This is a genomic window from Stenotrophomonas sp. TWI700, from assembly GCF_039673645.1.
GTDB lineage: Bacteria > Pseudomonadota > Gammaproteobacteria > Xanthomonadales > Xanthomonadaceae > Stenotrophomonas > Stenotrophomonas maltophilia_AA.
In genome coordinates, this window is record NZ_JBDJMB010000010.1 from 1 (window position 1) to 113,246 (window position 113,246).

Below are 113,246 nucleotides of genomic sequence, written 5' to 3' on the forward strand. Positions count from 1 at the left end.
CCCGGGAACCTTGCGCGACCCGGAATGCCGGCCAGCGGCCGGCACTACATCACGACGGCGGGCGCACAGGCGCCCGCGGCGATTACTTGAACTTGTAGACCACGTTCATGGTGGTCAGCGTGTCGGTCTTGCGCTTGTCTTCGGCGACGTCGCTGTTGTGGCGCGCCTGCCAGCCGGCCTTCAGCGCCAGGTGCTCGTTCATGCTCACCGACACGCCGAAATCGTTCTGCGCGAAGGTGTTGTACGAACCCGATTCGACCAGCAGCGTGTTGACCAGATCGGTGTTCGGGGTCAGCGTGTACTTGAGATCGAACAGGCCACGGCCGATCAGGCCGGTGCGGGTCGCATCGTCTTCGGTGTTGTGGGTGCGGCGCACACCGGGGCCGATCTGCGCGTCCATGTAGAAGCGTTCGCTGTCGATGATCCGGGTGCCGTAACCGAGACCGAACGAACTCTGGCGGTCGTAGGTGGCGAAATCGTCGCGCTCGTAACGCAGCGTGGCGGTGATCTGGCGGTGTTCGCCCAGCTGCAGCGCGCTGCCGGCACTGCCGGTGTAGCGGTTGGCGGTGGTGTTGCGGCGGCGGATGGTGGTGCCGTCGTCGTTGGTATCGGTGTACTCCGAGCGCGAGCGCAGGCCGAACAGGTCCATGCTGTGCACCCAGTCGTCGTCGGTGTAGCGCAGGCGCAGACGACCGTTGAAGCTCTCGGTATTGCTGTTGCCACGGGCCGAGGCAAAGCCCAGTTCACCGCCACTGCCGCTCCAGGGGGAGGTCATCGCCGCCAGTTCGGCAACGTCCTGTGCATAAACCGCCGGGGCGCAGAGCAGCAGGGGAACAAGCAACGAAACGCGCAGGGACATCAACGGTTCTCCGTGATCGGACAAGGGGGAGGGACAACAAGGGGGGGATGATACTTGATGCGTTCTGCGTCACATTCGGCGGCGGGCCCCGGCTTTAGGGCCCGTTCGGCCTTGATCCCTGTTCAGGGAACGTCGATCCGCAGCGAGGCGTCGTCGAAGCGCGAGTAGGTCACGGTGATCCGGAACGGCTGCCCGTTGGTCTGGCCCTTGCGTTCGATCTGCACCGGCAGGCCCTGCGCATTGACCCAGTAGAGCAGGCCATCGGGCGCGGCGGTCGCGTGGCGCACCTCGTATTTGTGGGCGCGCTGGCCGCCGGCGCGTTCTTCGCCGAGGTCGCGCACCTGCAGCTGCGCCGGCTCCAGATCCGCCGGCAGCGGATTGCGCCACTGGGCCAGCATCCCTTCTGGCACCGGGACCTGGCGCACTTCGCCGGCGCGCTGGAGGAAGAAGGTGCCGCCGATGATCGTCTGTGGGCCATCGTCGGTGATCAGCCGGTAGCGGTCCGGGGCCACGTAGTCCATCTGCGCTTCCAGCGCGCGCGGGCCCTGCATCTTCATCACCGCGTGGAAGCTGCGCAGCTGGCCGAAGCGCTGGCTGGCGGCCAGCACGGTGCCGACCGGGTCGGCGGCCGGTGACGTCGCAGCAGGTACGCTGGCCGCGGGCGTTTCAGTGCGCTCACAGCCCCCCGACAGCAGGGCGGCGGCGGACAGGGCAAGGGCGGGCAACAGGCGCATGACGGGCAGCAGCAGGCGATGGGGCCCCCACGATAGCCGAAGATGTCGCCGAAGCCGCCACAACGACGGCGACTCGGACATAATCGGGTCATGGACCGATATGAACGCATCAACGCCCTGCATCGCCTGCTCAAGTCCGCTCGTTATCCGGTAACGGTGGCGGCACTGCAGGAAAAACTGGAGTGTTCCCGCGCGACTGTCTACCGCGACCTGGCCTTCCTGCGCGATGCGCTGATGGCCCCGGTGGAAGGCGATGGCGAGGCGGGATTCCGCTACCAGGCCGACGAAAGCGACCGCTTCGAGCTGCCGGGCCTGTGGCTCAGCTCGGAAGAACTGCACGCGCTGCTGGCCTCCCAGCACCTGCTCTCGCGCACCGGCGGGGGCGTGCTGTCTTCGGTGCTGGCCCCGTTGCAGCAGCGTATCGAAGGCCTGCTGGCGGCACAGGCCGGCGTCTCGACCTGGCCGGTCGACCGGGTCCGGGTCATCCCGCACCGCGGCCGCAAGTTCGATGAAGCCAGTTTCCGCGCGGTGGCCTCGGCGGTGCTGGAACGCAAGCAGCTGGCGTTCGAGTACCGGGCCCGCTCCACCGACGAGGCGACCCAGCGCACCGTGTCGCCGCAGCGCATGACGCATTACCGCGACAACTGGTACCTGGATGCCTGGGACCACGGCCGCGAGGGCCTGCGCAGCTTCGCGGTGGACCGCATCTACAAGGCTCGCGTGATCGATACCACCGCGCGCGACGTGGACGAGACCGAGCTGGACGAGCAGCTCGGCGCCAGCTACGGCATCTTCTCCGGTCCGCCCAAGGGCTGGGCCACGATCGTGTTCAGTGCCAAGGCCGCGCGCTGGGTGGCCGATGAGCATTGGCATTCCAAGCAGCAGGGCCGCTTCCTGCCCGATGGCCGGTACGAACTCAAACTGCCCTACAGCGTCTCGCGCGAGCTGTTGATGGACGTCCTGCACTACGGCTCGGACGCGGAAATCGTCGAGCCGGTGATGTTGCGCGAACAGGCCAAGGCGCTGCTGGCGCTGGCGCTGACCAGCTACGAGTAAGCCGGCCGGGCCGGCATCGGCTCATGCCGTGGGGTCATATGCCCGGATTCCGCAAGGGCCGGGGCGTGCGGTATCGTGGGGCGTTGCTGCCCTTACGGATTCCGCTGCCCCCATGAAAAAGTACCTGCTGCTCCCGTTGCTCGCCGCCTCGCTGGCCCTGGCCGCCTGCGGCAAGCCGGCCAACGACTCCAAGAAGCTGGTGGTGGCCGCGACCGCCGTGCCGCACGCCGAGATCCTCGCCGTGGTCAAGCCGATCCTGGAGAAGGAAGGCCTGACCCTGGAGGTGCGCGTGTTCAACGACTACGTGCAGCCCAACGACCAGCTGGTGCAGAAGCAGGTCGACGTGAACTACTTCCAGACCGAACCGTACCTCGACGCGTACAACCGCGACCGCAAGACCGACCTGGTCAAGGTGATCGGCGTGCACATCGAGCCCTTCGGTGCGTACTCGCGTCGTTTCAAATCACTGGATGCGCTGCCCAACGGTGCCGATGTGGTGATCCCCAACGACCCGAGCAACAACAGCCGCGCGCTGATCCTGCTGCACAAGGCGGGTGTGATCACGCTGAAGGATCCGACCAACGCACTGGCCACCCAGCGCGACATCATCGCCAACCCGAAGCAGCTCACGTTCCGCGAGCTGGACTCGGCGATGCTGCCGCGCGTGCTGGACCAGGTCGACCTGGCCCTGATCAATACCAATTACGCGCTCGATGCCGGGCTCAACCCGACCGAAGACGCGCTGGCGATCGAAAGCAAGGATTCGCCGTACGTGAACTTCCTGGTCGCGCGTCCTGACAACAAGGACGACGCCCGCGTGCAGCAGCTGGCCAAGGCCCTGACCGGTCCGGAAGTGAAGGCCTACATCGCCGAGAAGTACAAGGGTGCCGTCCTCCCGGCATTCTGACCGGCACCTGCGCGAGCCGACCAACGGTCGGCTCCTACCGATGGGCATGACCGCCGACCTACGCTCGGCCCCGGGCGTCACCCCACGCGGAACCCCATCGTCGCGTCCACCGCCTGCTGCCAGCCGGCGTACAGCGCCTCGCGCTGGTCCGCCGGCATCTGCGGGGTGAAGCGTCGGTCCACCGCCCATTGGTCGGCGATCTCCGCCCGGCTGCTCCAGAACCCGGTGGCCAGGCCGGCCAGGTAGGCGGCGCCCAGCGCGGTGGTCTCGGCCACCTGCGGGCGCAGCACCGGCACGCCCAGGATGTCGCTCTGGAACTGCGCCATGAAGTCATTGGCGATCGCACCGCCGTCGGCGCGCAGTTCCTTCAGCTTGATCCCCGCATCGGCCTGCATCGCCGCCAGCACGTCGCGGGTCTGGTAGGCCATCGATTCCACCGCAGCGCGGATGAAATGCTCCTTGGTGGTGCCGCGGGTCAGGCCGAACATCGCGCCGCGGACATCGCTGCGCCAGTACGGTGCACCCAGCCCGACGAAGGCCGGCACCAGATACACACCGCCGTTGTCGGTGGCACGCTCGGCGTAGGCCTGGCAGTCGCTGGATTTGCCGAACATGCGCAGCCCATCGCGCAGCCACTGCACGACCGAGCCGGCGACGAAGATCGAGCCTTCCAGCGCGTACTCCACGCGTCCATCGATGCCCCAGGCGATGGTGGTGAGCAGGCCATTTTCGGAAGTAACGGCCTTGTCCCCGGTGTTCATCAGCATGAAACAGCCGGTGCCATAGGTGTTCTTGGCCATGCCCGGTTCGAAGCATGCCTGGCCGAACAGCGCGGCCTGCTGGTCGCCGGCGATGCCGGCGATCGGCAGATGCTGATCGAAGAAGAACTGCGCCTGGGTGGTGGCATATACCTCGCTGGAGCTGCGCACCTGCGGCAGCATCGCGCGCGGGATGTTGAACAGCGCCAGCAGCTCGTCGTCCCACTGCAGTGCATGGATGTCGAACAGCAGCGTGCGCGCGGCATTGGTGACGTCGGTGACGTGCGCCTGGCGGCCACTGAGGTTCCAGATCAACCAGCTGTCGATGGTGCCGAACAGCAGTTCGCCGCGTTCGGCCCGCGACTGCGCGCCCTCGACGTGATCGAGGATCCAGCGGATCTTGGTTGCCGAGAAATACGCATCGATCAACAGCCCGGTCCTGCGCCGGATCAGCGGCTCGTGGCCGGCGGCCTTGAGCTGCTCGCAGATCGCGTGGCTCTGCCGTGACTGCCATACCACCGCGTTGTGGATGGGCTGGCCGGTGGCCTTGTCCCAGACCACGGTGGTCTCGCGCTGGTTGGTGATGCCGATGCCGGCGATCGTGCGCGGGTCGACCTGGTACCGGTTCAGCAGCTCGGTGATCGTGGTGTAGACGCTGGTCAGGATCTCGCGCGGGTCATGTTCGACCCAGCCCGGCTGCGGGAAAATCTGGGTGAACTCGCGCTGCGCGCTGCCGGCGACGCGCCCGGCGCGGTCGAACAGGAGGGCGCGCGAGCTGGTCGTGCCCTGGTCGATGGCGAGCACGTAGTGCTTGTCCATGGTCTGCTCCGTGGGATCGATGCCGTGAGGCGTGACAGAGATACAGCCTACGGCATCGAAACGCGCGCCTGCAGGGTGGCCGCCAATGCCGCGTGCTGGCCGGCATCCAGGCGCAGGCCGAGATGGCTGCGGCGCCACAGCACGTCGTCGGCGGTGCAGGCCCATTCGTGCGCGATGAGGTAGTCCAGTTCGCGGTCGTGGAGGCCGCCGCCGTGGTCCTGGCCCAGCGCCTCGAGCGTCTGCGCCCCCGCCAGGAACTCACGCGCACGGGTGCCATAGCTGCTGGCCAGGCGCTGCAGCAGGGCAGGCGGCAGGCGAGGGTGGTCGTGCTGCAACGTGCCCGCCACCTGGGCGGCATCACCGCCATCGCCACCCGGCAGCGGCGGTCCACCGGCCGTCCACGCCGGCCCCATCTCCGGCAGCGAAGGCGAGAGGCGCCCAAGTGCTTCCTCGGCCAATGCGCGGTAGGTGGTGAGCTTGCCGCCGAGTACGCTCAGCAGCACCGCGCCGGCGGTGTCCAGTTCCAGCCGGTAGTCGCGGGTGACCCGCGACGCATCCCGGTGATGGTCGGCCAGCAGCGGGCGCACCCCGCTGTAGCGCCAGACGATGTCCTCGGCGCGCACCGGGAGGCGGACGAAGCGGTTCACCGCATCGAGCAGATACGCCTCCTCGTCGGCGCGGGGCCGCACCTGCGCCGGGTCGCCGTCGTAATCGGTATCGGTGGTGCCGATCAGCGTGAAATCCTGTTCGAAGGGGATCGCGAACACTACGCGCTGGTCGGGTTGCTGGAACAGGTAGGCGCTGTCGTGTGCGAACAGCCGCGGCACCACCAGGTGGCTGCCCTGCACGAGGCGCAGCCCCAGCGGCGCATCCAGCCCCGCGCGTTCCAGCACCGTGCCGGCCCACGGGCCACTCGCGTTGACCACGCAGCGGGCACGGATCCGTTGCACATCGCCATTGGTACGGCGCAGCACGGCCCACCAATGGTCGCGGTGGCGGATCAGTTGTTCGCAGCGGGTGCGTGTGCGGATGTCGGCGCCGCGCTCATGTGCATCGCGTGCGTTGAGCAGCACCAGCCGCGCGTCGTTGACGCGCGCATCGGCATAGGTGAAACCGGTCCGGTAGCTCGCCTGCAGCCCCGCACCACGCGGGTCGTGCTGCAGGTCGATGCGCTGCGACGGCGGGAAATGAGGATTGGCCTGCCCGAGGTGGTCATACAGCCACAGGCCGGCACGCAGCATCCACGCCGGGCGCAGATGGCGCGCATGCGGCAGCACGAACGTGGTGGGCGCGATGAGATGGGGTGCCAGCCGGCGCAGTGTCTCGCGCTCGTTGAGCGCCTTGCGCACCAGGGCGAACTCGCCCTGCTGCAGATAACGCAGGCCGCCATGGATCAGCTTGGTGCTGGCGCTGGAGGTGTGGGCAGCCAGATCATCCTGCTCGCACAGGCACACCGAGAGGCCCCGCCCGGCAGCATCCCGCGCGATGCCGGCGCCGTTGATGCCGCCGCCCACCACCAGCATGTCGAAGGATTCGCGCATCGGCTCCCCGGGGCGGACCGGCGGGGTCCGTCGTGGGATCCAGTCTCGGCCAGCGGCCGGCAACGCCCGATGAAGATCGCGGCCCCACAACGACAACGGGCCCGCGAGGGGCCCGTTGTGCGTACTGCATGGTGCGGAACGGCGTGCTTAGAAGCGCGCGCCGATGCCGAAGCCCACGGTCCACGGATCCAGCTTGGCCTTGTCGCCGGTGCCTTCGCCGTTGACGGTCAGCTCCGGGCGCGAATGCATGTAGCGGGCATCGGCGCGGGCGAACCAGGTGCTGTTGATGTTCATGTCCACGCCGACGGTGCCGATCGCGCCCTTGGCGGTCTTGACGCCGATGTGGCCGATGTCGCTGGCGAGGTCTTCATTGCTGAAGTTGGACTCGTAGTAACCGGCGCCCACGAACGGACGGAACACGTTGTCGGCCTGGCCGAAGTGGTACTGGCCGCTCAGCGCGATCGGCTGCTGCTCGACGGTGCCCAAGCGGGCGCCATCGGTGCCGCGCACGCGGTGGTCGAACTTGTCGGCTGCGCCCCACAGTTCCACGGCCCAGTTGTCGTTGATGTAGTAGCTGAAGCTCAGGGTCGGGGCCGGGCCGCCGTCCACCTTGCGCACGCCATCGAGCGGATCGTTCTTCGGCTGCAGCAGCGAGACGCCGCCGACCACGGCGAAGTGCTTGCCGGATGCGGTATCAACAGTGCTGTCCTGCGCGAAAGCAGCCGGCGCAAAAGCAAGAGCAGTCAGGGTAGCCAGGGTCAGGGTACGGATGGAGCGCATGGGGGAATCTCCTCAGGATGTTTTTGTTCTGGGCCCCGGTGTTGTGGGGCGAGGCAACCGTAGTCCCCGCAATATGAATCGCATCCGACGCACGTTAAAATTTAGTTGTTTCCATTCAGCGATCAGTGCGAAACCGCTGTAATTACGGGCCATCATGCAACGCTTGGCATTCATGCATCTGGTGACGGTGTGATGGAAACAACAACGTGCATCGGCTTTCCTGCGCAGCTGAACGCCGACTGCCGCGTGCTGGTCCTCGGTTCGATGCCGGGCGTGGCATCGCTGCAGGCCGCGCAGTACTACGCCCATCCGCGCAATCGGTTCTGGCCGCTGATGGCCGTGGTGTGCGGGATCGACGCAACGCTTCCTTATCCGGATCGCGTGCGCGCACTGAACACGGCCGGCGTGGGCGTGTGGGACGTGATCGGACAATGTGAGCGGCGCGGCAGCCTGGATGCGTCGATCGTGCGGGGCAGTGAAGTGCCCAATGCGTTGAGTGCACTGATCGAAGAGTTGCCCGCGCTGCGTGCGATCGCCTGCAATGGGGGAACCGCGTACCGCGCGTTCCAGCGGTTCATTGCCCCGGCGCTGATCGGCCCGGCGCAGGCGCTGCCGGTCTGGTCGCTGCCTTCCACCAGCCCGGCCAACGCGGCCTGGCCATTGCCCCGGCTGACGCAGGCATGGCAACCGCTGGCCGACGCGGTGCGGCGCTGAGGCGGGGACAGCCGCGGACAATACGGTACCGACTGGAAAATTCCGCTTTGCGCTGCGCGAAGCCGAATCCGGCCAAAGCAGATGCCTGCAACAGCCTGTCCCGGGACAGCGGCGCTGAAAATTCGCCAAGCCGGTTGGCGCTGGCGCGCGAAGCCCCCACAATAGGCGATTCCCTACACCAGATTGCCGGAGTTTTCCCCATGGCCGAAATCAAGGAAGCACTTGTCCCCGATATCGGTGACTACAGCGATATCCCGGTAATCGAGGTGCTGGTCGCCGTTGGAGATACCGTCAAGAAAGACCAGGGTCTGGTGACGCTGGAATCGGACAAGGCCACGATGGAAGTGCCGTCCTCGGTGGCGGGCATCGTCAAGGAAATCAAGGTCAAGATCGGCGACAACCTCTCCGAGGGCAAGCTCGTGGCCCTGATCGAAGTCAGCGAAGAGGCCGCCGCGCCGGCCGCTGCTGCTGCGCCGGCCCCGGCCGCCAAGGCGGAAGCCGCCGAGACCGCGACCAAGGTCGAGCCGGTCGCCACCCAGGCTGAGCCGGACAAGCTGGCCGCCCGTGATATCGAGCAGTCGGCCGCCAAGCCGACCCAGCCGGCCCCGGCCGCCGCTGCTCCGTCGGGTGGCTCGCCGACCAGCCCGCCGGTCGCCTTCAACGCCGACAGCGTGCTGCCGCAGAAGGTGCCCTACGCGTCGCCGGCCGTGCGCGTGTTCGCCCGCGAGCTGGGCGTGGACCTGAACCAGCTGAGCGGCACCGAGAAGGGTGGCCGCATCACCAAGTCCGACGTACAGAAGTTCGTCAAGTCGGCCCTGGCCGGCGGCGGTGCGGCTGCCAGCGGTACCGTGGCGGCCGGTGGCGGTCTCAATCTGCTGCCCTGGCCGAAGGTCGACTTCAGCAAGTTCGGTGAGGTCGAGGTCCAGCCGCTGTCCCGGATCAAGAAGATCTCCGGCGCGAACCTGGCCCGCAACTGGGCGATGATTCCGCATGTCACCCAGTTCGAACAGGCCGACATCACCGAGCTGGAAGCCCTGCGCGTTGCGCTGAACAAGGAAAACGAGAAGGCCGGCATCAAGCTGACCATGCTCGCCTTCCTGGTCAAGGCCAGCGCCGCGGCGCTGAAGAAGTTCCCGGAGTTCAACGCCTCGCTGGATGCCAGCGGCGAGAACCTGACCCTGAAGAAGTACTTCAACATCGGTTTCGCGGCCGATACGCCGAGCGGCCTGGTCGTGCCGGTGATCCGCGACGTCGACAAGAAGGGTGTGGTGCAGATCGCGCAGGAATCCGGCGAACTGGCCAAGAAGGCCCGTGACGGCAAGCTCGGCCCGGCCGACATGAGCGGTGGCTGCTTCTCGATCAGCTCGCTGGGCGGCATCGGTGGCACCGCGTTCACTCCGATCGTCAATGCACCGGAAGTAGCGATCCTGGGCGTGTCCAAGTCGTCGATCCAGCCGGTCTGGAACGGCAAGGAATTCGCCCCGAAGCTGATGCTGCCGCTGTCGCTGAGCTACGACCATCGCGTCATCGACGGCGCACTGGCCGCCCGCTTCACCACCTACCTCTCGCAGGTGCTGGCCGACATGCGGCGCGTCCTGCTGTGAAGCAGGGCCTGGTCCTGGCCGGGCTGCTGATGGCGCTGCCGATGGCGCAGGCGGGCGCGCGCGAATGCGCGTCCGACCTGGGCCATGGCTGGCCACCGGCGGTCGGCAACTACGGCCAGGCAGTGGAAACCCTGTTCGACGGCAACGCGCAGCCGGCGTTGTCGCTGGTCAGCCTGCCCAAGAGTGGCGTGGAGACCGGCGTGGCGCTGCTGCCCGGTCCCGGGGACCAGGCATGGACCCTGCGCTACAGCCGGGCCGACAAGCGCGTCTACAGCTGGAACAGCGGCACCCGCCAGGGCGGCGTGGAACTGCGTGTGGACCAGCAGCCGGACCAGTACCAGGTCAGCATCCCGGCGCCGTTGGCGCAGCGGCTGCTGCACAGCTGGCAGGCCGCGCTGGCCGCGCAGGTGCCGGGCGACCGCAAGGCGCCGGTGCTGGACGCTGACGTGCTGTCCTTCACCGTGGATGGCCAGCGTTACAGCGGCACCCGGCCGGAGTGCGGTGCGGGCCGGTTGATGATGAAACAGGTGGCGCTGCTGATCGAAGCCAGCGACACCAAGGAAAAGAAGCTCGACCGTCGCTGGAAAGATCTGGACGAGTCGCTCGACGAACTGCAGCAACTGCTCGGCGGCAAGGCCGGCTGAGCACCAGGAGAACACGAATGGCCGCAATTGAAATCAAGGTTCCCGACATCGGCGATTACAGCGGTGTCCCGGTGATCGAACTGCTGGTCGCCGTGGGTGACACGGTGAAGAAGGACCAGGGTCTGGTCACGCTGGAATCGGACAAGGCAACGCTGGAAGTGCCGTCGTCGGCCGCCGGTGTGGTCAAGGAAATCAAGGTCAAGCTCGGCGACAACCTCTCCGAAGGCGACGTCGTGCTGGTGCTGGACGCCGAAGGCGAGGCCGCCGCGCCTGCCGCGCCGGCCAAGGCGGAAGCGCCGAAGGCCGAGGCCGCCCCGGCCAGCAAGCCGCCGGTGACCCCGTCGCACCGCGCCCCGGTCGAACCGGCCGCGCCGCAGCCGGCGCTGTCCTCGGGCAAGCCGGCCGACATCGAATGCAAAATGGTGGTGCTGGGCGCAGGCCCGGGCGGTTACACCGCCGCCTTCCGTTCGGCCGACCTGGGCGTGGACACCGTGCTGGTCGAGCGTTACGCCAGCCTCGGCGGCGTCTGCCTCAACGTGGGCTGCATCCCGTCCAAGGCGCTGCTGCATGCGGCCGCGGTGATCGACGAAGTCGCCCACGCCGGTGATTTCGGCGTCGAGTTCGGCAAGCCGACCATCACCCTGGACAAGCTGCGCAGCTACAAGGAAAAGGTGGTCACCCAGCTGACCAAGGGCCTGGCCGGCATGGCCAAGCAGCGCAAGGTGCGCACCGTGCAGGGCCTGGCGAAGTTCGTCTCGGCCAACGAGCTGGAGATCGTCGGCGACGACGGCAAGACCCAGCTGCTGCGTTTCGAGCAGTGCATCATCGCCGCCGGTTCGCAGGCAGTGAAGCTGCCGAACTTCCCGTGGGACGACAAGCGCGTCATGGACTCCACCGATGCGCTGGAGCTGGCCGAAGTGCCGGGTTCGCTGCTGGTGGTCGGTGGCGGCATCATCGGCCTGGAAATGGCGACGGTGTATGCGGCGCTGGGCAGCAAGGTGACCGTGGTCGAGTTCATGGACCAGTTGATGCCGGGCGCCGACAAGGACCTGGTCAAGCCGCTGGCCGATCGCCTCAAGAAGCAGGGCGTGGAGGTCCACCTGAAGACCAAGGCGACCGACGTCAAGGCGGACAAGGCCGGCATCACCGTGTCCTTCGAAGCCGCGGTGGAGGGCGAAAAGCCGGGTCTGGACGCCAGCACCTTCGACCGCGTGCTGGTCGCGGTGGGCCGCTCGCCGAACGGCAAAAAGATCGATGCCGAGAAGGCCGGCGTGCAGGTCACCGACCGTGGCTTCATCCCGGCCGACCGCCAGATGCGCACCAACGTGCCGCACATCTTTGCGATCGGCGACATCGTCGGCAACCCGATGCTGGCGCACAAGGCCACGCACGAGGGCAAGCTGGCCGCGGAAGTGGCTTCCGGCGAGAAGAAGGAATGGGTGGCGCGCGTGATTCCGTCGGTGGCCTACACCAATCCGGAAATCGCGTGGGTCGGCGTGACCGAAACCGAAGCCAAGGCCAAGGGCCTGAAGGTCGGCGTGGCCAAGTTCCCGTGGGCCGCCAGCGGCCGTGCGATCGGCATCGGTCGTACCGAGGGCTTCACCAAGCTGATCTTCGACGAAGAAACCCACCGCATCATCGGTGGCGCGATCGTGGGCGTGCACGCCGGCGACCTGCTGGCCGAGATCGGCCTGGCGATCGAGATGGGTGCGGAGGCCGAAGACATCGGCCACACCATCCACGCGCATCCGACGCTGAGCGAATCGGTGGCGATGGCCGCGGAAATCTACGACGGCACGATCACCGATCTGTACATGCCGAAGAAGAAGTAGGTCACCACCGTTGGTGGTGACATCGACGCAAAAACCCCGGCGAAAGCCGGGGTTTTTTGTAGTTGTTGTCGGCGATGCAGCATCGCTTGGACTCGGCCTGCGCACCGAAGCGCTGACCCGATGTGCTTCTCCAAGCAGTCGCTGGGATTCTTGCTGGGCGGGTACGGATACCCTGTGGGGCGAAATCAAGGAGGAGGTGACGGCCACAGGCCGTCGCCGGGGGACATTCGCCCGACAGGGTATCCGTGCCCGCCACTCGACCAAGCCGCCCTTAAACCCTAAGCGCACAAAAAACGCGGCCCCCGATTTCCCGGAGGCCGCGCTTGGAGAGAGGCAGTGCGAAGGGCTTAGAAGACGAAGCTGACGCCTGCGACCGGACCCTTGAACTCCTGCTTCAGACCGATCGTGCCATCGCTGCCGCTCTGGTCGACGTCCAGCTTGAACCAGTCGTAGCCGGCGAACACACCGAAGTTCTTGGTGAAGCGGTAATCGACGATCGCATTGGCGCGGCTCAGATCACCGTCGTAATCGTCGAAGTTGCCCCACTTGGTGTTCAGGTACTGGCCCTGGAGCGTGATCATCCACTTCTCGGACGGGGTGAAGCTCAGGCGGGCACCGACCACCGGCGCAACACCGTCGGCCTTCTCGTCCAGGAACTCGCCCTGGTACAGATCGCCGACATCGGCGTAGGCCTTGGTGCTGACCTTCGCGTACTCCGCACCCAACTGCAGGCCGAGGTCGAACGTGTCGGTGTCCACCACCGAGTAGTCGTACACCAGGCTGGCGACCTGGTACTTCAGCTCACCCTTGATGAAGCTGCCGGCCGGCACGTTGGTGTCGCCGAAGCTCACGCCCTCGTCGAGCGTCTCGCGGCGATCCTTGTCGTACTTGAAGTAGTTGAACAGCAGGCGCTGGCGGTTGCTGATGCGGAACATGCCGTCCACGCGCGGCTCCCATTCCTTGCCACCCAGGCCGAAATCTTCGGAGAAGCCCACATCCTGGCCAGCGATGTTGGTGTTGCCGCGGATCGTGTTGTCCGAATCAATCTGCATCGCACCCAGGCGAAGCGCGAAACGGTCGTCGCCTTCGGCAGCATGGGACGGAGCGGCGTAGGAAAGTGCGGCCAGAGCGACTGGCACGGCAAGCAGGGAGAGCATCGGGCGCATCGGGGGTCCTTGCGGTGGTTCTAGTGATGTGGCGTCACATTGCCCACTGCGACGTCCACCATTCGTGAAGGTATGGTGGAGGCTGTGTGTACCGTTCATGCGCGCGGCCGGACCGCAGGTCCGTGCGGTGGCCGTTTTCGGGGCGGATTACCGTTACCCGCGGGCCACGGCGACCCTGTCCGGCCGCGACGCCGCGCCGGCCCGAAAAAAGAGGGTGGCCCCGGAGAGGGCTTCGGGGCCACCCTGTACCAGCCCGCTCGCGGGACGCCGACGAGGATTCAACGGCAGGCTCATGGATCCGACCGGGGCAAGGGGCCAAAGTTCAACATGTTGCACTGCCGCATCGCGCTGCTCCTGCGCAAACCGATTGGACCGCAGGTGGCACAGGTGCGCGGGAGGCCCCAACGGCGGGCTTACATCCGGGATGAACAGGCAGCGGTTGTCTCTCAAATTGTCCCATTGCTATAATTTGGCGGCTCGACGAGGCGTTTGCTTGCGGCCTCGGCCTTTCTACTCACAACCATGCAGGACATTCACGTGCTGAACTCCGTTGACGCGGGTCGGCGACTGATGCTGCGCGCAGCGGTTTACCCGCTCGCTGCAGTGGCTGTCCTGGCTCTTGCCCTGCTGCTGTGGGGAGGCCCGAAGGCCGCTCTGGGGGCGCTGCTCTCCGGTGTGGCGGTTTCTGCAGCCGGCTGGGTCGCCGCGCGGATGGCGCTCGGCGGCGGGGTGCAGGCGGCGGGCTCGGCGATGACCCGCCTGATCCTGGCGGTGGTGGCAAAGTGGGTGCTCGTATTCGGCGTCCTGATGGTGGGGTTCCTGGTCTTCAAGCTGCCTGCATTGGCGCTGCTGGCCGGTATCGCCGTCGGATTGATGTTCCAGGTCCTGGCTCTGGCCAGGCGCTGATCCAATTTATTTAACTCAAGGTTCCGGACACATGGCAGGCGAGGCGCTGACACCCACCTCCTACATCCAACATCACCTGCACAACCTGACGTTCCATATGCAGGAAGGTGGTTTCTGGGCAATTCACGTCGACACCATTGTGACTTCGGTCCTGATGGGTCTGTTGATGGTGTTTGGCTTCTGGATGGCAACCCGCAAGGCGACTGCCGGCGTCCCGGGCAAGTGGCAGGCGTTCGTCGAGATCTGCCTGGAGTTCGTTGACCGCCAGGCCAAGGACACCTATCACGGCACCAGCAAGCTGGTGACCCCGATCGCGATCACCCTGTTCTTCTGGATCCTCATGATGAATCTCATCAAGATGATCCCGGCCGACTTCATCGCCATGCCGCTGGAAGCCCTCGGCGTGCCGTACTGGAAGCCGGTCCCGACCGCCGACGTCAATGCCACCCTGGGCATGTCGATCAGCGTGTTCTTCCTGATGCTGTTCTTCGCGCTGCGCTCCAAGGGCCTGGGTGGATTCACCAAGGAATTCCTGACCGCGCCGTTCGGCAAATGGATGCTGCCGTTCAACCTGATCCTCAACATCGTCGAGTGGCTGAGCAAGCCGATTTCGCTGGCGATGCGACTGTTCGGCAACATGTTCGGCGGCGAAATCGTCTTCCTGCTGATCTGGGTGCTGGGCGGTGCGGGTATCGCCGGTGCCATCGCGGGCGGTGCATTCGGCCTGGGCTGGATGCTGTTCCACCTGCTGGTGATTCCGCTGCAGGCGTTCATCTTCATGATGTTGTCCATCGTGTACCTGAGCCTGTCGGAAGACGCTCACTGAGTTTCGCTTCACCCTTCATCCGTTTGTTTCTAAACCCTTAGCTATTCAAAGTTCCAGGAGAAAACCATGTACTTCGCCGTCCTGACCAACCTCGCCCAAGTCCAGAGCTCCACCGTCCTCGCCGTCGGCATCATGATCGGCCTGGCCGCGCTGGGTGCCGGTCTCGGTCTGGCCATCATGGCCGGTAAGTTCCTGGAATCGGCTGCCCGTCAGCCGGAACTGATTCCGGTTCTGCAGGTCCGCATGTTCATCACCGCCGGCCTGATCGACGCCGCGTTCATCATCTCGGTCGCCGTCGGCCTGCTGCTGGCCTTCGCCAACCCGATGATCGGCGAGTTCGTTGCACGCCTGCCGCAGGTTGCTGGTTAATCCAGCAACAGCGAAACGATCAGGCGCCTTGTGCGCCTGATCGCGGATGAAGGATCGGATGCGCCGCCACGGCGGCCCATCCACCCCGTCACCCCCGATTGAGCGAACCCCATGGATATCGGTTTTACCCTCGTTGCCCAGGGACTGGCGTTTGCCGGTCTGATCTGGATCATCGCGACCAAGATCTGGCCGCCGTTGATGAACGCCATCGAAGAGCGTCAGCAGAAGATCGCTGAAGGCCTCGCCGCTGCCGACCGCAGCCAGAAGGATCTGGCCCAGGCGCAGGAAAAGGTCAACGATGCACTGAAGGATGCGCGCACCAAGGCCAACGAGATCATCGATCAGGCCCACGCACGCGCCAACCAGATCGTTGATGCCGCCAAGAATGAAGCCATCGTCGAAGCCAACCGCCAGAAAGACCTGGCCCACGCCGAGATCGAAGCTGCCGCCAACCGTGCCCGTGAAGATCTGCGCAAGCAGGTGTCCGCGCTCGCCGTGAGCGGTGCCGAAAAGCTGCTCAAGCGCGAAATCGACGCCAACGCCCACAAGGCGCTGCTCGACGAGCTGGCCTCGGAGATCTGATCGATGAGCCAGGCCCTCACGCTTGCACGCCCGTATGCCCGCGCCGCGTTCGCGACCGCGCGCGACGAAGGCACGTTCGCGCCGTGGTCGGACGCGCTTGCGTTCTCCGCCCACGTAGCTGCCGACCCGCGCGTGGCGGCCTTGCTGTCGAACCCGGAACTGGACCGCGACGATGCCGTCGCGCTGCTGGTGCCGGAATCGTCCAGCGAGACCTTCGGTCGCTTCCTGGCCATCCTGGCCAATGCGCACCGTCTGCCGCTGCTGCCGGAAATCGCCGGCATGTACGACCAGCTGCGCGCTGAAGCCGAACACGTGGTCAAGGCCACGGTGACCTCGGCCACCGAACTGTCCGGCGCCGAACTGGACGCCATCAAGGCCGCGCTGCGCAAGCGCTTCGGCGGCGAGGTGGATGTGACGACCGCGGTCGACGCGTCGCTGATCGGCGGTGCCGTGATCGACGCTGGCGATGTGGTCATCGATGGCTCGCTCAAGGGCAAGCTGTCGCGCCTGCAGACCGCGCTCGCTAACTGAATTCATTTAACGTCCGGCGTGATCGCCGGCACTAGGACTTGACGATGGCAACCACGCTCAACCCCTCCGAAATCAGCGAACTGATCAAGAACCGCATCGAGAAGGTCAAGCTGGCCGCGGAATCGCGCAACGAAGGCACCGTGACCAGCGTGTCCGACGGCATCGTGCGCATCTTCGGTCTGGCCGACGTGATGCAGGGCGAAATGATCGAACTGCCGAACAACACCTTCGCTCTGGCCCTGAACCTGGAGCGCGACTCGGTCGGCGCCGTGGTGCTGGGTGATTACCAGAACCTCCGCGAAGGCGACGTTGCCAAGACCACCGGTCGCATCCTGGAAGTGCCGGTCGGTCCGGAAATGCTGGGCCGCGTCGTGAACGCGCTCGGCGAGCCGATCGACGGCAAGGGCCCGATCGCGGCCAAGGCCACCGCGCCGGTGGAGCGCGTTGCCCCGGGCGTGATCTGGCGCAAGTCGGTCGACCAGCCGGTGCAGACCGGTTACAAGTCCGTCGACTCGATGATCCCGATCGGCCGCGGCCAGCGCGAGCTGGTCATCGGTGACCGCCAGACCGGCAAGACCGCCCTGGCCATCGATGCGGTGATCAACCAGAAAGAAACCGGCATCAAGTGCGTGTACGTCGCGATCGGCCAGAAGGCCTCGACCGTGGCCAACATCGTGCGCAAGCTGGAAGAGAACGGCGCACTGGCGCACACCGTGGTGGTCGCTGCGACCGCGTCCGAATCGGCCGCGATGCAGTACATCAGCGCCTACTCGGGCTGCACCATGGGTGAGTACTTCATGGACCGCGGCGAAGACGCCCTGATCGTGTACGACGATCTGTCCAAGCAGGCCGTTGCCTACCGCCAGATCTCGCTGCTGCTGAAGCGTCCGCCGGGCCGTGAAGCCTACCCGGGTGACGTGTTCTATCTGCACTCCCGCCTGCTCGAGCGCGCTGCCCGCGTGTCGGAAGAGTATGTGGAGAAGTTCACCAACGGCGCCGTCAAGGGCAAGACCGGCTCGCTGACCGCGCTGCCGATCATCGAAACCCAGGCCGGTGACGTCTCGGCCTTCGTGCCGACCAACGTGATCTCGATCACCGATGGCCAGATCTTCCTGGAAACCGATCTGTTCAACTCCGGCATCCGCCCGGCCGTGAACGCCGGTATCTCGGTGTCGCGCGTCGGTGGTGCGGCCCAGACCAAGATCATCAAGAAGCTGTCCGGCGGCATCCGTATCTCGCTGGCCCAGTACCGTGAGCTGGCGGCGTTCGCGCAGTTCGCCTCGGACCTGGACGAAGCCACCCGCAAGCAGCTCGAGCGCGGTCAGCGCGTCACCGAGCTGATGAAGCAGAAGCAGTACGCCCCGATGTCCATCGCCAACCAGGCGCTGTCGATCTACGCCGTCAACGAGGGTTACCTCGACGACGTGCCGGTCAACAAGCTGCTGGCGCTGGAAGAAGGTCTGCATGCCCACTTCGCCAACACCCAGGGCGAGCTGATCAGCAAGATCAACGCGACCGGCGGCTGGGACAACGACATCGAAGCTGCCTTCAAGAAGGGCATCACCGAGTTCAAGACCACCGGCAGCTGGTAAGCCGCATGTGTGGCGGGGCCTGACGGCCTCGCTTCACCGTTGAATGGCAGCGGGGCAGAGCCCCGCTCTACGGGAAGAAGAGATGGCAAGCGGACGCGAAATCAAAACCAAGATCAAGAGCGTGCAGAACACCCGCAAGGTGACGCGTGCGCTCGAAATGGTCTCGGCCTCCAAAATCCGCAAGGCGCAGGAGCGGATGAAGACGTCGCGTCCGTATGCGCAGGCGATGAAGCAGGTGATCGGTCACCTGGCCCAGGCCAGCACCGACTACCAGCATCCGTTCCTGGTCCAGCGTGACGAGGTCAAGCGCGTCGGTTACATCGTGGTCTCTTCCGACCGCGGTCTGGCGGGCGGCCTGAACAACAACCTGTTCCGCAAGATGCTGGGCGAAATGCGCCAGTGGCAGGACAAGGGCGCCGACATCGACGTGGTCACCGTCGGCCAGAAGGCCTCGACCTTCTTCCGCCGCGTCAAGGTCAACATGGTCGGCACCGTCACCCACATGGGCGATGTGCCGCACCTGGAACAGCTGATCGGCGTGATCAAGGTCATGCTCGATGCCTTCACCGATGGCAAGGTCGACCGCGTCTACCTGGTCTACAACCGCTTCATCAACACGATGACGCAGAAGGCCAGCTTCGATCAGCTGCTGCCGTTGCCGGCCGCTGAGAAGCAGGTCGCGCATCACGACTGGGACTACCTGTACGAACCCGACGCCGCGACCGTGCTCGAGCACGTGATGACGCGTTACGTCGAGTCGCTGGTGTACCAGGCCGTGCTGGAAAACGTCGCGTCCGAGCATGCAGCCCGCATGGTCGCGATGAAGTCGGCCAGTGACAACGCGAACAAGCTGATCGGTACCCTGCAGCTCGTCTACAACAAGGCGCGCCAGGCAGCGATCACCCAGGAAATCTCCGAAATCGTCGGCGGCGCGGCAGCAGTCTGACGCGCACAGTCAAAGCACACATTAGAGGATTGCAGCAATGAGTCAGGGCAAGATCGTTCAGATCATCGGCGCCGTCGTCGACGTCGAATTCCCCCGCGAGTCGGTGCCGAAGGTGTACCACGCGCTGAAGGTGGACAACACCGAAATCACGCTGGAAGTGCAGCAGCAGCTCGGTGACGGCGTGGTCCGTTGCATCGCGCTGGGCTCCACCGACGGCCTGAAGCGCAACCTGGTCGCCACCAACACCGAACGCGCCATCTCGGTGCCGGTCGGCGCGGGCACGCTGGGCCGCATCATGGACGTGCTGGGTCGCCCGATCGACGAAGCCGGTCCGGTCACCGCCAGCGACACCTGGGAAATCCATCGTTCGGCCCCGTCGTACGAAGACCAGTCCCCGGCCACCGAGCTGCTGGAAACCGGCATCAAGGTCATCGACCTGATGTGCCCGTTCGCCAAGGGCGGCAAGGTCGGCCTGTTCGGCGGCGCCGGCGTCGGCAAGACCGTCAACATGATGGAACTGATCAACAACATCGCCAAGGCGCACAGCGGTCTGTCCGTGTTCGCCGGCGTGGGTGAGCGTACCCGTGAGGGCAACGACTTCTACCACGAGATGAAGGACTCCAACGTCCTGGACAAGGTCGCGATGGTGTACGGCCAGATGAACGAGCCGCCGGGCAACCGTCTGCGCGTTGCGCTGACCGGCCTGACCATGGCCGAGTACTTCCGCGATGAGAAGGACGAAAACGGCAAGGGCAAGGACGTGCTGCTGTTCGTCGACAACATCTACCGCTACACCCTGGCCGGTACCGAAGTGTCGGCGCTGCTGGGCCGCATGCCGTCGGCCGTGGGTTACCAGCCGACCCTGGCCGAGGAAATGGGCGTCCTGCAGGAGCGCATCACCTCGACCAAGAATGGCTCGATCACCTCGATCCAGGCCGTCTACGTGCCCGCCGATGACTTGACCGATCCGTCGCCGGCCACCACGTTCGCCCATCTGGATTCGACCGTGACCCTGTCGCGTTCGATCGCCTCGCTGGGTATCTACCCGGCCGTGGATCCGCTCGACTCGACCAGCCGCCAGATGGATCCGCTGGTCATCGGCCACGAGCATTACGACACCGCCCAGCGCGTCCAGCAGACCTTGCAGAAGTACAAGGAACTGAAGGACATCATCGCGATCCTGGGCATGGACGAACTGTCCGAAGAAGACAAGCAGGCCGTGACCCGCGCCCGCAAGATCGAGCGCTTCTTCAGCCAGCCGTTCCACGTGGCCGAAGTGTTCACCGGCTCGCCGGGCAAGTACGTGTCGCTGAAGGACACCATCCGTGGCTTCAAGGCCATCGTCGATGGCGAATACGACCACCTGCCGGAACAGGCGTTCTACATGGTCGGCAGCATCGAAGAAGCGGTCGAGAAGGCCAAGAAGATGGCTGAGAAGGCCTGATGCGGCAGGGACGGGCGAGATGCCCGTCCCGACGCGTCACACGGGGTGGGCGCATGCCCACCGCTGAGGACATCCTGCGGTGGGCCCACGCCCGCCCTAAAGCGAGAAGAGTTTCATGAGCACCATCCGTTGCGACATCGTCAGCGCCGAGCAGGAAATCTTCCGTGGTGAGGCGACCCTGGTCGTGGCCACCGGTGAGCTGGGTGAGCTGGGCATCGCGCCCAAGCACGCCCCGCTGATCACCCGGCTGAAGCCGGGCAAGGTGGTGGTGACCACGCCGAGCGGCGAGCAGATCGACTTCGCCATCTCCGGCGGCATTCTCGAAGTGCAGCCGCAGGTCGTGACCGTGCTGGCCGACACCGCGATTCGTGCGCAGGACATCGACGAAGCCTCGGTCCGCAAGGCCAAGGAAGAGGCCGAGCGCATCCTGGCCAACCGTGGTGAAGCAATGGAAGTGGCCGAAGCGCAGCAGCGCCTGGCGGAAGTGTCCGCCCAGCTGCAGGCGCTGGAGCGCCTGCGCAAGAACCTCAAGCACTAAGCGGCGCGGCGCGACGGCGCCTTCCGCGAAGGGGAAAACGCCGGCTTGCCGGCGTTTTTTTTCGCCTGCCTCCCGGTACGCCGGATCAGCGGAAGATCAGGCTCCGCATCAGCAGGAACGACAGACCGGCCAGTCCGCCTTCGACCAGCGGCTTGGCCAGCCACGCATAGCGCAGCCCCAGGTGTTCGGCCGCCAGCGTCACCAGCAGCGTGCTGATCGCGGTCAATACCGCCCAGAGCAGCAGGAAGCGCACGAACCGGGGCCAGCCCAGGCGGTGCTCGCCATCGCGGGCGAACGTGTAGCGGCCGTTGAGCCAGAAGCCGAGCAGCATCCCGCTCACGCGCCCGAGCAGATTGCCCGGGGCGGCCGGCATGCCGAGTGCGGTGGCGGCCACGAACACCGCCCAGTCCACGACCAGCTGGACCAGGCCGACGACGAGGTAGCTGCTGCCTTGGCGGAGGAGACTCACGGGAAATCCGGGTGCGGACAATCCCACATGTTAACGAGCGTCGCACTAGAATTCCCCTCAACGATTCCCGGAACGTGATTTACCCATGACCCAGCCCCTGCACGTGATCATCCTGGCCGCCGGTGCCGGCAAGCGCATGAAATCAGCCCTGCCCAAGGTGCTGCAGCCCATCGCCGGGCGCCCGATGCTCGCCCACGTCATCGACACCGCGCGTCAGCTGCAGCCCGAAGCGATCCACGTGGTGTACGGCCATGGCGGCGAAGCGGTCCGGCAGGCGTTCGCCGACCAGCCCGACCTGCGCTGGGCCGAGCAGGGCCAGCAGCTGGGCACCGGCCATGCCGTACTGCAGGCGATGCCGGAGGTGCCCGATGCGGCGACCGTGCTGGTGCTCTACGGCGACGTGCCGCTGATCCGCGCCGAGACCCTGCGCCACCTGTTGTCGCAGCCGGGCCGCTTGGCCGTGCTGGTGGCCGAGGTTGCCGACCCGACCGGTTACGGCCGCATCGTGCGCAATGCGGAGGGCAAGGTGGGCGCGATCGTCGAGCAGAAGGATGCCAGCGACGAACAGCGCAGCATCCGTACCATCAACACCGGCATCATCACCGCCGAATCGACCGCACTGCGTCGTTGGCTGTCGCAGCTCTCCAATGCCAATGCGCAGGGCGAGTACTACCTGACCGACATCTTTGCCGCGGCGGCGAGCGATTACACCCCGGCCGAGATGGCCTTCGTGCAGGAGCCGCAGGACGCCGAGGGCGCCAACGATCCCTGGCAGCTGGCCCAGCTGGAGCGTGCCTGGCAGCTGCGTGAAGTGCGGGCGCTGTGCGCGCAGGGCGCACGCGTGCTGGACCCGGCACGGCTGGATGTCCGCGGCACGGTCACCGTCGGCAGCGACGTGCAGATCGACGTCAACGTGATCCTGGAAGGGCGCGTGGTGCTGGGCGACGGCGTCAGCATCGGCGCGTTCACCCGGCTCAAGGATGTCACCCTGGCCGCCGGTACCGTGGTCAAGCCGCACTGCGATCTGGACGGGGTGGTCAGCGAAGGCGCGGCGGACATCGGTCCGTTCGCCCGGCTGCGGCCCGGCACCGTGCTGGCCGAAGGTTCGCACGTGGGCAATTTCGTGGAGACCAAGAAGGTGGTGCTGGGGGCGGGCAGCAAGGCCAACCATCTCACCTATCTGGGCGATGCGGTGATCGGCAGCAAGGTCAACATCGGCGCGGGCACCATCACCTGCAACTACGACGGCGTGAACAAGTCGCAGACCACCATCGGCGACCGCGCCTTCATCGGGTCCAACAGCTCGCTGGTCGCGCCGGTGGTGATCGGGGAAGGTGCCACGGTCGCGGCAGGGTCGGTGATCACCCGCGGCGCGCCGGCGGACAAGCTGACCGTCGCCCGTGCCCGTCAGGAAACGATCGACGGCTGGAAGCGCCCCACCAAGAAGTAGTGCCGGCCGCTGGCCGGCAACCAGGCGATCCCGGGTCCACGACGGTGCCGGCCAGCGGCCGGCACTACCGGGCGTCGGCCGGCAGGAACACCGCCACGCACAGGCCGCCCTCGCGGCGGTTCTGCAGCGAGATGCGGCCGCCATGCGCTTCGACGATCTCACGGGTCAGCGCCAGACCGAGCCCGGTGCCGTTGCGCTTGGTCGAGTAGAACGGCATCAGCGCGTTCTGAAGCACCGCCTCGTTCATGCCCTTGCCGCGATCCAGTACTTCCAGCCGCAGCCACTGGGGCAGGCGGGTCAGGCGGACCTCGACGTCGTCATTCGGCGGCTCGGCCTCGCCACACGCTTCATGGGCATTCTTGAGCAGGTTCAGCAGCGCCTGCCCGAGCTGGGCGATGTCCACGCGGCTCTGCAGATCGTCGGGTACCTCCGCCATCCGGAACGGAATCTGGTGCTGCAGCCCGCCCAGGAACAGGTTCCACTGCACGGTCTGCAACTGCGGCTGCGGCAGCTTGGCGAAGCGCGCATAGCCGCGGATGAATCCTTCCAGGTGGCGGGCACGCTCTTCGATGGTGGTGAACACTTCTTCCAGCCGTTCGGTCTTGCCGCGCCGGACCAGCTCGCCACCGGAATGCGCCAGCGAGGCGATCGGCGCCAGCGAGTTGTTCAACTCGTGGCTGATCACCCGGATCACCTTCTTCCACGTCTGCACTTCCTGGCGGCGCAGTTCGGCGGTCAGCAGGCGGATCAGCAGCAGGTCGTGCGGGCGCCCGTTGAGGTGGAAGTTGCGGCGTGACAGATGGTAGATCTGCTCATCATCTTCATCGTGCTCATCGTCGCTGTCCTGGCCTTCGCCGCGCACGGCGAACAGGCTGTCGCCGCCGCGGGCGATGGCATCGCGCAGTTCGATCGGCATCGTCGCCATGACGTCGTGCATGCGCTGGCCTTCCAGCTTCCAGCCGCTGTGCAGCAGCTTGCGCGCGGCCAGGTTGGAGAACACCACGCGCTGCACGCCGTCGCCCCCGTGGGCCAGCAACAGCATCGACACCGGCGTGTTCTGCACCATGGTGTCCAGCAGCAGCTCGCGCTGGACAAGGTCCTGGCGCTGCGCGCGCAGCACGTCGCCGAGTTCGCGGTGGGCCTGGACCAGATCGCCCAGCTCATCATTGGAAGGCCAGTAGATGCCGAAGTTGTATTCGCCGTCGCGGTAGCTGCTGGTGGTGCCGGACAGGGCGCGCAGCAATGAGCGGATCGGCGCCGTCGCGCGGCGCAGGCTCCACCACATCAGCGCCAGCAGCACGACAACCGAAATGCACGTGACCGCCCAGCCGTGGTCCAGCCAGTACGCCAGGTACCACGGGAACGCGGCCGCCAGTGCCAGCACCGGCAGCAGGCGCAGGAACAACCGGAAGGTGAAGGAGCGCCGTTTCATTCGCGCGGAATGCCGTAGCGGTCCATGCGCCGGTACAGGGCCTGGCGGCTGAGCCCGAGTTCGGCAGCGGTCTGGGCGATGATGCCGTGGTTGTGGGCCAGTGCGGTCTCGATCCGGCTGCGGTCCGGGTCCACCGTCGGGGCGGCCGCGCGCGGTGCGGCGGTGCGCGGCAGGTTGAGATCGGCGACCTCGATGCGCGGGCCGGTGGCCAGCAGGTCGGCGCGCTGCAGCACGTTGCGCAGTTCGCGCACGTTGCCGGGCCAGGGGTGGCGTTGCAGCGCGGTGGCGGCGGCGGTGGACAGCGGCTTGCCACTGCCCAGGAAGCGTTCGGCCAGCGGCAGGATGTCGCCGGGCCGTTCGGCCAGCGGCGGCAGCGCCAGCTCGACGGTGTTGAGGCGGTAGTACAGATCCTCGCGGAACTGGCCGTCGCGGATCATCGTCGGCAGGTCGGCATTGGTCGCGCTGATCACACGCACTTTGACCTGGCGCTCGCGATTGGAGCCCAGCCGCTCGAAGCGGCCGGTCTCGAGTACGCGCAGCAGCTTCATCTGTCCGCTGGAGGAGAGGTTGCCGATCTCGTCCAGGAACAGCGTGCCGCCGTCGGCCGCTTCGAACTTGCCTTCGCGTGCCTTGTTGGCACCGGTGTAGGCGCCGGCTTCGGCACCGAACAGCTCGGCTTCGATCAGCTCGGCGGGAATCGCCCCGCAGTTGAGCGCGACGAACGGCCCCTTGGCGACCAGCGAGTTGGCCTGGATGATCTCGGCGATCTTCTCCTTGCCCGCACCGTTGGGGCCGGTGATCAGCACCGGCAGGGCCGAGCGTGCGACCTGGCAGGCCAGGCTGACCACGCGCTCGCTGGCCGGGTCGGCCACCACCGCGCCGCGCAGGTCGTAGCGCGCCTCCAGCGCGGAACGGTCGCGCTGTTCGCGGTCGCGGCGGCGGTCGAGTTCGCGGCGGGTTTCGGAGAGCTCCAGCAGGTTGTTGACCGTGATCAGCAGCTTGCGGTCGTCCCAGGGCTTGGCCAGGTAGTCCGCGGCGCCGGCCTTGACCAGATCGACCGCGCTGCTGAGATGCGTCCAGGCGGTCAGCAGGATCACCGGCAGGTCCGGGTGGCGGGCGCGGATCTGCTGGAACAGGGCCTCGCCTTCTTCGCCGGAGGTGGTGTCCTCGGTGAAGTTCATGTCCTGGATCACCAGGTCCACCGGCTGCTGTTCCAGCAGGTCCAGCCCCTGTTCGGGCGAAAGCGCGTGCAGGGTGTCGATGTCGTGCAGCGAGAACAGCACGTCGAGTGCGGTGCCGACGCTGGCGTTGTCGTCAATGATCAGGATCGAGGGCATGCGGCAACGAAGGACCAGGAAGTAGGCAGAGAGTACCGGAGCCGTGGGCCCTGGTGCAGGGCGGGGCCTTGCTGGCCGCTGCCGGACTGCGGCCCCCGCCATTGCGGGGACCGCCTTCGGAACGGGCCGTCAGGCACTCCGGGTGGCAACGGCGGGGGGAACGGCCGCGGCGCGGCGGGCCGGGCCGAAGACCGCGATCTGGCCGAGCAGCCACAGCAGCACCGCGCCGATCGGCAGGTAGCTGATGGGCATGCGCGGCAGCTCGTAGTTGTTCATCAGCCACAGGTTGATCGTATAGGCCATCAACATGCCCAGCACGATGCCGACCGTGGCCAGCAGGAAGTTCTCGGTCTGGAAGTAACGCAGGATCTGGCTGCGGGTGGCGCCCAGTGCACGCCGGATGCCGATCTGCTTGGTGCGCTGCTGCACCCAGAAACTGGCCAGGCCGACGATGCCCAGTGCGGTCACCACGAGCAGGGCCACGCAGACGGTGATCAGCAGGCCGACCATGGCGCGGTCGTTGGCGAAGTACTTGTTGCGCTGTTCCTCGTAGGTGGATTTGCCGCGGACCAGTCGGCTCGAATCCACCCGTTCCAGCGCCGTCACCGCGGCCTTGATCACTTCGTCCCGACGCGTGGGATCGGTGACACGGATCAGGTAGAAGCCCTCGTCGTAGGTCGCCCGCAACGGCAGCATGATCGAATACTGCATATCGCCGTTGACCGGGTTCGGGCGGCCCAGCTCCTTGACGATGCCGATGATGCGCAGGGGCATGGAACCGCTGTAGATCGTCTTGCCCAGGGCATCACCGCCGGGGAACATCTTGTCGGCAATCGCCTTGGTCACGATGATCGCCGAACCCGTTTTCTCGGCGCTCTCGTCGGTCAAGGCGTCTGCCGCGTCGCGGTACTCGTCGCTCTGGAAATCGCGGCCCGCGACCAGTTCGACGCCCAGCGTCTCCAGTGCGCCTTCGCGCGCGAAATACTGCGAGGAATTCAGCGTCGAGCGTTCCTGGTTGGGAGTCAGCCCCAGGCCCGTGTTCCAGGAGCTGTTGCGGAACGGAATCTGGTTCAGCGTCACGGCACTCTTGACGCCCGGAATGGCCTGCAACGCCGCCAGGTCTTCGCGGGTGCGCGCGGCTGCATTGACCTGGGTGCCGATGCCGCCCAGGCGGACTTCGATCAGTTCGGTCTCGGCGATGCCGCTGGGCTGGTTGATCTTCTCGATGCGCTGCCCGATCAGGAACAGCGCATTGCAGACGATGGCGCAGGTCAGGGCGATCTCGAGCACGATCAGCGACGCGGCGGTTTTATGCCGGCGCAGGGTGGAGAGGATGGGACGGATATCCATGGTGTGCTCCGGATCCTTACTGCGATTTGAGTTGGATGGCGGGCGCGACCTGCATGGCGCGCAGCGCCGGCAGGAAACCGGCCAGCAGGCTGGCGACCAGGGTCAGCGCGAAGGTCATCAGCAGCATCTGCCCATCCAGCGTGGCCAGCTTGGCGTAGTCCACCGGTTGCTGGCGCACCGCGTACAGTCCCAGCATCGCCAGCACCAGGCCGAGCAGGCCGCCGGCCAGGCCGACCGTACCGGCCTCGATGAGCGACTGCAGGAATATCTGGCCGCGGCTGGCACCCAGCGCCCGGCGCACGCCGATCTCGCCGCTGCGGCGCAGGAACTTGGCCAGCAGCAGGCCCACGGTATTGATCAGGCAGACCAGCAGGAAGCCCATCGCCAACCACAGCTGCAGGCGAACGTCACCGGGGACCACCTTCTTGTAGTCCAGCCACTCCATGACATTGCGCAGACGGACGTTGTTGGGACGCTCGAAGCGGCCGGCCGCACGCTGCTGGTCGGAGTAGTTCTCCAGGTAGCGGCGGTACTCCGCAGCCTGGCCGGCATTCTCCAGCTCCACCCAGTACTGGATCCAGGTGCAGCTGGCGGTCGGGCCGGTCGGGTCGGGCTCATTGCGGCGGCCGAAGCAGTCCATGCTGCCGCTGCGGTCGAACTTCAGCTCGATGGCCGTGGTGAAGGGAACGAACACATCTTCGCTGTCGCCATAGCGACCGGTATTGAGATCGTAGAAGTGCGGGTTGGGGTGCCAGTCGTCCAGCACGCCGACCACGGTCATCGTGTTGCCATTGAGGCGAAGCGACTTGCCCACGCTGTTGGCGCCATCGAACAGCTTCTGGTTGAGTGTCTTCGTGATCACCGCGACCCTGCCGCGGCCTTCGTCATCGGATTCCTTCCAGCCCTGGCCGTACTGGAACGGGGTATCGAACATCGGGAAGAAGTCGCCCGAGGTGTGGCGAGAATCCGTGACGAACGGACGCAGCGTGCTGCTGTCCGGCTCGATGGTGACGCCGCCACCGGTCATCATCGCCTGGCGCTTGGCATGTTTCTCGCTCAGCAGTTTGGTGGCATCGAAGCGGGTCAACTGATCGGCCGGTTCTTCGCCGGGCTGATAGCCAAGCGCCGACTGTGGATCAATCTGCACGCTGAAGAGCCGGTCGCTCTTCTGCGGAATCGGATCACCGGACAGTACGTGGAACACGGTCAGCGTGGTCATCGACGCGCCGATGCCCAGCGCGATGGCGATCACCATCAGCGCGGTCAGCACCTTGTTGCGCCGGAAGCTGCGCAGGGCCAGTCGGAAGTAGTAAGCGATCATGGCCGGCCTCAGTCGTTGGCGATGGCAGCGGCAACCGCGGGGCGCGGCGTGGAAAGTACCGGGTCGCGCAGCAGATCGGTGACCTGGCCGTCGACGATGTGCACGTTGCGCTTGGCACGGGCGGCCAGTTCGGGATCGTGGGTCACCATCACGATCGTGGTGCCCTTGGCATTGATTTCTTCCAGCAGCTCCATGACGCCACGGGCCATCTGGCTGTCCAGGTTGCCGGTCGGTTCATCGGCCAGCAGCAGGCGCGGGCTGCCCGCCAGCGCCCGCGCGATCGCGGCGCGCTGCTGCTGACCACCGGAGAGTTCGGCCGGGTAGTGCTTCATGCGCGAGCCCAGGCCCACCTGGGCCAGCGCGTGCTCGATGCGCTCCTTGCGCTCGGCAGCGGGCATGCCGCGGTAGCGCAGCGGCACATCGACGTTGTCGAACAGGTTCAGATCGGAGATCAGGTTGAAGCCCTGGAAGATGAAGCCGATCTTCTGGTTGCGCAGGCGGCTGCGCGCGTCATCGCCCAGCTGGCTGACGTCCTGGCCATCGAGCAGGTAGGTGCCGCTGGTGAAGGTCTCCAGCAGGCCGGCGATGTTGAGGAAGGTGGTTTTTCCCGAACCGGACGGACCGGTCACGGCAACGAACTCGCCTTCGCGGACATGCAGGTCCAGCGACCGCAGGGCGTGGGTTTCCACCTGTTCGGTGCGGAAGACTTTGGCGACCGAGCGCATTTCAAGCATGGCTGTTTTCCTTTGAAAGTCGAGAGGATCGAAAGGGGCTGAATCAGTTGATGGAGACGCGCTCGGCATCGCCGAACAGATCGCTGCCGGAGACCACGACGCGGTCGCCGGGCTGCAGGCCGGAAAGGATTTCCACTTCACCCAGGCTGCTCACACCGAGCTTGACCGGACGACGGACCGCACTGCTGCCGTCCATGACGTAGGCGTAGCCGTTGCCCTGTTCGACGAACGGGCCGCGCTCGATCTTGAGTGCGTTGCGGCGGGTATCGAGCAGCACCCGGGCCTGCATCCGCTGGCTCTGGCGCAGACCCTGCGGCTGCTTGTCGGCGAAACGGATGCGGGCATTGACCTCGCCGGCGACCACTTCCGGGGAGACGGCGGAAATCTTGCCGGCGAACTGGCCGCTGCCGCCGGTCAGCTGCGCAGGCATGCCGATCGTCAGCTCGCGGGCGAAGCTCTCCGGCACCTTGATCTCGATCTCGAAGCGCGACAGGTCGACCACGCCCAGGATCGGCGCATTGGCGACCACGTTGGTGTGCTGGGTCGCCTGCACCTGGCCGACCTGGCCATCGAACGGCGCACGCAGGGTGAGCGCGTCGACCTGGCGCTCGACCTCGGTCACCACCGAACGCTGGCGGTCGGCGAGCAGGCGCTTGTTGCGCGCATCGAGGTCGGCGCCCTGGGCCTTGAGCATGGCGTCCTTGCGGGCATGTTCGAGCTGGATGTCGCTCTTCTTGACCGTGTCTTCGGCCTTGGCGACATCGACCTGCGGCACCGCGCCCCCATCGAAGCCGCGCTTGTAGCGCTCCAGATCACGTACCGCGGCCTGGCGTTCGATCACCGCCTGGTCGGTATCCTTCTGTGCCGTGGCGCGCGCCAGGGTCGCATCCAGGGTGGCGCGGCTCGCCTCGGCCTGCAGGCCGGCCAAGGTGGCCTGTTCCTGGGCCAGCTTGCTGCGCAGTTCGGGGCTGTCGATCACGGCCAGTTCCTGGCCCTGCTTGACCACGTCACCGGCCACTACCTTGAGGTTCACGTTGCCGGCGGAGATCGCATACAGCACCGGGTTGTTGGCCGCGATCACGCGACCGTCCGCGGCGATGTCGCGGACCATGTCGCCGCGGGTGACCTCGGCGATGCGGACGCGGGCGCTGTCGTAGGAGCGGCTGGCCCCGAGCCAGGCACGGGCGGCGAAGCCGATCGCCACCAGCACGACCAGCGCGGCGACCGCCGGCCACAGCCAGCGCTTCCACGGGGCGGGCGCGGCATGCGAGGAAAGGGTCTGGTCCTGGGCGGAAGTGTCGCGGATCATCGGGCTCGTTCGCGGTTGGGTTGCGGAGTACCAAGCAGACGCCGTGCCAAGTTTTCACCCTTTGAAAACAATGGCTTGCGAAATCTGCCGGGTGTCCGTGTGTCCGCGGACACCGGGTCGGACACTTTCGTTAAGCGGACAGCGCCCAAGCGTCCGGGGCCCCCGCGCTAGAATGCGAGGCTTACCAGCAGGGATCTGAATCTATGTGCGGCATTGTGGGAGCGATCGCGCATCGCGACGTGGTACCGGTACTCATCGAGGGATTGAAGCGACTGGAGTATCGGGGGTATGACTCCTCCGGCATCGCCGTGATCGACGCCTCTGCCGCCGCACCCGATGTCCGCCGCGTGCGCCGCACCGGTCGCGTGGCCGAGATGGAGAAGGCAGCCGCGAGTGAAGGCTTCCAGTCTCTGCTGGGCATCGGCCACACCCGCTGGGCGACCCACGGTGGCGTGACCGAGGCCAATGCGCACCCGCACATCAGCCACGGCGTGGCGCTGGTGCACAACGGCATCATCGAGAACCATGAAGAACAGCGCGAGAAGCTGCGCGCGCTGGGCTACGTCTTCGAGTCGCAGACCGACACCGAAGTGATCGCGCACCTGATGCACCATCATCTGAAGGCAGGCGACAGCCTGCTGTCGGCGCTGCAGCGCACGGTCAAGGAACTGACCGGTGCCTATGCGCTGGCGGTGATGAGCCGTGCCGAGCCGGATCACTTCGTGTGCGCGCGCATGGGCTGCCCGCTGCTGATCGGCGTGGGCGAGGGCGAGAACTTCGTCGCCTCCGACGTCTCGGCGATCCTCCAGGCCACCCGCACGGTGATCTTCCTGGAAGAGGGCGACACGGCCGATATCCGCCGCGATGGCGTGCAGGTGTACGACGAACACAATCAGCCGATCGTGCGCGACGTGCATCTGTCCGACGTATCGCTGGCCTCGCTGGAGCTGGGCCCCTACCGCCACTTCATGCAGAAGGAAATCCACGAGCAGCCGCGCGCGCTGGGCGACACCATCGAAGCGGCGATCGATGCCGGCGGTTTCCCGGCCACGCTGTTCGGCAAGAATGCCGAGGCCGTGCTGTCGGATATCGAAGGCGTGCAGATTCTTGCCTGCGGTACCAGCTATTACGCCGGGCTGACCGCGCGCTACTGGATCGAAGCGATCGCCGGGCTGCCGTGCAGTGTCGAGATCGCCAGCGAATACCGCTATCGCGCGGCCTACGCGAATCCCAAGCACCTGATCGTCACGATCTCCCAGTCCGGCGAAACACTGGATACGATGGAAGCGCTCAAGTACGCCAAGTCGCTCGGCCACCTGCATACGCTCTCGATCTGCAACGTGCCCGAGAGCGCGATCCCGCGCGCCAGCGAACTGGTCTGCTACACCCGTGCCGGTGCCGAGATCGGCGTCGCGTCGACCAAGGCCTTCACCACCCAGCTGGCCGCGCTGTTCCAGCTCACCGTGGTGCTGGGCAAGCTGCACGGCCGCATCGATGCCGCGCAGGAAGCGGACTACCTGGAGCAGCTGCGCTTCCTGCCGGGCAGCGTGCAGCATGCGCTGAACATGGAGCCGCAGATCGCCGCGTGGGCCGAGCGCTTCGCGCGCAGGAACAGCGCGTTGTTCCTGGGCCGTGGGCTGCATTACCCGATCGCGCTGGAAGGCGCGCTCAAGCTCAAGGAAATCTCGTACATCCACGCCGAGGCCTATCCCGCCGGCGAGCTCAAGCATGGCCCGCTGGCGTTGGTGGATGAAGAGATGCCGGTGGTGGTGATCGCCCCGAACGACAGCCTGCTGGAAAAGGTCAAATCCAACATGCAGGAAGTGCGTGCCCGCGGCGGTGAGCTGTTCGTGTTCGCCGACCAGGACAGCAACTTCGTCGAGTCCGAAGGCGTGCATGTGATCCGCACGCCGCGCCATGCCGGTGTGCTGAGCCCGATCGTGCATACGATTCCGGTGCAGCTGTTGGCCTATCACACCGCGCTGGCCCGCGGGACAGACGTGGACAAGCCGCGCAACCTGGCCAAGAGCGTGACGGTGGAGTGATGCGTCCGCCGCCAAGGCGGCGCTGATGCGTATCGAGGGTGGTCCTGCGGGGCCACCCTTTTTTGTGCGCCACCCATGGGGTGGCTCTACGCGGCCGCCGGCACTGGAACTTTAGTCGTGCCCTGCGGCGGCATTCAGCGACGGTTTTACTGGCGGTGCCATTCTCAGGGTCGTCCCCCGCTTCCACGACGAACCGTCCCAGATTTGCAAACTCCTGGGCCGGGGTGCGGACGTAGAATCGAATGACCGAGGACCGCGTGGCGATGCCACCGACCTCGCTGCAACCAGGCGCATCTCTCGACTTCAGTAACCTGTAACAGGAAACAAGAATGAACGTCCGCGAACTCCTGCAATCCAAGAAAGAAGCCATCGTCACCATCGATGTGGAAGACACCATCGGTGCCGCGGCCCACAAGATGAGCGCGCACAAGATCGCTGCCCTCGTGGTGATGAAAGACGATGCACCGGTGCGTATCGTGTCCGAGAAGGACATCGTGCGCAGCCTTGCGGAAGATGGTCCCCAGGCGGGCAGGCGGGTCATTTCCACGCTGCCGTCGGCAGGGCTGGAAGGCATCGGTCCCGACGCGAGCCTCAAGCAGGCGATGGCGCTGATGACGTACTCCCGCCATCGTCATCTGATGGTGACCGAGGGCGCCACGCTGGTCGGCATCCTGAGCCTGGGCGATATCGTGAAGAATCTGCTCAGCGAGCTGGAGCTGGAAAAGGCGGTCCTGCAGGACATCTACATGGCGGCGCACTGACGCTGTCCGATCTGCGTTGACGGGCATTGCCGGCCATCGGCCGGCAACCCCATGCGAGGTCAACGTGTGCGTTGAACCTCGACCAGGTGCTGGAGGTCGTCCTTCAGCAGCCGATAGGCGTCCTCGCGCGCCGCATCGCCGGTCTGCCGCAGTACCCACGACGGATGCACCGTGGCAAACGCCCGCGTGCCATCGTCCAGTACGTGCCAGCGCCCGTGGTTCTTCATCAGGTTGAAGCCGGCCCCGAACACGGCCGTGGCCGCGCTCGCCCCCAGGCAGACGATTACCTGCGGTCGCACGTTCTCGATCTCGCCCATCAGCCACGCCCGACACGCGTTGATGTGGGTCATCTGCGGCTTACTGTGGATGCGCCGCTTGCCGCGCCGCTCGAAACGGAAGTGCTTGACCGCATTGGTCAGGTAGAGCGCGCTGCGCTCGACGCCGAGTTCGCGCAGCGCACGATCCAGCAGCTGCCCGGCGGGGCCGACGAACGGATGCCCGCTCAGGTCCTCGCTGTCCCCGGGTTGTTCGCCGACCAGCATGATCGATGCATTCGGTGGACCTTCACCGAACACCGTCTGCGTGGCCGGTTCCCACAGCGGACAGCGGCGGCACGCCGCGGCGGCATCGCGAAGCGCGTCGAGCGTGGCAGGCGTCGTCTCTGTGGCCGGCTCCGGTGCCGCGATGGCCTGGGGGATGCGCCGCCGCGGGGCCTGCGCTTCACGGTCATGCATCTCCTGCACCCGGTCACCGGCATCACGCACCAGCTGTGGCAGCAACGAGGCTTCCGGCAGGTGCTTCCAGTATCTGGTGGGCATCTCCTGCTGCATCATCCGGGTGTTGAGCCGGGCCGGATTGAAGATGTTGGCGTAGTAGGTGCGCCACAGTTCTTCGCGTGCGTCTTCCATCGGCGCATCGCTCTGGTGGCCGCCCGCGCCGAACGACAGCTGCTGCCCATCCCAGTGCACGCTGCGGTACGGCGTCAGGATCGCCCAGCGCATGCCGGCGAATCGTCGCGCGAAAAACGGTGCGACGCGGTCGACGATCTGGTGATCCGGTTCGAACCAGGCAATGAACGCGTCTTGTTCGCCGGGCACCTCCCGGAAGCGCACGAAGGCCTTCATCTTGTGCGTATCGCGGCGTACCGCCTGGCTCAAGGCCATGGCGCGGAGCACGTCGGCATCGGCGGGATTGGACAGCAGGCTGCGTTCGCCATGGGTGATGCGCCACAGCATGCGATAGAGCAGTGACATCCGCTGCGGATCGCGATGGCACAGGCAGATGGCAGCCAGCTCGACAAAGCTCTTGGGGACATGGACCTGCGGCTCGGCCGGTGGCGCGCTGTCCTCCACCGAGCTCAGCGATGGCGCATCCAGCAGCGACGTCTCGCTGCCAGGCAACCAGTCCAGCTGATCCGGCGCGACCGCGTGGCGCAGGGCCAGGCGCGCGGCGGTGCGCCAGGCTTCCAGAGACCACGCCGGGTCGACCCGCACACTCCAGCGCGCCATGTCAGCTCGCGGCCGCGTCGGGGAACAACGCACCCTGTCGCGGCGGTGGTGCCAGTCGGGCCCGCAGCGCCGCCGTATCATCCAGTGCACGCCGCGGATGATGGTCGGCCAGCTGCACGAACGGCAGCAGCTTGCTCATGGGTGCACGCAGGCGGGCCACATCGGCCACGCGCAGACGACCATGCCGCCGCGCCATCAGCACGCGCTTGACGTTGCGTACGCCGAGCCCGGGCACGCGCAGCAGCAGCTCCTTGGGCGCGATGTTGAGATCGACCGGGAAGCGCTCGGGGTGGCGGATCGCCCAGGCCATTTTCGGGTCGATGTCCAGGTCCAGCATGCCGCCCTGGGTGGTATCGGTGATTTCCTCCACGCCGTACCCGTAGAAGCGCAGCAGCCAGTCCGCCTGGTAGAGGCGGTGCTCGCGTGCCAGCGGCGGTGCCTGCAGGGGCAGCGCCTTGCTGGCATCGGGAATGGGGCTGAAGGCGGAGTAATAGACGCGGCGCATCCGATAGTTGCCGTACAGATTGTCGGCCGCGCTGAGGATCTGGTTGTCGCTGGCACCGTCGGCGCCGACGATCATCTGGGTGCTCTGCCCGGCCGGCGCGAAGCGGGGCGCGCGGGCCCGGCGGCCGCGCAGGGCCGGCGCGGGGGGCGCTGCGGCGGCTGCCGAGGATGATGGCGCGTCAGGGTCCGGATGTGACGTGCGCGCTTCCTTGGCTTCCTCGATGCGCCAGCGCAGCTCGCCCATCGCGCCGCGGATCGACGGCAGGGATTTCTCCGGCGCGAAGCTGGCCAGCCCGGCCTCGGTGGGCAGCTCGATGTTGATCGACAGCCGATCGGCATGGCGACCGGCAAGCGCAAGCAGTTCCGGAGAGGCTTCCGGAATGGTCTTGAGGTGGATGTAGCCGCTGAACCGGCGTTCTTCGCGCAGCACGCGCGCGATCTCCACCATCTGCTCCATGGTGTAGTCGGCATTGCGGATGATCCCGCTGGAGAGAAACAGCCCCTCGATGTAGTTGCGCTTGTAGAAGTCCATCGTCAACGCGACCACTTCCTCCACGCTGAAACGCGCCCGCTGCACGTTGCTCGATACGCGGTTGACGCAGTACGCGCAGTCGTAGATGCAGAAGTTGGTCAGCAGGATCTTGAGCAGCGACACGCACCGGCCATCGGGCGTGTAGCTGTGGCAGATTCCCATCCCCTCGGTACTGCCGATGCCGCCGGATGCACGCGAATCGCGCTTGCCCGCGCCGCTGGAGGCGCAGGACGCGTCGTACTTCGCGGCATCGGCAAGGATGGCCAGTTTGCGGATCGTCTCCATGGAAAGACCGTACCGAGGCACGATCTCATCCAGTGAGACGCATCAGATAGTCCCTGAAGAATTCAGGTTCCGCCTCAGCCTTCGAAGGTCACCGTCACCGAGTCCGCGCTGTAGGTGGCCGGCCCATGGAACACCACTTCGATATTGTTGCCATCCGGATCCAGCGCGAACGCCGCGTAGTAGCCCGGATGGTAAGGACGCTCGGCCGGGGCGCCGTTGTCCTTGCCACCGTTGACCAGTGCCGCCTGGTGGAAGGCCTCGACGGTGGCGCGGTCGCGCGCCTGGAAGGCGAGGTGGTGGCGACCGGTGAGCTGGCCCAGCGCCGCGTCGCTGTCCGGCGTGGAGATGAACAGTTCGTCGGCCCAGAAGTAGGTGTCGCCTTCGCCGGCGATCGGAATGCCGATCGTGTCGAACACGGCCTGGTAAAAGCGGCGGCTGGCGGCGAGATCCCTGACCACCAGCTGCAGGTGATCGATCAGGCGGCCGCGGTGCAGTTCCATCGTTTCCATACCGACTCCGTTGGGTGGTGGGACGGGGCGCAGATATACCACTGGACGCAGCGCGACGCATCGCGGCGGTGTCGACCTTGCTGACTACGCGCTGCGGTCTGTCGGCCACGGCCCTTCCGCCGGCCCGCACGCTGACCTACGCTGCGCGCTGGCGTCATGAACGCGCAGGCGGAGGAGGCACGATGCTGTGGATGGTGATGGTGGCCCAGGCGGTCGCAGGCGATGCGGGTTATGAACAGGTGCGGGCGCTGGCGCAGCGCGATGAAGCCAGCCTGGCACCGGCGGCGTATGCGGAGATGCTGGACAGCATGAGCCGGGTCGGCGGCGCCAGCTTTACGCGCTGCATGCCCACGCCCGCGCCGCAGGCGCTGGCGCCCTTCACCGTGGTGCTGCAGCTGGATGCGCAGGGCAAGGTGGTGCGGACATGGCGCCAAGGCGAGGAGGCGGTCGCGCGCTGCGTCGATGCGGGGTTCGTCGGGAAAACGTTGTTCGTGCCGCCGAAAGCGCCGTTCCATGCGGCCTTCGAGTTCCAGGTCCAGCCCTAACCTCGACAACACGCCGGCGGGGCCGGCGCGTCGTACAGAGGCGGGATCAGGCGATCGGGGTATTGGAGATGATCTCCACCCAGTAGCCGTCCGGATCCTTGATGAAGGCCAGGTGCTTCATGCGGCCGTCTTCCAGGCGCTTCTGGTAGGGCACCTGCAGGGCGTCGAAGCGCTTGCAGGCGGCCTGGATGTCCGGCACGGAGACACAGATGTGGCCGAAGCCGCGCGGGTCGGTATTGCCGTCGTGGTAGACCGGGCCGTCCTGGTTCTCGGTGCCATGGTTGTGGGTCAGCTCGAGCACGCCGGGGATGCCGGCCATCCACACGCGGCGCGCGTCGTCGCCCTCGGGGATCTGGGTGCCGGCCGGCAGCAGGGCCAGGAAGTACAGGCTGAACTGCGCCTCGGCGAAGTCGCGCTGGTCGATCAGGCGGAAGCCGAGCACGCGGGTGTAGAAGTCCAGCGATGCGGCGGCGTCCTTGACGCGCAGCATGGAGTGGTTGAACACGAAGCCGGTGGTTTCGGCGGGCACCTGGGCGGCGACACCCGGCTGGTTCTGGAAGGCGGCAAGGCTCATGGGGGATCCTGGGGCGGGGCCGCATCGGCGCGGCGGACACGCCATTTTAGCGGTCCCGGCTGGGCGGGGTGGCGGGTAGAATGGTGTGTCTCCCTGAGCAGCGTTCATCATGTCCCAGCGTGAATGGGTGGCCGCCGCCATCCGCAAGATCGAAGCCGATTTCAACCGTTCGGCCGATACCCACCTGATTCCGATGGACCTGCCGGGGTTCGAGGGCATCGACCTGTACTTCAAGGACGAGTCCAGCCACCCCACCGGCAGCCTGAAGCATCGCCTGGCGCGCTCGCTGTTCCTGTACGCACTGACCAACGGCTGGCTGCGCGAAGGACGTCCGGTGATCGAAGCCTCCAGCGGCTCCACCGCCGTGTCCGAGGCGTATTTCGCGCGGCTGCTGGGCCTGCCGTTCATCGCGGTGATGCCGGCAACGACCTCGCCGGAGAAGATCGCGGCGATCGAGTTCCATGGCGGCCGTTGCCATCTGGTCGAGCGTGCCTGCGACCTGAACTGCGATTCGGAAACGCTGGCCCGCGAAACCGGCGGCCACTTCATGGACCAGTTCACGTATGCCGAGCGTGCGACCGACTGGCGGGCGAACAACAACATCGCGGAATCGATCTTCAAGCAGATGGCCGAGGAGCCGCATCCGGTGCCCGAGTGGATCGTGTGCAGCCCGGGCACCGGCGGCACCGCGGCGACGCTCGGCCGCTACGTGAGCTACCGCCGGCATGACACCCGCATCCTGTGCGCGGACCCGGAGGTCTCGGTGTTCTATGACGGCTATTGCGCCGCGCTGGCCGGGCAGCCCTGGCGCGAGCTGACCTGCAGTGGCGGCTCGCGGGTGGAAGGCATCGGCCGGCCGCGGGTGGAGTCCAGTTTCATCCCGACCAGCGTCGATGCGATGGTCAAGGTGCCCGATGCGCTGAGCCTGGCGGCGATGCGCCACGTCAGCCGCCAGCTGGGCCGCCGCGTGGGCGGCTCCACCGGGACCAACTTCATCGGCGTGCTGCAGGCCGCGCAGCTGATGCGCGATGCCGGCCGCAGCGGCTCGATCGTGACCATCCTGTGCGACAGCGGCGAGCGCTACGCGCACAGCTATTACAACCCCGAGTGGTACCCGAAGCAGGGCATCGACGTGGAGGGCGCCGATGCACTGCTCGCCGCTGCCGTGGCCGGGCAGGGGCTGCCCGTGCTGCCCTGCGTCTCGCTGGAAGCGCTGTACTGAGCGGGGCGCCGGATCTGGCGTGAACCTGGCCCATCGGCGCACGCCGGGGCCTTGTGCGGGGTGGGGGGCAATGCCATATCGTGGGGTGATGCCGCTGCGGCGGCCCCGTTGTCTGGAGATGCCTGTGACCCCCACCAACCCCCTGCTCGATTTTTCCGGCCTGCCGCGCTTCGATGCGATCCGGCCCGAGCACATCGCCCCGGCGATCGACGCGCTGCTCGCCGAGGCCGAGGCGGCGGTGAAGACCGCCGAGACCGTCACCCCGGTGACCTGGGCGAGCTTCGCCGACCCGCTCGACGATGCCACCGAGCGCCTGTGGCGCGCGTGGGGCCAGGTCGGCCACCTGCAGGCCGTGGTGAACACCCCGGCGCTGCGCGAGGCCTACAACGCCAACCTGCCCAAGGTGACCCGCTTCGGCAGCGCGCTGGGCCAGAACCTGGCGCTCTACCAGCAGTACCGGGCCCTGGCCGCCGCGCCGGAAGCGGCGCAGTACGATCCGGCACGCCGCAAGGTGCTGGAGAACGCGCTGCGCGATTTCCGCCTGGGCGGTGCTGAACTCGATGACGCCGGCAAGGCGCGCTACAGCGCGATCCGCGAGGAACTGTCCGCGCTGTCGGCGACGTTCTCGCAGAATGTGCTGGACGCCACCGATGCCTGGTCGCTGCACGTGGAAGACCCGGCCGAGCTGGCCGGCCTGCCGGACGACGTGATCGCTGCCGCGCGTGCCGCGGCGGAGAAGGACGATCTCCCCGGCTGGAAACTGACCCTGCAGATGCCGTGCTACCTGCCCGTGCAGACGTATGCCGAGCATCGCCCGTTGCGTGAAGCGCTGTACCGCGCCAACGCGATCCGTGCCTCCGAGTTCGGCGATGCCGCGCTGGACAACAGCGGCAACATCGATCGCGTGCTGGCGCTGCGTGCGGAGCTGGCCACGCTGCTGGGCTTCGCCAACTACGCCGAGTATTCGATCGCGACCAAGATGGCCGAGGATGCACCGCAGGTGCTGAGTTTCCTGCGCGATCTGGCCGCGCGTGCCAAGCCGTTCGCACAGCGCGACCGCGCCGAGCTGGAGGCGTTTGCCCGCGACGAACTGGGCATGCCCCCGCTGGAGGCCTGGGACCTGGCGTTCGCCGCGGAGAAACTGAAGCAGGCGCGTTACAGCTATTCCGAGCAGGAGGTGAAGCAGTACTTCACCGAGCCGAAGGTGCTGGACGGCCTGTTCAGCGTGATCCGCAGTCTGTATGGCCTGGTCGTTCAGCCGGACAACGCGCCGGTATGGCACCCGGATGTGCGCTTCTTCCGCCTGGTCGACGCACAGGGTGGGCTGGTCGGCCAGTTCTATCTGGATCTGTACGCACGCGAAGGCAAGCGCGGCGGCGCGTGGATGGACGATTGCCGCAACCGCCGCGAGACCGCCGCCGGTGTGCAGACGCCGCTGGTGTACCTGGTCTGCAATTTCGGCAAGGGCGCCGCGGGCCAACCGGCGACCTTCAGCCACAGCGATGTGACCACGCTGTTCCATGAAATGGGCCATGGCCTGCACCAGTTGCTGACCCGCATCGGCGAACTCGGCGTGGCCGGCATCAACGGCGTGGAGTGGGATGCGGTGGAGCTGCCGAGCCAGTTCATGGAGAACTTCTGCTGGGAATGGGAGCGCGTGCAGGCGATGACCGCCCACGTGGGCACAGGCGAGCCGCTGCCTCGCGCGCTGTTCGACCGCATGCTGGCCGCGCGCAATTTCCAGAGCGGCATGTTCACCGTGCGCCAGCTGGAATTCGCCCTGTTCGACATGCAGCTGCACAGCGATTTCGATCCGACCCAGGACAGCGTGCAGGCGTTGCTGGAACGCGTGCGCGATGAAGTGGCGGTCAACCGCCCACCCGCCTGGAATCGCTTCCCCAATCAGTTCAGCCACATTTTTGCCGGTGGCTATGCGGCCGGCTATTACAGCTACAAATGGGCCGAAGTGCTCAGCGCCGATGCCTATGCTGCGTTCGAGGAAGCCCCGGACAAGGTGACCGAAACCGGCCAGCGCTTCCGCGATGAAGTGCTGGCGCGGGGCGGCAGCCGCAGCGCCGCCGAGAACTTCGCCGCGTTCCGAGGGCGCGCACCGACCGTGGATGCGCTGCTGCGCCATAACGGGATGGCGTGATCCCGGAGGCCGCATCGTGCCGGCCGCTGGCCGGCGCCTCGCGTAAATCCGGCTGCCGGGTAGTGCCGGATGTCGGTAGTACCGGCCGCTGGCCGGCTCTGCACCATGCCGCGAGGGGCGTGGTGCCATGCAATACGGGGAGCCGGCCAGCGGCCGGCACTACCCGGCAGCGTGATCGGGCCGCACGTGGATCACTCCGCGTAGATCATCTTCCGGGTCATGCCGCCGTCGACGATGTGGTCCTGGCCGGTGATGAAGCCGGCCAGGTCCGAGAGCAGGAAGACGGCCAGCGCGGCGATGTCCGGCGGCTGGCCGACCCGGCCGACCGGATGCTGCGCATGATCGCGGCGCGAGAGCTTGGGCGTGCGCCGGCGTGACGGTGCCTGCCAGGCATCGGTGGTGATCCAGCCGGGGCTGATGCTGTTGACCCGCACCGCCGGCCCTTCGCTCAACGCGAGCGCATGGGTGAAGGCGACCAGCCCGCCCTTGGCGGCGGCATAGGCTTCACTGTCCGGTTCGGACTGCCACGCGCGCGTCGAGGCGATGTTGATGATCGCGCCCGTATGTTCGCGCAGGGCCGGGAGCGCATGCTTGCTGCACAGGAAGGCGCCCTGCAGGCTGGAGAGGCGGCGTTGCCACTCCGCCACCGGCATGTCCGCCAACGGCGTGCCATGCGCGCTGGCGATGCCGGCATTGTTGACCAGGCCGTCGATGCGGCCAAAGCGCTTGAGCGTGGCCTTCATCAACGCCTGCACGCTGCGCTCGCTGGCCACGTCCGCGCGCTGGAACGCCGCGCGTTCGGGCAGCGCCCATTCCTTCAGGCAGGCCTTGCCGGCATCGGCATCCAGATCGGCGATCATCACGCTGCCGCCGGCGCCGAGCACGGACTGCGCGATGCCGCGGCCGACGCCCTGCGCACCGCCGGTGATCACCACCACGCGGTCGCGCAGCGGCTGTGCCGGCCAGTCGAGGATGGCCGGTGTCAGTGACACGGCGGCATGTCGTTGCGGCCCAGCAGGCGCGTCCAGCCTTCGATGCCCAGCTTGTCCAGCGTTTCGATGTTGCGCTCCACGATCACGTCCGGATCCGGGAACGCGGCGACCGCACGCTCGACGCTGTCTTCGCGCAGCAGGTGCAGGGTCGGGTAGGGCGCGCGGTTGGTGTAGTTGCTCACGTCATCCGGCGCCGCGCCGGCGAACTGGTACTGCGGATGGAAGCTGGCCACCTGCAGGATGCCCTGCAGATCCAGTGCTTCGATCGCCGCATCGGCGTTGTCGAGGAAATCGTTGTAGTCCAGGAAATCGGTCAGCACGTCCGGGTGCACGATCAGCGTGGTGTCGATCTGCTCGGCCGGGGTATCGCGCAGCAGGATCAGCTCTTCGGCCAGTTCTTCGACCAGTGCTTCGGGGGTGGTGGCATCGCTGAGCACGAACCGCACCTGGTCCTTCACGTACACCGCTTTGGCGAACGGGCACAGGTTCAGGCCGATGACGATCTGCTCCAGCCACTTCCGGGTCTCGGCGATCGGGTCGTGGGTGGCGGTGAGGGACGCATCGTTCATGGCGGGCGGTGTCGCTGGCTGGGCTGTTGATTGTACGGCGCGGCGTGTGGGCACCGGTGTACGCATGCTTCCACTGTCCATTAACTGGACACCCGTCATGCTGATAAATCCTTATCCGGCAAGTACTTGCAGCACGCGAGCCACTGACCAATAGGCAGTGGCCCGCCGCAGGTATCCAATGGCCGGGTACACGACGCAAGGAGTTATCCGCGATGGCAACACAAGCATTCCTGCCGACGGCCACCTGGTCCGGCAAGCTCTTCGATGGCCAGTGGACCTCGGGTGCAGGCACCCAGGACGTGGTCGAACCGGCCACCGGCGAACGCCTGGGCGAGATCGCGATGGCCGACCCGGCGCAGATCGCGCGCGCCGCCGCCACCGCCGCCAAGGCGCAGCGCGACTGGGCCAGCGCCCCGTACGACACCCGCGCGCAGATCCTGCGCCGCGCCGCGCAGCTGGCCGAAGAACACAACGACGAGATCGTGCAGTGGCTGGTCCGCGAAAGTGGCTCGACCCAGCTCAAGGCGGGCTTCGAGGCCAAGGTGAATACCAAGGCGCTGCATGAAGCGGCGGCACTGCCCTCGCGCAGCATCGGCGAAGTACTGCCGTCCGAACCGGGCCGGTTGAACCTGGCGCGTCGCCGCCCGCTCGGCGTGGTCGGGGTGATCGCGCCCTTCAACTTCCCGCTGTACCTGGCCATGCGTGCGGTCGCCCCGGCGCTGGCGCTGGGCAACGCGGTGGTGCTCAAGCCCGATCCGCGTACCGCCGTGTGCGGTGGCTTCGTGATCGCGCGCCTGTTCGAACTGGCCGGGCTGCCGGCCGGCCTGCTGCACGTGCTGCCCGGTGATGGCGCGGCCGGGGCGGCGCTGACCAGCGACCCGAACATCGCGATGATCCAGTTCACCGGCTCCACCGGCGCCGGGCGCAAGGTCGGCGAAGCGGCCGGCAAGCACCTCAAGAAAGTGTCGCTGGAACTGGGCGGCAAGAACTCGCTGATCGTGCTCGACGACGCGGACATGGAGCTGGCCATCGCCAACACGGCGTGGGGCGTCTACCTGCACCAGGGCCAGATTTGCATGGCCACCGGCCGAGTATTGGTCCAGCGCAGCATCCATGCCCGCTTCCTGGAGAAGCTGGTGGCCAAGGCGAAGTCGCTCAAGGTCGGCAATCCGGCCGATGGCGAGGTGGCGATCGGGCCGCTGATCAACGCCCAGCAGCGCGACCACGCCGCGCGCATCGTCGCCGAGGCGCAGGCCGCCGGTGCCACGCTCGCGACCGGGGGTGGCTACAAGGATCTGTTCTTCGAACCGACCGTGCTCAGCGATGTGAGCCGCGACAACCCGGCCTTCCACGAAGAAATCTTCGCGCCGGTCGCGGTGGTGGTGCCGTTCGATACCGATGACGAGGCGGTCGAGCTGGCCAATGACAGCGAGTACGGCCTGTCGATGGCGATCGTGTCCAGCAATGTCGGCCGCGCACTGAAGCTCGGCGAACGACTGCGCACCGGCCTGCTGCACATCAACGACCAGACCGTGAACGATGAGGTGATCAATCCGTTCGGTGGCGTCGGCGCCTCGGGCAACGGCACCAGCATCGGTGGCCCGTCCAACATCGACGAGTTCACCCAGTGGCAGTGGATGACCGTCAAGGGCGAAGCGCCCGCGTATCCGATCTGAACCAGGAGACCCTCATGACCGCAACAGCAGAACTGCGCGACATCACCGTGGCCGTGGTGCGCGAAAAAGAACAGCCCTTCACGATCGAGAAGGCGCGCATTCGTGGCCCGCAGGACGACGAGGTACTCGTCCGCGTGGTCGCCACCGGCCTGTGCCATACCGACCTGATCGTGCGTGACCAGTACTACCCCGTGCCGCTGCCGGCGGTGCTCGGCCATGAAGGCGCGGGCATCGTCGAAGCGCTCGGCCCGGGCGTGAAAGACCTCAAGGTGGGCGACCACGTCGTGCTGACCTACGGCGCCTGCGGCCACTGCAATCCGTGCAGCGGCGGCCATGGCGCGTACTGCAAGGACTTCTTCGGGCTCAACTTCGGTGGTGGTGCGCTGGATGGTTCCACCGCGATCCAGGATCCGGACGGCAACCCGCTGCACGATCACTTCTTCGCGCAGTCCTCGTTCGCCACTTACGCACTGAGCCGCGAGAACAACGCGATCAAGGTGCCCGACGACGCGCCGATCGAACTGCTCGGCCCGCTCGGCTGCGGCATCCAGACCGGCGCCGGTGCGGTGATCAATTCGCTCAAGGTGACCGCCGGCAGCAGCTTCGCCAGCTTCGGTGCGGGCGCGGTCGGCCTGAGTGCGGTGATGGCCGCGCGCGTGGCCGGTGCGACCACCATCATCGCCATCGATGTGGTGCCTTCGCGCCTGGAACTGGCCACGGAACTGGGGGCCACGCATGTGATCAACAGCCGCGAGGTCGATGTGGTCGACGCGGTGCGCGGGATCACCGGCGGCGGCGCCAACTTCGCACTGGAATCCACGGGGCGTCCGGAGGTATTGGCACAGGGCATCGAAGCGCTTGGTGGGCTGGGTGTGATCGGCGTGGTCGGCGCCCCGAAGCTGGGGACCAAGGCCGAGTTCGACGTCAACAACCTGCTGCTCGGCGGACGCAGCATCCGCGGCATCGTGGAAGGCGACAGCGTGCCCAAGGTATTCATCCCGCAGCTGGTGCAGCTGTACCAGCAGGGCCGCTTCCCGTTCGACAGGCTGGTCAAGTTCTACCCGCTGGACCAGATCAACCAGGCCGCCGAGGACAGCACCCGCGGTGTCACCCTCAAGCCGATCCTGACCATCGGCGGGTGAAACGGTCCGTCGCGGGCATGCGTGCCTGCGACGACGTATCAGTCAGCTTTGCGGGAGTAGGCTGTCGGTCCGAGGTGGAGATCGACCGATGGCCGCGATGGTTCTGGAACAGCAGCAGGTACTGGCCGCCGCCCGTCAGCGCTTCGCCGAGGGCGGCGCGCTGATGGACAGCGTGGTCAGCCCGCCGGTACTGCGCTCCTGGGAGCGCTCGCGCCAGGCCGGCGTGCAGCCCCGGCAGGAGCCGTATTACGCGCCCCTTGCCCCGGCGGCCACGCGCCTGGATGACCCTGGCGACCGCCGCCTCGCACGCTGCGTGCGCGAGGACATGGACCATCTGTGGGCCGCCTTCGGGGGGCGCCAGTGGACCCTGTTCTGCGTCAACGCCGAAGGCCTGGTCATCGCCCAGCGCGAGCACGGCCTGGCCGACGTGCCGGTGCTGCGCCCGATCCAGGTCGGGCGCCGCCTGCGCGAGATCGACATCGGCACCACCGCACCGGCCTGCAGCCTGGCCGAAGATGCGCCCGCCCTGGTGCGCGGCAATGAACACTATCTCGACCGCTTCGCCACCGTGTTCTGCCTGAGCGTGCCGCTGCACGGCCTGGACGGCGAAGTACTGGGCGCACTGGACATCACCGGTACCGGCGAACGCGACGCAGAGCTGCTGCACGGCTACTTCCGGCAAGCGGCCCTGTCTGCCGAGAACCGCCTCATGCAGGATCACCGCCCCTGCCATCTGCTGGCCGTCCAGCACGACGCGCGCTGGCTGCACTCACCGCTGCAGGGCCTGTTGGCCATCGAAGAAGACGGCCACGTGCGCGCCGCCAACCGTGTGGCCCGGCGCCTGTTCGGACTGCCGCGTCGCGGCCCCTTGCCCGTCCTCACCCTGGACGGCCTGTTCGCCGGCGCCAGCACCCACCAGCGTCGCCGCCTGCTGCAGGCCGGCCCCGCCCACCGCGTCCGCCTGGACGACGACACCGCCGTGCACGTGCAGTACCTGCGGGGACCGCTCGCACCGCATGCGAGCCTGAAGATCGACGCGGCCCGCACCAACACCGCAAGTGCATCGCTGCGCACGCACACCACACAGCACGTGCGTGATGCCGTGGTCGCTCATCAAGGCAACATCAGCGCCGCCGCACGTCAGCTCGGGATCTCACGCACCACCCTGTACAAGCTGATTCGCGCGTAACGACCAACGCCCGGTGGTAAACACGCCGGAAGCCGCATCTTTTCGATATGGGCAACGAGGTTGCCGGCCAGCGGCCGGCACTACCGGTGGGGGATCGCCTGGTTGCCGGCCAGCGGCCGGCACTACCGCTTTGCTCGCCGGTCCGGTGACACATTGGTCGGGCGTCGGGTAGGGCCAGGCCTTGCCCGGACCATGAGCGGCATGGATGCCGCGACATGAGCCCCCATGGATGGGTTCACGGCGGGTCCGGGCAAGGCCTGGCCCTACCCGACGCAGCCCTCGACAGTGAATCGTGAGCCTCTTGCGATCAACTGGCAGCGCCAAAGCCAACAACAGCCCATCAGCAACAAACAGCGGCGCTCTTCGCTGACGCTCTTCGCTACAGCGGTTCCGCCAAAATCAATCGCGGAAATTGTCGAACTGCAGCGGAACCTCGAACGTCTCCTTCCTCAGCAGCGCCATCGCATCCTGCAGATCATCGCGCTTCTTGCCCGTCACCCGCAGCTTGTCGCCATTGATCTGGCTGTCCACCTTCAACTTGGCCTCCTTGATCTTCGCCGCGATCTTCTTGGCCACCTTCTGCTCGATACCCTGCTTGACCGTGATCTTCTGCCGCGCACCGGCCAGATTGGTCTCGATATCGCCGAACTCCAGGCACGCTGCATCGATCTTCCGCGCGATCAGCCGCTGGCGCAGGATGTCGGTCATCTGCTGCAGCTGGAAATCGCTCGGCGCGGACTGGCTGATCACGCTGTCTTCCAGCACGAACTTCGCGTCCACCCCCTTGAAATCGAAGCGCGTGGACAGCTCGCGGTTGGCCTGGTCGACCGCGTTGGTCAACTCGTGGATGTCGACTTCGGAAACAACGTCAAAAGAGGGCATGGGCAAACTCCAACGGGTGAATGCCCCCATTCTACCAAGCCACCATGGACGGGCCGGCCAAGCCGGCGATAATGGGCCATGAACACGCAGAAATCCCCCACCCGCGCTGTCGCCTGGATGCTGATCGCCGTCGCCTGCTTCTCGCTGATGGATGCCGGCATGAAGCAGCTGTCGGCCAGCTATCCGACCCTGCAGGTCACCTTCCTGCGCGGCGCGGCCTCGCTGCCGTTCGTGCTGGTCTGGGTCCTGGCCACCGCGGGCCCGCGCTCGCTGGTGCCCAAGCGCTGGGTCCTGCACCTGCTGCGCGGCGTGCTGGGCATGGTGATGATCGGCTGCTTCGTCTACGCCCTGCGCAGCCTGCCGCTCTCCACCGCCTACACCATCTACTTCGTCGCCCCGCTGCTGATCGCCGCGCTCTCCGTGCCCCTGCTCGGCGAGCACGTCGGCCCCCGCCGCTGGATCGCCATCGGGATCGGCCTGATCGGCGTACTGGTCGTGCTGCGCCCCGGCGTCGGCGGCATCATCTCCTTCCCCGGCCTGATGGTGCTGCTCGCCGCCACCGCCTACGCCCTGGCCGCGATCACGGTCAGCATGCTGACCCGGACCGACACCCCGCAGTCGATGGTCGTCTGGTTCCTGGTGATCATGGCGGTCGGCGCCGGCCTGCTCGCGATCCCGGACTGGCAGCCGCTGCAGTTCGGCCACGCGGCGCTGATCGCCGGCATGGGCCTGGCCGGGGCAGGGGGGCAGGTCGCCCTGACCCGCGCCTTCCAGCTGGGCGAAGCGTCGATGATCGCGCCGCTGGAGTACACCGGCCTGGTCTGGGTGATCGGCTGGGACCTGCTGTTCTGGGGCGTCCTGCCCGACCAGGTGACCTGGCTGGGCGCGGCGATCATCGTCGCCTCGGGCCTGTACCTGCTGCACCGCGAGCGGATCCGCCGGGTCCAGCCGCCGAGGCCGCTGGACCATCCCTGAGCCCGGCCGATGACCCGGGCCGGCCGGATCACGTTCTCTTAGAACCAAACGGAATATCATTCCGCGCAACCGCACGGGCCAGGGCCGCCCCGCGCTGGTAGGCTGCACGCCCCCTCCCGTCGATGCCCCGGTTGACCGCGAAGTGATCGAGTTCCAGCGCCTGCACAAATCCTATGCCGTCGGCGGCCGCGCGATTGCCGCGCTGCAGCCGCTCGACCTGACCATCGAGGCCGGCGAAGTCTTCGGCATCATCGGCCATTCCGGCGCGGGCAAATCGACCCTGATCCGGCTGATCAACCGGCTGGAGGAGCCGACCGGCGGCCGCCTGCTGATCAACGGCGAGGATGTCACCGCGCTCGACGCCGAGGGCCTGCGCGTGCTGCGCCGGAAGATCGGCATGATCTTCCAGCACTTCAACCTGCTGTCCTCGCGCACCGTCGCGGCCAACGTCGCTTTTCCGCTGGAGCTGGCCGGTACGCCGCGCGCGGAGATCGATGCGCGCGTCGACGAACTGCTGCATACCGTCGGCCTGGAAGCGCACGCCAGCAAGTACCCGGCGCAGCTGTCCGGTGGCCAGAAGCAGCGCGTCGGCATCGCCCGTGCCCTGGCCACCCGCCCGCAGATCCTGCTGTGCGATGAGGCCACCAGCGCGCTGGACCCGCAGACCACCGCCTCGGTGCTCAAGCTGCTCGGCAGGATCAACCGCGAGCTGGGCCTGACGATCGTGCTGATCACCCACGAGATGGATGTGATCCGGCGTGTCTGCGACCGCGTCGCCGTGCTCGATGCCGGCCACCTGGTCGAGACCGGCCCGGTCACCGAGGTGTTCCTGCACCCGCAGCACCCGACCACCCGCCGCTTCGTCAACGAATCGGAACAGGTCGACGAGGGCGAGCTGCACAAGGATTTCGAGGCCGTGGCCGGGCGCATCGTGCGCCTGACCTTCCTCGGTGCGGACACCTACGAACCGCTGCTGGGGCGCATCGCGCGCGAGACCGGCGTGGACTACAACATCCTGTCCGGCCGTATCGACCGGATCAAGGACACGCCGTATGGCCAGCTGACCGTGTCGCTGGTCGGAGGCGACGTACAGGCCGCGCAGGCGGGCTTCGTCGCCGCCGGTGTCCACCTTGAGGAGCTGCGCCGATGATCCTGGCCACCGCAGGCGGGTTCTTCCGCCATCTCGACGCCGGCAAATGGGCCGATATCGGCCAGGCCACGCTGGACACCCTGCTGATGCTCGGCGGTTCGCTGCCGCTGACGCTGCTCATCGGCCTGCCGCTGGGCGTGCTGCTGTTCCTGACCGGCTCGCCGCAGCTGCACCGCAAGCCGGTGCTGTACGGCTCGCTCGCATTGCTGGTGAACCTGCTGCGCTCGGTGCCCTTCATCATCCTGATGATCGTGCTGATCCCGCTGACGCTGTGGATGATGGGCACCTCGCTGGGCGTACGCGGTGCCATCGTGCCGCTGGTGATCGGCGCCGCGCCGTTCTACGCCCGCCTGGTCGAGACCGCGCTGCGTGAGGTGGACCGTGGCGTGATCGAAGCGACCCAGGCGATGGGCGCCACCACTTGGCAGCTGGTCACCCGGGTGCTGCTGCCCGAAGCGCGGCCGGGCCTGATCGCCGGCGCCACCGTCACCGTGATCGCCCTGATCGGCTTCACCGCCATGGGCGGTGCGATCGGCTCGGGCGGGCTGGGCGATCTGGCCTTCCGCGATGGCTACCAGCGTTCGCACACCGACGTGGCCCTGGTCACCGTGGTGCTGCTGCTGGTGCTGGTGCAGATCCTGCAGATGATCGGCGACCGCCTGGTGGAACACTACAGCCGGAAGTAACCGGTCGGTACCGACCGTGGGTCGGTACGCCGCCCTGTGTTGCGGCCTGACCGCCGCCCTTAGCGGACGTTCGGCACTTCAAAGCCCAGCCGGTCCACCTGTTCGGGGTGTTGCGGCACGCGCTTGAGCTTGTCGGTGTTGACCCCGTAATCGTCACGCAGGCGGGTGGCGAGTTCCTTGTAGAGTTCTTTGTCCATGTCCGGCTGGCGCGCGAAGATCCAGGCCATCTCGCGGCCCGGGTAGCCCAGCATCGCCCACGAATAATCCGGCGCGACTTCCAGCACGCGGGTGTGGGTCGGCACGATCTTGTAGAACCAGGTGCGCCAGTTGTGGTTGCCACTCTTCTCGTCCACCGAGGCGCGGACGGTCAGCTCCTGCTGCGGCTCGGAGAATCCATCGCGGTAGCGGTATCTGATCGACACCTTCTGGTCGCCGCGCAGCTGGAACTCGTTGACGCTGGCGACGTGGCCACGCTCGATCGGGTTCGGCACGCGGCCGATCACATACCAGGTGCCCATGAAGCGCTGCAGGTCGATCGGCGCACCGGCGCTGTCGACCGCGACCGGCGTCGGCGCGGGTTCCGGTTTGGTCTCATGGCGGAACGCACAGGCTGACAGCAACGCCAGCGAGGAGACCAACAGGACAGCGCGAAGCGGGCGGTTCGAAGACATGCGGCGGAAGGCTCCAGTGGCTGGCAGGGGCATGGTGGGTGGGACGGCGGAGAACGTCAATGGCGGCGCAGCGGTTGGGTGACCAATTCATGCAATCACGATGGCGGGCGTCCTTCCTGCCACGTCCCCGACGAGGTCGCAGCCCTTGAGATGGCAGCGCGGCAAGGTGACGCATCACTTTCGCACGGAGCTGTGTCATGACCCTGTCGTCTTCCCCACGTTCGTCCGACCGTCCCGATCCCCGCGTGCTGCGTTGCGTCAGGCAGGGGGCGCTGGCCGGGCTGGCCCTGGTCCTGGTGTGGCCGGCCGCGCGGGGCCACAGCGAGTGGATCGGCTGGCTGCCGCTGTGGCTGGCCGGCATGCCCCTGATGGCCTGGTGGAGCCTGCATCGCTTCCGTTTGCCGCTGGCCGGCCTGCTCGCCCGGAGCGCCCGCCGTCGCCGGGGGCCGCAGGCACGACGTCGCAGCCGCCCGCTGGCGCGTCCGGCCCGGCCTGACCTTCGACACGTGAGCCGCGGCCAGCCGGTGTGATAGCGTCCCAAGGCTATGACTGCCTGGAGCTGCAATGTCACGATTCGCTTCCGCCTGCCTGATGGCAGGTCTGATCTCCGCCGGTGCGGCGGGAACCGCCATGGCTGCTGACGCCCCGGCGGACAAGTACGCCTGGCTTGAAGACGTCACCGGCGACAAGCCGCTGGCGTGGGTCAAGGAACAGAACGCCAAGTCCGAGGGCCGCCTGGCCACGACCCCGGCGTTCAAGCAGATGGAGGCCAGCATCCGCGAGGTGCTCGACTCCGACGCCAAGATTCCCGGCGTGCAGAAGATCGGCGACTACTACTACAACTTCTGGAAGGACAAGCAGCACGAGCGCGGCCTGTGGCGCCGCACCACGCTGGCCGAGTACCGCAAGGCCTCGCCGCAGTGGGAAACCGTGCTGGACCTGGATGCGCTGAACAAGGCCGAAGGCGAGAACTGGGTCTGGCACGGCGCCGACTGCCTGCGTCCGGACTATTCGCGCTGCCTGATCGCGCTGTCGCGCGGCGGCGCCGATGCCGACGTCACCCGCGAGTTCGACCTGGCCAACAAGACCTGGATCAAGGACGGTTTCTTCCGCCCGGAATCCAAGGGTGGCCTGAACTGGATCGACCGCGACACTGTATTCGTCTACACCGATTTCGGCACCGGCACGATGACCACCTCCGGTTATCCGCGCGTGGCCAAGCTGTGGAAGCGCGGCACCCCGATGGCCTCGGCCTCGGTGGTCTACGAAGGCAAGCCCGATGACATGTACATCGCGGCCATGCACGACGATACCCCCGGCTACGAGCGCAACCTGGTCAGCCGCACGCTGGCCTTCTACAACAACGAGCTCTACCTGCGCGCCGACGACGGCACGCTGACCAGGATCGATGCGCCGAACTCGGCGGAGAAGGGCCTGCGCAAGCAGTGGCTGACCCTGGAACTGCGCGAACCGTGGACCGTGGGCGGCAAGACCTACGCCGCCGGCTCGCTGCTGGCCACCAAGCTGGACGACTATCTCGCCGGCAAGCGTGACTTCGACGTGCTGTTCGCCCCGACCGACACCACCTCGCTGGCGGGCACCAGCTGGACCCGGAACCACCTGGTCCTGAACGTGCTGGACGACGTCAAGAGCCGCCTGAGCGTGCTGACCCCGGGCGACAGCGGCTGGAAGACGAGTGCCTTCACCGGCGCGCCGTCGTTCGGCACCGTGGCCGTCAGTGCGGTCGATGCCGATGACAGCGATGCGGTGTGGATGACCGTCACCGACTACCTGACCCCGACCACCCTGGCCATTGCCGAGATCGGCAAGCAGCCTGAAGTGCTCAAGACCATGCCGACGTTCTTCAACGCCGACGGCAAGGTGATCGAGCAGCACTTCGCCACCAGCAAGGATGGCACCCGCGTGCCGTACTTCGTGGTGCACGGCAAGGACATGAAGCTGGACGGCTCCAATCCGACCCTGCTGTACGGTTACGGCGGCTTCGAAATCTCGCTGACCCCGTCCTACTCCGGTGGCATGGGCCGCGCGTGGCTGGAAAAGGGCGGCGTTTACGTGGTGGCCAACATCCGCGGCGGTGGCGAGTATGGCCCGCGCTGGCACCAGGCGGCGCTGAAGCAGAACCGGCACAAGGCCTATGAAGACATGGCCGCCGTCGCCCGTGACCTGGTCAGCCGCAAGATCACCTCGGCCAAGCACCTGGGCGTGCAGGGCGGCAGCAACGGTGGCCTGCTCACCGGCAACATGCTGACCCAGTACCCGGAGCTGTTCGGTGCGGTCGTGGTGCAGGTCCCGCTGCTGGACATGAAGCGCTACAGCCACCTGCTGGCCGGCGCCTCGTGGATGGCCGAGTACGGCAATCCGGACACGGCCGACTGGGACTTCATCAAGACCTTCTCGCCGTACCACCTCTTCGACGCCAGCAAGACCTACCCGCCGGTGCTGTTCACCACCTCCACGCGCGATGACCGCGTGCATCCGGCGCATGCGCGCAAGATGGCCGCGAAGATGATCGACGCCGGCAAGGACGTGACCTACTACGAGAACATCGAAGGCGGTCATGGCGGCGCGGCGAACAACGCGCAGGCCGCGCACATGCAGGCGCTGGCCTACAGCTTCCTGTGGGAGCAGCTGAGCAAGTAACGACGCCTCCGGGTGGTGGGGCGTCGAGTTGGCCTCACCCCATTTATGCGCCGCGCAGCAATGCGCGGCGTTTTTTTTGGCCGATCAACGCACCCACGTTTCCAGCCCATGGGCGATGCGCCGCACGGCCTCTTCCAGCCGCGGAACTTCCTGCGTGTACGCCAGGCGCACATGCTCGTTCGCACGGTGGTGCCCGAAGTCCAGGCCCGGCGTGAACGCCACATGCTCGGTCTCCAGGAAATGCGCGCAGAACGCCTGCGCATCATCGGTGAATGCACTCACGTCGGCGTACAGATAGAACGCGCCTTCCGGTTCCACTTCGATGCGGAAATCGAGCGCGCGCAGCGCCGGCAGCAGGTAATCGCGACGCTCGCGGAACGCCGCACGACGCTGCTCGAAGATCGCGATCGAGTCCGGCTCGAAACACGCCAGCGCCGCATGCTGGGCGATGCTCGAGGCGCTGATGTACAGATTCTGCGCCAGCTTCTCCAGCTCCCGCACCGCCTGCGGTGGCGCGACCAGCCAACCCAGGCGCCAGCCGGTCATCCCGTAGTACTTCGAGAAGCTGTTGAGCACGAAGGCTTCGTCATCCACCTGCAGCACGCTGGCCGCGTCCATGCCGTAGGTAAGGCCGTGGTAGATCTCATCCACCACCAGGTGCCCGCCGCGCGCCTTCAACGACTGCGACAGCGCGGAAAGCTGCGCCGCGGAGAGCACGGTGCCGGTCGGGTTGGCCGGGGAGGCGACCAGCGCACCGACACTGTCGGCGTTCCACTGCCGTGCCACCAGCTCCGGCGTCAGCTGGTAGGCCGTCTCCGGGCCGACCGGCACCAGCTGCGCGGCGCCTTCCACCAGCCGCAGGAAGTGCCGGTTGCACGGATACCCCGGATCGGCCAGCAACCAATGTTTTCCCGGGTCCACCAGCAGGCTGCTGGCCAGCAACAGGGCACCTGAGCCGCCGGGGGTCACCAGGATGCGCTCCGGATCGATCTGCACCTGATACCGATCCCGGTAGAACCCGGCGATCGCCTCGCGCAGCGCGGGCAGGCCGCGGGCTGCCGTGTAGCGCGTATGGCCGGCCGCCAGCGCTGCCTGGCCGGCGCGTACGATCGGGGCGGCGGTGGTGAAGTCCGGCTCGCCGATCTCCAGATGGATCACGTCGTGGCCGGCCTGCTCCAGCGCCTGCGCGCGGGCCAGCAGCGACATCACGTGGAAGGGTTCGATTTCCTGGCTGCGGCGGCTGTAGCCGGTGCCGGTGGGGGGCGTGCGGGAAGTGTCCATGGCCTGATGATAGGCGCAGTGACCAACGACAGGCTTGCTGCTGGCCCACCCGCCGGCACAGACTGCAGGAACACGGACGCCATTGCATTCCCCTGCCAGGAGCCCTATCTCGTGAAACCCGCCCTTTGTTTACTGGTTGCCAGCCTCATGACCTCCAACGTGCACGCCGCCCCCGCGCTGACCCCGCCTGACGCCGAGAAGCACCCGCACACGGTGAAGGCTCCCTTTGGCGCGACCCGCAGCGATGATTACTACTGGCTGCGCGACGACAAGCGCAAAAACACCAAGATGCTGGCCTACCTGAACGCGGAAAACGCCTACACCGATCAGGTCGTCGCCCCGCTCAAGCCGCTGGAAGACACCCTGTACAAGGAGATCGTCGCCCGCATCAAGCAGGACGACGCCAGCGTGCCCTCGCGTGACCGCGGCTACTGGTATTACACCCGCTTCGAAACCGGCAAGGACTACCCGATCCAGGCGCGCCGCAAAGGCAGCATGGAGGCGCCGGAGGAAATCCTGCTCGACATCAACACGATGGCCGAAGGCAAGGGCTACTTCAACGTGGGCGATGCCGATGTCAGCCAGGACAACCACCTGCTGGCCTGGGCCGAGGACGATGTCGGCCGCCGCCAGTACGTGATCCGCTTCAAGGACCTGCGCACCGGCGAAGTGCTGCCGGACCGCATCGAGAACGTCTCGCCCAATGTGGTCTGGGCCGACGACAACCGCACCCTGTTCTATGTCGAGAATGATCCGGAAACGCTGCTCACCGTGCGCGTCAAGAAGCACGTACTGGGCACCCCGGCCAGCAGCGACGTGCTCGTGTATGAAGAAAAGGACGACAGCTTCTACATGGGCGTCGGCCGCACCCGCGATGACCGCTTCCTGACCATCGAACTGCACAGCACGGTCAGTTCGGAAACGCGCTACGCCCCGGCCGCCGATCCGCAGGCGTTCACGGTGCTGGCGCCGCGTGCGCGCGACGTCGAATACGACGCCGACCACTTCAATGGCCGCTGGGTGATCCGCACCAACGATGCGGACGCGAAGAACTTCAAGCTCGTCACCGCGCCCAGCGATGCCACCGCGCGCAGCCAGTGGAAGGACTGGGTCGCGCACGATGACGCCGTGCTGATCGAGGGCTTCGAACTGTTCGACGGCTTCACCGCGATCGCCGAGCGCTCCAACGGCCTGGAGCGCGTACGCCTGCTGTTCCCGGACGGTCGCCAGGACTACGTCAAGGCAGACGAGCCCGCCTACTCGATGGGGCTGGCCGCCAACAGCGAGCATGACACGCCGTGGCTGCGTTACGCCTACACCTCGCTGACCACGCCGACCACCACCTATGAGCTCAACACCGTCACCGGTGAACGCCGCCAGCTGAAGCAGCAGCCAGTGATCGGTTACGACCCGTCGAAGTACACGACCGAACGCGTGTGGGTCACCGCCCGCGATGGCGTCAAGGTGCCGGTCTCGCTGGTCTACCGCAACGGCTTCAAGAAGGACGGCACCGGCGCGCTGTACCAGTACGCCTACGGCAGCTACGGCATGTCGATGGACCCGGGCTTCAACCAGACCGTGGTCAGCCTGCTGGATCGCGGCGTGGTGTATGCCATCGCCCACATCCGCGGCGGCCAGGAAATGGGCCGTGCGTGGTACGAGGACGGCAAGCTGCTCAAGAAGCAGAACACGTTCAACGACTTCGTCGATGTCACCCGTGAGCTGGTCCGCCAGGGCTATGCCGCCAAGGATCGTGTCGCCGCCTCCGGTGGCAGCGCCGGTGGACTGCTGATGGGCGCGGTCGCCAACCAGGCCCCGCAGGACTATCGCGTGATGGTCGCCCAGGTGCCGTTCGTCGATGTGGTCACCACCATGCTCGACGCCAGCATCCCGTTGACCACCAACGAGTACGACGAGTGGGGCAATCCGGAGCAGCGGGAGTACTACGACTACATGCTCAAGTACTCGCCGTACGACAACGTCAGCAAGCAGGCGTATCCGGCCCTGTTCGTCGGCACCGGCCTGTGGGATTCGCAGGTCCAGTACTGGGAGCCGGCCAAGTGGGTGGCCAAGCTGCGCGATGACAACACCGGGCACTTCCCGATCGTGTTCCGCACCAACATGGAAGCCGGCCACGGCGGCAAGTCCGGTCGCTTCCAGCGTTACCACGAGCTGGCCGAGTCGTACGCGTTCGTGCTCGACCAGCTCGGCGTCACCCAGACCCCGTAACGCCGGCTGCTGCACGCTGTACGCCGACGACCCCGTGTCGTCGGCTGCCGCAGGCGGGTGCCCATCGCGGCGGCCCTGCCGGGTCGCTATGCTGGGGGCATGTCCCGGCCCGAACACCCCGTGGTTTCCGAAGCGCCGGCTGAGCGGGGACGGGTGCGTTTCCGCTGGGCGTGGTGGCTGCTGGCCTATGTCAGCCTGGGCACCGGCATCGTCGGCATCTTCGTGCCGGGCCTGCCCACCACGGTGTTCATCCTGATCTCGGCCTGGGCCGCCTCGCGCGGTTCCGAGCGCCTGCACAACCGCCTGCTGGCGCACCCCCAGTTCGGTCCGGCGATCCGCAACTGGCAGGCGCATGGCGCGGTCAGCCGCCGCGGCAAAGGGATGGCGAGCCTGACCATGGCCGTGTGCGCGGGCATCATGCTGTGGTGCGTGCCGGTCGCCTGGGTGAAATGGCTCTCCATCGGCAGCATGGCCTGCGTGGCGCTGTGGCTGTGGACCCGGCCGCTGCCGCCTGGGGATGAACACCGGCCCCGGGGGGGGGGGGGGGGGGGGGGGGGGGCGCGGCGCGGGGGCGGGCACTACCGAGGTGCATCCAAGGGTGTGATGTCCGCGGTGCCCCGTTCATCCAGCCAGCACCCAAGCGCTCAAACACCGCGGCTATACTCGGAGGATGAAGACATCCCCCCGTACCCTCATCTCCCTGACGCTGGCCGCCTCGGCGCTGCTGGTGCTGTCGGCCTGTGGCAACAAGGGCCCGCTGGTCATGCCGCAGAAGCCGGTCCCGGTCGAAGAACAGCTGGTCGAACCGGCTGCCGACGACGCCACGCCGCCGGCCGCCGATGCCGATACCGATACCGATTCCCCGGTGGTTCCTGATCCCGTCGACGCCCCGGTGCTGAAGGCCAATGACGGGAATGAGTAAGTCGAACACCTCCGCGGCGCTGCGCTTCACCAAGATGCATGGGGCCGGCAATGATTTCGTGGTGCTGGACCTGCGCGATGGCAGCGCGCCCCCGGACGCTGCGCTGGCCGCGCGTCTGGCCGATCGCCACACCGGCGTGGGCTGCGACCAGATCCTGACCATCGAGCCGCCCAAGGCGGAAGGCTCGGTCGCCTCGTATCGGATCTGGAATGCCGATGGCAGCAGTTCCGAGCAGTGTGGCAACGGCGCGCGCTGCGTGGCGGCCTGGCTGGTGCGTGATGGCGCAGCGACCGGCAGCACCTTCGCGATCGACAGCCCGGTCACCACGCATGCGGTCGAACGCCTGGGCGAAGACCAGTACGCGGTGGCCATGGGCGTGCCGCGTTTCGAGCCGGAGAACGTGCCGCTGATCGGCTTCGCCCGCGCCCGCGAGGAATACCTGTTGCCGTTGCAGGGCGACACGGTGCGCTTCGGTGCGGTGTCGATGGGCAACCCGCACGCCGTGATCGAAGTGGGCCTGGTCGATGCCGCCCCGGTCGAGCGCCTGGGCCCGTTGCTGCAGCAGCACGCCTCGTTCCCGAAATCGGTCAACGTCGGTTTCGTGCAGGTGCTCGGCCCGCAGCACGCGCGCCTGCGCGTGTACGAGCGCGGTGCCGGCGAAACCCTGGCCTGCGGCAGTGGCGCCTGCGCCGCGGCCGTGGTGATGATGCAGCGCGGTCGCCTGCAGCGCGATGCCACGATGTCGCTGCCCGGCGGCGACCTGCGCATCCGCTGGCCGGCCGAGGATGCACAGATCGTGATGTCCGGACCCGCAGCCTTCGTCTTTGATGGGGAGTGGAACGCATGAGCGAGACCGCCGAGAAAATCGGATCGCATGAAGTAGCCGCCTGGCTGCGTCGGCATCCGACCTTCCTGAAACAGTTCCCGGACCTGGCCCTGACCCTGGTGGTGCCGCGTGATGACGGCCCCACCGCGTCGCTGGCCAGTTACCAGCTGGAAGTGCTGCGCGACAAGAACCGTGAGCTGTCGCGGCGGTTGGCCGATCTGGCTGCCAACGCGCAGATCAACGAGCGCTTGGCCGTGCGCACGCACCAGCTGACCCTGGCGCTGATGAAGCAGGACTCGGCGGCGGACACCCTGCGGGCGATGGCCGCCTCGCTGGAAGAGGATTTCGCCGGTGATCTGGTCCGGCTGATCGTGCTGCATCCGATCGCCGGGCTGGAACAGGCGCCGTGGCTGCAGGTGATCGAGGAGAGCAGCCCGTTGCTGGGCGTGTTCCGCGATTGCCTGAAAGACGGTGAACCGATCTGCGGCCGCCTGCAGCCGGAAAAGAACACCGTGCTGTATGCCGGGCGCGCCGAAGAAGTGCAGTCCAGTGCGTTGCTGCCGCTGCCGGGTGTCGGCCTGATCGCGGTCGGCAGTCATGACGGCAATCGGTTCTATCCCGGCATGGGCACGCTGTTCCTGCGCATGATGGGCGAGTCGCTGGTCGTTGCCCTGCAGCGTTTCCCGTCGCCCTGATCGCCCGTCGATCGGCGTCGTCGTGAGTACCGCGCAGGACTTCCTGTCGCATCTGCAGGTGGAGCGCCGGATGTCGGCGCACACCCTGGATGCCTACCGCCGTGACCTGGACGCACTCGCGGCGTGGTCGGACGGGCAGGGGACCGTCATCGACACGCTGGACAGCGCGCAGCTGCGCCAGTTCATCGCCGCCGAACACCGCCGTGGGTTGTCGCCCACCTCGCTGCAGCGTCGGCTTTCGGCGTGCCGCAGTTTCTATGCGTGGCTGCTCAAGCACCACCGCATCGCAGCCAATCCGGCCACCGGCCTGAAAGCGCCCAAGGCACCGCGCAAACTGCCGCAGGTGCTCGATGCCGATGAAGCCGTGCAGCTGGTCGAACTGCCGACCGACGCCCCGCTCGGCCTGCGTGACCGCGCGCTGCTGGAGCTGTTCTATTCCTCGGGGCTGCGCCTGAGCGAACTGTGCGCGCTGATCTGGCGCGACCTGGATTTCGATACCGGCCTGGTCAACGTGCTGGGCAAGGGCAACCGCGAACGCCGCGTGCCGTTCGGCTCGCACGCGCGCATCGCGCTGCAGGGCTGGCGGGCAGAAAGCGGCGGCGCGGCGACCGCGCCGGTGTTCCCCGGGCGCAAGGGAGGCCCCATCACCCAGCGCGCCGTGCAGATCCGCATCCGTCAGCTGGCCCAGCGCCAGGGGCTGTTCAAGCACGTGCACCCGCATATGCTGCGGCACAGTTTCGCCAGCCACATCCTGGAATCCTCCGGTGACCTGCGCGGCGTGCAGGAGCTGCTCGGCCATGCCGACATCGCCACCACGCAGATCTATACCCATCTGGACTTCCAGCACCTGGCCAAGGTCTACGACGCCGCGCACCCGCGTGCCAAGCGCCGCAAGAGCGACAACGAAAGCTGAATCGATCCGCTGCGGCATCCGGGCGCAGGGCGGGGCGGGTTGAAGCGTCGGGCAGAGACCCCACCTCAGTCTTTGTCACCTCGGAGGCTCCATGGACCCCAGTCAGAACCCCAACGTATTTCATGCCACCACCATCATCTCGGTGCGGCGCAATGGACATGTCGCCGTCGCCGGCGATGGCCAGGTCACGCTCGGCCACACGGTGATGAAGGGCAACGCCCGCAAGGTGCGCCGTCTGGGTCGCGAGGGCCAGGTGCTGGCCGGTTTCGCCGGTGCCGCCGCCGATGCCTTCACCCTGTTCGAGCTGTTCGAGGCCAAGCTGGAAAAGCATGGCCAGCTGCAGCGTGCCGCGGTGGAACTGGCCAAGGACTGGCGCACCGAGCGCCGCCTGGGCAAGCTCGAAGCGCTGCTCGCCGTCGCCGACAAGGACACCTCGCTGATCATCAGCGGCACCGGTGATGTGATCGAGCCGGAAGACGGCATCATCGCGATCGGTTCCGGCGGCTCCTATGCCCTGTCGGCCGCCCGAGCGCTGATGGCGCACACCGAACTGGACGCCCGCACGATCGCCACCGAGTCGATCAACATCGCCGGCGACATCTGCATCTACACCAATCGCAACGTGGTGGTCGAGGAGCTTTGACCCTCTGGGTCAAAGCTCGGTAGAGCCACGCCATGCGTGGCTGCGGTATCCGGTCAGCCACGCATGGCGTGGCTCTACAGCAGCGTTACGTCGCTGCCAGGCAAGCCGGTGATACGACGTTCCACCCCATATCCTCGTGAGCACACCCATGCCGCACAAGATTGAAGTTTCTTCCGCCACCATGACCCCGCGCGAGATCGTGCAGGAACTGGACCGGCACATCGTTGGCCAGCACGACGCCAAGCGCGCGGTCGCCATCGCGCTGCGCAACCGCTGGCGCCGCATGCAGCTGCCGGCCGAGCTGCGCAACGAAGTCATGCCCAAGAACATCCTCATGATCGGCCCGACCGGCGTCGGCAAGACCGAGATCGCGCGTCGCCTGGCCACGCTGGCCAACGCGCCGTTCGTCAAGGTCGAGGCCACCCGTTTCACCGAGGTCGGCTATGTCGGCAAGGACGTGGAGCAGATCATCCGCGACCTCGCCGATACCGCAGTCAAGCTGTATCGCGAGCAGGCCAAGGTGCGCGTGCGCACCCAGGCCGAAGAGCGCGCCGAAGACCGCATCCTCGATGCGCTGCTGCCGCGACGCAGCACCGGTATCGGCTTCGATGCCGACGCCGCGCGGAATGAGCCGTCCGCGCAGGACAACGAGACCCGCATCAAGTTCCGCCGCATGCTGCGCAACGGTGAGCTGGACGATCGCGAGATCGAACTGGAAGTGTCGGCCAACGTCAGCATGGACATCATGACCCCGCCGGGCATGGAAGAAATGGGCCAGCAGCTGCGCCAGATGTTCTCCAGCATGGGCGGCGCGAAGGCGCAGAAGCGCACGCTGTCGATCAAGGCCGCGCGTCCGCTGCTGATCGAGGAAGAGGCCGGCAAGCTGGTCAACGAAGACGACATCCGCAGTGCGGCGATCGAGGCCTGTGAGCAGCATGGCATCGTGTTCATCGATGAGATCGACAAGGTCGCCAAGCGCGGCGACAACGTCGGCGGTGGCGATGTCTCGCGCGAAGGTGTGCAGCGCGATCTGCTGCCGCTGGTGGAAGGCTCCAACGTGTCCACCAAGTACGGCACGATCAAGACCGACCACATCCTGTTCATCGCCTCCGGTGCGTTCCACCTGGCCAAGCCCAGCGATCTGATCCCGGAACTGCAGGGTCGTTTCCCGATCCGCGTGGAGCTGGGCGCGCTGAGCAAGCAGGACTTCGTGCGCATCCTGACCGAGCCGAAGGCCGCGCTGACCAAGCAGTACGAAGCGCTGCTGCAGACCGAAGGCGTCTCGATGAAGTTCACCGTCGATGCGGTGGACCGTCTGGCCGAGATCGCCTTCCAGGTCAACGAGCGCCAGGAAAACATCGGCGCGCGGCGCCTGCACACCGTGCTGGAGCGCCTGCTGGATACGCTGAGCTATGAAGCCCCGGACCGTGATGGCGAGACCATCAGCATCGACCAGGCATATGTCGATGCGCATCTGGGTGAGCTGGTGCAGGATCCGGACCTGAGCCGCTACATCCTGTAACGGCACGCAACGATCGGGTGGTAGGAAGAACGGCGGCACTTCGGTGTCGCCGTTTTTTTGCCTCAGACCTCGTCGTCGGTCGGCAGCGCCGTCGGCGGGGCGCCCGGGGTGAATACACCCGGCTTGACGAAGGCGCTGAAGATCGCATCCAGCGTCTGCATGCCGTCGCGCTGGATCTCGAACAGCTCAGGCTCCAGCATGGCGCTGTACAGCACGCCGGTCAGGCTGGTGCTGACGATCCGCGCCACCGTTTCGGCGTCCACGTGGTCGCGCAGCTGGCCCAGCTCGCGCGCGCGCTCGAGCGCGGCGGCGATGATCGCCAGCTCCTCGCGGGATGCCTCGCGCTGCAGTTCCTGCATCGCCTGGCTTTCCACCGACAGATCGTTGCGCAGCATGATTTCCATCATGTTGCGCAGCCGCTCGTCTTCGGCCAGCTCCCGGAACGACACCAGCAGCGCCGAACGCAGGTCCAGGATCGGCGTGCTGCGCTTGGCCGAGGTGGTGCGGCGCATCCGCTCGATGAAGGGCACGCGCTCGCGGTCGATCATCGCGGTCAGCACTTCGGCTTTGTTCTTGAAGTGCCAGTACACCGCGCCGCGGGTAAATCCGGCGCGCGCGCCGATCATCGCCAGGCTGGTGCCGGCGACCCCGTATTCATGGAAACAGACCTGGGCCGCGTCGAGGATGCCCTCGCGGGTGGCCTGGGCCTCTTCTTTGGTTTTTCTGGCCATTGCGCTGTGCAGTTGCTGGATGAAACCGGCCTGAATTGTACCGCTTTACAAACAAACATGCATGTATGTATATTTGCGCCCCACTGATCCTCAGCGAGGACTGCCTGCGCATGCCGGCGGGTCTCGTTTCGGATATTTGCCGTCATTTGCTGCCTGTTTGTCGTCATTCTTCGCTTTTATCGGAAGTTGGGCTGCAGGCGCGCCCTTTTCCGTCTGCGAGCCCCTACCGCCATGTCCAGAACCCCGTACCGTCTTCTCGCGCTGTCCCTCGCGATCGCCCTGACCGTGTCCGCCTGTGGCGGCGGTGAGCAGGAGGGTCCGCAGGGCGGCCCCGGCCAGGTCACCGTGGCCACCCTGAAGGCCGAGCAGGTCGGCCTGACCCGTGAGCTGCCGGGCCGCACCAATGCCTTCCTGGTCGCTGAAGTGCGCCCTCAGGTCAACGGCATCGTGGCCAAGCGGCTGTTCACCGAAGGCGGCCTGGTCACTGCGGGGCAGCCGCTGTATCAGCTCGATGACGCCAGCTATCGCGCCCAGGCCAACAGCGCCCGTGCCCAGCTGGCCCGCGCCGAAGCGACCGCCAATGCCGCACGCCTGAGCGCCAGGCGCATCGGCGAGCTGGCCAAGGTCGAGGCGGTCAGCACCCAGGACAACGAGAACGCGATCGCCGCGCTGAAGCAGGCCGAGGCCGATGTCGGTGCCGCGCGTGCCTCGCTGGACGCCGCCAACGTGACGCTGGGCTATGCCCGCATCACCGCGCCGATCAGCGGCCGGATCGGCAAGTCCTCGGTCACCCAGGGCGCGCTGGTCAGCGCCGGCCAGGCTGAAGCACTGGCGACCGTGCAGCAGTTGAACCCGATCTATGTCGACCTGACCCAGTCCGCCAGCGAGCTGCTGCAGCTGCGCCGCGAACTGGCCAGCGGCCGCCTGCAGGACAACCAGACCCTGCCGGTGACGATCCTGCTCGACGACGGCACCGAGTTCGACCACAAGGGCACGCTGGAATTCTCCGAAGTCAGCGTCGACCCGACCACCGGCAGCTACGCGCTGCGGGTCAAGGTCGAGAACCCGGACCAGGTGCTGATGCCGGGCATGTACGTGCGTGCCCAGGTCGGCAGCGGCGTGCGCGAGAACGCGATCCTGGTGCCGATGCAGGGCATCGCCCGCGATCCCAAGGGCGATACCAGCGCCATGGTGGTCGGCAAGGACGACAAGGTCGAAGTGCGGCAGGTCAAGGTCAGCCGTTCGCTCGGCGACAAGTGGCTGGTGGAAGACGGGCTCAAGGCCGGTGACAAGGTCATCGTCGAAGGCCTGCAGAAGATCCAGCCGGGCATGCCCGTGCAGGCCACCGAAATGGGCGCGGCCCCGGCCAAGCCGGCCGCCGCGCCGGCGGCTCCCGCCGCCCAGCAGTAACCGGAGAATTCCATGGCACGTTTTTTCATTGATCGCCCCATCTTCGCGTGGGTGATTGCGATCATCATCATGCTCGCCGGTGGCCTGGCGGTGCTCAAGCTGCCGGTGTCGATGTACCCGGAAGTGGCACCGCCGGCCGTTGAGATCAGCGCCAGCTATCCGGGTGCATCGGCCAAGGTGGTCGAGGACTCGGTGACGCAGATCATCGAGCAGAACATGAAAGGCCTGGATGGCCTGATCTACTTCTCCTCCAACAGCTCCTCCAATGGCCAGGCCACGATCACGCTGACCTTCCAGAGCGGCACCGACCCGGACATCGCCCAGGTGCAGGTGCAGAACAAGCTGCAGCTGGCGATGCCGCTGCTGCCGCAGGAAGTGCAGCGCCAGGGCATCAACGTGGCCAAGTCGAGCAGCGGCTTCCTGCAGGTGCTCGGCTTCGTGTCTGAAGACGGCAGCATGGATGCCAACGACATCTCCGATTACGTCGGCTCCAACATCGTCGATCCGCTGAGCCGCGTGCCGGGCGTGGGCAACATCCAGGTGTTCGGTGGCAAGTACGCCATGCGCATCTGGCTGGACCCCAACAAGCTGCACACCTACAAGCTGTCCACCGCCGAAGTGATCGCCGCGATCACCGCGCAGAACGCGCAGGTCGCCATCGGCCAGCTCGGCGGCGCGCCGTCGATCAAGGGCCAGCAGCTCAACGCGACCATCAACGCGCAGGACCGCCTGCAGACCCCGGAGCAGTTCCGCAACATCATCGTGCGCAGTGCGCAGGACGGTGCCGAACTGCGCCTGGCCGACGTCGCCCGGGTCGAGCTCGGCGCGGAATCGTACGACTTCGTGACCCGTTACAACGGCAAGCCGTCCTCGGGTATCGCGATCACCCTGGCCACCGGCGCCAACGCGCTGGCCACCGCCAACGGCGTGCGCGCCACCCTGGATGAAATGGCCCCGAACTTCCCGGCCGGCCTGAAGGCGGTGGTGCCGTATGACACCACGCCGTTCGTGCAGGTCTCGATCAAGGGCGTCATCAAGACCCTGATCGAAGCGATCGTGCTGGTGTTCCTGGTGATGTACCTGTTCCTGCAGAACTTCCGCGCGACCCTGATCCCGACGATCGCGGTGCCGGTGGTGCTGCTGGGCACGTTCGGCATCCTGGCCGCGCTGGGCTTCTCGGTGAACATGCTGACCATGTTCGCGATGGTGCTGGCGATCGGCCTGCTGGTCGATGACGCGATCGTGGTGGTGGAGAACGTCGAGCGGATCATGTCCGAGGAAGGACTGTCGCCGCTGGAAGCCACGCGCAAATCCATGAGCCAGATCACCGGCGCGCTGGTCGGCATCGGCCTGGTGCTGTCGGCGGTGTTCGTGCCGATGGCCTTCATGAGCGGTGCCACCGGCGTCATCTACCGTCAGTTCTCGGCCACGATCGTTTCGGCGATGGCGCTGTCGGTGCTGGTCGCGATCGTGCTGACCCCGGCGCTGTGCGCGACCATGCTCAAGCCGCTCAAGAAGGGCGAGCACCACGTGGCCCACAAGGGCTGGTCGGGCCGCTTCTTCAATGCGTTCAACCGCGGCTTCGACAGCTCCAGCGCGAAGTATCAGCGTGGCGTGCGCGGCATCCTCGGCCGTCCGTGGCGCTTCATGGGCGTGTTCGCCGCGCTGGCGCTGGTGATGGGCCTGCTGTTCATGCGCCTGCCCAGCTCGTTCCTGCCCAATGAAGACCAGGGCATCCTGATGGCGCTGGTGCAGACCCCGGTCGGTGCCACCCAGGAACGCACGCTGGAATCGATCGACAAGCTCGAAAAGCACTTCATGGAAAACGAAGCCGACGCGATCGAGTCGATCTTCTCGGTGCAGGGCTTCAGCTTCGCCGGCATGGGCCAGAACGCGGGCATGGCCTTCGTCAAGCTCAAGGACTGGAAGGATCGTGATGCGGATCAGGGCGCGATGCCGGTGACCGGTCGCGCGATGGCCGCGCTGGGCGGGATCAAGGATGCCTTCATCTTCGCCTTCCCGCCGCCGGCGATGCCGGAACTGGGCATCGGCTCGGGCTACACCTTCTTCCTGAAGGACACCAGCGGTGCCGGTCACCAGGCGCTGCTGGACGCGCGCAACCAGCTGCTCGGCATGGCCGGGCAGAGCAAGCTGCTGGCCAATGTGCGCCCGAACGGTCAGGAAGATACTCCGCAGCTGCGCGTCGACATCGACGTCGGCAAGGCGAGCGCGCTGGGCCTGTCGCTGGAGGCGGTCAACACGACGCTGGCGGCGGCCTGGGGCAGCAGCTACATCGATGACTTCATCGACCGTGGCCGGGTCAAGCGCGTGTATGTGCAGTCCGATGCGCCGTTCCGCATGAACCCGGAGGACTTCAAGCTGTGGTCGGTCAAGAACACCGCCGGTGAGATGGTGCCGTTCTCGGCCTTCGCCAGCCAGCGCTGGGATTACGGTTCGCCGCGTCTGGAACGCTATAACGGCGTATCCGCGATGGAGATCCAGGGCGAGCCGGCCGCGGGCGTGGCCTCGGGCGATGCGATGAACGAAGTGGAGAAACTCGCCAAGCAGTTGCCGGCTGGGTTCGACATCGAGTGGACCGCGTTGTCCTACCAGGAGCGCCAGGCCGGTTCGCAGACGCCGCTGCTGTACACGCTGTCGCTGCTGATCGTGTTCCTGTGCCTGGCCGCACTGTATGAAAGCTGGAGCGTGCCGACCTCGGTGCTGCTGGTGGCCCCGCTGGGCATCCTCGGCGCGGTGCTGGCCAACACCATGCGCGGCATGGAGCGCGACATCTACTTCCAGGTGGCGATGCTGACCACGGTCGGCCTGACCAGCAAGAACGCGATCCTGATCGTGGAGTTCGCCAAGGAAAACCTGGAGAAGGGCGCCGGCCTGATCGAGGCGACGATGCACGCCGTGCGCGACCGTCTACGCCCGATCATCATGACCTCGCTGGCCTTCGGCCTGGGCGTGCTGCCGCTGGCGATCGCCTCGGGTGCCGGTTCCGGCGCACAGCAGGCCATCGGTACCGGCGTGCTCGGCGGCATGCTGGTCGGCACGGTGCTGGGTGTGTTCTTCATCCCGCTGTTCTTCGTGGTGGTGCAGCGCGTGTTCAATCGCAGGAAATATGGCAAGAACGCAGGAGGTTCCGATGCGTAAGCCCTTGATGGCCAGCCTGGCGCTGGCCGTGAGCCTGGTGCTGTCCGGCTGCTCGACCCTGGAGCCGCGCAGCACCGAAGTCGCCCCGGCGATTCCCTCGCAGTGGCCTGCCACGGCCACCGCGGGAGCACAGACCGCAACGGCCGACGTCGCCGACATCGGCTGGCGCGACTTCTTCGTCGATCCGCGCCTGCAGGCGGTGATCACCCAGTCGCTGGACAACAACCGCGACCTGCGCGTGGCCGTGCTCAATGTCGAGCGCGCCCGGGCGCAGTACCGGATCCAGCGCGCCGATCGCGTGCCGGCCATCGGCGTGCAGGGGCAGATGACCCGCAGTGGCGGCGATGCCCCGGTGACCGAGCAGTTCAGTGCGAACCTCGGCGTGGTCGAGTTCGAACTGGACCTGTTCGGGCGCGTGCGCAATCTGAGCCAGGCCGCGCTGCAGCAGTACTTCGCCGAAGCGGCCAACCGCCGCAGTGCGCAGCTGTCGCTGGTCGCCGAGGTGGCCAACGCATGGCTGACCCTGGGCGCCGACAGCGAACAGCTGCGGATCGCCCAGGCGACGCTGGCGACCTATGAGGACTCGCTGCGCCTGACCGAGGCCCGTCGTCAGCTCGGCGGCGCCTCGGCGCTGGAATTGAGCCAGACCCGTACCCTGGTGGAGACCGCGCGCACGGATGTGGCGCGCTTCGCCGGGCAGGTCGCGCAGGACCGCAACGCGCTGGTGCTGCTGGCCGGTGGGCCGATCGATGCGTCCCTGCTGCCGCAGGCCGAGGTGACCGACGTGGCCAGCGTGCGTCCGCTGCCGGCCGGCGTGCCCGGCGACGTGCTGCTGCGGCGACCGGACGTGATGGCCGCCGAGCACGTGCTGCTGTCGGCCAACGCCAACATCGGCGCGGCGCGCGCGGCGTTCTTCCCGTCGATCAGCCTGACCGGCAACATCGGTTCGGCCTCGTCGGAGCTGTCGGGTCTGTTCGACAGCGGCACCCGGGTGTGGAGCTTCATTCCGAAGCTCACCCTGCCGATCTTCCAGGGCGGCAAGCTGCGCGCGAACCTGGGCATGGCCACCGCCGACCGCGACATCGCGCTGGCGCAGTACGAAAAGGCGATCCAGTCCGGCTTCCGCGAGGCCGCCGATGCGCTGGCACTGAACGAGAGCCTGGATGCGCAGCTGTCTTCGCAGCAGGCGCTGGTGGCCGCGGCCGAGCAGGCGCAGCAGTTGTCGCAGGCCCGCTATGACGCCGGCCTCGACAGCTTCCTGACCTTGCTGGATGCGCGGCGTACCGCGTACACCGCACGCCAGTCGCTGGTCGGCACGCAGCTGGCGCAGCAGTCCAATCAGGTGGCGTTGTACAAGGTGCTCGGCGGCGGTTGGCACGAGCGCGGCTGAGGTATCACGGGTGCGGCCACGCGGTCGCACCCTCGCGTCTGTTGGTACGGATCAGCGCATCGCGCTTGATCTGGATCGCGGCGGTCAGACGCGGGCGTGCAGCCGCGGGCGCGATGCCTGGTCCTGGCGGCCGGCATGGTAGACGTGTTCCCAGCACTCGTCGACGAACTGGCGTGCCTGTTCTTCGGACAGGCGCGGCATGATCTGCAGCGCGTAATGGGTCTGGAACATTTCATCGCGCTGCTCATCGCTGGCACGCGGTTGCGTGATCAGCGAGTCGCAGGCGAATTTGATCCACGGCACGTAATGGCCGAACGAGCCCGTCCCGAGGTTGCCGTCGGCATGACGCTGGCGCCAGTGGCTGACTTCGGCGTCGACATCGATGACGGCAGGGATGGAGATCTGGGCGGAAGACATGGTCACTTCAGTTTGGGAAGAAGGGAATCTGGATGATGGCGTAGAGCGCGGTGCAAGCGATGTCATGGCGATGTGGAGCCTGTGTGGCGGCGTTGGCTGCGGTGTTCGCCGAGCAGATGCGCGTGGTGGACCACGCCCAGGCGTTCGGCCAGGGTGGCCAGCCGGTTGCAGACCGCGACGCGGTGATGGGGATGGCGCCGCGTCAACTCATCCTGGATCGCCTGGTAGGCATCCCAGAAAGGCGCGGCGTTGCGGTGGCGTGCGTAATGCACCTGCAGTCTTTCCCACGCGTCCATCAACGCAGGTTCGACGGAGGAGGTGCGGCGGGTTTGGGCATGCATGACGTCTCCTCGACGATGGTGCCCCTGTGCAACCACCTTAAGACGTTCATGCAGTCGCGTTGTTAGCAGCGCGTGTTCGCCGTGTCCGGCAGCGGTCGACGGCGCGTGATGGCGCCACGCGCAGACACCCGCGGCACAGGGGCCTGCACCCCGTCCGTGTCACTGAAGCATTCAGAACGTTGCAGCGCCCGCGCGCGCCGCAACGGGAGCGCGCGGAGCTCTTTCGCGCGGATCCGCGCAGAAGCGGGCGTACTTACACGCCGATGTCTTCGTTCCAGACCTCGGGATGGGCGTTGATGAAGCCGCCGAGCAGGTCGATGCAGGCCTGGCTCTGCATGTCGATCACGGTGACGCCGTTCTCGCGCAGCCAGTCGATGCCGCCCTGGAAGGTGACCGATTCGCCGACCACCACGGTGCCGATGTTGAACTGGCGGACCAGCCCGCTGCAGTACCAGCAGGGGGCCAGGGTGGTGACCATGATGGTGTCCTGGTACCGGCGTTGGCGACCCGCCTTGCGGAACGCATCGGTCTCGCCGTGCACGGACGGGTCGCCTTCCTGCACGCGGCGGTTGTGGCCGCAGCCGAGCAGGCGGCCATCGTTGTGGTACAGCGCGGCGCCGATCGGGATGCCGCCTTCGGCCAGGCCCTGGCGGGCTTCGGCGATGGCGGTCTCGAGCAGGGCGGCGTAGTCGGGGGTGGTGATCATGCGCAATCCAGGGACGTGAAGGCCTTCATCATAGTGGGCGGCCTGCCGCAACGGCGCCGGCGGTGCGATAATCGTCCCATGAGCGAATCCCCCTACAAGACTGGCACCACCCATTTCGGCTTCCGCGATGTCGCTGCGAAGGACAAGCAGAAGCTGGTGGGCGAAGTGTTCACCTCGGTCGCGCGCAGCTACGACCTGATGAACGATCTGATGAGCCTGGGCATCCACCGGGCGTGGAAGCGCTACTACGTAGCCACCGCGCAGGTGAAGCCGGGCGACCGCGTGCTCGACCTGGCCGGCGGCACCGGTGACATCGCCGCGCTGATCAAGGAGCGGGTCGGGGACGAGGGTGAAGTGGTGCTGGGCGACATCAACGCCGGCATGCTCTCGGTCGGCCGTGACCGGCTGACCAACCGCGGCCTGGTCGCGGGCCTGAACTACGTCCAGTGCAACGCCGAAGCACTGCCGTTCCCGGATGCGAGCTTCGACCTGGTCACGATCGCCTTCGGCCTGCGCAACGTCACCGACAAGGAAGCCGGCCTGCGCGAGATGCACCGCGTGCTCAAGGTGGGCGGCCAGGCACGCGTGCTGGAATTCTCCGAGGTCACCGCGGACTGGTTCAAGCCGATCTACGATTTCCACTCGTTCAAGATCCTGCCGAAGCTGGGCCAGCTGTTCGCGCGCGATGGCGACAGCTACCAGTACCTGGCCGAGAGCATCCGCAAGCATCCGCCGCAGGAGCAGCTCAAAGCGATGATGGCCGAGGCCGGTTTCGAGCGGTGCCATTACAAGAACCTGACCGGCGGGATCGTCTCGATCCACTCCGGCTACAAGCTCTGACGCGTCGCGCAGCCAACTGAATGCGCAGACCGCCACGTACGGCCTGCGCGCGGTCCCGGGACAGGGGTAAACTGGTCGTTTCACCCTGATCGGTCCTGTTCATGCGATCTCCGTTCCTGTTGATTCCCCTGGCCGTCGCCTTGGCGTCCGGCTGCTCCAAAGAACCGGCGGCTCCGACCGTCGATCCCACTGCCAATGCGCCGGCGGGCACTGCCATGAAAGCGGACAGCCGCAGCCACGATGAAAGCTCGTACGCCGAGCCGGACAAGGTGGTCGTCAAGGACCTCGCGCTGGATCTGAAGCTGGATTTCGACAGCAAGCAGATCGGTGGCACCGCGACCTACACCCTGGAGTGGAAGGACAAGGCCGCCAAGCAGCTGGTGCTGGACACCCGCGAACTGAGCGTGGAGAAGGTCGAGGCGATCGCCGCCGACGGCAAGGCCGCGCCGCTGCCCTTCGTGCTGGCACCGGCCGACAAGGTGTTCGGCAGCAAGCTGAGCATCGAGACCCCGGACCAGCCGGCCAAGGTCGTGATCACGTATCACACCGCACCGACCGCCTCGGGCCTGCAGTGGCTGGAGCCGTCGATGACGGAGGGCAAGAAGCTGCCCTTCATGTTCAGCCAGTCGCAGGCGATCCACGCCCGTTCCTGGGTGCCGTTGCAGGACACCCCGAGCGTGCGCTTCACCTACAGCGCGCATGTGGTCTCGCGCCCGGACGTGATGGTGCTGATGAGCGCCGACAACGATCCCAAGGCCGCGCGTGATGGTGATTACACCTTCAAAATGCCGCAGCCGATCCCGTCCTACCTGCTGGCCATCGCCGCCGGCGACCTGGTGTTCGAGCCGATCTCCGGCCGCTCCGGGGTGTGGGCCGAACCGACCATGGTCGGCAAGGCCGCCAAGGAGTTCGAAGACACCGAGAAGATGATCGGCGCCGCCGAGAAGCTCTACGGTGAGTACCGCTGGGGCCGCTACGACATGCTGGTGCTGCCGCCGTCGTTCCCGTTCGGTGGCATGGAGAACCCGCGCCTGACCTTCGCCACCCCGACCGTGATCGTCGGCGACAAGTCGCTGGTTTCGCTGGTCGCCCACGAACTGGCGCACAGCTGGTCGGGCAACCTGGTGACCAACGCCAGCTGGAAGGACATCTGGCTCAACGAAGGCTTCACCACCTACGTGCAGGGCCGCATCACCGAGGCGCTGTACGGCCAGGAAATGGCCGAGATGGAGCGCGAGATCGACCAGAACGATCTGCTCGCCGAGGTGAAGGACATGAGCCCGGCCGACCAGGCCCTGGCGCTGCCGCCGCTGAGCGAGCGTGATCCGGACGAGGCGCTGAGCCAGGTCGCCTACGTCAAGGGTTCGTGGTTCCTGCAGTTCCTGGAGCAGCGCTTCGGCCGCGAGACCTTCGATCCGTTCCTGCGCGGCTGGTTCGATGACCACGCCTTCCAGAGCGCCAACACCGACCAGTTCGTCGAATACCTGAAGAAGAACCTGCTGTCCAAGAAGCCTGGCGCCGTCACCGATGCCGAGCTGAAAGCATGGCTGGACGAGCCGGGCATCCCGTCGTTCGCGACCAAGGCCCGCTCGCGCAACTTCTCCATCGTGGATACCGCACGCATCGCGTGGCAGGGCAGCAACACGCTGCCGAATGCGCAGATCACCGGCGAGTGGGGCACCCAGGAATGGGTGCACTTCATCGACGGCCTGGGCAAGACCCTGCCGGTCGAGAAACTGGCTGCGCTGGACAAGGCGTACCACTTCACCGGTACGGCCAACGGCGAGATCGCGATGCGCTGGTACCCGCTGACGATCCGCAGCGGCTACAGCGAAGCGAACGAGGCCGCCGGTGCGTTCATCGAGCGCGTTGGCCGCCGCAAGCTGATCCTGCCGATCTACGCCGAACTGGTGAAGACGCCGGAAGGCCTGGCCTTTGCCAAGGCGGCCTTCGCCAAGGCGAAGCCGGGGTATCACCCGATCACCACCGGCTCGGTCCAGGACATGCTGGACAAGGCCGAGGCGGGCACGGCCAAGCCGTAATCGCCAGACGCATCGGTTGAACGAAAAACGGCGGGGAAACCCGCCGTTTTTTCATGCCGCGGCGCCAGCGCTCACACCGCGCGCACCGCCAGGAACATGTCCACGCAGTCGTGCATCACCTGCTGCTGCTGCGCTGGTGCCAGCGGTGGCTGGCCGAAGGTGATCTGCGGCCAGAATGCAAACGCCTTGAGCATCGCCTGCAACTGGTGGGCCGCCTCGGCGGGCGGCATCTCCGCGCGCAGCCGGCCGTCGGCCTGGGCGGCGCGGATCCAGCCGGTCAGGCCTTCTTCCTTCTCGGCCAGCTTGTCCATCATCGCGCGCGCCCGTTCGGGCGTGTGCACCAGTTCGGCCATCGCCACCCGGGACAGATCGATGAAGCCGGGGTCGTCGAGCAGGCGCATCTTCCGCGCCGCGAATACCAGCAATTGATCGCGCAGCGGCCGTGCCGGATCGTACGGCACGACATCCAGTGCCTGGCTCGCCTCGAACAGTTGCCACAGGATCGCGGTGAACAGTTCGTCCTTGCTGGCGAAGTGGTTGTAGACGGTGCGCTTGGATACCTCGGCCGTGGCCGCGATGCGGTCCATGCTGGTGCCGGCGAAGCCGAAGGTGCGGAACTCGGCTACCGCCGCCTCGAGGATGGCCGCGCGCTTGCGGTCGGTCAGGCGGGTAGGGCGGTCGGAGGGGCTCATGCCGCCACTTTACACCGTTCAGTTTACTTTTCGGAAAAGGTAAGTACACTCGCCGGTGTACTTTCCAGGGCAAGCCCCGATGACGCGTCGCCTGCCTCGATTCCTCCTCCTTCTGACGGTGTTGATCGCCATGTCCATTGGCCTGTTGACCTGCGGTGCCCGCCCGGCTGCCGCCTATGACCAGTCGCCGCAGTTCGGCGACGGGCGCTTCCACAATCCCGTCGGCAAGAGCGCGCTCGGCTTCGTCGGCACGCTGGGCGTGATGTGGAAGTTCCTGTTCGACAAGCCGGCCGATGCCAGCCCGCTGGCGCCGATCCCGGTGCAGGCGCTGACCCGCCAGGCCCTGCTCGATGCGCCCGATGACAGCCTGTGGCGGCTGGGGCACTCGACGATGCTGATGAAGCTGGACGGCCATTTCTGGCTGACCGACCCGGTGTTCGCCGAGCGCGCCTCGCCGATGTCGTTCATGGGCCCGAAGCGCTTCCACGCCCCGCCGTTGAGCATCGACGAACTGCCGCCCATCACCGGCGTGATCATCTCCCACGACCACTACGATCACCTCGACCACGCGGCCATCCTCGCGCTCGCGCCGAAGGTGCAGCACTTCGTCACCGCGCTCGGCGTGGGTAACCGTTTGATCGGGTGGGGCGTGCCGGCGGCGAAGGTGGTGCAGCTGGACTGGTGGCAGGACACCCGCGTGGAGGGCCTGAAGATCGTCGCGACCCCGGCCCAGCATTTTTCCGGGCGCACCCTGGCCGACGGCAACCGCACGTTGTGGGCCTCGTGGGTGATCGACACCGGGCATACCCGGATCTTCTTCAGCGGTGACACTGGCTACTTCGATGGCTTTGCCCGCATCGGCGAGCGCTACGGCCCGTTCGACCTGACCATGATCGAGACCGGCGCCTACGATGCGCAGTGGCCGGACGTGCACATGCAGCCCGAACAGAGCCTGCAGGCGCACCTGGACGTGCGTGGCAAGGTGATGATGCCGATCCACAACGGCACCTTCGACCTCGCGCTGCACCCGTGGACCGAACCGTTCGAACGCATCACCACGCTGGCGCAGGAACAGGGCGTGGCGCTGACCGCGCCGCACATGGGCGAGCGCCTGGATATCCGCGCACCGGCACCGTCCACCCAGTGGTGGCGCGAAGGGCAGCCGGCCACGCCGTGAGGGTGGCGCCGAACGGCGTCGTGCCGGCATGACGCGCTTGGCGATAAAGTAGGCGCAGGCGCCTGGCGCGCCATCGTCCAACACGGAGCACCCAATGAAGCGACTGATCCTGGTAGCGGCCTGCGCCTTCGCGCTGGCCGCCTGCAGCAACCCCGAGGCCGAGCGCCAGGCGCAGGAAGCCGCCGCAGCCGCCGCCAAGGCGCAGCAGGAAGAGAAGGCCGAAGGCGTGGCCAAGCAGTACGACATGGCCGTCGCCGCGCAGGATTGGGAGCGCGCGCGCATCCACGGCGGCTCGCTGCTGGATCAGTACAAGGACACCGACGTGGCTGCCCGCATCGAACCGGGCTACGCCGAGGTCAAGGCCAAGGCGGAAGCCGCGCGCGAGACGCGCCGCCTGCAGGCGCTGTGGCAGTACAACAAGATTCCGGTCGGGACCAAGGGCATCCAGGCCTCCGCGCAGATCTACAGCAAGGACCGGGTGGATGTGGACGGCAGCGGTGCCAAGCCGGTGCAGCTGGTCTTCCGCGACCATCCCGAGTGGAAGCGCCACGCCTACCTCGTGCTGCAGGCCGGCGATTTCCGCTGCCCGAAGTGCCAGGTCAAGGTGACCGTCGACGACGGCAAGCCGGTGGCGATGGCGGCCTGGCGCCCGGATACCGATGAGGCGATCGCGATGTTCATCACCGACCAGAAGGCGCTGTGGAACCTGGCGCGCAAGGCCAAGGTGATCAGCATCGAATTCCCGGTCAAGGCCGGCGGCACGCGAACGGCCGTATTCGAGACCGGCGGCGTGGACGCCAGCCAGATGCCGCAGTGGTGGCAGTGAGCGGCCTGCCGGCCATCCGTCACTGGGTGTTCGACATGGACGGTACGCTGACCGTGGCGGTGCATGATTTCCAGCGCATCAAACGCGAGCTCGCGATCCCGCAGGAAGACGACATCCTCACCCATCTCGCCGCGCTGCCGGCCGAGGTGGCGGCGGACAAGCATGACTGGCTGCTGGCACACGAACGCGCGCTGGCAGAGCGCGCGCAGGCCGCTCCCGGTGCCGTGGCCCTGGTACGCGCGCTGCACGGTGCGGGCTGCCGGCTGGGCATCCTGACCCGCAACGCGCGCGAACTCGCCCAGGTGACATTGCAGGCGATCGGAGTGGGGGATGTGTTTGCCACCGACGACATCATCGGCCGCGACGAAGCCCAGCCCAAACCGTCACCGGCCGGGCTGCAGTACTTCGTTGAGCGCTGGCAGGCAGCTCCGGCCCGGATGGTGATGGTCGGCGATCACCGTTTCGACCTCGAATGCGGCCGCGCCGCCGGTACCCGCACCCTGCTGGTCAACACGCCGGACAACCCGTGGCCGGGCCTGGCCTGCTGGCATCTGGCCGACTGCGGCGAGGTGTTGGCGGCGTGGGAAGGGAAGCGGGTTTTGGCCTGATCACACCGGACAAGGCCTGCCGCATGCTCTGCTGACGGTGGACCAGAACAGCAGCCAGGCATGGCCTGGCTCTACCCTCATCCCCCCCGATTTCCCTCTGGTGGAGAGCCCCCTTGATGTTCAAGGGGGCGCGCCAACGGCGCGGGGTTTAGGTGGAATGCGCGGGCCGGTTGCGCCACAGGCGCAGTCGGCTCAAGGGGGCGCGCCGAAGGCGGGGGGATAAGGTGGAATGCGCGGGCAGTTTGGTTACGCGTTCAACGCGTAACCAAACTGCAGCTTAAACTGCTCATTGAACTCATCAAACGTGAAGCGCTGGTTCTGGGTGCCCGGGTGCTCGACCTTCAGCGCGCCCATCAGGTTGCCCATGCGGCCGATGGTCAGCCAGTCGTAGCCCTTCTCGATGCCGTAGATCAGGCCGGCGCGGAAGGCGTCGCCACAGCCGGTCGGGTCGACCACGCGGCGCTCGTGCGCCGGCGGGATGTCATAGGTCTTTTCCGGGGTGTGGATGACCGCGCCCTTCGGGCCACGGGTGGTGATGTAGGCCTTGACCCGGCTCACGATCTCCCTTTCATCCCAGCCGGTGCGCTCCTGCAGCAGGTTGGACTCGTAGTCGTTGACCACCACGTAGTCGGCCTGTTCGATGAAGGTGCGCAGTTCCGGGCCGTTGAACAGCGGCATGGCCTGGCCCGGGTCGAAGATGAACGGCACGCCGCCTTCGAAGAATTCCTGCGAGTTCTGGATCATGCCCTCGCGCCCGTCCGGGCCGACCAGGCCCAGGGTCACGCCCGGCACGTCCTTCACGTGGTTCTCGTAGGACCGCATCATCGCGCCCGGGTGGAAGGCGGTGATCTGGTTGTTGTCGTGGTCGGTGGTGATGAACGCCTGCGGGGTGAACAGCTCGTCGATCACCTTGACCCGGCTCAGGTCGATGCCCAGGCCCTGGAAGTACTCGCGGTACGGGCCGAAGTCCGAGCCCACGGTGCCCATCGGGATCGGCTCGCCGCCCAGCAGGTACAGGTTGTAGGCGATGTTGCCTGCGCAACCGCCGAATTCACGACGCATGCGCGGCACCAGGAACGACACATTCAGGATGTGCACCTTGTCCGGCAGGATGTGATTCTTGAACTGGTCCGGAAACACCATGATGGTGTCGAAGGCAAGAGAACCACAGATCAAAGCGGACATCGAGTAAGGCCTATGCGGAAGGGAGTTTGAGGCCCGTCGGGCGGGCAACGAAACGGCGCCTCGCGGCGCCCTGCGGCGCAAAGGTTAACGGGTGAGGCGGCTTTGGGCCAGAACCCGGGCTGTCCGGATCGGCCTGAATGGCCGTGAAGGCTGGCTTTCGGCCAGATTTGTCCTTGCTCGCGCACAGGGGGATTGCTAGGCTTGTCGACCTCGAATTCTGCCCATTTTTTCGCCATCCCGCGTTGGGCGCGACACCCCTCAGGATCAACTCCCAGATGTTCAAGAAACTGCGTGGCATGTTCTCCAATGACCTGTCCATCGACCTGGGCACGGCCAACACCCTCATCTACGTGCGTGGGCAGGGGATCGTGCTGAACGAGCCGTCGGTCGTGGCCGTGCGCCAGGACCGTGCCATCGGTGGTACCCGTTCCGTGGCTGCCGTGGGCGCCGAGGCCAAGCAGATGCTCGGCCGTACCCCGGGGCATATCACCACCATCCGCCCGATGAAGGATGGCGTCATCGCCGACTTCACCTACACCGAGGCGATGCTCAAGCACTTCATCAAGAAGGTCCACAAGTCGCGCTTCCTGCGCCCGAGCCCGCGCGTGCTGGTCTGCGTGCCGGCCGGCTCGACCCAGGTCGAGCGCCGCGCGATCAAGGAATCGGCCGAGGAGGCCGGTGCGCGCGATGTGTTCCTGATCGAAGAGCCCATGGCCGCTGCGATCGGCGCCGGCATGCCGGTGACCGAAGCGCGCGGCTCGATGGTCATCGACATCGGCGGCGGCACCACCGAAGTGGCGGTGATCTCGCTGAACGGCATTGTCTACTCGGCCTCCGTGCGCATCGGCGGCGACCGCTTCGACGAATCGATCACCAACTACGTGCGCCGCAACCACGGCATGCTGATCGGTGAAGCCACCGCCGAGCGGATCAAGGTCGAGCTCGGCTGCGCCTACCCGCAGGCGGAAGTGATCGAGATGGAAATCTCCGGCCGAAACCTCGCCGAGGGCGTGCCGAAGATGATCAAGATCAACTCCAACGAGGTGCTTGAAGCCCTGCACGAGCCGCTGTCGGGCATCGTCAGCGCGGTCAAGCTGGCGCTGGAGCAGACCCCGCCGGAACTGTGTGCCGACGTCGCCGAGCGCGGCATCGTGCTGACCGGTGGTGGCGCCCTGCTGCGCGACATGGACCGCCTGATCTCCGAGGAAACCGGCCTGCACGTGCAGGTGGCCGATGACCCGCTGACCTGCGTGGCCCGCGGTGGTGGTCGTGCGCTGGAGCTGGTGGACATGCACGGCAACGAGTTCTTTGCGCCGGAGTGAGCCGTACCGGCCGTGTATCGTAGACACGCCTCTGCGGCGTGATGCCTCCGGTGAGCCCCGCTCACCGGGCGTCACCCTGCCGGGGCGTTGTCGCATGCTGTTCCCGCTGCGCTCTCGTTCCGCGCGCTTCATCCACACTTTTCCCAGTCGACGCCTGTGCCGCCTTACGCCGGTCCTCCCGTAGCCTCCCGCCAGGGCGATGCCGCCAGTCCGCTGCGCCTGCTCGCATACCTGGCGTTGGCCATCACCCTGATCGTGCTCGATGACCAGGCCGGCTGGCTGTCGCGCCTGCGCGCGCAGGCCAACGTGCTGGTGCAGCCGGTGTGGGCGCTGGCCGGCCTGCCGGGTCGCCTGGGCACCCAGGTCAAGGACAACGCGGCCAGCCACGGCCAGCTCGTCAGCGAGAACCGCGAACTGCGCAACCAGCTGCTGATCGCCAATGCGCGGCTGACCCGCCTGCAGACCGCCGCGCTGGACAATGCCCAGCTGCGCGAACTGCTCAACGTGGCCGAGCGCAGTGGCCTGGACGTGCAGCTTGCCCCGATCCTGGATATCGACCTGGACCCGGTGCGCCAGCGCCTGGTGCTGGCCGCCGGCACCCGCGATGGCGTGCATGTCGGCCAGGCGGTGATCGATGCCGGTGGCCTGATGGGCCAGGTGATCGCCACCACCGGCAACAGCGCGACCGTGCTGCTGCTCACCGACCCCGACCACGCGGTGCCGGTCACCGTGGCCCGCAACGGCGTGCGCCTGATCGTCTACGGCCGTGGCGACACGCTCGAACTGCGCGACATTCCGCTCAGTGCCGGGGTGGAAGTGGGCGACGAGATCGTCACCTCCGGTCTCGGTGGGCGCTTCCCGGCCGGATTCCCGGTCGGCAGCATCACCGCGCTGCGCCCGGATGACACCCATGCCTTCCTGGTCGGCGAGCTGAAGCCGGCCGCCCAGCTCGACCGCGGCCGCGATGTGCTGCTGCTGCGCCCGGGCGAGGCGATCCGCATCCCGCCGAACCTGCGCCGTGATGCCAGCGAAGCCGGTGGACCGGCCGCTGCGCCGCTGCAGGAGGGCGCGCCGGCCGGCACCGCGGCGGCCGCCAATGCACCGCAGGCCAACCGGCCCGGTCCGGCCGCACCGGTACCGGTGACCGCTCCGCGCCGTGCCGCAGCCGAATCTACGGTAGTGCCGGGCCATGCCCGGCAGGCCGAATCCATGGAGAACCGGGCTCGGCAGCCCGAACCCGTGGAGAACCGGCCATGAGCCGCCTGCGCGACAAACCCTGGGTGCTGCCGGTCAGCTTGGTGGTGGCCCTGCTGCTCGGCCTGCTGCCACTGCCGGCCCTGCTGCAGCCGCTGCGTCCCTACTGGCTGGCGCTGGTGCTGGCCTACTGGGTGATCGAAACACCGGACCGGGTCGGGCTGGGCATCGCCTTCGCCAGCGGCGTGATCGCCGATCTGCTCTATGGCGGCGTGCTGGGCGAGCAGGCGCTGCGGCTGGTGATCCTGACCTTCATCCTGCAGCGCTTCCGCGCGCGCATCCGCTTCTTCCCGATGTCGCAGCAGATCCTGGCGATCGGCGGCCTGCTGTTCAACGACCGCATCGTCAGCGCGGTGGTGCACATCGTGGTCGGCGAGCCGACCCTGCCGTGGTCCTACTGGTGGGCGCCGCTGCTGGGCATGGCGCTGTGGCCGCTGGTGTTCGTGCTGCTGGACGCCCTGCGCTTCGGGCGACGCGGGCGCTGACATGTACATGCGCCGCCAGGCCAAGAATCCGCATGCCGAGGCAGAACAGTTCCGGCGCCGCGCCGCGCTGGGCTTCCTCGGCGTGCTGGTGTGCCTGCTCGGCCTGGGCGGCTGGTACTTCAAGCTGCAGGTGATGGACCACGACATCTACGCCACGCGCTCGGAGGCCAACCGGATCAAGCCGCGGCCGGTGGTGCCGGGGCGCGGGATGATCTACGACCGCAACGGCCGGCTGCTGGCCGAGAACGTGCCGGCGTTCCGCCTGGACATCACCCCGGACAAGGTCAAGGACATGGACGCCACGCTGGCGGGCCTGTCGAAGATCCTCGCCCTCAGCCCGGAAGACATCGAGACCTTCAACCGGTCGCGCAAGGCCCGCCGCAGTTTCCTGCCGGTCACGCTCAAGCTGCGCGTCACCGATGAGGAGATGGCGCGCTTCGCGGTGGACCGCTGGCGTTTCCCCGGCGTGGAGCTGGAGCCGTACCTGACCCGTCGCTATCCGTATGGCGATCTGTTCGCGCACATCATCGGCTACGTCGGCCGGGTCGATGACAAGGACCTGGAGATGCTGGGCGAGGGCAATGCCGCGCTGACCCACATCGGCAAGTCCGGGCTGGAGCGCTATTACGAGCAGCAGCTGCGTGGCAAGGTCGGTTACGAGCAGGTCGAGACCAACGTACAGGGCCGGGCGATCCGCACCATCGGCCGGGTCGCGGCGCAGTCGGGCAGCGACCTGCGGCTGTCGATCGATGCCGACCTGCAGCGCGCGATGGTCGCCGCCTTCGGCGAGTTCGAGGGCGCGGCGGTGGCGATGGACCCGCGCACCGGCGAAGTGCTGGCGATGGTCAGTCTGCCGTCCTACGACCCCAACCTGTTCGTCAACGGCATCTCGCACGCCGACTTCAAAGCGCTCAACGACAACCCCTCGCGGCCGCAGTTCAACCGCCTGGTGCTTGGCGGTGTCGCGCCCGGTTCCACCATCAAGCCGCTGATCGGCCTGGCCGGCCTGGACAGCGGCGTGCGCAGGCCGGAAGACAAGATCCTCTCCACCGGCATGTTCTATCTGCCCGGCACCTCGCGCGGCTGGGGCGATGCCAACCGTGGCGGCCATGGCTGGACCGATCTGCGCAAGTCGATCACCCAGTCGGTCAACACGTATTACTACAAGCTGGCGCTGGATATGGGCATCGAGCGCTTCGACCACTACATGGGCTACTACGGGTTCGGTGCGCCGACCGGCATCGACCTGACCGGCGAGATCGGCGGCATCCTGCCGTCGCCGACGGCCAAGTTCAAGGCGCGCAAAGAGCGCTGGTATCCCGGCGACACCGTCAACGTCAGCATCGGCCAGGGTGACTGGAAGGTCACCCCGCTGCAGCTGGTGCATGGGGTGGCGGGCATCGCCGATGGCCAGCTGCGGCAGCCGCACCTGGTAATGCAGCAGCGCGCCGGTTTCGATGCGGACTGGACCGCTACGCCGCCGGGCGAAAGCAAGCCGATCAGCCCGACACCGGGCAATCTGCAGGCCGTGCGCGAAGGCATGATGGGCACCATGCAGCCGGGCGGCAGCGGTGCACGTGCTGCTGCCGGTGCGCCCTACGTGATGGCCGGCAAGACAGGCACCGCGCAGGTGATCAGCCGCCGCGGCACCGCGGCGGTCAACCCGCGCAGCCTGCCGCTGCATCTGCGCCACCGCGCGCTGTTCGTGGGCTTCGCACCGGCCGACCACCCGGTGATCGCGGTGGCGATCGCGGTGGAGGGCGGTGGTTACGGTGGCTCGGCGGCAGCACCGATCGCCCGCAAGATCTTCGACGCCTGGCTGCTCGGCAAGATGCCGGACGGCCTGGAACCGCTGGACAGTGAGCGCGGCACCACCGCGATCGGCATCACCGCGTTCGACGGTGGCGACGGTGCGGCACGTGAAGCGGGCGATGCCGCCGTGGCCGCGCTGGAGCTGCTGCCGGTGATGGTCGGTGTGCCTGCCGCGCCCGAGCCCGCCCCGGCGCCGCTGCCCGGCGCCCCCGTGCCGAGTGCCACCGCGCCGCCGACCGCACCGGAGCGGACACGATGAAGGTCTTCCTGCGCTGGGCGGTCGATATGGCCGTCCGTTTCAGCAGCTCGCTGGACTGGGTGCTGTGCCTGGCCCTGGCCGCGCTGATGCTGATCGGCCTGGCGGTGCTCAAGAGCGCCGGTGGCGACGGCCTGGTGTTTGCGCAGGGCGCGCGCTTCGCGGTCGGCCTGGCCGCGATGTGGGCGATCTCGCGCGTGTCGATCCTGCGCATCCGCTCGGCCACGCCGTTGATCTATGCGGTCTCGATGATTCCGCTGCTGGCCGTGTTCGTGCTTGGCACCGGCAAGTACGGCCGGCAGTGGCTGGATCTGAAGCTGTTCTACCTGCAGCCGGCCGAACTGCTCAAGGTCAGCCTGCCGATGATGGTGGCCTGGTACCTGCATCGCATGCCGCTGCCGCCGCGCTTCTCCACGGTGCTGACCAGCGCGGTGATCATCGGCGTACCGACTGGACTGGTGATGCTGCAGCCGGACTTCGGCACCGGCGTGCTGATCGCCGCCAGCGGTGCGTTCGTGCTGCTGCTGGCCGGCCTGCCGTGGTGGTGGGTCGGCGTGGCGGTCGGCGGCGTCGCCGCAGCCGCGCCGGTGGCCTGGTTCTGGCTGCTGCGGCCGTACCAGAAGGACCGCATCATGATGTTCATGGACCCGGAGAGCGATGCGCTCGGCGCCGGCTGGAACATCATCCAGTCCAAAATCGCGATCGGCTCGGGGGGCTTCGACGGCAAGGGCTGGGGACAGGGCTCGCAGTCGCACCTGAACTTCATTCCCGAGCAGACCACCGACTTCGCCTTCTCCGTGCTCAGCGAGGAGTTCGGCTGGATCGGCGTGGCCATCGTGCTGGCGCTGTACCTGGTGGTGATCGGGCGCTGCCTGTGGATCGCCTCGCAGTCGCGCGATACCTATTCGCGCCTGCTGGCGGGCGCGACCGGCCTGGCGTTCTTCGTCTACGTGCTGGTCAACGGCGGCATGATTTCCGGCCTGCTGCCGGTGGTCGGGGTGCCGATGCCCTTGATCAGTTACGGCGGTACCTCGGCGGTATCGCTGCTGGCCGGCTTCGGCCTGGTGATGGCGGTACGTCGCCACAACCCGGTGCACGGCGGCTACGGCTGAGCGTGCACGATGCGTACGCCGTGACCCGGCGGTACGTGTCGGCTAAGGTTTGCGGTGCCCACGCGTGTTACGGTCCTGCGCTCGCGCCGGCCCGCCTGTCGGGCCCGCTTTCTGCTCGCCGTGTCGCCTCCTGCTGTGCGTCGCGTCATCCACAGGAGTCGTCCGCATGGTCGAACTACTGCAGCGCGCACGCGCCGTGTTCCATTTCTTTTTCCGCACGCTGGACCTGCCGCTGCTGGGCGCGTTGTGCCTGCTGATGGTCGCCGGCCTGGCCGTGCTGCACAGCGTGGACGGTCCGGTGCATGCGCAGGCGATGCGCTACGGGGCCGGGCTTGCGGCGCTGTGGGGGCTGTCGCGTCTGCCGGTGGTGGAACTGCGCGCGTGGTCGCCGTGGATCTACACGCTCTCCCTGCTGCCGCTGCTGGCGGTGTATGTGGTCGGCACCGGCAAGTACGGCCAGCGCTGGTTGAACCTGGGCGTGTTCTATCTGCAGCCTTCCGAGCTGCTCAAGCTCAGCCTGCCGATGATGATGGCCTGGTACCTGCACAAACAGCCCTTGCCGCCGCGGCCGCGCGCGGTGCTGACCGCCGCCGTGCTGATCGGCGGCCCTGCGGTGTTGATCCTGCTGCAGCCCAACCTGGGCACGGCGACGCTGGTGACCGCCAGTGGCGTGTTCGCGCTGCTGCTGGCCGGGCTGCGCTGGTGGTGGATGGCGGTGGCGCTGGGTGGCCTGTCGGTGGCGGCGCCGCTGGCGTGGTTCGGATTGCTGCGGCAGTACCAGAAGGATCGCGTGCTGACCTTCCTGTATCCGGAGAACGATCCGCTGGGCACCGGCTGGAACATCATCCAGTCCAAGATCGCGATCGGCTCGGGCGGCATGCACGGCAAAGGCTGGGGGCAGGGCACCCAGGCCACGCTGGATTTCCTGCCCGAGTACACCACCGACTTCGCCTTCTCGGTGCTGGCCGAGGAGTTCGGCTGGGTCGGGGTGGCGGTGGTGCTCAGCCTGTTCCTGTTCGTCACCGCGCGCTGCCTGTGGATCGCCAGCCAGTCGCGCTGTGGATACTCGCGCCTGCTGGTCGGCACCACCGGCCTGGTGTTCTTCGTCTACGTGCTGGTCAACGGCGGCATGATCTCCGGGCTGCTGCCGGTGGTGGGGGTGCCGATGCCGCTGATCAGTTATGGCGGCACCTCGGCGGTATCGCTACTGGCCAGCTTCGGGCTGGTGATGGCCGCGCGGCAGCATCAGCCGGTGCATGCGACATGAGGCGCGAATCCGCCACACATTGCGCATGCGCTCAGGCGGAAACGCTTCCACGTGCAGACATGGTCAAGCTGTCGCAGAAAAAGTGAGAAGTGGCGCACAGATATGAAGTGACTTGATCTCGATCAATGGACTTGTCGCAAACGGCCTGCACAATGGCGGCCCGCCAACAACGACGCGCTGAGCCAAGCATCGCGGATGGGGAGTCTGGCGGGGAGTAGTTGACCTCACAGGTAGAGAGGGCGAGGCGCGCGCTGGGGAGATGCGCGCCACGCCGCTGCCGATCAGGTCCGGTTTGGCCGGTTGCGTCTGCGGGGATGGGGACGCAGCCGGCGGACCTCTTCGCGCGTTGTTGCCGGCACATAAAGTGAGACGTGCGTCGCCGGCTGCCAGATCGCCGATTGGCTCAGGCCGACCGGCCGGACGCTCCACGCAGATTCCTGCTGCCCGCCACACAGTCGCGGGTCGGGATATGAACATGAATGGGGAAGTGACCCTGCGCCTCCTTACACGTGGCCTTAACAGCATCGCTGAAACTCGGGCAATCCGTTGAGATTCATGGTCTTAGGGGTTTTAATTCATCCATGACCTGCTAACCTGCCGCGATGATCCGACGCTCCCTGGCCTGCATGCTCACGCTCGGTTTGGTCGCTTGTGCGACCCAGCCGCAGACTCCTTCACCGTCGCCGCAGGCCTCGGGGGTTCCCGTCACTCCCGCTGCGGGGAACAAACCCGCCGCGGGGAACAAAGGGCCGGCCGAAGCCGCCCCCGAGGCAGCGGGCGCCAACGCGGCCCCGGTCGATCTGACTCCGGTCCCGTTCGAGGTGGCCCGCGCCAACTTCGTGCGCGATACCGCGGCCCGCTACGGCATTCCCGCCGCGCACATCGAGGCGACCCTGGCCCAGGCGCAGATCCGTGATCCGATCATCGCGGCGATGTCGCGCCCGGCCGAGCGGGTCAAACCGTGGAACGAATACCGGCCGATGTTCATCAGCCAGGCGCGGATCGAGGGCGGCAGGAAGTTCCTCGCCCAGCACCGCGATGAGCTGATGCGCGTGCAGCAGCGCACCGGTGTCCCGGCCGAGGTGATCGTGGCGATCATCGGCGTGGAAACCAGTTACGGCGGCAACACCGGCAGCTACCGCGTACTGGATGCGCTGTACACGCTGGCCTTCAAATACCCGCGCAGTGGCGATCCGGCCAAGCTCGAACGCGAAGTGCGCCGCGAACTGTTCTTCCGCGACGAACTGGCGCGCCTGTTCGCGCTGACCCGCGATGAGAAGCTCGACATCACCGCGATCAAGGGCAGCTACGCCGGCGCGATGGGCATGGGTCAGTTCATGCCCTCCAGCTATCTCGATTACGCGGTGGACGGCAACGGCGATGGCCGTCGCGATCTGTTCAACAGCTATGACGACGTCTTCTCCTCGATCGCCAACTACTTCGTCAAGAAGGGCGGTTGGGTCCGCGGTGGCCCGGTCGCCGTGCCGGCCACGCTGCAGGCGGGTCGCGAACCGTTCAATCCGACCGAGTGGGCGCCGACCTGGAGCCTCTCCGAGCTGGCCCAGCGCGGTTACCAGCCCAGCGTTCCGGTCGCGGCCGGCCTGACCGCCACCCCGATCACGCTGGAAGGCAGCACCGGCAAGCAGTACTGGCTGGGCTTCCAGAACTACTACGCCATTACCCGCTACAACCTCTCGAAAATGTATGCGATGGCCGTGTACCAGTTGTCCCAGGCCATCGCCGGACAGGAGTTGCCGCCGGCATGAACACGATCGCACGCTCCAGATGGCTGATCCCGGGTCTGTTGATACTGGCACTGGCCGCCTGCAGCAGTGCGCCGAAGAAACCCGGGGGCGGCACCGCTTCCGGCAGCAGCAAGCCGTCCGGCGCGGTGGTGCAGGGCAAAGGCGGGCGTCCGGCGCATTGTCCTGATGGCTCGCCGTACAAAGCCGCCTCTGAAGACCCGAGCACGCGCGGCGACTATCGCGCCGGCGGGCTGTACAAGCCGGGCGTGAATGACAGCACCCCCACCTACATCCCGAACGTGGCCTGCATCCCCGAGCCGGAGGTGGTGGATCTGCCGCGTTCGCCGGTCGGCAACAAATCGCCCTACGTGGTGCTGGGCAAGCAGTACCAGGTGATGGACAAGACCCGCGGCTATGCCGAGAAGGGCACGGCCTCGTATTACGGCGCCAAGTTCCATGGCCGGCTGACCTCCAACCGCGAGGTGTACGACATGTACGCCTTCACCGCCGCGCACAAGACGCTGCCACTGCCGAGCTTCGCCCGGGTCACCAACCTGGACAACGGCGAATCGGTGATCGTGCGGGTCAATGATCGTGGCCCGTTCCATGACGGCCGCGTGGTCGATCTCAGTTACGCGGCCGCCGTGCGCCTGGGCATCACCCAGCGCGGCACCGGCAACGTGGAAGTCCGCGCACTGGCCCCGGGCGACGACAACCTCATGGTCGACAAGCCCAGCCGCCGCGAACGCCGCGAGGTCGCCGCCGCTGCGGCTGCCGCGACGACGGCCAGCGCCACCGCGGCACGCCGCGCCAGCGACATGGATGCCCTGGTCGGCAAGCTGCCGGCCGCCACGGCCACGGCCACCGCGGCCAAACCGGCCGGCGAGCAGTACCGCTACCGCGTGGCCGACTCGGCCAAGCCGGGCAACGCCGACAACTTCGATCACTGGATGCGCGACAACGGAGTACGCGTGGCCACCGGCAAGCCGGCCACCACCCAGGCCGCCAGCGTGAACAGCGCCCCGGTGGCGGTCGCCGCACTGCCCGCCGCCGCCCCCGCCGCGCGCCCGGCACCGGCCCCCAGCGCCAGCCTGTCCCAGCAGGTGCTCGGCAGCGTGCTGCTGCAGGTCGCCAGTTTCGCCAGCCGCGACAATGCCACCCGCGCGCTCGGCCAGCTGTCCTCGGCCGGCATCGCCGGGGCCAGCATCAGCGACATCGTCAGTGGCGGGCGCACCCTGTGGCGCCTGCGCGTGCCGGCCCCCGACCATGCCAGTGCCTCGGAACTTGCCGGCCGGATTGCCGGTCTGGGCTTCGGGGCGCCGCAGATCGTGAAGGACTGAGCCTTCCACTGCCCGCGGCACGCCAGCGCGTGCCGCCGCTCCTTGGCCCTACAATGGCCGTTATCCCTCATCCCCCCCTTGGCGCCCTCCAGGAGCTTGCTGTCCGATGAAATTCCGCTTTGCCGCCGCTGCCATGGCCACGACCCTGTTCGTGGGCATGGTCTCCGCCCAGACCCCCCTGCCGACCCCGGCACCGGCGCCTGCTCCCGCCGCTCCGGCCACCGTGGCCACCCCGCCAGCACCCGCGCCCAGCATCTCCAAGGCCTGGATCCTGATGGATTTCGCCACCGGGCAGGTCCTGGCCGGTGAAAACGTGCACGAACAGCTGGCCCCGGCCAGCATCACCAAGGTGATGACCTCGTACGTCGTCGCCGCCGAGGTCAAGAACGGCAAGGTCCGTACCGACGACCAGGTGATGATGAGCGAGCGCGCCTGGCGCGAGGGCGGTGCCGGCACCGACGGCAGCTACAGCGGCTTCCCGGTCAACCAGACCGCACGCCTGGAAGACATGGAAAAGGGCATGGCGATCCAGTCCGGCAACGATGCCGCGATCGCCCTGGCCGAGCACGTCGCCGGCAGCGAAGAAGCCTTCGCCTCGCTGATGAACAGCTACGCCGCCAAGATCGGCATGAAGGACTCGCACTTCGTCAACGCGCACGGCCTCAGCGCCCCGGGCCACCACACCACCGCCTACGACCTGGCCCTGCTGGGCCGCGCGATGGTGCGTGACTACCCGGAAACCTACGCCTACAACAAGGTGAAGGAATTCACCGTCGGCAACATCACCCAGCCGAACCGCAACCTGCTGCTGTGGCGCGACCAGAGCGTGGACGGCATCAAGACCGGCCATACCTCCGAAGCCGGCTACTGCCTGATGAGCTCGGCCCAGCGCGGCGACCAGCGCCTGGTCGCGGTGATCCTCGGGGGCGGTTCGGAAAAGCAGCGCGCCGATGACAGCCTGGCCCTGCTCAACTGGGGCTTCCGCTTCTTCGAAACCCACCGCATGTACGAGCCGGGCAAGGTCGTGGCCGAGCACAAGGTGTGGAAGGGCAAGACCGCCACGCTGCAGCTCGGCGTCGCCCAGCCGATGCTGGTCAGCGTCCCGCGCGGCCGCTACAACGATCTCAAGCCGAGCATCGACGTTCCCAAGACCCTCGAAGCCCCGTTCACCGCTGGCCAGCAGGTCGGCACGCTGAAGGTGATGCTGGACAACCAGGTCGTCGCCCAGGCGCCGCTGGTCGCCGTGGCCGCCGTCGAAGAAGCCGGCTTCTTCAAGCGCCTGTGGGACAGCTTCTGGATGTGGTGGGAATCGGAGTAATCCGGCCCGACCGCAGTAGAAAAAGACCGGCGAAAGCCGGTCTTTTTTTGCGCGTCCCTTTTTGGCTGCCCGGTAGTGCCGGCCGCTGGCCGGCGTCTCGTACTGGCGGCGTTACAGCGACCGGCTGATCGTGAAGCTGCCGAACACCGGCGCCTCGCGCTGCCCATCGAACTCGCGCGTGCTGTGGTAGCGCGCCAGCGCGAACTTCCAGCGCCCGCGCATCACCGCCAGCCCGTACCCGGCCTGGCCGACCACATGGCGCTTGTCGACACTGTGGCTGGTGCGGAACGTGTTGCCATCCAGCGTGATATCGCGGATAACCCACGCCGCATCGGTCGTCGCGAACAGATGCCACGACCACCCGCTCGGCTTGCCACCGCGCGTCGGCGCTGTGTTCTCACCGGCCGGGCGCAGGGGGGTACTGCCGAAATCGTCCGGCAGCTTCCAGCCGAAGCGCACTTCGCCACCGGCATTGAGGTGCGTGGCCAGGTTGCCCACCGCGCCGCCGTAATGGCTGATCGCATCCCAGCCCCAGCCGCCCAGGTTCTCCGTGGCATCGGCCGGCCACCGGCGCATCCGCTCGTGGGTCAGCATGAACACCGGCTCGTTGTGCAGCTGGTTGTCCCAGCCCTGGAACTTCTCATCGCCCAGCAGCTCGTGCACCGCGTTCTGCACTTCTTCGCCTTGGGCCCAGGGCCCGACCACGCCCAACGCCAGCTGCGTTGTCTGCAGCCGGTCGCCGCGGCGCGCGTTGTACCCGAAGCTGCCGATCAGCACGCCCGCATACGGGCGGTCATCTTCGATCAGGTCCTTCCGGGTGAAATCGGTCGGGGTGAAAATCCCCTGGGCCAGGCTGAAGATCATGTTCTGCTGTTCGAACTCGCCCGGGTGCAGCCGCTCCAGGTGGCTGTTGACCCAGCGCGCCAGGCGCGGCAGGCACGGATCGTCGGTGTAGTCGACCAGGTTCGGCGACACGAAGGTGATCTGGGCACCGTTGGTATAGCCCTGATCCTGGTCCTTGCCGCCGAACAGATCGTTGTCGACGCGGAAGTTGACCTGCGGCGGATGCTCGCGCATCGCATCGGGCCCGCATTGGGAGGCGGCCTGGGCGGCAGGCGCCGCCAGGGCGAGGACACCGGCAAGTGCGGCCGGCAGCGCGAAGGGCTTCAAGGACATGGGATACCAGACAGGGATTTATTCTTTCTTAAGCTGGTACAGCGTAGTCAGAGCGTGATCCTGTGAACAGCACTGCGCACGCACTGCTGCGTATCAGTGGCGATACAGGCGTTTTCACGTGCCGTTCGGTACCGCTGTGCGCACGATCAAGCAATGCTTGGGTTCGGGCGCGGGCATCCCCATAATCCCGGACATGGAGATCAAGTCTGACAACCCCGACCACGGCTTCCAGTTCCCCGGCCAGTTCGAACTCAGCGCCATGGGCGCGGCCGGCAACGACCTGGAACGCGAACTGCCGCGCCTGCTCGAGCTCGCCGGCCTGGAAGTACTGACCGAACGGGTCAGCTGGAAACACTCGTCCAACGGCAAGTACGTGTCCGTGCGACTGGTGTTCAAGGCCGACAACCGCGAACAGTACGATGCCGCCCACAACGCGCTGCGCGACCACCCGGAAGTGAAGTGGACGCTGTAGCCAGCTGCGCCACCGCCGCGGCCCCGGGCGACCGGGCGCCGCAGCCGGCCCTGGTGCGTGACCTCGGCCGCCAGCCCTATGCCCCGGTCTGGCACGCCATGCAGCGTTTCACCGATGCCCGCACCGATGCCACCCGCGACGAGCTGTGGGTGGTCGAGCACGACCCGGTGTTCACCCTGGGCCAGGCCGGCAAGGACGAGCACGTGCTCGCCCCCGGCGATATTCCCGTTCTGCATGTCGACCGTGGCGGCCAGGTGACCTACCACGGCCCCGGCCAGCTGGTGATCTACCCGCTGCTGCAGCTGCGGCGACTGGGGATCGGGGTGCGCGACTACGTCTGCCGGATCGAGCAGGCCATCATCGACACCCTGGACGAATGGAACATCGGCGCCGAGCGCCTCGAGGGCGCCCCCGGCGTCTACGTGGGCGGGGCCAAGGTCGCCGCCCTCGGCATCCGCGTGCGCCGCGGCTGCACCTTCCACGGCCTGGCCTTCAATGTGTCCATGGACCTGGAACCGTTCCGCCGGATCAACCCCTGTGGCTATCAAGGGCTGCAGGTGACCTCGGTGGTAGACTTGGGGGGACCGTCCGGCATGGCGGCCGTCACGCCGGTGCTGCTGGGCCATCTGGCCCGCCAGTTCGGCCTGGCCCTCGAGCCGGCCGCTGAATTACCCGATTTGACTGACGCGGCGTGAACGCCGCCGACCAAGGCCATGACTGAAACCACCGCTCGCCTCATTCCCCTGCAGGTTGTGCAGGGCGACACGCCGTCCGCCGCCCCGTTGCAGACGGGCGTCAAACAGATCGGCGGTGACAAGATCGGCCGCTCGCCGGTGCAGTTCGCCGACGCGCCGGTGCTGCGCAAGCCGTCGTGGATCCGCGTGCGGATTCCGTCGGGCAACGCCGTGCAGAACCTCAAGGCCAAGCTGCGCGAGAACCGCCTGGTCACGGTCTGCGAGGAAGCCAGCTGCCCCAACATCCACGAGTGCTTCAGCCACGGCACCGCGACCTTCATGATCCTCGGCGAGGTCTGCACCCGCCGCTGCTCGTTCTGCGACGTCGCCCACGGCCGGCCCAAGCCGCCGGACGCCAATGAACCCGCCAGCCTGTCCCAGACCGTGGCCGACATGGGCCTGAAGTACGTCGTGGTGACCAGCGTGGACCGCGACGACCTGCGCGACGGCGGTGCCCAGCACTTCGCCGACTGCATCGGCGCCATCCGTGCCAAGTCGCCCAACACCAAGATCGAAGTGCTGACCCCGGACTTCCGTGGCAAGGGCCGCATGGAGCGCGCGCTGGAGATCCTGGCGACCAATCCGCCGGATGTGTTCAACCACAACATCGAGACCGTGCCGGATCTGTACCGCAACGTGCGCCCGGGCGCGGATTACCAGTGGTCGCTGACCCTGCTCAAGAAGTTCAAGGCCCAGCACCCGGAGATCGCCACCAAGTCCGGCATCATGCTCGGCCTGGGCGAGACCCTGGAGCAGGTCCAGGCCACGCTGCGCGACCTGCGCGAGCACGACGTGGACATGATCACGATCGGCCAGTACCTGCAGCCGACCGCCCATCACCACCCGGTGCTGCGTTACTGGACGCCCGAGGAATACAAGGCGCTGGAGGAGTACGGCAACGCGCTGGGCTTCAGCCACGTCGCCTCCGGTCCGATGGTGCGCTCGTCCTACCACGCCGATCGCCAGGCGGCCGACGCCGGCGTCGCCGGTTGATCCAACGGGCCCTTCGGGGCCCGTTCTGTCATTCCCCCTGTCTTCCCCCGGCCGCGGCCCTGAACCGCGGATGGCCGCAGGCCTGTGCCTGCCTGCCGATCCCGCCGGTATTCACAAATTTCTCCAACGGCCTCGGTAGGCTGAAGGCCCCGGTGACAAACGCGGCAACTTTCGGCACTGTCGTGGTGTCTGTACTGCACGCAGTCTCTCCCTTGGCAAGGTGCCACGAGCTAGTCCATGAAATTCAAAGCCCCCGCATTCCTGATGGCCCTGGCGCTCACCGCGCCGATGGCACTGGCCGCCTACGCCGATTCGCCCGCGCTGCCCTCGGCCGCCACGGCCGACCAGGTGACCACCTCCAAGCTGGTCTACGGACTGCTCTCGGACAGCCGATACGCCTACCGGCCGCGCGCACTCGATGCGGCGACCTCCAAGGATGTCTTCAAGCGCTACCTGGAGTCGCTCGACAGCAGCAAGCAGTTCTTCACCCAGGCCGACATCACCCGCTTCGCGCCGTTCGAGGCCAACATCGCCACCGCCATCCGTGGGGGTGAGCTGGAGCCGGCGTTCCAGGTGTTCGCGGTCTACAAGCAGCGCGTGGGCGAGCGCGTCGGCTATGCGCGCAAGCTGCTCAAGCAGGACTTCGATTTCAGCACCGACGAAAAGTTCGAGTACGACCGCAAGGACGTGCCGTGGGCCGCGAGCAGCGCCGAACTGGACGATCTGTGGCGCAAGTCGGTCAAGAACGATTGGCTGCGCCTGAAGCTGGCCGGCAAGCAGCCGGCCGAGATCCGCAAGACGCTGGACAAGCGTTACGCGACGCTGGAAAAGTCGGTCAATGAGCTCAAGGGCGAGGACGTGTTCCAGTTCTTCCTCAACGCCTACACCAGCGCCGTCGACCCGCATACCGATTACTTCACCCCGCGCACCGCTGAGAACTTCAACCAGGCGATGTCGCTGTCGCTGGAAGGCATCGGCGCGCAGCTGCAGCGCCAGGACGACATGGTGGTGATCCGCGAGGTCATCGCCGGCGGCCCGGCCGCGGTCAATGGCACGCTCAAGCCGGGCGACCGTATCGTCGGCGTGGGCCAGGGCAAGTCCGGCCCGCTCGAGGACGTGATCGGCTGGCGCATCGATGACGTGGTGGCCAAGATCCGCGGCAAGAGCGATACCCAGGTCCGCCTGGAGTTCATTCCGGCCGAGGAAGGCGTCGACGGCAAGCACCACACCCTGGTGCTGACCCGCCAGAAGGTGCGCCTGGCCGAACAGGCCGCCAAGGGCGAAACCCTGACCATCCCGGCCAAGGAGGGGGAGCCGGCGCGCAAGGTCGGCGTGATCAAGCTGCCGACGTTCTACCAGGACTTCGAAGGCCGCCGCCGCAATGCCGCGGACTACGCGTCGGCGACGCGCGACGTGGCCAAGCTGCTGGCCGGCTTCAAGGCCGACAAGCTCGACGGCGTGGTGCTGGACCTGCGCAACAACGGCGGTGGTTCGCTGGATGAAGCGATCGAACTGACCGGTCTGTTCATCGAACAGGGCCCGGTGGTCCAGGTGCGCGAGTCCGGTGGCCGCGTCACCGTCAACAGCGACCGCAGTGAAGTGGTGGCGTGGGACGGTCCGCTGGCCGTGCTGATCAACCGCGGCTCGGCCTCGGCGTCGGAAATCTTCGCCGGCGCCATCCAGGATTACGGCCGTGGCCTGGTGATCGGTGAGACCACCTTCGGCAAGGGGACCGTGCAGAACATCGTCGACCTCGACCGTTGGCCGAGTGGCGAGACCCAGCGCTTCGGCCAGGTCAAGCTGACCATCGCCCAGTTCTTCCGCGTCAGCGGCAGCAGCACCCAGCACAAGGGCGTGGTGCCCGATCTGGCCTTCCCGGCCAGCGTGGACGCCAGCGAGTACGGCGAAAGCACCTACGACAACGCCCTGCCGTGGACCCGCATCGCCGCCGTGCCGCACACCCAGTACGGCAATTTCGGTCCGCTGCTGCCCAAGCTGGAAAGTCGCCACGACACGCGCATCGCCGCCGACAAGGAGTTCCAGTGGTGGAACGAGGATGTCGAGCAGTTCCGCGCCGAGAAGGCCAAGAAGTACATCTCGCTCAACGAGGCCGAGCGCCGCGCCGAGCGTGAGAAGCAGGACAAGCAGCGCACCGATCGCCAGGCCATCCGCAAGCAGCTGGGCTTGGACCTGGATCCGCTGGCCGATGACAGCAATGACGACGGCCTGACCGGCAACGAGCGCGACATCGTCAAGGATGCCGCCCGCGAGAAGGCTGCCGAGAAGCGCCCGGATCCGCTGCTGCGCGAGTCGGCCGCGATCCTCGCCGATGCGGTGAACCTGCTGGAGGCCGACCGTCCGCTGTCGGCGCAGGTCCTGCCGCAGTCGACCGCCGTCGGCCGTTGGGCGGACTGACCGCTTCGGCGGCCGCCAGCTGAACAGGTGACAACTCCACAGGCCGCCCTCCGGGGCGGCCTGTGCGTATCCACCTCCTGCCAACGCGCACAGGTCTATCCTTGGAGGCTGGATTTCCGCAGGAGCGGCCATGCGCTTTCGTCGTGTACGTTCGATCCCGCTGCTGGCGGTGTTCGCCGCGTTGACCGCCTGTGGCGGCCGCGCCGCCGACAGTACCCTGATCCGGGAGTCCTTCGACTCCGGCGATACCTATTCGCGTACCGTCCCCGGCCCGCCGGCCCAGGCCTGCGAAGCCGCCCGACGCACCCTGCTCAGCCAGGGCTATGCGATCGCCCGCGCCGGCGATGACGCGGTGGAGGGCAACAAGAACTTCCAGCCCAAGGATGAGGAGCACGAGCAACTGGTGCTGCGGATTTCCTGTGCGCCGCGCGGCGACCAGGCGCTGGTCTTCGTCAGCGCCGTGCAGGACCGCTACGCATTGAAGAAGAGCCCGACCTCGGCCAGCGTCGGCGTGGGTGCCTTCGGCTCGGTCTCGCTGCCGTTCGGCAGCAACGACGACTCGCTGGTGAAAGTGGCCAGCAGCACCGTGCAGGACGCCACCTTCTACCGCCGCTTCTTCGAGCGTCTGCAGCAGTACCTGCCGGCCGCCGCCGTGCCCGAGCCGACGCCGGCCGCCGCCCCGCCCGCGGCGCCCGCTGCAGCGGTGGAGACGCCGCCCACCACGGTGGTGAGCGATACGCCGGCATCGCTGCGCTGAGCGGGCGGGGGTGCGGCAGGCCATGGCAGCAGGATCGCGGCGCTGGCACCGCTGCGTGCTCGGCGCGCTGCTGGGACTGATCCCCGCGGCCAGCGCGTGGAGTGCGGCGTCCTGCGCGCAGCGCGTGCTGGAGGAGCTGGGCTGGCGGATCAGCGCCGCTGATATCGAGGCACCGATGGTGCAGGGCGGACCGGTCTGCGAGCGCGCCGACCTGCGCCAGGCGCAGGCGGCCGGCGACCTGCGCGTGCAGCTGCCGCGTCAATGGTCGGAGGCCCAGCGGCAGGCCTGGCTGCCCACCTTGTTCGATGATCCGGCCACGGTCTGCGCCTACGCGTTCAAGCTCGGCGCCGCCACCCGCCGTGCCACCGCCGCGCTGCAGGACAACGAGGGGTTCCGCTTCTCGGCGCTGCAGCTGGGCTGGATCGGCTTCGGTGCCGGTGGCGCCCAGGCCAAGGGCTGGGAGCGCTTCCGCAGCTTCGGCCGCGGCTATCAGCCGGCCGAGGCCAACAGCGCGGCACTGCAGACCTTCTACGACGGCCGCGTGCGCGCGGAGTGCGGGGTCGGCCGCCAGGTCGCGCAGCTGGCGACCCAGCGCGAGCTGTACGGCGATGCCGCGTTCGATCGCGCGTTCTCGGCTGAAGAGCTGTCCATCGGCACCTTCCTGACCCTGCACGAGACCGACAGCATCCTGCTCGGCCGACATGCCGGTGCGTTCCTCGCCGATGGGAAGGCAGCGAAGACCGCCCAACGCGGGCGGCAGGCGTTCGTGGGGACGCCCGGCTTCATCGAGCACGTGTTCGACCGCGCTTACCTGGACGACATCAACAACCAGGCCGAGAACTTCGTGGTGGTCGATGTCAGTGATGCGGCGGCGCACGCGCTGCGCGAGCACGACGGCTTCGCGTACTACGACCGGATCAACCGGCGCATCTGGTCATTGGCCCAGCGCATGCCGGGCCCGGGCCCGCGCCGTTTCGAGCGCCTGCTGATCGAGCGTGATCCGATCTGGCGGCGTGAAGTGCCGGCCGCGCAGCAGCCGCTGCTGAAGGAACTGGACGCGTTGCTGGACGATCCGTTCTACCAGGGGTTCCTGATTTACGTGCATCCACGCGGTATACGTCCTATCGGATATCACATCGCGCGCCTGCTCGACCGCAATCCGCGGACGCCGTTCGCGATCGAGCTGGGGCTGCACAATCTGCACACCACGTTGTACCGGCGCTGGATCGACGCACAGCTGCAGCAGTGCGCGGCCGCGCCGGTCTCTCCCGTTACACAACCGTATTCGCAAGCTGAGCAAAGGTGAGTCATGGATATTGCAATGATTGGACTGGGCCGCATGGGCGCCAACATGGCCGAGCGCCTGCACCGCGGCGGTCATCGCGTGATCGGGGTCGATCCCGGTGAGGCCGCACGCACCGCGGCGGCCGCGCGTGGTTTCGAGGTCAGCGCCTCGATCGCCGATACGCTTGCCGCGCTGCCGGTGCCGCGCGTGGTGTGGTTGATGGTGCCGGCCGGCGTCGTCGACCAGACGCTGGCCTCGCTCTCGCCGCACCTGTCCGAAGGCGACGTGGTGATCGACGGCGGCAACTCGTACTACAAGGATTCCATGCGCCGCAGCGAACAGCTGCAGGGCGAAGACGTGACCTATATCGACTGCGGCACCAGCGGCGGCGTGTGGGGCCTGCAGGAGGGCTACAGCCTGATGATCGGCGGTGACAAGGCCGCGGTCGAACGGATCGGCGCGATCTTCCGCACGCTGGCACCGGGTGAAGACCGCGGCTGGGCGCATGTCGGCCCGAGCGGGGCAGGGCACTTCTGCAAGATGGTCCACAACGGCATCGAGTACGGGATGATGCAGGCCTACGCGGAAGGCTTCGCGCTGATGCAGCACAAGACCGAGTTCAACCTCGATCTGGCGCAGGTGGCCAAGGCCTGGCAGCACGGCAGCGTGGTGCGTTCGTGGCTGCTCGATCTCAGCGCCGATGCGCTGGGCCGCAACCCGCAGCTGGACGGTATCGCGCCGCATGTCGATGACTCCGGCGAAGGCCGCTGGACCGTCGCTGAAGCGATCGACCTTGATGTGTCGGCTCCGGTGATCACCCTGTCCCTGCTTGAGCGGCTGCGCTCGCGCGAGAAGAACTCCTTCAGCGATCGCCTGCTGGCGGCGATGCGCAACGAGTTCGGCGGCCACGCGATCAAGTCGACCTGAGGCCGACGGATGCGGGCCGACGGGACGTGATCGTCCGGCCCGCATCCACGCAGGGCGTGGATCTATATGGCGTGGCGTGACCGACTCACAGAGTTACCCGCCGCCCGCTGCGTGCGCTCTCTGTGCCCGCTTCCAGCAGGCGCATCAGCTGCAGTGCCTGCGCGGTGCTGACCGGCGCTTCGCCCGTACCCAGCATCGCATCGCGGAAGGCCGCGTAGAACGCGCGGTAATCGCCGGGCACGTTGTCCACGGTGCTGCGCTGGGTGTGTCCGTCCGCATCGACCCGCACCAGGTGGCCATGCTGCGGGTCCAGCCCCCAGCCCGGCGCACCCGGCGCGACACCGCGGCGCAGTTGATCTTCCTGCACGTCCAGCCCCTCCTTGAGGTAGCTGCCGGCATCGCCATGCACGATGAAGCGAGGGCTGGAGGCGGCGACCAGCGAACCGGCATGCAGGATCGCCCGGTGGCGCGGGTAGTGCAGCACCGCGTGGAAGTAGTCGTTGCCGAGCGCGTGCTCGCGCTGCGCCATCAGGTCGGCGCTGATCGCGTCGGGCCAGCCGAACAGCTGCAGCATCTGGTCGAGCAGATGGGGACCGAGATCCATCCACAGGCCGCTGCCGGGGGCATCGCTCTCGCGCCAGCGGTCACGCACCTGCGGGCGGAACCGGTCGAAGTGGGAATGGCATTCGGCGACGCGGCCGACGCGGCCTTCGGCGAGCACCTGCTTCAGGGTGAGGAAGTCGGCGTCGTGGCGACGGTTCTGGAAGACGGTGACGACACGGTCGGCCTCCCGTGCGGCCTGCACCACCGCCTCGGCTTCGGCCACCGAGAGGGCGAACGGCTTGTCCACCAGCACGTGTTTGCCCGCGGCCAGCGCGGCGCGCGCCAGCGGTGCGTGCGCATCGTTGGGTGTGGCGATGACGACGGCGTCGACCGCAGGATCATCGAACAGCTGCTGCGGATCGTCGCAGAGGCGCACATCGGTGAAGCTGCGTAGCAGCCGATCGCGCTGCGAACTGACGATGCTGTGCAGGGCAAGCCCGGGCGTGTGCAGGATCAATGGCGCATGGAACATGCTCCCCGCCAGGCCGTAGCCGATCAGTCCCACCTGAAGTACGGCGGCCATGGTGCACTCCAACATAACGGGGCAGGACAGCGTAACGGCTGCACGCGTGGGGCGGAAATCTGAACGGTTCGGCAGCAAGCTGAGTGGTTCACGGCGACGTTATGTGGTGCGCACGTCCCGTCCACGGCCCTGCACGGACACTGGTCCCACATCCGCAAAGGAATTCGAACATGACCAACACGACCCGTAATCTGCTTGCTGCTTCGCTGGCCCTGGGCATGGTGCTGGGCACCTCGTCCGCGATGGCCAAGGATCCGCCGAAGAGCACCGATCATGCCGCGATGACCCATGCCGATACGCACGATTCGGCCGAGCCGGTCACCGACAGCTGGATCACCACCAAGGTCAAGACCGACCTGCTGACCAGCAAGAACGTGCCGGGTACCGAAGTGAAGGTGGAGACCGTCAATGGCGTGGTCACCCTCACCGGCACCGTGGCCAGCCAGGCCGAGCATGACAAGGCCGTCCGCGTGACCCAGCAGATCAAGGGCGTCAAGCGCGTCGACGCCGCTGGCCTGAAGGTTGCCGCAGCCGCTGCCAAGCGCTGAGTCCGGCCGTAATGTTGAACAGGGCGCGCCTTCGGGCGCGCTTTTTTTTGGGCGCTTTCCCTCTCCGCCTGGCAGGCGTCGCGCGCCCTCCGAGCCTCCCCGGGGTGCGTTCAGACAGGTGATTGCCTGCGTATTCACAAAGGGGTGGAGTATATTCAGCGCTTCGCCATCGTCGGCGCGGTGCACGGCCCGGACCTCCCGGTGCCTGGGCACGGCCGGTCTTGGCATCGAGCTGAAGAGGGACTATGGCGCTGGTGTTCAGTGATCAAATCTGGGACCGCTGGCGTCTGCCGGCCCTGGCCCTGGCGGCGGTAGCCATCATCGTGGTGCCGTGGCTCACCCTGCGCAAACTGGCCAACGACAACATCGATGCGATGAACTGGGTCACCCACACCCAGGATGTCGGCGTGGCCGTCTATCAGCTTCAGGCCGACGTACGCGATGTTGAGTCCGCTGCGTTGACGATGTCCAAGGGCATCGACGCGCCGGGCCTGCGCGAGCGGTTGGCGCAGGCCGATGATATTCCCGGGCGGTTGGCCCGGCTGGCCGAACTGACCCGCGACAATCCCGATCAGCTGATCCGGATCGGTCGCATCCAGTCGATGCTTGAACGCCGCATGGAACTGGCCAAGCAGCTGGCCCGTTCCGCGCCCGACGCCGATCAGCGGCAGCTGGTGGCCGACCTGACCACCCGCTATCCGATCCGCCGCCTGGTCGAGGAACTGCAGGCTACCGAAGAACAACTGCTCGCCAAGCGCTCGGAGCTGTTCGCCGCGCAGCAGCGCCAGGGCGAGCTCGTCTCCTGGTCGGCACTGATCGTGCAGCTGCTGCTGCTTGGCCTGGTGCTGTGGCTGCTGCAGCGGCAGATCCGCCACCGCCTCAGCGCGGAACGTGCCTCGCTGCGTGCGGCCGAGCGTGCGGCCTCGGTGCTGCACACGGTGCGGGAGCCGATCGTGCTGCTCGACCGCGCGTTGCGCGTGCAGATGCACAACCCGGCCTTCGGCGAGCTGTACGGCCTGGACGAAGAGGCCCCGGCCGAAGGGCTGCCGCTGGACAGCATCGGCGACGGTGCCTGGGCCGATGCGGTGGTCCGCCAGCGCCTGACCGACGTGCTGCTGCGCGGCCGCGAGCTGTGGGACTACGAGCACGAGCAGCGCACCGCCGATGACGTGGTGCGGATCATGCTGATCAACGCGCGGCGCATGCCGCTACCGGACAAGGATGACGAAGTGGTGCTGATGACCGTCAGCGATGTCACCGTCCAGCGCGCCGTGCAGCTGCGCGTGGAAGAACTGAACCGGCAGCTGGAAGGCAAGGTCGAGCAGGTCTCCGAGGTCAACCGCGAGCTGGAAGCGTTCAGTTATTCGGTGTCGCATGATCTGCGCGCGCCGCTGCGCCACGTGGCCGGTTTCTCGGACAAGCTGACCCGCCACCTGGGCGAGGGCGCGGATGAAAAATCGCTGCACTACCTGGGTGTGATCTCCAATTCGGCCAAGCGCATGGCCGCCCTGATCGACGATCTGCTGGTCTATTCGCGCCTGGGCCGGGCGGCGATGCGCCTGCAGGCCGTGGACATGCAGTCGCTGGTCGCCGACACCCGCGCGATGCTCGATGCCAACCAGCAGAGCGAGTCCGAAAGTACCGGCGTACCGCACCATGTCGACTGGAAGATCGCGCCGCTGCCGATCATTGTTTCCGATGAAAACATGATGCGGCAGGTCTGGCTGAATCTGCTCGGCAATGCGATCAAGTATTCTTCCAACCGCGAGCCGGCCCGGATCGAGGTCGACTACAAACTCCAGCCTGACGGCAGCCATCTGTTCACCGTGCGCGACAACGGCGCCGGGTTCGACATGGCCTACGCCGGCAAGCTGTTCGGGGTGTTCCAACGCCTGCACAAGGCCAGCGACTACCCGGGTACGGGCATCGGCCTGGCCAGCGTCCGCCGGGTGTTGACCCGCCACGGCGGCCGCATCTGGGCCGAGTCGGCGGTCGATCAGGGCGCCACGTTCCACTTCGTTCTTCCACCCGCGCTCGACGCAATCAACAAGGGCTCCGCCGCATGACCGCTCTCCGCACCATCCTCCTCGCCGAGGACAGCCCCGCCGATGCCGAGATGGCCATCGACGCCCTGAAGGAGGCCCGCCTGGCCAATCCGATCGTGCACGTCGAAGACGGCGTGGAAACGATGGACTACCTGCTGCGCCGTGGCGCCTTCGCCAACCGCGAGGAAGGCCTGCCGGCGGTGCTGCTGCTGGACATCAAGATGCCGCGCATGGATGGCCTGGAAGTGCTCAAGGAAATCCGCAACACCGAAGAGCTCAAGCGGCTGCCGGTGGTGATCCTGTCTTCCTCGCGCGAAGAAAGCGACCTGGCGCGCAGCTGGGATATGGGCGTGAACGCCTACGTGGTCAAGCCGGTGGATGTCGACCAGTTCTTTGGTGCGGTGCAGACCCTGGGCAAGTTCTGGGGTCTGATCAACCAGGCACCGGAGGTCGAGTAAGCCCATGCCGCTCACCGGCCCTGCGTTGGGTGCCCTGCGGATCCTGCTGATCGAGGATTCGCCGGAAGACGCCGAACTGATGTGCGAGCAGATGCTCGACGCTGGCCTGGAGGCCAGTTTCGAGCGGGTCGAGAGCGCGCAGGAACTGCGCGACGCGCTGGAGCGCGCCGCGCCGGACATCGTGCTGTCGGACCTGAGCATGCCCGGCTTTTCCGGCAATGAAGCGCTGCAGATCGTGCGCGCCGCGTTGCCGGACGTGCCCTTCATCTTCGTGTCCGGCACGATGGGTGAGGAAAACGCCGTGGCCGCCCTGCACCAGGGTGCCAACGACTACATCATCAAGCACCAGCCGGCGCGCCTGCCCTCGGCGGTGGCGCGCGCGGTACGCGAAGCGCGCAGCGCGATCGACCGCCAGCGGGTGGAAGCCGAGCTGATGCGCGCCCAGCGGCTGGAAAGCCTGTCGCTGCTGGCGGCCGGGCTGAGCCATGACCTGCGCAACATCCTGCAGCCGCTGCTGATCATGCCGGACCTGCTCAAGGCGCGCACCGACGACCCGCAGCTGCACCATCTGGCCGACATCATCGCCGAGTGCGGCCGCCGCGGCCACGAGATGGCCGAGTCGATGCTGTCCTTCGTGCGCGGTTCGCGCAAGCCAAGCGAGCACATCTGCCTGGCCCACCTGTTCGAAGGCGTGGAGCTGCTCCTGCGCAGCAACCTGCCGGCCAAGGTCACCCTGCACCTGGAGGTGGCCGACGGGCTGGCGGTGGATGCCAATTACACCGAGCTGCAGCAGGTGCTGCTCAATCTGTCCCTGAATGCCATCCAGGCGATGCCCGACGGTGGCCGGCTGACCCTGCGCGCTGCGGCGGCCGCCGATACCCATGGCGATGACTGGCTGCGCATCACGGTGTCCGACGAAGGCATCGGCATGGACGCGCAGACGCTGTCGAACCTGTTCAATCCGTTCTTCACCACCAAGGCGACCGGCACCGGGCTCGGCCTGATTTCCTGCAAGCGCATCATCGAAGGCGCGCACGGGACCATCCAGGTCGACAGCAGCCCGGGCGTCGGGACGCGCTTCGATGTCCTGCTGCCGATGCAGGTGATCGTCGATGCGGCCGAGGCGGTCGATGGGCCGATCACCGCCGGTACGGGGCAGTCGATCCTGGTGGTCGATGGCGAGGCCACGCGGCTGTCGTTGCTGGGCAATGCGCTTTCCAGCCAGGGCTATCACCTGCAGCTGGCCTCCGATGGCGCTGCCGCGCTGCGCTGGATGCAGCAGGAGAGCATGCCCGCGCTGGTGATCGCCGATGCGGGCTCCAAGCTGCTCTCGGCCAGCCATCTGCTCGGCGAAATGGCCTCGCTGGGCTATCACGGCCCGGCGCTGGTGCTGGAAGAAGCCGACGTCACGGTACCGCTGGCGGTGTTCCCGCCGGGCATCAACGTGCACGTGCTGCGCAAACCACTGGAAATGCAGCAGGTGTTCCGTTCGGTCGCCGAGGCGCTGGAAACCGCCTGATCAGGTCTCCCACGGAAACCGTGGGAGGCTGGCCACGGCCTGTTCGAGCTTGAAAGACCAATTGCCGTGGATTTCCGCGTACAGCGGGCTGTCGCCGGCCAGGCGCATGCGCTGGGTGATGCGCAGGTCATCCTTGCGGATCAGGACCAGGTCGACCGGCAGCCCGACCGACAGATTGGAGCGGATGGTCGAGTCCAGCGACACGATCGCCGTGCGCGCAGCGTCTTCCAGCCGGGTCTGCGGGCGCAGGATCCGGTCCAGGATGGGCTTGCCGTACTTGGATTCGCCGATTTGCAGGAACGGGGTCTCCGGCGACGCCGCGATGGCATTGCCGAGCGGGTAGATCATGTACAGGCCGGGGTGCTCGCCGCCGATCTGGCCGCCCAGGATCAGCGTGGCCTGGGTCACGATGCCATCCTGCCCGGACTCATGCGTGCTGGATTTGACCTGGCTGTCGAGCAGCACGCGGCCCACGTACTCGGCCACTTCGAACAGATGGCGGTAGGCGCGCAGGTTCTCGGGCCGCTGCTCCTCCACGTCGCGGCGCAGCCGCGAGATCAGCAGCTGGGTCGTCGCCAGGTTGCCGGCGGCCATGATGACGAAGGCCGCTTCACCGGGAAACTCGAACTCGTGCAGCTTGCGGTGCACGCGTACGTCGTCCAGCGACGCGTTGGTACGGGTGTCGGCGGCGAAGACCAGGCCTTCGTCCACCTCGATGCCGACGCAATAGGTCATGTCGGTGTCCTATGATGTGCACCCCGATTCTATGCGCTGGCCCCGTTGCCCCCGTGTGGAGTCGCCCCACGTACGCTGAATACCATGATCACTGCGCTCCTGAGCCTGGGCAGCAACCTGCAGCCGCAACAGCATCTTCACGCCGCGGTGGAGGCCCTGCGCGCGCGCTTCGGCGCGATCGCGGTCTCGCCGGCCTACCGCACCGCCGCGGTGGGCTTTGATGGCCCGGATTTCCTCAACAACGCGGTGGCGATCCAGACCGATCTGCCGCTGCAGACGCTGGATGACTGGCTGCATGCGCTGGAGGATGCCCACGGCCGCGACCGCAGCGGCCCGCGCTTCAGCGACCGCACCCTGGACATCGACGTGGTGTTCTACGGCGATCTGATCGTGGAAGGCCCCGGCCACCTGCGCATCCCGCGCCCGGAGCTGAAGCACGCCTTCGTGCTCAAGCCGCTGGCCGACATCGCCCCGGACTTCCGCGATCCGGTCAGCGGGCTGACCCTGGATGCGCTGTGGCGCGCGCATCGGCAGTTCGGCGAGCCGTTCGACACGATGGACCTGCTGCCCGGCTGATCGATGCACGGGTGGTGCCGGCCGCAGGCCGGCACTCCGACACTGCCCGGCTGATCGATGCGGTAGGTACCGACCGTTGGTCGGTACGGGGCCTGCACGCGACCCAGCGTGCGGTCCAACCGGCGTTTACGACAACGTCCGCCCACCATCCACGCGCAGGGTGTGCCCGGTGACGAACGCGGCATCGGTGGCCAGCCAGTACACCGCCTCGGCGATCTCCTCCACCGTGCCGGTGCGTGCCAGCGGCGTGCGTGCCAGCAGCGCCTGCTGCGCGAAGTCATCCTTGCCCTGTTCCGGCCACAGGATCGCCCCGGGCGCGACCGCATTGACCCGGACCTTGGGCGCCAGCTCGAGCGCCAGCGAGCGGGTGACCATCTCCAGCGCTGCCTTGGCCGCTGCGTACACCGGGTGGTCGCGCATCGGCTGGGTGCCGTGCAGGTCGGTCAGGTTGACGATGCTGCCCTGCTGGCGGCGCAGGTGCGGCGCCGCGGCCTGGGCCAGCAGCAGGGGCGCGCGTGCGTTGACCGCGAACAGGTCGTCCCACTGCGCGGCGGTGATCTGGCCGAGCAGGGTCGGGTAGAAGTTCGAGGCGTTGTTGACCAGCGTGTCCAGCCGTCCGAACTGGGCCACGGTCTGGTCGACCAGGTCGGGCAGGGCCTCGGCATCGCGCAGATCGGCCTGCAGGGCCAGCACGCTGCCCGGGCGCAGCATGTCCATGTCGAAGGCCATCTGCTGCAGCTCGGCGGTCGAGGTGTGGGCGTGCAGCACCACCGACCAGCCACAGGCGTGGAACTGGCGGGCGATGGCCGCGCCGATCCGGCGCGCACTGCCGGTGATCAGCGCCACGGGCGCGGTATCGGTCATCGGGGGTACTCCCTGCTCAGGCTATGCTGTGCATTGTCACCGCAATCGCCCGCGCCATGCATTCCCCACTGCCCCTCCCCGAATCCGACGCCCTGGCCCACAGCGACGAGCTGGCTGCGGCGCTGCGCGCTGAAATCCTCGCCAACGGCGGCGCGATGCCGTTCTCCCGCTTCATGGAGTTGAGCCTGTACGCGCCCGGTTGGGGGTACTACAGCGCCGGCGCCAGCAAGTTCGGCGCGGCCGGCGACTTCACCACCTCGCCGGAAATCGGCGCGCTGTTCGCCGCGACCCTGGCCAACGCGATCGCCCCGGTGATGCAGCAGCTCGGCCCGGAAGCGCGGTTCATGGAAGTGGGGGGCGGCAGCGGCGCCTTCGCCGAAGTGCTGCTCAAGCGCATGCTGGAACTGGACGCGCTGCCTGAGCGCTACGCGATCCTGGAGCCCAGCGCGGACCTGCGCGAGCGCCAGCGCGAGCGCCTGGAGAAGGCGCTGATCCCGCCGGTATTCGCCCTGGTGGAATGGCTGGACCGCCCGTTTGATGACGACTGGGACGGCATGGTCTTCGCCAACGAAGTGATCGACGCGCTGCCGACGCCGCGCTTCCTCGCCCGCGACGGCATGGTCTATGAAGAAACCGTGGAGCTGGATGCCGACGGTGCCTTCGTGCGCGGCGCGCAGCCGGCCGATGCGATGCTCACGGCAGCGGTCCGCCACGTCGAGCATTACCGCGAGAAGCCCTTCGCCGATGGTTACCGCTCCGAACTGCTGCCGCAGCTGCCGTACTGGATCCAGGCGATCGCCGGCGGCCTGCAGCGCGGCGCGATGCTGTTCGTCGATTACGGCTACCCGCGCAACGAGTATTACCAGGACGACCGCGACGAGGGCACCGTGCGTGCGTTCTATCGCCACCACGTGCACAACGACCTGTACCGTTGGCCGGGCCTGCAGGACCTGACCGCGTCGGTGGATTTCACCGCGTTGGCCGAGTCGGGCACCGGCGCCGGTTTCGAGCTGGCCGGCTACTGCACCCAGGCCAGTTTCCTGCTCGGCAACGGGCTCGATGCGCTGCTGGAAAAGGCCGACGCGCGTACCGACGAGATCGGCCGCGTTCGGCTGCGCGACCAGGTGAAAAAGCTGACGCTGCCGACCGGGATGGGCGAGCGCTTCCAGGTGATGGGCTTCCAGCGTGATGTCGATTTCGAAGCCGCCTTCGAGCTCGGCGATCTGACCTGGCGCCTGTAAGGTGGCCGCGACCCAACTGCTGAAGCCGCTGCGCTGGCCGCGGGCATGGCTGGCGCTGTGGTGGCTGGCGGTGCTGGGCACTGTCGTGGTCTGCCTGATCCCGCCGCCGCCGATTCCGTTGCCGGAGAACAGCGACAAGGTCGAGCACTTCCTCGCGTATTTCCTGCTGGCCGCATCGGCCGTGCAGATCTACCAGCGCCGCGCGGCCCTGGTCTGGGCTGCGGTCGGTCTGGTCGCGCTGGGCATCGGCATCGAGTTCGCGCAGGGCGCTTTGACCGTCAACCGCATGGCCGATCCAATGGATGCGCTGGCCAACAGCGTCGGCGTGCTCGCCGGCATGGCGATCGTGTTCACGCCGCTGCGCGACCTGCTGCTTCGCCTGCGCGGGTGACGTCTGCGACGCAGGTGATGCATGACGGGTACTGCCACCCGGACGATGCATGACAGGTAGTGCCGGCCGCGGGCCGGCCACCCCGGCGCTGTCGGATTCATGAGGTGCCGGCCAGCGTTCGGCACTACCTCCTCCGGTTCGGTTGTGGCTGCGGCGTTACCGCGGCTGCAGCGTCATCTCATCCAGCACCCACATCGTCGGCCGGGTGTCGCCGGTGAAGCGCACGCACAGATTCTGCGTGCCCTTGAGCGAACGCGGCAGCGCCGCCTCCAGTGTGATGAACCCATCGGCACCCGGTGCGGCCGGCAGCGTCACGCTGGCCAGTGGCTTGCCATCGCACTGCCCGCCGAGGATGTCCATTTCCCCGTGTGCGCTGCGCTTGGGTGCGAAGCGACGGCTGGGCTCGTCGTGGGCCAGCTGGAAGTAATACGGGATCTGTCCGGCGCGGATGCGGACGCTGGCAATGCCGTCCACATCGGCATCCTTCCACAGCCAGCACGGGTTGAAGATGTCGACGTTGAAGATCGCACGCTCGCCGTCGGTCGGGCCATCATCTTCCAGGCGCAGCAGCAGCTGGCCTTCGCCCGGGCACTGCGCCAGATGCTCGTCGGTCCGCGACAGCAGCGAGGTGGCGGTGATATCGAAGCGGCTGGCGGCCTTGGCCAATGCCTGGCCGTTGAAGAACGTCGCGGCCTGCAACGCCACCGGCAGCGGCTGCTGCAGCGGGGCGGTATAGCGCGGCGACCGGGCGGTGACGGCACTACCATCCACGCTGTAGTGGATGTCGTAGCCGAGCGGAGTGCGCAGTGCGAGCGTCGCGGTGCCGGCAGCGCGATCGTCATGGCTGTCCAGTTCCACCTGGAACGGGGTCTGTGCATACGCGATGCCCATCGCCTGGTATCGCTGCAGCTGCGCCGGCAGGCGTGCCAGGAAATCGGCGTAATCACGACGCTCGCGCGGCGACCAGCCGGTCTCGGCCACGGCAGCCAGGCGCGGGAACAGGTTGTGCTGCAGGCGCGCGTAGCTGCGCGTGTGCTCGGTGAACATGTTGGCCTGCAGGCCGAGGATGTGGTGCTGCCTGTCCTTGGCCAGCGCGTCCGGCACCGGCTCGAAGCCGTACACGCGCGCCAGCGGAATCGTCGCCGGACGGCCCGGCGGCTCGTTCTCCGAGTTCGTCTGCAGGTAATCCATGTACATGTCGGTCACCGGCGACATCACCACGTCGTGACCTTCGCTGGCGGCCTTCAGGCCGCCTTCCGTGCCGCGCCACGACATCACCGTGGCTTCCGGCGGCAACCCGCCTTCGAGGATTTCGTCCCAGCCGATCAGGCGCCGGTCGTGTTGTTCCAGGAACGTTTCCAGGCGCTTGATGATGTGGCTCTGCATTTCCATCTCATCGCCGGCGCCCACCTCGCGCATGCGTGCCTGCACCCGCGCGGAAGCCTCCCACTGGTCCTTGACTGCTTCGTCGCCCCCCACGTGCACGTACCTGGCCGGGAACAACGCGATGACTTCTTCCAACACGTTCTCAAGGAATTCGAGGGTGCTGTCGTCGGTGTTGAACAGGTTGGGGAACACGCCCCATTCGCTCAGCGGCTTGAGCGGAGTGTCGATCGTGCCGAGCTCCGGATAGGCCGCGATCGCTGCGGTGGCATGGCCGGGCACGTCGATCTCGGGAATGACCTGGATATGGCGCGCGGCCGCATACGCGATCACCTCGCGGATCTGTTCCTGGGTGTAGAACCCGCAGTAGGGACGCTCGGCGCCGGTGACCGGATCGCGGCCACCGTCGCCGGCCGGAATGCGGCAGCTGCCGACGCCTGTCAGTTTCGGGTAGCGCTTGATCTCCATGCGCCAGCCCTGGTCATCGGTGAGATGCCAATGGAAGGTGTTGAGCTTCTGCCCGGCCATCGCATCGAGGACCTGCTTGATCTCGTCGAGGCTCTGGAAGTGGCGGGCCGAATCGAGCATCAGCCCGCGCCAGCTGAAACGGGGGGCATCATCGATGCGCAGCGCCGGAAGCTTGCCATCGCTGCCGCCGGTAAGCAGTTGCGAGAGCGTGGCTGCGCCGTAGAACAGGCCGGCCTCGGTGGCGGCCTGCACGGTCGCGCCGCGCGCGTCCGAACGCAGCTGGTAGCCTTCGGCACCGGTCTTGAGCGTGGCGTCGAGCACGAAGCGGATGCCGTCCTTGCCGCGTCCTTCGCCCACCGTTACCGCCGGGCCACCGCTGTCGCGCAGCAGGGTGGCGAACTGCGTGGCGACGCGCTGCGCGGCCTGACCCTGTGCACGGACCGGCGTGGCCGCCGTCACCGCGTAGCCGGCGCCGTCGAGGCGTTCGGCCTTCGCCGGCGCGGGGATCAGCATCAGCGAACCGGGCAGGGCCTTCGGGCCATCTGGTGCACGTGCGTCGGCGGCCTGGGCCAGCGGTGCGAGGGAGAGTGCCAGTGCGAAGGACAGCAGCGACAGCGAGGTACGACGGGTGCGGGTGTGCATCGGGTCATTCCTTTGTAGCGAATCGGGTTCCACCTGTGAAACGGGCCCGGAAATCCGGGCCCGTTTCAGGTGTGCAGCGTGTTACCGCGGCGATCAGTACTTGAAGCGGAAGTTCAGATAGTACTGGCGGCCGTTGGAGTAGAACGAGGTCGGGATCAGCGCGCTCTGGTAGTACTTGTAGGTCGGGTTGTTGAGGTTCAGGCCATCCAGGCTGATGCTCAGCCAGTCGGTCGCCTTGTAGCTCAGCGACGCCGACAGGGTGCCGAAGTCGTCCTGGTAGTACGGGTTGGTACCGGACAGGCTGATCAGGAACGAGGAACGGCGGGTGTAGCTGACGCGGGCGCCGAAGCGTTCGTTCTCGAAGTAGGCACCCACGTTGTAGGTGTTCTTCGAGGTGCCCAGCAGGTTGTTGGTGCCGTCGGCCCAGGTGTGGTTGGTCCTGCCATTGGCGTAGGTGTAGTTGGCATTGACGCCGAAGTACTCGCCGATCGGCTGCTCGTAGGCCACTTCCACGCCGGTGACCTGCCCATCGGCATTGATCGGGGTGGAGATGTCGTAGGTTTCAAGCTGGTTGGTCAGTTCGCTGAAGAGCTGGCGCTGGACCACGTCGAAGGCGATGTAGTCCTTCAGACGCATATGGTAGGCGCCCAGCGACAACAGACCGCGCGGCATGAAGTACCACTCCAGGTTGGCATCCAGGTTGCTGGACAGGGTCGGCTTCAGGTCGGGGTTGCCGCCACCGCCGGTCTTGTTCAGATCCGAACCCCACGAGGACGCACCCAGTGCCGAGTAGTCCGGCAGCGTCTGGGTCTGCGACGCGGCCACACGCAGCACCAGGTCATCGTCCAGATCGAACTTGATGTTGGCGCTCGGCAGCACGCGGTCGTGCTTGTTCTCGAAGGCCTGGCGCTGCCACATGCCGAACAGGCTGCGCACGTCGGCGCGGGCCGGATCGCTGACGGCCAGGTAGGTGTCGATGTCCTGCTTGATGTTGACGTAGCGCAGGCCGATGTTGCCGCTCCACCAGTCACCAGTGAAGTTGGCCTGCACATAACCGGCGAAGTTCTTTTCCTTCACCTTCCACTCGGCACCGTAGTTGTGGCGGCCGTCGGGACCGTCGTTGCCGGCCAGCCAGGTCGAGTTGTTGACGATGGCGTTCTGCAGCGCATCCGGGGTGTAGTACCAGATGTTGCGCGGGAAGCTGCCGCCCACGCTGCTGGCGAAGTTGCCCGGGTACTGCCCGGTGGCGCTGCCGCGCAGTGCGGACCAGATGTCGCCCGGGCTGGCGCCTTCCGGCGACAGGGCTTCACGTTCGTGGTCGGCGAAGCGCAGGCCGAAGTCGATCGAGCTCAGCGTGCCACCGTTGCTGAAGTACTGGTTGAAATCCAGCGACGCCCAGTCTTCCTTGTCCTCTGCCTTGACCAGCTGGTTGCCCCAGGTGCCGAAGCTGCTGACGCCTGCTTCGCTGAGGTCGCCACCGATGTTCCAGTCGACCGGAGAGCCGGCGCCGTGGCTGGCGTAAGACGCGCCGCCGCCCTGGCCGACGGTGACTTCGGCGATGAACTGGCGCGGGGTTTCGCCGGTGCCCTTGGTGGTGCCGGCCTGGAACTTCGCGTTGAGGTTGTCGTTGATCTGCCAGTCCGCGTCGAAGGTGACGTAGCTGCTCTTGGCGGTGGCCTCGCGGTAGATCATGTCGTACACGCCGTAGTTCGTACCGGGAACGCCGGTGTACGTCGCGTTGGTGATCACGCCATCCACCACGGTGTAACCCGGGTCCGGGGCCTGGGTGCGGCCGAAGCCGCTGCCGAACATCATGAAGTTGCGGTTGTAGTTGTTTGCTTCCAGTTCGGACGTGAAGCCGCTCAGGCCCAGGGTCAGCGTGTCGATCGGCTTCCACTGCACGGTGACCATGCCACCCTTGCGCTTGCGGGTCTGCTCGAACAGGGTCGAACCCAGCAGGCCGGGAATGGACAGCCCTTCCAGGTCCGGACGCGGCGCCTGCAGGAACTGGCCCGGATTGGCCGGATCGGGAATGCCGGCCACGACCGGATCGGTCGCCTTGAGCGCGAAGAAGCCGCCCGGGATTTCCTGCGCTTCACGGCGCAGTTCGCGCTCCTGGTAGAAGCCCTGCACCAGCACGCCGAAGGTGTTGGCGTCATTCTTGTAGTTGAACAGGGCCGAGTACTGCGGATCGGTCGAGTCGGCCTGGTCCGAGCGCACGGCGCCGATCGATGCTTCGGCCGTG

101 protein-coding genes and 1 pseudogene (1 of these 102 running past the window's edge) are annotated in these 113,246 nt (G+C 67.0%); 68 read left to right on the plus strand and 34 right to left on the minus strand.

Annotated features, from left to right (window positions below; translation table 11 throughout):
- Nucleotides 1–82: 82 nt before the first annotated feature.
- Both ABE473_RS09520 and ABE473_RS09525 read right to left on the minus strand, forming a co-directional pair.
- Nucleotides 83–859, minus strand: coding sequence for a DUF481 domain-containing protein (locus ABE473_RS09520; RefSeq protein ID WP_346489306.1), 777 nt, complete (start codon nt 857–859; stop codon nt 83–85).
- 122 nt (nt 860–981) lie between these two features.
- Complete coding sequence (locus tag ABE473_RS09525; protein ID WP_346489307.1) at nt 982–1,593, minus strand: hypothetical protein; 612 nt, start codon at nt 1,591–1,593, stop codon at nt 982–984.
- Between the two features lie 90 nt (nt 1,594–1,683).
- Between ABE473_RS09525 and ABE473_RS09530 the strand changes: the two genes are divergently transcribed.
- Nucleotides 1,684–2,649: a YafY family protein gene (locus ABE473_RS09530; RefSeq protein WP_121040104.1), complete on the plus strand. Its 966-nt coding sequence runs from the start codon at nt 1,684–1,686 to the stop codon at nt 2,647–2,649.
- Nucleotides 2,650–2,761: 112 nt separating this feature from the next.
- Complete coding sequence (locus ABE473_RS09535; RefSeq protein WP_346489308.1) at nt 2,762–3,556, plus strand: MetQ/NlpA family ABC transporter substrate-binding protein; 795 nt, start codon at nt 2,762–2,764, stop codon at nt 3,554–3,556.
- A gap of 77 nt (nt 3,557–3,633) precedes the next feature.
- Here ABE473_RS09535 and glpK read toward each other — a convergent pair whose 3' ends face one another.
- The 3 genes from glpK to ABE473_RS09550 all read right to left on the minus strand — a co-directional run bounded on the left by glpK (nt 3,634) and on the right by ABE473_RS09550 (nt 7,454).
- A complete protein-coding gene (gene glpK, locus ABE473_RS09540) occupies nt 3,634–5,133 on the minus strand; it encodes a glycerol kinase GlpK (RefSeq protein ID WP_346489309.1) in 1,500 nt (499 codons plus the stop codon).
- A 47-nt stretch (nt 5,134–5,180) separates the two neighbouring features.
- Nucleotides 5,181–6,674, minus strand: a complete 1,494-nt coding sequence (gene glpD / locus ABE473_RS09545; protein WP_346489310.1) for a glycerol-3-phosphate dehydrogenase — start codon at nt 6,672–6,674, stop codon at nt 5,181–5,183.
- Nucleotides 6,675–6,821: 147 nt separating this feature from the next.
- Nucleotides 6,822–7,454 carry an OmpW family outer membrane protein gene (locus ABE473_RS09550; protein ID WP_019183623.1) on the minus strand — a complete coding sequence of 211 codons (633 nt, stop codon included), beginning with the start codon at nt 7,452–7,454 and terminating at the stop codon, nt 6,822–6,824.
- 192 nt (nt 7,455–7,646) lie between these two features.
- On the opposite strand from ABE473_RS09550, the gene ABE473_RS09555 reads away from it, so the two are divergent.
- The 4 genes from ABE473_RS09555 to lpdA all read left to right on the plus strand — a co-directional run bounded on the left by ABE473_RS09555 (nt 7,647) and on the right by lpdA (nt 12,248).
- Nucleotides 7,647–8,168 carry a DNA-deoxyinosine glycosylase gene (locus ABE473_RS09555; protein ID WP_346489370.1) on the plus strand — a complete coding sequence of 174 codons (522 nt, stop codon included), beginning with the start codon at nt 7,647–7,649 and terminating at the stop codon, nt 8,166–8,168.
- A 200-nt stretch (nt 8,169–8,368) separates the two neighbouring features.
- Complete coding sequence (gene aceF, locus ABE473_RS09560) at nt 8,369–9,772, plus strand: dihydrolipoyllysine-residue acetyltransferase (protein WP_346489311.1); 1,404 nt, start codon at nt 8,369–8,371, stop codon at nt 9,770–9,772.
- A gap of 29 nt (nt 9,773–9,801) precedes the next feature.
- The gene (locus tag ABE473_RS09565; protein ID WP_346489371.1) at nt 9,802–10,416 is read left to right on the plus strand and encodes a hypothetical protein; all 615 of its coding nucleotides are present in this window, start codon (nt 9,802–9,804) and stop codon (nt 10,414–10,416) included.
- Nucleotides 10,417–10,433: 17 nt separating this feature from the next.
- Nucleotides 10,434–12,248: a dihydrolipoyl dehydrogenase gene (gene lpdA / locus ABE473_RS09570; RefSeq protein ID WP_346489312.1), complete on the plus strand. Its 1,815-nt coding sequence runs from the start codon at nt 10,434–10,436 to the stop codon at nt 12,246–12,248.
- Between the two features lie 347 nt (nt 12,249–12,595).
- On the opposite strand, the gene ABE473_RS09575 is transcribed toward lpdA, so the two are convergent.
- Nucleotides 12,596–13,414 carry a hypothetical protein gene (locus ABE473_RS09575; protein WP_346489313.1) on the minus strand — a complete coding sequence of 273 codons (819 nt, stop codon included), beginning with the start codon at nt 13,412–13,414 and terminating at the stop codon, nt 12,596–12,598.
- 537 nt (nt 13,415–13,951) lie between these two features.
- On the opposite strand from ABE473_RS09575, the gene ABE473_RS09580 reads away from it, so the two are divergent.
- The 9 genes from ABE473_RS09580 to ABE473_RS09620 all read left to right on the plus strand — a co-directional run bounded on the left by ABE473_RS09580 (nt 13,952) and on the right by ABE473_RS09620 (nt 21,148).
- Complete coding sequence (locus tag ABE473_RS09580) at nt 13,952–14,320, plus strand: hypothetical protein (protein ID WP_172407534.1); 369 nt, start codon at nt 13,952–13,954, stop codon at nt 14,318–14,320.
- Between the two features lie 31 nt (nt 14,321–14,351).
- Nucleotides 14,352–15,146 (plus strand): F0F1 ATP synthase subunit A, encoded by a 795-nt coding sequence (atpB, locus tag ABE473_RS09585; RefSeq protein WP_346489314.1) that lies wholly within the window; start codon nt 14,352–14,354, stop codon nt 15,144–15,146.
- A gap of 66 nt (nt 15,147–15,212) precedes the next feature.
- On the plus strand, nt 15,213–15,515 hold the full coding sequence (gene atpE / locus ABE473_RS09590) for a F0F1 ATP synthase subunit C (protein ID WP_017354883.1): 303 nt from the start codon (nt 15,213–15,215) through the stop codon (nt 15,513–15,515).
- 111 nt (nt 15,516–15,626) lie between these two features.
- Nucleotides 15,627–16,097, plus strand: a complete 471-nt coding sequence (locus tag ABE473_RS09595) for a F0F1 ATP synthase subunit B (protein ID WP_019183632.1) — start codon at nt 15,627–15,629, stop codon at nt 16,095–16,097.
- Between the two features lie 3 nt (nt 16,098–16,100).
- Nucleotides 16,101–16,628 (plus strand): F0F1 ATP synthase subunit delta, encoded by a 528-nt coding sequence (locus ABE473_RS09600; RefSeq protein ID WP_176988114.1) that lies wholly within the window; start codon nt 16,101–16,103, stop codon nt 16,626–16,628.
- A gap of 44 nt (nt 16,629–16,672) precedes the next feature.
- Nucleotides 16,673–18,220 carry a F0F1 ATP synthase subunit alpha gene (atpA, locus tag ABE473_RS09605; protein WP_176988115.1) on the plus strand — a complete coding sequence of 516 codons (1,548 nt, stop codon included), beginning with the start codon at nt 16,673–16,675 and terminating at the stop codon, nt 18,218–18,220.
- Between the two features lie 82 nt (nt 18,221–18,302).
- Nucleotides 18,303–19,166, plus strand: a complete 864-nt coding sequence (gene atpG, locus ABE473_RS09610; RefSeq protein WP_176988116.1) for a F0F1 ATP synthase subunit gamma — start codon at nt 18,303–18,305, stop codon at nt 19,164–19,166.
- Nucleotides 19,167–19,203: 37 nt separating this feature from the next.
- Nucleotides 19,204–20,610: a F0F1 ATP synthase subunit beta gene (atpD, locus tag ABE473_RS09615; protein WP_313209101.1), complete on the plus strand. Its 1,407-nt coding sequence runs from the start codon at nt 19,204–19,206 to the stop codon at nt 20,608–20,610.
- Between the two features lie 115 nt (nt 20,611–20,725).
- Nucleotides 20,726–21,148, plus strand: coding sequence for a F0F1 ATP synthase subunit epsilon (locus ABE473_RS09620; protein WP_019183637.1), 423 nt, complete (start codon nt 20,726–20,728; stop codon nt 21,146–21,148).
- A gap of 85 nt (nt 21,149–21,233) precedes the next feature.
- Here the strand turns inward: ABE473_RS09620 and ABE473_RS09625 are convergent, their stop codons facing one another.
- Complete coding sequence (locus tag ABE473_RS09625; protein ID WP_319211448.1) at nt 21,234–21,617, minus strand: GtrA family protein; 384 nt, start codon at nt 21,615–21,617, stop codon at nt 21,234–21,236.
- 85 nt (nt 21,618–21,702) lie between these two features.
- On the opposite strand from ABE473_RS09625, the gene glmU reads away from it, so the two are divergent.
- Entirely contained in the window at nt 21,703–23,067 is a 1,365-nt protein-coding gene (gene glmU, locus ABE473_RS09630; protein ID WP_346489315.1) for a bifunctional UDP-N-acetylglucosamine diphosphorylase/glucosamine-1-phosphate N-acetyltransferase GlmU, read from the plus strand.
- A 64-nt stretch (nt 23,068–23,131) separates the two neighbouring features.
- On the opposite strand, the gene ABE473_RS09635 is transcribed toward glmU, so the two are convergent.
- The 6 genes from ABE473_RS09635 to ABE473_RS09660 form a co-directional block, all read right to left on the minus strand.
- On the minus strand, nt 23,132–24,499 hold the full coding sequence (locus tag ABE473_RS09635; protein ID WP_176988119.1) for an ATP-binding protein: 1,368 nt from the start codon (nt 24,497–24,499) through the stop codon (nt 23,132–23,134).
- Nucleotides 24,496–25,836, minus strand: a complete 1,341-nt coding sequence (locus ABE473_RS09640) for a sigma-54 dependent transcriptional regulator (protein ID WP_346489316.1) — start codon at nt 25,834–25,836, stop codon at nt 24,496–24,498. Before ABE473_RS09640 ends, ABE473_RS09635 begins: the two co-directional genes overlap by 4 nt.
- A 129-nt stretch (nt 25,837–25,965) precedes the next feature.
- Nucleotides 25,966–27,186, minus strand: coding sequence for an FtsX-like permease family protein (locus ABE473_RS09645; RefSeq protein WP_346489317.1), 1,221 nt, complete (start codon nt 27,184–27,186; stop codon nt 25,966–25,968).
- A gap of 16 nt (nt 27,187–27,202) precedes the next feature.
- The gene (locus ABE473_RS09650) at nt 27,203–28,507 is read right to left on the minus strand and encodes an ABC transporter permease (protein ID WP_346489318.1); all 1,305 of its coding nucleotides are present in this window, start codon (nt 28,505–28,507) and stop codon (nt 27,203–27,205) included.
- 8 nt (nt 28,508–28,515) lie between these two features.
- Nucleotides 28,516–29,241 carry an ABC transporter ATP-binding protein gene (locus ABE473_RS09655; protein ID WP_176988123.1) on the minus strand — a complete coding sequence of 242 codons (726 nt, stop codon included), beginning with the start codon at nt 29,239–29,241 and terminating at the stop codon, nt 28,516–28,518.
- A gap of 43 nt (nt 29,242–29,284) precedes the next feature.
- On the minus strand, nt 29,285–30,550 hold the full coding sequence (locus ABE473_RS09660; RefSeq protein ID WP_346489319.1) for an efflux RND transporter periplasmic adaptor subunit: 1,266 nt from the start codon (nt 30,548–30,550) through the stop codon (nt 29,285–29,287).
- 203 nt (nt 30,551–30,753) lie between these two features.
- On the opposite strand from ABE473_RS09660, the gene glmS reads away from it, so the two are divergent.
- Nucleotides 30,754–32,595: a glutamine--fructose-6-phosphate transaminase (isomerizing) gene (glmS, locus tag ABE473_RS09665; protein WP_346489320.1), complete on the plus strand. Its 1,842-nt coding sequence runs from the start codon at nt 30,754–30,756 to the stop codon at nt 32,593–32,595.
- Nucleotides 32,596–32,924: 329 nt separating this feature from the next.
- Nucleotides 32,925–33,356, plus strand: a complete 432-nt coding sequence (locus ABE473_RS09670) for a CBS domain-containing protein (RefSeq protein WP_176988126.1) — start codon at nt 32,925–32,927, stop codon at nt 33,354–33,356.
- 59 nt (nt 33,357–33,415) lie between these two features.
- Here the strand turns inward: ABE473_RS09670 and ABE473_RS09675 are convergent, their stop codons facing one another.
- The 3 genes from ABE473_RS09675 to ABE473_RS09685 form a co-directional block, all read right to left on the minus strand.
- On the minus strand, nt 33,416–34,864 hold the full coding sequence (locus tag ABE473_RS09675; RefSeq protein WP_346489321.1) for a UdgX family uracil-DNA binding protein: 1,449 nt from the start codon (nt 34,862–34,864) through the stop codon (nt 33,416–33,418).
- 1 nt (nt 34,865) lies between these two features.
- Nucleotides 34,866–36,185 carry a putative DNA modification/repair radical SAM protein gene (locus tag ABE473_RS09680; RefSeq protein ID WP_346489322.1) on the minus strand — a complete coding sequence of 440 codons (1,320 nt, stop codon included), beginning with the start codon at nt 36,183–36,185 and terminating at the stop codon, nt 34,866–34,868.
- Between the two features lie 74 nt (nt 36,186–36,259).
- Nucleotides 36,260–36,694 carry a VOC family protein gene (locus ABE473_RS09685; protein WP_346489323.1) on the minus strand — a complete coding sequence of 145 codons (435 nt, stop codon included), beginning with the start codon at nt 36,692–36,694 and terminating at the stop codon, nt 36,260–36,262.
- 182 nt (nt 36,695–36,876) lie between these two features.
- On the opposite strand from ABE473_RS09685, the gene ABE473_RS09690 reads away from it, so the two are divergent.
- On the plus strand, nt 36,877–37,239 hold the full coding sequence (locus ABE473_RS09690) for a hypothetical protein (RefSeq protein ID WP_346489324.1): 363 nt from the start codon (nt 36,877–36,879) through the stop codon (nt 37,237–37,239).
- A gap of 46 nt (nt 37,240–37,285) precedes the next feature.
- Here the strand turns inward: ABE473_RS09690 and gloA are convergent, their stop codons facing one another.
- Nucleotides 37,286–37,813: a lactoylglutathione lyase gene (gene gloA / locus ABE473_RS09695; RefSeq protein WP_346489325.1), complete on the minus strand. Its 528-nt coding sequence runs from the start codon at nt 37,811–37,813 to the stop codon at nt 37,286–37,288.
- Nucleotides 37,814–37,922: 109 nt separating this feature from the next.
- On the opposite strand from gloA, the gene ABE473_RS09700 reads away from it, so the two are divergent.
- Both ABE473_RS09700 and ABE473_RS09705 read left to right on the plus strand, forming a co-directional pair.
- On the plus strand, nt 37,923–39,035 hold the full coding sequence (locus tag ABE473_RS09700; protein WP_176988132.1) for a PLP-dependent cysteine synthase family protein: 1,113 nt from the start codon (nt 37,923–37,925) through the stop codon (nt 39,033–39,035).
- A gap of 118 nt (nt 39,036–39,153) precedes the next feature.
- A complete protein-coding gene (locus ABE473_RS09705) occupies nt 39,154–41,187 on the plus strand; it encodes a M3 family metallopeptidase (RefSeq protein WP_346489326.1) in 2,034 nt (677 codons plus the stop codon).
- A 191-nt stretch (nt 41,188–41,378) separates the two neighbouring features.
- Here the strand turns inward: ABE473_RS09705 and ABE473_RS09710 are convergent, their stop codons facing one another.
- Nucleotides 41,379–42,179, minus strand: coding sequence for an SDR family oxidoreductase (locus ABE473_RS09710; RefSeq protein WP_346489327.1), 801 nt, complete (start codon nt 42,177–42,179; stop codon nt 41,379–41,381).
- Nucleotides 42,170–42,748: a DUF1415 domain-containing protein gene (locus tag ABE473_RS09715; protein ID WP_123730129.1), complete on the minus strand. Its 579-nt coding sequence runs from the start codon at nt 42,746–42,748 to the stop codon at nt 42,170–42,172. The genes ABE473_RS09710 and ABE473_RS09715 overlap by 10 nt, the downstream gene beginning before the upstream one ends.
- A 212-nt stretch (nt 42,749–42,960) precedes the next feature.
- Here ABE473_RS09715 and ABE473_RS09720 point away from each other — a divergent pair, with 212 nt between their 5' ends.
- From ABE473_RS09720 to ABE473_RS09730, 3 genes are all read left to right on the plus strand, one after another.
- The gene (locus tag ABE473_RS09720) at nt 42,961–44,424 is read left to right on the plus strand and encodes a benzaldehyde dehydrogenase (RefSeq protein WP_346477736.1); all 1,464 of its coding nucleotides are present in this window, start codon (nt 42,961–42,963) and stop codon (nt 44,422–44,424) included.
- Between the two features lie 14 nt (nt 44,425–44,438).
- Entirely contained in the window at nt 44,439–45,566 is a 1,128-nt protein-coding gene (locus tag ABE473_RS09725; protein WP_346489328.1) for an NAD(P)-dependent alcohol dehydrogenase, read from the plus strand.
- A gap of 88 nt (nt 45,567–45,654) precedes the next feature.
- Nucleotides 45,655–46,755: a helix-turn-helix domain-containing protein gene (locus ABE473_RS09730; protein WP_346489329.1), complete on the plus strand. Its 1,101-nt coding sequence runs from the start codon at nt 45,655–45,657 to the stop codon at nt 46,753–46,755.
- 399 nt (nt 46,756–47,154) lie between these two features.
- Here ABE473_RS09730 and ABE473_RS09735 read toward each other — a convergent pair whose 3' ends face one another.
- On the minus strand, nt 47,155–47,637 hold the full coding sequence (locus ABE473_RS09735) for a YajQ family cyclic di-GMP-binding protein (protein ID WP_176988139.1): 483 nt from the start codon (nt 47,635–47,637) through the stop codon (nt 47,155–47,157).
- A gap of 78 nt (nt 47,638–47,715) precedes the next feature.
- Between ABE473_RS09735 and ABE473_RS09740 the strand changes: the two genes are divergently transcribed.
- From ABE473_RS09740 to ABE473_RS09750, 3 genes are all read left to right on the plus strand, one after another.
- Nucleotides 47,716–48,612: a DMT family transporter gene (locus ABE473_RS09740; RefSeq protein ID WP_346489330.1), complete on the plus strand. Its 897-nt coding sequence runs from the start codon at nt 47,716–47,718 to the stop codon at nt 48,610–48,612.
- 142 nt (nt 48,613–48,754) lie between these two features.
- A complete protein-coding gene (locus tag ABE473_RS09745; RefSeq protein WP_179460010.1) occupies nt 48,755–49,762 on the plus strand; it encodes a methionine ABC transporter ATP-binding protein in 1,008 nt (335 codons plus the stop codon).
- Nucleotides 49,759–50,448, plus strand: a complete 690-nt coding sequence (locus tag ABE473_RS09750; RefSeq protein WP_179460011.1) for a methionine ABC transporter permease — start codon at nt 49,759–49,761, stop codon at nt 50,446–50,448. The genes ABE473_RS09745 and ABE473_RS09750 overlap by 4 nt, the downstream gene beginning before the upstream one ends.
- 59 nt (nt 50,449–50,507) lie before the next feature.
- Here the strand turns inward: ABE473_RS09750 and ABE473_RS09755 are convergent, their stop codons facing one another.
- Nucleotides 50,508–51,119: a lipocalin family protein gene (locus tag ABE473_RS09755; RefSeq protein ID WP_176988144.1), complete on the minus strand. Its 612-nt coding sequence runs from the start codon at nt 51,117–51,119 to the stop codon at nt 50,508–50,510.
- Nucleotides 51,120–51,322: 203 nt separating this feature from the next.
- On the opposite strand from ABE473_RS09755, the gene ABE473_RS09760 reads away from it, so the two are divergent.
- Both ABE473_RS09760 and ABE473_RS09765 read left to right on the plus strand, forming a co-directional pair.
- Nucleotides 51,323–51,649: a hypothetical protein gene (locus ABE473_RS09760; protein WP_241696400.1), complete on the plus strand. Its 327-nt coding sequence runs from the start codon at nt 51,323–51,325 to the stop codon at nt 51,647–51,649.
- A gap of 34 nt (nt 51,650–51,683) precedes the next feature.
- Nucleotides 51,684–53,780 (plus strand): prolyl oligopeptidase family serine peptidase, encoded by a 2,097-nt coding sequence (locus tag ABE473_RS09765; RefSeq protein WP_346489331.1) that lies wholly within the window; start codon nt 51,684–51,686, stop codon nt 53,778–53,780.
- 84 nt (nt 53,781–53,864) lie between these two features.
- Here ABE473_RS09765 and ABE473_RS09770 read toward each other — a convergent pair whose 3' ends face one another.
- Nucleotides 53,865–55,061 (minus strand): pyridoxal phosphate-dependent aminotransferase, encoded by a 1,197-nt coding sequence (locus tag ABE473_RS09770; protein WP_346489332.1) that lies wholly within the window; start codon nt 55,059–55,061, stop codon nt 53,865–53,867.
- 111 nt (nt 55,062–55,172) lie between these two features.
- On the opposite strand from ABE473_RS09770, the gene ABE473_RS09775 reads away from it, so the two are divergent.
- The 8 genes and pseudogenes from ABE473_RS09775 (at nt 55,173) to hslU (ending at nt 62,811) form a co-directional block, all read left to right on the plus strand.
- The gene (locus ABE473_RS09775) at nt 55,173–57,290 is read left to right on the plus strand and encodes a S9 family peptidase (RefSeq protein ID WP_346489333.1); all 2,118 of its coding nucleotides are present in this window, start codon (nt 55,173–55,175) and stop codon (nt 57,288–57,290) included.
- A gap of 99 nt (nt 57,291–57,389) precedes the next feature.
- Nucleotides 57,390–57,812 (plus strand): annotated as a pseudogene (locus ABE473_RS09780) (YbaN family protein); the annotation flags it as partial.
- Nucleotides 57,813–57,960: 148 nt separating this feature from the next.
- Nucleotides 57,961–58,212 (plus strand): lipoprotein, encoded by a 252-nt coding sequence (locus ABE473_RS09785; RefSeq protein ID WP_346489334.1) that lies wholly within the window; start codon nt 57,961–57,963, stop codon nt 58,210–58,212.
- Nucleotides 58,205–59,059, plus strand: coding sequence for a diaminopimelate epimerase (gene dapF, locus ABE473_RS09790; protein ID WP_346489335.1), 855 nt, complete (start codon nt 58,205–58,207; stop codon nt 59,057–59,059). Before ABE473_RS09785 ends, dapF begins: the two co-directional genes overlap by 8 nt.
- Entirely contained in the window at nt 59,056–59,733 is a 678-nt protein-coding gene (locus tag ABE473_RS09795) for a DUF484 family protein (protein ID WP_346489336.1), read from the plus strand. Before dapF ends, ABE473_RS09795 begins: the two co-directional genes overlap by 4 nt.
- 22 nt (nt 59,734–59,755) lie before the next feature.
- Entirely contained in the window at nt 59,756–60,646 is an 891-nt protein-coding gene (xerC, locus tag ABE473_RS09800) for a tyrosine recombinase XerC (RefSeq protein ID WP_346489337.1), read from the plus strand.
- A 91-nt stretch (nt 60,647–60,737) separates the two neighbouring features.
- Nucleotides 60,738–61,289, plus strand: a complete 552-nt coding sequence (hslV, locus tag ABE473_RS09805; RefSeq protein ID WP_019183676.1) for an ATP-dependent protease subunit HslV — start codon at nt 60,738–60,740, stop codon at nt 61,287–61,289.
- A 148-nt stretch (nt 61,290–61,437) separates the two neighbouring features.
- A complete protein-coding gene (gene hslU / locus ABE473_RS09810) occupies nt 61,438–62,811 on the plus strand; it encodes an ATP-dependent protease ATPase subunit HslU (protein ID WP_346489338.1) in 1,374 nt (457 codons plus the stop codon).
- 62 nt (nt 62,812–62,873) lie between these two features.
- On the opposite strand, the gene ABE473_RS09815 is transcribed toward hslU, so the two are convergent.
- Entirely contained in the window at nt 62,874–63,542 is a 669-nt protein-coding gene (locus ABE473_RS09815; protein ID WP_176988154.1) for a TetR family transcriptional regulator, read from the minus strand.
- 231 nt (nt 63,543–63,773) lie between these two features.
- Here ABE473_RS09815 and smeD point away from each other — a divergent pair, with 231 nt between their 5' ends.
- Genes smeD through ABE473_RS09830 form a run of 3 tightly spaced genes read left to right on the plus strand, consistent with a single transcriptional unit; the run spans nt 63,774 to nt 69,501 of the window.
- On the plus strand, nt 63,774–64,952 hold the full coding sequence (gene smeD / locus ABE473_RS09820; protein ID WP_070425967.1) for a multidrug efflux RND transporter periplasmic adaptor subunit SmeD: 1,179 nt from the start codon (nt 63,774–63,776) through the stop codon (nt 64,950–64,952).
- 12 nt (nt 64,953–64,964) lie between these two features.
- A complete protein-coding gene (gene smeE, locus ABE473_RS09825; RefSeq protein ID WP_346489339.1) occupies nt 64,965–68,111 on the plus strand; it encodes a multidrug efflux RND transporter permease subunit SmeE in 3,147 nt (1,048 codons plus the stop codon).
- The gene (locus ABE473_RS09830) at nt 68,104–69,501 is read left to right on the plus strand and encodes an efflux transporter outer membrane subunit (RefSeq protein ID WP_346489340.1); all 1,398 of its coding nucleotides are present in this window, start codon (nt 68,104–68,106) and stop codon (nt 69,499–69,501) included. The genes smeE and ABE473_RS09830 overlap by 8 nt, the downstream gene beginning before the upstream one ends.
- An 84-nt stretch (nt 69,502–69,585) precedes the next feature.
- On the opposite strand, the gene ABE473_RS09835 is transcribed toward ABE473_RS09830, so the two are convergent.
- From ABE473_RS09835 to ABE473_RS09845, 3 genes are all read right to left on the minus strand, one after another.
- A complete protein-coding gene (locus ABE473_RS09835; protein WP_179460024.1) occupies nt 69,586–69,918 on the minus strand; it encodes a hypothetical protein in 333 nt (110 codons plus the stop codon).
- 62 nt (nt 69,919–69,980) lie between these two features.
- Nucleotides 69,981–70,259, minus strand: a complete 279-nt coding sequence (locus ABE473_RS09840) for a hypothetical protein (protein WP_346489341.1) — start codon at nt 70,257–70,259, stop codon at nt 69,981–69,983.
- A 253-nt stretch (nt 70,260–70,512) separates the two neighbouring features.
- A complete protein-coding gene (locus ABE473_RS09845) occupies nt 70,513–70,965 on the minus strand; it encodes a nucleoside deaminase (protein ID WP_346489342.1) in 453 nt (150 codons plus the stop codon).
- Between the two features lie 78 nt (nt 70,966–71,043).
- Here ABE473_RS09845 and ubiE point away from each other — a divergent pair, with 78 nt between their 5' ends.
- Together ubiE and ABE473_RS09855 are read left to right on the plus strand one after the other, a co-directional pair.
- Nucleotides 71,044–71,805: a bifunctional demethylmenaquinone methyltransferase/2-methoxy-6-polyprenyl-1,4-benzoquinol methylase UbiE gene (gene ubiE / locus ABE473_RS09850; RefSeq protein ID WP_019186052.1), complete on the plus strand. Its 762-nt coding sequence runs from the start codon at nt 71,044–71,046 to the stop codon at nt 71,803–71,805.
- A 101-nt stretch (nt 71,806–71,906) separates the two neighbouring features.
- Nucleotides 71,907–73,847, plus strand: a complete 1,941-nt coding sequence (locus ABE473_RS09855; protein WP_346489343.1) for a M1 family metallopeptidase — start codon at nt 71,907–71,909, stop codon at nt 73,845–73,847.
- Between the two features lie 71 nt (nt 73,848–73,918).
- On the opposite strand, the gene ABE473_RS09860 is transcribed toward ABE473_RS09855, so the two are convergent.
- Nucleotides 73,919–74,539, minus strand: coding sequence for a TetR/AcrR family transcriptional regulator (locus ABE473_RS09860; RefSeq protein ID WP_179460027.1), 621 nt, complete (start codon nt 74,537–74,539; stop codon nt 73,919–73,921).
- A 130-nt stretch (nt 74,540–74,669) separates the two neighbouring features.
- Here ABE473_RS09860 and ABE473_RS09865 point away from each other — a divergent pair, with 130 nt between their 5' ends.
- From ABE473_RS09865 to ABE473_RS09875, 3 genes are all read left to right on the plus strand, one after another.
- Entirely contained in the window at nt 74,670–75,716 is a 1,047-nt protein-coding gene (locus tag ABE473_RS09865; RefSeq protein WP_346489344.1) for an MBL fold metallo-hydrolase, read from the plus strand.
- A 94-nt stretch (nt 75,717–75,810) separates the two neighbouring features.
- Nucleotides 75,811–76,542 (plus strand): hypothetical protein, encoded by a 732-nt coding sequence (locus ABE473_RS09870; protein ID WP_346489345.1) that lies wholly within the window; start codon nt 75,811–75,813, stop codon nt 76,540–76,542.
- A gap of 5 nt (nt 76,543–76,547) precedes the next feature.
- The gene (locus ABE473_RS09875; protein ID WP_346489372.1) at nt 76,548–77,150 is read left to right on the plus strand and encodes an HAD family hydrolase; all 603 of its coding nucleotides are present in this window, start codon (nt 76,548–76,550) and stop codon (nt 77,148–77,150) included.
- Nucleotides 77,151–77,396: 246 nt separating this feature from the next.
- Here ABE473_RS09875 and ABE473_RS09880 read toward each other — a convergent pair whose 3' ends face one another.
- Nucleotides 77,397–78,335: a carbohydrate kinase family protein gene (locus tag ABE473_RS09880; RefSeq protein ID WP_346489346.1), complete on the minus strand. Its 939-nt coding sequence runs from the start codon at nt 78,333–78,335 to the stop codon at nt 77,397–77,399.
- A gap of 275 nt (nt 78,336–78,610) precedes the next feature.
- Here ABE473_RS09880 and ABE473_RS09885 point away from each other — a divergent pair, with 275 nt between their 5' ends.
- From ABE473_RS09885 to ABE473_RS09925, 9 genes are all read left to right on the plus strand, one after another.
- Nucleotides 78,611–79,657 carry a rod shape-determining protein gene (locus tag ABE473_RS09885; RefSeq protein WP_019186044.1) on the plus strand — a complete coding sequence of 349 codons (1,047 nt, stop codon included), beginning with the start codon at nt 78,611–78,613 and terminating at the stop codon, nt 79,655–79,657.
- Between the two features lie 156 nt (nt 79,658–79,813).
- Nucleotides 79,814–80,914 carry a rod shape-determining protein MreC gene (mreC, locus tag ABE473_RS09890; RefSeq protein WP_346489347.1) on the plus strand — a complete coding sequence of 367 codons (1,101 nt, stop codon included), beginning with the start codon at nt 79,814–79,816 and terminating at the stop codon, nt 80,912–80,914.
- Nucleotides 80,911–81,396, plus strand: a complete 486-nt coding sequence (gene mreD / locus ABE473_RS09895; RefSeq protein ID WP_019186042.1) for a rod shape-determining protein MreD — start codon at nt 80,911–80,913, stop codon at nt 81,394–81,396. Before mreC ends, mreD begins: the two co-directional genes overlap by 4 nt.
- A gap of 1 nt (nt 81,397) precedes the next feature.
- Nucleotides 81,398–83,467 (plus strand): penicillin-binding protein 2, encoded by a 2,070-nt coding sequence (gene mrdA / locus ABE473_RS09900; protein WP_346489348.1) that lies wholly within the window; start codon nt 81,398–81,400, stop codon nt 83,465–83,467.
- A complete protein-coding gene (rodA, locus tag ABE473_RS09905) occupies nt 83,464–84,576 on the plus strand; it encodes a rod shape-determining protein RodA (protein WP_346489349.1) in 1,113 nt (370 codons plus the stop codon). The genes mrdA and rodA (ABE473_RS09905) overlap by 4 nt, the downstream gene beginning before the upstream one ends.
- Before the next feature lie 166 nt (nt 84,577–84,742).
- Entirely contained in the window at nt 84,743–85,843 is a 1,101-nt protein-coding gene (gene rodA, locus ABE473_RS09910) for a rod shape-determining protein RodA (protein WP_070425955.1), read from the plus strand.
- A 602-nt stretch (nt 85,844–86,445) separates the two neighbouring features.
- On the plus strand, nt 86,446–87,609 hold the full coding sequence (gene mltB, locus ABE473_RS09915) for a lytic murein transglycosylase B (protein WP_346489350.1): 1,164 nt from the start codon (nt 86,446–86,448) through the stop codon (nt 87,607–87,609).
- Nucleotides 87,606–88,928, plus strand: a complete 1,323-nt coding sequence (locus ABE473_RS09920) for a septal ring lytic transglycosylase RlpA family protein (protein WP_179460037.1) — start codon at nt 87,606–87,608, stop codon at nt 88,926–88,928. The genes mltB and ABE473_RS09920 overlap by 4 nt, the downstream gene beginning before the upstream one ends.
- A gap of 106 nt (nt 88,929–89,034) precedes the next feature.
- Nucleotides 89,035–90,246: a D-alanyl-D-alanine carboxypeptidase family protein gene (locus tag ABE473_RS09925; protein WP_346489351.1), complete on the plus strand. Its 1,212-nt coding sequence runs from the start codon at nt 89,035–89,037 to the stop codon at nt 90,244–90,246.
- A 111-nt stretch (nt 90,247–90,357) separates the two neighbouring features.
- Here the strand turns inward: ABE473_RS09925 and ABE473_RS09930 are convergent, their stop codons facing one another.
- Nucleotides 90,358–91,422 carry a lipid A deacylase LpxR family protein gene (locus ABE473_RS09930; RefSeq protein ID WP_179460039.1) on the minus strand — a complete coding sequence of 355 codons (1,065 nt, stop codon included), beginning with the start codon at nt 91,420–91,422 and terminating at the stop codon, nt 90,358–90,360.
- Between the two features lie 193 nt (nt 91,423–91,615).
- On the opposite strand from ABE473_RS09930, the gene ABE473_RS09935 reads away from it, so the two are divergent.
- The 7 genes from ABE473_RS09935 to gnd all read left to right on the plus strand — a co-directional run bounded on the left by ABE473_RS09935 (nt 91,616) and on the right by gnd (nt 99,005).
- Complete coding sequence (locus ABE473_RS09935; protein WP_121041243.1) at nt 91,616–91,894, plus strand: DUF493 family protein; 279 nt, start codon at nt 91,616–91,618, stop codon at nt 91,892–91,894.
- Nucleotides 91,882–92,589: a lipoyl(octanoyl) transferase LipB gene (gene lipB / locus ABE473_RS09940; protein ID WP_346489352.1), complete on the plus strand. Its 708-nt coding sequence runs from the start codon at nt 91,882–91,884 to the stop codon at nt 92,587–92,589. The genes ABE473_RS09935 and lipB overlap by 13 nt, the downstream gene beginning before the upstream one ends.
- An 18-nt stretch (nt 92,590–92,607) precedes the next feature.
- Nucleotides 92,608–93,621, plus strand: a complete 1,014-nt coding sequence (gene lipA / locus ABE473_RS09945; RefSeq protein WP_176988175.1) for a lipoyl synthase — start codon at nt 92,608–92,610, stop codon at nt 93,619–93,621.
- Nucleotides 93,622–93,858: 237 nt separating this feature from the next.
- Nucleotides 93,859–96,036, plus strand: a complete 2,178-nt coding sequence (locus ABE473_RS09950) for a carboxy terminal-processing peptidase (RefSeq protein WP_346489353.1) — start codon at nt 93,859–93,861, stop codon at nt 96,034–96,036.
- 130 nt (nt 96,037–96,166) lie between these two features.
- Nucleotides 96,167–96,793, plus strand: coding sequence for a DUF2242 domain-containing protein (locus ABE473_RS09955; protein WP_346489354.1), 627 nt, complete (start codon nt 96,167–96,169; stop codon nt 96,791–96,793).
- Between the two features lie 22 nt (nt 96,794–96,815).
- Nucleotides 96,816–98,099 (plus strand): hypothetical protein, encoded by a 1,284-nt coding sequence (locus tag ABE473_RS09960; RefSeq protein WP_346489355.1) that lies wholly within the window; start codon nt 96,816–96,818, stop codon nt 98,097–98,099.
- Nucleotides 98,100–98,102: 3 nt separating this feature from the next.
- Complete coding sequence (gnd, locus tag ABE473_RS09965) at nt 98,103–99,005, plus strand: phosphogluconate dehydrogenase (NAD(+)-dependent, decarboxylating) (RefSeq protein ID WP_346477706.1); 903 nt, start codon at nt 98,103–98,105, stop codon at nt 99,003–99,005.
- Nucleotides 99,006–99,090: 85 nt separating this feature from the next.
- Here gnd and ABE473_RS09970 read toward each other — a convergent pair whose 3' ends face one another.
- A complete protein-coding gene (locus ABE473_RS09970; protein WP_346489356.1) occupies nt 99,091–100,131 on the minus strand; it encodes an oxidoreductase in 1,041 nt (346 codons plus the stop codon).
- Nucleotides 100,132–100,301: 170 nt separating this feature from the next.
- Between ABE473_RS09970 and ABE473_RS09975 the strand changes: the two genes are divergently transcribed.
- The 4 genes from ABE473_RS09975 to ABE473_RS09990 all read left to right on the plus strand — a co-directional run bounded on the left by ABE473_RS09975 (nt 100,302) and on the right by ABE473_RS09990 (nt 104,701).
- A complete protein-coding gene (locus tag ABE473_RS09975) occupies nt 100,302–100,679 on the plus strand; it encodes a BON domain-containing protein (RefSeq protein ID WP_179460045.1) in 378 nt (125 codons plus the stop codon).
- Between the two features lie 245 nt (nt 100,680–100,924).
- Nucleotides 100,925–102,745 (plus strand): ATP-binding protein, encoded by a 1,821-nt coding sequence (locus ABE473_RS09980; RefSeq protein ID WP_346477704.1) that lies wholly within the window; start codon nt 100,925–100,927, stop codon nt 102,743–102,745.
- A complete protein-coding gene (locus tag ABE473_RS09985) occupies nt 102,742–103,182 on the plus strand; it encodes a response regulator (RefSeq protein WP_346477703.1) in 441 nt (146 codons plus the stop codon). Before ABE473_RS09980 ends, ABE473_RS09985 begins: the two co-directional genes overlap by 4 nt.
- A 4-nt stretch (nt 103,183–103,186) precedes the next feature.
- The gene (locus ABE473_RS09990; RefSeq protein ID WP_346489357.1) at nt 103,187–104,701 is read left to right on the plus strand and encodes an ATP-binding protein; all 1,515 of its coding nucleotides are present in this window, start codon (nt 103,187–103,189) and stop codon (nt 104,699–104,701) included.
- Here ABE473_RS09990 and ABE473_RS09995 read toward each other — a convergent pair whose 3' ends face one another.
- Nucleotides 104,702–105,436 carry a 20S proteasome subunit A/B gene (locus ABE473_RS09995; RefSeq protein ID WP_346489358.1) on the minus strand — a complete coding sequence of 245 codons (735 nt, stop codon included), beginning with the start codon at nt 105,434–105,436 and terminating at the stop codon, nt 104,702–104,704. It abuts the gene before it with no gap.
- A gap of 84 nt (nt 105,437–105,520) precedes the next feature.
- On the opposite strand from ABE473_RS09995, the gene folK reads away from it, so the two are divergent.
- On the plus strand, nt 105,521–106,012 hold the full coding sequence (gene folK / locus ABE473_RS10000) for a 2-amino-4-hydroxy-6-hydroxymethyldihydropteridine diphosphokinase (protein WP_176988185.1): 492 nt from the start codon (nt 105,521–105,523) through the stop codon (nt 106,010–106,012).
- Between the two features lie 126 nt (nt 106,013–106,138).
- Here the strand turns inward: folK and ABE473_RS10005 are convergent, their stop codons facing one another.
- On the minus strand, nt 106,139–106,876 hold the full coding sequence (locus ABE473_RS10005; protein ID WP_176988186.1) for a pteridine reductase: 738 nt from the start codon (nt 106,874–106,876) through the stop codon (nt 106,139–106,141).
- 56 nt (nt 106,877–106,932) lie between these two features.
- Here ABE473_RS10005 and ABE473_RS10010 point away from each other — a divergent pair, with 56 nt between their 5' ends.
- Both ABE473_RS10010 and ABE473_RS10015 read left to right on the plus strand, forming a co-directional pair.
- Nucleotides 106,933–108,117 carry a class I SAM-dependent methyltransferase gene (locus ABE473_RS10010; RefSeq protein WP_241696369.1) on the plus strand — a complete coding sequence of 395 codons (1,185 nt, stop codon included), beginning with the start codon at nt 106,933–106,935 and terminating at the stop codon, nt 108,115–108,117.
- Between the two features lies 1 nt (nt 108,118).
- Entirely contained in the window at nt 108,119–108,508 is a 390-nt protein-coding gene (locus ABE473_RS10015) for a VanZ family protein (protein ID WP_346489359.1), read from the plus strand.
- A gap of 156 nt (nt 108,509–108,664) precedes the next feature.
- Here ABE473_RS10015 and ABE473_RS10020 read toward each other — a convergent pair whose 3' ends face one another.
- Both ABE473_RS10020 and ABE473_RS10025 read right to left on the minus strand, forming a co-directional pair.
- Nucleotides 108,665–111,001, minus strand: a complete 2,337-nt coding sequence (locus tag ABE473_RS10020) for a family 20 glycosylhydrolase (protein WP_346489360.1) — start codon at nt 110,999–111,001, stop codon at nt 108,665–108,667.
- A gap of 93 nt (nt 111,002–111,094) precedes the next feature.
- Nucleotides 111,095–113,246: the 3' portion of a TonB-dependent receptor gene (locus ABE473_RS10025; RefSeq protein ID WP_346489361.1), read on the minus strand. The gene runs 563 nt beyond the window's last position; only the last 2,152 of its 2,715 coding nucleotides appear in the window; its start codon lies off the right edge, out of view; the stop codon is at nt 111,095–111,097.

Excerpts from the sequence above, each read along its gene's own strand:
- rodA (WP_070425955.1), top strand. The coding sequence starts at position 84,743 with ATGGTCGAACTACTGCAGCGCGCACGCGCCGTGTTCCATTTCTTTTTC.
- ubiE (WP_019186052.1), top strand. The coding sequence starts at position 71,044 with ATGAGCGAATCCCCCTACAAGACTGGCACCACCCATTTCGGCTTCCGC.
- lpdA (WP_346489312.1), top strand. The coding sequence starts at position 10,434 with ATGGCCGCAATTGAAATCAAGGTTCCCGACATCGGCGATTACAGCGGT.
- ABE473_RS10005 (WP_176988186.1), bottom strand. The coding sequence starts at position 106,876 with ATGACCGATACCGCGCCCGTGGCGCTGATCACCGGCAGTGCGCGCCGG.
- ABE473_RS09660 (WP_346489319.1), bottom strand. The coding sequence starts at position 30,550 with ATGATCCGCGACACTTCCGCCCAGGACCAGACCCTTTCCTCGCATGCC.
- ABE473_RS09930 (WP_179460039.1), bottom strand. The coding sequence starts at position 91,422 with ATGTCCTTGAAGCCCTTCGCGCTGCCGGCCGCACTTGCCGGTGTCCTC.
- ABE473_RS09750 (WP_179460011.1), top strand. The coding sequence starts at position 49,759 with ATGATCCTGGCCACCGCAGGCGGGTTCTTCCGCCATCTCGACGCCGGC.
- ABE473_RS09880 (WP_346489346.1), bottom strand. The coding sequence starts at position 78,335 with ATGTCCGCTTTGATCTGTGGTTCTCTTGCCTTCGACACCATCATGGTG.
- ABE473_RS09970 (WP_346489356.1), bottom strand. The coding sequence starts at position 100,131 with ATGGCCGCCGTACTTCAGGTGGGACTGATCGGCTACGGCCTGGCGGGG.
- ABE473_RS09550 (WP_019183623.1), bottom strand. The coding sequence starts at position 7,454 with ATGCGCTCCATCCGTACCCTGACCCTGGCTACCCTGACTGCTCTTGCT.
- mltB (WP_346489350.1), top strand. The coding sequence starts at position 86,446 with ATGATCCGACGCTCCCTGGCCTGCATGCTCACGCTCGGTTTGGTCGCT.
- ABE473_RS09975 (WP_179460045.1), top strand. The coding sequence starts at position 100,302 with ATGACCAACACGACCCGTAATCTGCTTGCTGCTTCGCTGGCCCTGGGC.
- atpB (WP_346489314.1), top strand. The coding sequence starts at position 14,352 with ATGGCAGGCGAGGCGCTGACACCCACCTCCTACATCCAACATCACCTG.
- hslV (WP_019183676.1), top strand. The coding sequence starts at position 60,738 with ATGGACCCCAGTCAGAACCCCAACGTATTTCATGCCACCACCATCATC.
- gnd (WP_346477706.1), top strand. The coding sequence starts at position 98,103 with ATGGATATTGCAATGATTGGACTGGGCCGCATGGGCGCCAACATGGCC.
- ABE473_RS09740 (WP_346489330.1), top strand. The coding sequence starts at position 47,716 with ATGAACACGCAGAAATCCCCCACCCGCGCTGTCGCCTGGATGCTGATC.
- ABE473_RS09845 (WP_346489342.1), bottom strand. The coding sequence starts at position 70,965 with ATGATCACCACCCCCGACTACGCCGCCCTGCTCGAGACCGCCATCGCC.
- ABE473_RS09640 (WP_346489316.1), bottom strand. The coding sequence starts at position 25,836 with ATGCCCTCGATCCTGATCATTGACGACAACGCCAGCGTCGGCACCGCA.
- ABE473_RS09870 (WP_346489345.1), top strand. The coding sequence starts at position 75,811 with ATGAAGCGACTGATCCTGGTAGCGGCCTGCGCCTTCGCGCTGGCCGCC.
- glpK (WP_346489309.1), bottom strand. The coding sequence starts at position 5,133 with ATGGACAAGCACTACGTGCTCGCCATCGACCAGGGCACGACCAGCTCG.
- ABE473_RS09675 (WP_346489321.1), bottom strand. The coding sequence starts at position 34,864 with ATGGCGCGCTGGAGTGTGCGGGTCGACCCGGCGTGGTCTCTGGAAGCC.
- hslU (WP_346489338.1), top strand. The coding sequence starts at position 61,438 with ATGCCGCACAAGATTGAAGTTTCTTCCGCCACCATGACCCCGCGCGAG.
- atpE (WP_017354883.1), top strand. The coding sequence starts at position 15,213 with ATGTACTTCGCCGTCCTGACCAACCTCGCCCAAGTCCAGAGCTCCACC.
- ABE473_RS09700 (WP_176988132.1), top strand. The coding sequence starts at position 37,923 with ATGTCCCAGCGTGAATGGGTGGCCGCCGCCATCCGCAAGATCGAAGCC.
- ABE473_RS09620 (WP_019183637.1), top strand. The coding sequence starts at position 20,726 with ATGAGCACCATCCGTTGCGACATCGTCAGCGCCGAGCAGGAAATCTTC.
- aceF (WP_346489311.1), top strand. The coding sequence starts at position 8,369 with ATGGCCGAAATCAAGGAAGCACTTGTCCCCGATATCGGTGACTACAGC.
- atpD (WP_313209101.1), top strand. The coding sequence starts at position 19,204 with ATGAGTCAGGGCAAGATCGTTCAGATCATCGGCGCCGTCGTCGACGTC.
- ABE473_RS09525 (WP_346489307.1), bottom strand. The coding sequence starts at position 1,593 with ATGCGCCTGTTGCCCGCCCTTGCCCTGTCCGCCGCCGCCCTGCTGTCG.
- ABE473_RS09980 (WP_346477704.1), top strand. The coding sequence starts at position 100,925 with ATGGCGCTGGTGTTCAGTGATCAAATCTGGGACCGCTGGCGTCTGCCG.
- atpA (WP_176988115.1), top strand. The coding sequence starts at position 16,673 with ATGGCAACCACGCTCAACCCCTCCGAAATCAGCGAACTGATCAAGAAC.
- glpD (WP_346489310.1), bottom strand. The coding sequence starts at position 6,674 with ATGCGCGAATCCTTCGACATGCTGGTGGTGGGCGGCGGCATCAACGGC.
- ABE473_RS09645 (WP_346489317.1), bottom strand. The coding sequence starts at position 27,186 with ATGGATATCCGTCCCATCCTCTCCACCCTGCGCCGGCATAAAACCGCC.
- ABE473_RS09950 (WP_346489353.1), top strand. The coding sequence starts at position 93,859 with ATGAAATTCAAAGCCCCCGCATTCCTGATGGCCCTGGCGCTCACCGCG.
- ABE473_RS09855 (WP_346489343.1), top strand. The coding sequence starts at position 71,907 with ATGCGATCTCCGTTCCTGTTGATTCCCCTGGCCGTCGCCTTGGCGTCC.
- ABE473_RS09885 (WP_019186044.1), top strand. The coding sequence starts at position 78,611 with ATGTTCAAGAAACTGCGTGGCATGTTCTCCAATGACCTGTCCATCGAC.
- gloA (WP_346489325.1), bottom strand. The coding sequence starts at position 37,813 with ATGAGCCTTGCCGCCTTCCAGAACCAGCCGGGTGTCGCCGCCCAGGTG.
- ABE473_RS09795 (WP_346489336.1), top strand. The coding sequence starts at position 59,056 with ATGAGCGAGACCGCCGAGAAAATCGGATCGCATGAAGTAGCCGCCTGG.
- ABE473_RS09600 (WP_176988114.1), top strand. The coding sequence starts at position 16,101 with ATGAGCCAGGCCCTCACGCTTGCACGCCCGTATGCCCGCGCCGCGTTC.
- ABE473_RS09685 (WP_346489323.1), bottom strand. The coding sequence starts at position 36,694 with ATGGAAACGATGGAACTGCACCGCGGCCGCCTGATCGATCACCTGCAG.
- ABE473_RS09920 (WP_179460037.1), top strand. The coding sequence starts at position 87,606 with ATGAACACGATCGCACGCTCCAGATGGCTGATCCCGGGTCTGTTGATA.
- ABE473_RS09765 (WP_346489331.1), top strand. The coding sequence starts at position 51,684 with ATGTCACGATTCGCTTCCGCCTGCCTGATGGCAGGTCTGATCTCCGCC.
- ABE473_RS09520 (WP_346489306.1), bottom strand. The coding sequence starts at position 859 with ATGTCCCTGCGCGTTTCGTTGCTTGTTCCCCTGCTGCTCTGCGCCCCG.
- ABE473_RS09830 (WP_346489340.1), top strand. The coding sequence starts at position 68,104 with ATGCGTAAGCCCTTGATGGCCAGCCTGGCGCTGGCCGTGAGCCTGGTG.
- ABE473_RS09865 (WP_346489344.1), top strand. The coding sequence starts at position 74,670 with ATGTCCATTGGCCTGTTGACCTGCGGTGCCCGCCCGGCTGCCGCCTAT.
- ABE473_RS09635 (WP_176988119.1), bottom strand. The coding sequence starts at position 24,499 with ATGAAACGGCGCTCCTTCACCTTCCGGTTGTTCCTGCGCCTGCTGCCG.
- ABE473_RS09725 (WP_346489328.1), top strand. The coding sequence starts at position 44,439 with ATGACCGCAACAGCAGAACTGCGCGACATCACCGTGGCCGTGGTGCGC.
- ABE473_RS09655 (WP_176988123.1), bottom strand. The coding sequence starts at position 29,241 with ATGCTTGAAATGCGCTCGGTCGCCAAAGTCTTCCGCACCGAACAGGTG.
- rodA (WP_346489349.1), top strand. The coding sequence starts at position 83,464 with ATGAAGGTCTTCCTGCGCTGGGCGGTCGATATGGCCGTCCGTTTCAGC.
- ABE473_RS09755 (WP_176988144.1), bottom strand. The coding sequence starts at position 51,119 with ATGTCTTCGAACCGCCCGCTTCGCGCTGTCCTGTTGGTCTCCTCGCTG.
- smeE (WP_346489339.1), top strand. The coding sequence starts at position 64,965 with ATGGCACGTTTTTTCATTGATCGCCCCATCTTCGCGTGGGTGATTGCG.
- mrdA (WP_346489348.1), top strand. The coding sequence starts at position 81,398 with ATGTACATGCGCCGCCAGGCCAAGAATCCGCATGCCGAGGCAGAACAG.
- ABE473_RS09680 (WP_346489322.1), bottom strand. The coding sequence starts at position 36,185 with ATGGAGACGATCCGCAAACTGGCCATCCTTGCCGATGCCGCGAAGTAC.
- ABE473_RS09575 (WP_346489313.1), bottom strand. The coding sequence starts at position 13,414 with ATGCGCCCGATGCTCTCCCTGCTTGCCGTGCCAGTCGCTCTGGCCGCA.
- ABE473_RS09690 (WP_346489324.1), top strand. The coding sequence starts at position 36,877 with ATGCTGTGGATGGTGATGGTGGCCCAGGCGGTCGCAGGCGATGCGGGT.
- ABE473_RS09735 (WP_176988139.1), bottom strand. The coding sequence starts at position 47,637 with ATGCCCTCTTTTGACGTTGTTTCCGAAGTCGACATCCACGAGTTGACC.
- atpG (WP_176988116.1), top strand. The coding sequence starts at position 18,303 with ATGGCAAGCGGACGCGAAATCAAAACCAAGATCAAGAGCGTGCAGAAC.
- dapF (WP_346489335.1), top strand. The coding sequence starts at position 58,205 with ATGAGTAAGTCGAACACCTCCGCGGCGCTGCGCTTCACCAAGATGCAT.
- ABE473_RS09730 (WP_346489329.1), top strand. The coding sequence starts at position 45,655 with ATGGCCGCGATGGTTCTGGAACAGCAGCAGGTACTGGCCGCCGCCCGT.
- ABE473_RS09995 (WP_346489358.1), bottom strand. The coding sequence starts at position 105,436 with ATGACCTATTGCGTCGGCATCGAGGTGGACGAAGGCCTGGTCTTCGCC.
- ABE473_RS09835 (WP_179460024.1), bottom strand. The coding sequence starts at position 69,918 with ATGTCTTCCGCCCAGATCTCCATCCCTGCCGTCATCGATGTCGACGCC.
- ABE473_RS09705 (WP_346489326.1), top strand. The coding sequence starts at position 39,154 with ATGCCTGTGACCCCCACCAACCCCCTGCTCGATTTTTCCGGCCTGCCG.
- glmS (WP_346489320.1), top strand. The coding sequence starts at position 30,754 with ATGTGCGGCATTGTGGGAGCGATCGCGCATCGCGACGTGGTACCGGTA.
- lipA (WP_176988175.1), top strand. The coding sequence starts at position 92,608 with ATGACTGAAACCACCGCTCGCCTCATTCCCCTGCAGGTTGTGCAGGGC.
- ABE473_RS09840 (WP_346489341.1), bottom strand. The coding sequence starts at position 70,259 with ATGCATGCCCAAACCCGCCGCACCTCCTCCGTCGAACCTGCGTTGATG.
- smeD (WP_070425967.1), top strand. The coding sequence starts at position 63,774 with ATGTCCAGAACCCCGTACCGTCTTCTCGCGCTGTCCCTCGCGATCGCC.
- ABE473_RS10010 (WP_241696369.1), top strand. The coding sequence starts at position 106,933 with ATGCATTCCCCACTGCCCCTCCCCGAATCCGACGCCCTGGCCCACAGC.
- ABE473_RS09715 (WP_123730129.1), bottom strand. The coding sequence starts at position 42,748 with ATGAACGATGCGTCCCTCACCGCCACCCACGACCCGATCGCCGAGACC.
- ABE473_RS09860 (WP_179460027.1), bottom strand. The coding sequence starts at position 74,539 with ATGAGCCCCTCCGACCGCCCTACCCGCCTGACCGACCGCAAGCGCGCG.
- ABE473_RS09555 (WP_346489370.1), top strand. The coding sequence starts at position 7,647 with ATGGAAACAACAACGTGCATCGGCTTTCCTGCGCAGCTGAACGCCGAC.
- ABE473_RS10020 (WP_346489360.1), bottom strand. The coding sequence starts at position 111,001 with ATGCACACCCGCACCCGTCGTACCTCGCTGTCGCTGCTGTCCTTCGCA.
- ABE473_RS09785 (WP_346489334.1), top strand. The coding sequence starts at position 57,961 with ATGAAGACATCCCCCCGTACCCTCATCTCCCTGACGCTGGCCGCCTCG.
- ABE473_RS09595 (WP_019183632.1), top strand. The coding sequence starts at position 15,627 with ATGGATATCGGTTTTACCCTCGTTGCCCAGGGACTGGCGTTTGCCGGT.
- ABE473_RS09650 (WP_346489318.1), bottom strand. The coding sequence starts at position 28,507 with ATGATCGCTTACTACTTCCGACTGGCCCTGCGCAGCTTCCGGCGCAAC.
- ABE473_RS09985 (WP_346477703.1), top strand. The coding sequence starts at position 102,742 with ATGACCGCTCTCCGCACCATCCTCCTCGCCGAGGACAGCCCCGCCGAT.
- glmU (WP_346489315.1), top strand. The coding sequence starts at position 21,703 with ATGACCCAGCCCCTGCACGTGATCATCCTGGCCGCCGGTGCCGGCAAG.
- ABE473_RS09955 (WP_346489354.1), top strand. The coding sequence starts at position 96,167 with ATGCGCTTTCGTCGTGTACGTTCGATCCCGCTGCTGGCGGTGTTCGCC.
- ABE473_RS09960 (WP_346489355.1), top strand. The coding sequence starts at position 96,816 with ATGGCAGCAGGATCGCGGCGCTGGCACCGCTGCGTGCTCGGCGCGCTG.
- ABE473_RS09535 (WP_346489308.1), top strand. The coding sequence starts at position 2,762 with ATGAAAAAGTACCTGCTGCTCCCGTTGCTCGCCGCCTCGCTGGCCCTG.
- ABE473_RS09670 (WP_176988126.1), top strand. The coding sequence starts at position 32,925 with ATGAACGTCCGCGAACTCCTGCAATCCAAGAAAGAAGCCATCGTCACC.
- ABE473_RS09720 (WP_346477736.1), top strand. The coding sequence starts at position 42,961 with ATGGCAACACAAGCATTCCTGCCGACGGCCACCTGGTCCGGCAAGCTC.
- ABE473_RS09770 (WP_346489332.1), bottom strand. The coding sequence starts at position 55,061 with ATGGACACTTCCCGCACGCCCCCCACCGGCACCGGCTACAGCCGCCGC.
- ABE473_RS09530 (WP_121040104.1), top strand. The coding sequence starts at position 1,684 with ATGGACCGATATGAACGCATCAACGCCCTGCATCGCCTGCTCAAGTCC.
- ABE473_RS09565 (WP_346489371.1), top strand. The coding sequence starts at position 9,802 with ATGGCGCTGCCGATGGCGCAGGCGGGCGCGCGCGAATGCGCGTCCGAC.
- ABE473_RS09935 (WP_121041243.1), top strand. The coding sequence starts at position 91,616 with ATGGAGATCAAGTCTGACAACCCCGACCACGGCTTCCAGTTCCCCGGC.
- ABE473_RS09990 (WP_346489357.1), top strand. The coding sequence starts at position 103,187 with ATGCCGCTCACCGGCCCTGCGTTGGGTGCCCTGCGGATCCTGCTGATC.
- folK (WP_176988185.1), top strand. The coding sequence starts at position 105,521 with ATGATCACTGCGCTCCTGAGCCTGGGCAGCAACCTGCAGCCGCAACAG.
- mreD (WP_019186042.1), top strand. The coding sequence starts at position 80,911 with ATGAGCCGCCTGCGCGACAAACCCTGGGTGCTGCCGGTCAGCTTGGTG.
- ABE473_RS09925 (WP_346489351.1), top strand. The coding sequence starts at position 89,035 with ATGAAATTCCGCTTTGCCGCCGCTGCCATGGCCACGACCCTGTTCGTG.
- ABE473_RS09815 (WP_176988154.1), bottom strand. The coding sequence starts at position 63,542 with ATGGCCAGAAAAACCAAAGAAGAGGCCCAGGCCACCCGCGAGGGCATC.